This window comes from Yoonia sp. R78084, from assembly GCF_044595625.1.
In the GTDB taxonomy this organism is placed as follows: Bacteria; Pseudomonadota; Alphaproteobacteria; order Rhodobacterales; family Rhodobacteraceae; genus Yoonia.
This window is the reverse complement of the sequence record NZ_CP138993.1, coordinates 505,632-615,777: the sequence shown is the minus strand read 5'-3', so window position 1 is coordinate 615,777 and position 110,146 is coordinate 505,632. Positions and strand designations below refer to the sequence as shown.

At 59.0% G+C, this 110,146-nt stretch carries 122 protein-coding genes and 1 other RNA gene (2 of these 123 only partly in view); 53 read left to right on the top strand and 70 right to left on the bottom strand.

From position 1 onward, the window contains the following. On the top strand, positions 1–1,091 hold the 3' portion of the coding sequence (locus SJY29_RS03270) for a pyridoxal phosphate-dependent aminotransferase (protein ID WP_400086767.1). Its footprint begins 112 nt before the window's first position; the window shows 1,091 of its 1,203 coding nt (coding positions 113–1,203); its start codon lies beyond the left edge, outside the window; its stop codon occupies positions 1,089–1,091. Next, on the top strand, positions 1,088–1,483 hold the full coding sequence (locus tag SJY29_RS03265) for a hypothetical protein (protein ID WP_400086764.1): 396 nt from the start codon (positions 1,088–1,090) through the stop codon (positions 1,481–1,483). The genes SJY29_RS03270 and SJY29_RS03265 overlap by 4 nt, the downstream gene beginning before the upstream one ends. A 41-nt stretch (positions 1,484–1,524) precedes the next feature. Here SJY29_RS03265 and SJY29_RS03260 read toward each other — a convergent pair whose 3' ends face one another. From SJY29_RS03260 to SJY29_RS03230, 7 genes are all read right to left on the bottom strand, one after another. Then, positions 1,525–2,034 (bottom strand): copper chaperone PCu(A)C, encoded by a 510-nt coding sequence (locus SJY29_RS03260; RefSeq protein WP_400086762.1) that lies wholly within the window; start codon positions 2,032–2,034, stop codon positions 1,525–1,527. Positions 2,035–2,101: 67 nt separating this feature from the next. Next, positions 2,102–2,464 carry a hypothetical protein gene (locus SJY29_RS03255; RefSeq protein ID WP_400086760.1) on the bottom strand — a complete coding sequence of 121 codons (363 nt, stop codon included), beginning with the start codon at positions 2,462–2,464 and terminating at the stop codon, positions 2,102–2,104. A gap of 60 nt (positions 2,465–2,524) precedes the next feature. Next, complete coding sequence (locus tag SJY29_RS03250; RefSeq protein ID WP_110280034.1) at positions 2,525–3,472, bottom strand: D-glycerate dehydrogenase; 948 nt, start codon at positions 3,470–3,472, stop codon at positions 2,525–2,527. Further along, a complete protein-coding gene (locus SJY29_RS03245; protein ID WP_110280033.1) occupies positions 3,469–3,807 on the bottom strand; it encodes a tRNA-binding protein in 339 nt (112 codons plus the stop codon). The genes SJY29_RS03250 and SJY29_RS03245 overlap by 4 nt, the downstream gene beginning before the upstream one ends. Beyond that, entirely contained in the window at positions 3,800–4,615 is an 816-nt protein-coding gene (proC, locus tag SJY29_RS03240) for a pyrroline-5-carboxylate reductase (protein ID WP_110280032.1), read from the bottom strand. The genes SJY29_RS03245 and proC overlap by 8 nt, the downstream gene beginning before the upstream one ends. A gap of 259 nt (positions 4,616–4,874) precedes the next feature. Next, the gene (locus tag SJY29_RS03235) at positions 4,875–6,356 is read right to left on the bottom strand and encodes a type IV pili methyl-accepting chemotaxis transducer N-terminal domain-containing protein (RefSeq protein ID WP_400086756.1); all 1,482 of its coding nucleotides are present in this window, start codon (positions 6,354–6,356) and stop codon (positions 4,875–4,877) included. Between the two features lie 774 nt (positions 6,357–7,130). Continuing rightward, a complete protein-coding gene (locus tag SJY29_RS03230) occupies positions 7,131–7,634 on the bottom strand; it encodes a YbjN domain-containing protein (RefSeq protein WP_110280264.1) in 504 nt (167 codons plus the stop codon). 236 nt (positions 7,635–7,870) lie between these two features. On the opposite strand from SJY29_RS03230, the gene SJY29_RS03225 reads away from it, so the two are divergent. The 3 genes from SJY29_RS03225 (at position 7,871) to SJY29_RS03215 (ending at position 10,807) form a co-directional block, all read left to right on the top strand. Continuing rightward, positions 7,871–8,902, top strand: a complete 1,032-nt coding sequence (locus tag SJY29_RS03225; RefSeq protein WP_400086753.1) for a M42 family metallopeptidase — start codon at positions 7,871–7,873, stop codon at positions 8,900–8,902. A gap of 201 nt (positions 8,903–9,103) precedes the next feature. Further along, positions 9,104–9,889 (top strand): hypothetical protein, encoded by a 786-nt coding sequence (locus SJY29_RS03220; protein WP_400086750.1) that lies wholly within the window; start codon positions 9,104–9,106, stop codon positions 9,887–9,889. Between the two features lie 465 nt (positions 9,890–10,354). Then, positions 10,355–10,807 (top strand): DUF305 domain-containing protein, encoded by a 453-nt coding sequence (locus SJY29_RS03215; RefSeq protein WP_400086747.1) that lies wholly within the window; start codon positions 10,355–10,357, stop codon positions 10,805–10,807. Positions 10,808–11,107: 300 nt separating this feature from the next. On the opposite strand, the gene SJY29_RS03210 is transcribed toward SJY29_RS03215, so the two are convergent. Further along, positions 11,108–11,344, bottom strand: a complete 237-nt coding sequence (locus SJY29_RS03210; protein ID WP_110280027.1) for an accessory factor UbiK family protein — start codon at positions 11,342–11,344, stop codon at positions 11,108–11,110. Between the two features lie 108 nt (positions 11,345–11,452). Here SJY29_RS03210 and lgt point away from each other — a divergent pair, with 108 nt between their 5' ends. The 5 genes from lgt (at position 11,453) to SJY29_RS03185 (ending at position 15,550) form a co-directional block, all read left to right on the top strand. Further along, on the top strand, positions 11,453–12,331 hold the full coding sequence (gene lgt, locus SJY29_RS03205; RefSeq protein WP_400086744.1) for a prolipoprotein diacylglyceryl transferase: 879 nt from the start codon (positions 11,453–11,455) through the stop codon (positions 12,329–12,331). Further along, entirely contained in the window at positions 12,328–13,386 is a 1,059-nt protein-coding gene (locus SJY29_RS03200; RefSeq protein WP_400086742.1) for a class I SAM-dependent methyltransferase, read from the top strand. The genes lgt and SJY29_RS03200 overlap by 4 nt, the downstream gene beginning before the upstream one ends. Continuing rightward, positions 13,383–14,138, top strand: a complete 756-nt coding sequence (gene pgeF / locus SJY29_RS03195; protein WP_400086739.1) for a peptidoglycan editing factor PgeF — start codon at positions 13,383–13,385, stop codon at positions 14,136–14,138. Before SJY29_RS03200 ends, pgeF begins: the two co-directional genes overlap by 4 nt. A 238-nt stretch (positions 14,139–14,376) precedes the next feature. Beyond that, entirely contained in the window at positions 14,377–14,538 is a 162-nt protein-coding gene (locus tag SJY29_RS03190; protein ID WP_181417171.1) for a hypothetical protein, read from the top strand. Positions 14,539–14,758: 220 nt separating this feature from the next. Then, complete coding sequence (locus SJY29_RS03185; RefSeq protein ID WP_400086736.1) at positions 14,759–15,550, top strand: Hint domain-containing protein; 792 nt, start codon at positions 14,759–14,761, stop codon at positions 15,548–15,550. Here the strand turns inward: SJY29_RS03185 and SJY29_RS03180 are convergent. From SJY29_RS03180 to SJY29_RS03160, 5 genes are all read right to left on the bottom strand, one after another. Further along, positions 15,539–16,909 carry an MATE family efflux transporter gene (locus SJY29_RS03180; protein WP_400086733.1) on the bottom strand — a complete coding sequence of 457 codons (1,371 nt, stop codon included), beginning with the start codon at positions 16,907–16,909 and terminating at the stop codon, positions 15,539–15,541. The two genes, SJY29_RS03185 and SJY29_RS03180, sit on opposite strands and share 12 nt — an antisense overlap. 42 nt (positions 16,910–16,951) lie before the next feature. Then, positions 16,952–17,836 carry a nickel/cobalt transporter gene (locus SJY29_RS03175; protein ID WP_400086730.1) on the bottom strand — a complete coding sequence of 295 codons (885 nt, stop codon included), beginning with the start codon at positions 17,834–17,836 and terminating at the stop codon, positions 16,952–16,954. Next, on the bottom strand, positions 17,818–18,468 hold the full coding sequence (locus tag SJY29_RS03170; protein ID WP_400086727.1) for a DUF1007 family protein: 651 nt from the start codon (positions 18,466–18,468) through the stop codon (positions 17,818–17,820). The genes SJY29_RS03175 and SJY29_RS03170 overlap by 19 nt, the downstream gene beginning before the upstream one ends. Before the next feature lie 123 nt (positions 18,469–18,591). After that, positions 18,592–19,131, bottom strand: a complete 540-nt coding sequence (locus SJY29_RS03165; protein WP_400086724.1) for a DUF4166 domain-containing protein — start codon at positions 19,129–19,131, stop codon at positions 18,592–18,594. Then, the gene (locus tag SJY29_RS03160) at positions 19,128–20,012 is read right to left on the bottom strand and encodes an NAD-dependent epimerase/dehydratase family protein (protein WP_400086721.1); all 885 of its coding nucleotides are present in this window, start codon (positions 20,010–20,012) and stop codon (positions 19,128–19,130) included. Before SJY29_RS03160 ends, SJY29_RS03165 begins: the two co-directional genes overlap by 4 nt. A gap of 119 nt (positions 20,013–20,131) precedes the next feature. Here SJY29_RS03160 and parE point away from each other — a divergent pair, with 119 nt between their 5' ends. The 3 genes from parE (at position 20,132) to SJY29_RS03145 (ending at position 24,431) form a co-directional block, all read left to right on the top strand. Next, positions 20,132–22,090, top strand: coding sequence for a DNA topoisomerase IV subunit B (gene parE, locus SJY29_RS03155; RefSeq protein WP_400086718.1), 1,959 nt, complete (start codon positions 20,132–20,134; stop codon positions 22,088–22,090). A gap of 58 nt (positions 22,091–22,148) precedes the next feature. Then, positions 22,149–22,844 carry a hypothetical protein gene (locus SJY29_RS03150; protein ID WP_400086715.1) on the top strand — a complete coding sequence of 232 codons (696 nt, stop codon included), beginning with the start codon at positions 22,149–22,151 and terminating at the stop codon, positions 22,842–22,844. Between the two features lie 864 nt (positions 22,845–23,708). Beyond that, positions 23,709–24,431: a DUF1194 domain-containing protein gene (locus SJY29_RS03145; RefSeq protein ID WP_400086712.1), complete on the top strand. Its 723-nt coding sequence runs from the start codon at positions 23,709–23,711 to the stop codon at positions 24,429–24,431. Here SJY29_RS03145 and SJY29_RS03140 read toward each other — a convergent pair. The 8 genes from SJY29_RS03140 to proS all read right to left on the bottom strand — a co-directional run bounded on the left by SJY29_RS03140 (position 24,396) and on the right by proS (position 30,695). Beyond that, complete coding sequence (locus SJY29_RS03140) at positions 24,396–24,791, bottom strand: c-type cytochrome (RefSeq protein WP_400086709.1); 396 nt, start codon at positions 24,789–24,791, stop codon at positions 24,396–24,398. The two genes, SJY29_RS03145 and SJY29_RS03140, sit on opposite strands and share 36 nt — an antisense overlap. Positions 24,792–24,860: 69 nt before the next feature. Next, positions 24,861–25,502 (bottom strand): DUF3047 domain-containing protein, encoded by a 642-nt coding sequence (locus SJY29_RS03135; protein ID WP_400086706.1) that lies wholly within the window; start codon positions 25,500–25,502, stop codon positions 24,861–24,863. Positions 25,503–25,597: 95 nt separating this feature from the next. Continuing rightward, positions 25,598–25,981 (bottom strand): c-type cytochrome, encoded by a 384-nt coding sequence (locus SJY29_RS03130; protein ID WP_400086703.1) that lies wholly within the window; start codon positions 25,979–25,981, stop codon positions 25,598–25,600. A gap of 83 nt (positions 25,982–26,064) precedes the next feature. Continuing rightward, positions 26,065–26,748 carry an ABC transporter ATP-binding protein gene (locus SJY29_RS03125; protein ID WP_400086700.1) on the bottom strand — a complete coding sequence of 228 codons (684 nt, stop codon included), beginning with the start codon at positions 26,746–26,748 and terminating at the stop codon, positions 26,065–26,067. Continuing rightward, the gene (locus SJY29_RS03120; RefSeq protein ID WP_400086698.1) at positions 26,741–28,009 is read right to left on the bottom strand and encodes an ABC transporter permease; all 1,269 of its coding nucleotides are present in this window, start codon (positions 28,007–28,009) and stop codon (positions 26,741–26,743) included. Before SJY29_RS03120 ends, SJY29_RS03125 begins: the two co-directional genes overlap by 8 nt. A 66-nt stretch (positions 28,010–28,075) precedes the next feature. Further along, positions 28,076–28,681, bottom strand: a complete 606-nt coding sequence (locus SJY29_RS03115) for a DUF2937 family protein (protein ID WP_400086695.1) — start codon at positions 28,679–28,681, stop codon at positions 28,076–28,078. A gap of 104 nt (positions 28,682–28,785) precedes the next feature. Next, positions 28,786–29,358 carry a peroxiredoxin gene (locus tag SJY29_RS03110; RefSeq protein WP_400086692.1) on the bottom strand — a complete coding sequence of 191 codons (573 nt, stop codon included), beginning with the start codon at positions 29,356–29,358 and terminating at the stop codon, positions 28,786–28,788. After that, complete coding sequence (gene proS / locus SJY29_RS03105) at positions 29,355–30,695, bottom strand: proline--tRNA ligase (protein ID WP_400086690.1); 1,341 nt, start codon at positions 30,693–30,695, stop codon at positions 29,355–29,357. Before proS ends, SJY29_RS03110 begins: the two co-directional genes overlap by 4 nt. 224 nt (positions 30,696–30,919) lie before the next feature. Here proS and SJY29_RS03100 point away from each other — a divergent pair, with 224 nt between their 5' ends. From SJY29_RS03100 to SJY29_RS03080, 5 genes are all read left to right on the top strand, one after another. Continuing rightward, entirely contained in the window at positions 30,920–32,023 is a 1,104-nt protein-coding gene (locus tag SJY29_RS03100) for an AI-2E family transporter (protein WP_400086687.1), read from the top strand. After that, complete coding sequence (locus SJY29_RS03095; protein WP_400086684.1) at positions 32,024–32,680, top strand: chromosomal replication initiator DnaA; 657 nt, start codon at positions 32,024–32,026, stop codon at positions 32,678–32,680. 55 nt (positions 32,681–32,735) lie between these two features. Further along, positions 32,736–34,904, top strand: a complete 2,169-nt coding sequence (locus SJY29_RS03090; RefSeq protein WP_110280005.1) for an RNA degradosome polyphosphate kinase — start codon at positions 32,736–32,738, stop codon at positions 34,902–34,904. 39 nt (positions 34,905–34,943) lie between these two features. Then, the gene (locus SJY29_RS03085; RefSeq protein WP_400086681.1) at positions 34,944–36,491 is read left to right on the top strand and encodes a Ppx/GppA family phosphatase; all 1,548 of its coding nucleotides are present in this window, start codon (positions 34,944–34,946) and stop codon (positions 36,489–36,491) included. A 315-nt stretch (positions 36,492–36,806) separates the two neighbouring features. After that, a complete protein-coding gene (locus SJY29_RS03080; protein WP_400086678.1) occupies positions 36,807–37,904 on the top strand; it encodes a PP2C family protein-serine/threonine phosphatase in 1,098 nt (365 codons plus the stop codon). A gap of 7 nt (positions 37,905–37,911) precedes the next feature. On the opposite strand, the gene SJY29_RS03075 is transcribed toward SJY29_RS03080, so the two are convergent. The 6 genes from SJY29_RS03075 to scpA are packed head-to-tail and all read right to left on the bottom strand — an operon-like array spanning position 37,912 to position 43,228. Further along, complete coding sequence (locus SJY29_RS03075; RefSeq protein WP_400086675.1) at positions 37,912–38,289, bottom strand: AAA+ family ATPase; 378 nt, start codon at positions 38,287–38,289, stop codon at positions 37,912–37,914. Positions 38,290–38,325: 36 nt separating this feature from the next. Continuing rightward, a complete protein-coding gene (locus SJY29_RS03070; RefSeq protein ID WP_400086672.1) occupies positions 38,326–39,324 on the bottom strand; it encodes an endonuclease/exonuclease/phosphatase family protein in 999 nt (332 codons plus the stop codon). Next, positions 39,321–40,001, bottom strand: coding sequence for a TerB family tellurite resistance protein (locus tag SJY29_RS03065; protein ID WP_400086669.1), 681 nt, complete (start codon positions 39,999–40,001; stop codon positions 39,321–39,323). Before SJY29_RS03065 ends, SJY29_RS03070 begins: the two co-directional genes overlap by 4 nt. 15 nt (positions 40,002–40,016) lie before the next feature. After that, positions 40,017–40,484 (bottom strand): GNAT family N-acetyltransferase, encoded by a 468-nt coding sequence (locus tag SJY29_RS03060; RefSeq protein WP_400086666.1) that lies wholly within the window; start codon positions 40,482–40,484, stop codon positions 40,017–40,019. After that, positions 40,481–41,092: a VOC family protein gene (locus tag SJY29_RS03055; RefSeq protein ID WP_400088822.1), complete on the bottom strand. Its 612-nt coding sequence runs from the start codon at positions 41,090–41,092 to the stop codon at positions 40,481–40,483. Before SJY29_RS03055 ends, SJY29_RS03060 begins: the two co-directional genes overlap by 4 nt. A gap of 9 nt (positions 41,093–41,101) precedes the next feature. Further along, the gene (gene scpA, locus SJY29_RS03050) at positions 41,102–43,228 is read right to left on the bottom strand and encodes a methylmalonyl-CoA mutase (protein WP_400086663.1); all 2,127 of its coding nucleotides are present in this window, start codon (positions 43,226–43,228) and stop codon (positions 41,102–41,104) included. A 101-nt stretch (positions 43,229–43,329) separates the two neighbouring features. Here scpA and SJY29_RS03045 point away from each other — a divergent pair, with 101 nt between their 5' ends. Further along, on the top strand, positions 43,330–43,791 hold the full coding sequence (locus SJY29_RS03045; RefSeq protein WP_400086661.1) for a DUF4174 domain-containing protein: 462 nt from the start codon (positions 43,330–43,332) through the stop codon (positions 43,789–43,791). A gap of 6 nt (positions 43,792–43,797) precedes the next feature. Here SJY29_RS03045 and SJY29_RS03040 read toward each other — a convergent pair whose 3' ends face one another. The 6 genes from SJY29_RS03040 to SJY29_RS03015 all read right to left on the bottom strand — a co-directional run bounded on the left by SJY29_RS03040 (position 43,798) and on the right by SJY29_RS03015 (position 49,253). Continuing rightward, positions 43,798–44,169 carry a hypothetical protein gene (locus SJY29_RS03040; protein WP_400086658.1) on the bottom strand — a complete coding sequence of 124 codons (372 nt, stop codon included), beginning with the start codon at positions 44,167–44,169 and terminating at the stop codon, positions 43,798–43,800. Between the two features lies 1 nt (position 44,170). Then, the gene (locus SJY29_RS03035; protein WP_400086655.1) at positions 44,171–46,168 is read right to left on the bottom strand and encodes an acetyl-CoA carboxylase biotin carboxylase subunit; all 1,998 of its coding nucleotides are present in this window, start codon (positions 46,166–46,168) and stop codon (positions 44,171–44,173) included. Positions 46,169–46,265: 97 nt separating this feature from the next. Then, the gene (locus tag SJY29_RS03030) at positions 46,266–46,472 is read right to left on the bottom strand and encodes a hypothetical protein (protein WP_110279994.1); all 207 of its coding nucleotides are present in this window, start codon (positions 46,470–46,472) and stop codon (positions 46,266–46,268) included. 340 nt (positions 46,473–46,812) lie between these two features. Continuing rightward, positions 46,813–47,163, bottom strand: a complete 351-nt coding sequence (locus SJY29_RS03025; protein WP_400088820.1) for a hypothetical protein — start codon at positions 47,161–47,163, stop codon at positions 46,813–46,815. Between the two features lie 86 nt (positions 47,164–47,249). Further along, entirely contained in the window at positions 47,250–47,390 is a 141-nt protein-coding gene (locus SJY29_RS03020) for a hypothetical protein (protein ID WP_400086652.1), read from the bottom strand. A 330-nt stretch (positions 47,391–47,720) separates the two neighbouring features. Continuing rightward, positions 47,721–49,253, bottom strand: coding sequence for an acyl-CoA carboxylase subunit beta (locus SJY29_RS03015; RefSeq protein WP_400088819.1), 1,533 nt, complete (start codon positions 49,251–49,253; stop codon positions 47,721–47,723). Positions 49,254–49,440: 187 nt separating this feature from the next. On the opposite strand from SJY29_RS03015, the gene SJY29_RS03010 reads away from it, so the two are divergent. From SJY29_RS03010 to SJY29_RS03000, 3 genes are read left to right on the top strand one after another with little or no spacing between them, the layout of a single operon-like run. Then, the gene (locus SJY29_RS03010; protein ID WP_400086649.1) at positions 49,441–50,652 is read left to right on the top strand and encodes a multidrug effflux MFS transporter; all 1,212 of its coding nucleotides are present in this window, start codon (positions 49,441–49,443) and stop codon (positions 50,650–50,652) included. Between the two features lie 51 nt (positions 50,653–50,703). Continuing rightward, a complete protein-coding gene (locus tag SJY29_RS03005; protein ID WP_400086646.1) occupies positions 50,704–52,104 on the top strand; it encodes a short-chain fatty acyl-CoA regulator family protein in 1,401 nt (466 codons plus the stop codon). A gap of 45 nt (positions 52,105–52,149) precedes the next feature. Continuing rightward, positions 52,150–52,602, top strand: coding sequence for a CoxG family protein (locus tag SJY29_RS03000; protein WP_400086643.1), 453 nt, complete (start codon positions 52,150–52,152; stop codon positions 52,600–52,602). Here the strand turns inward: SJY29_RS03000 and SJY29_RS02995 are convergent, their stop codons facing one another. The 5 genes from SJY29_RS02995 to betI form a co-directional block, all read right to left on the bottom strand. Continuing rightward, a complete protein-coding gene (locus tag SJY29_RS02995) occupies positions 52,603–52,842 on the bottom strand; it encodes a YdcH family protein (RefSeq protein WP_400086640.1) in 240 nt (79 codons plus the stop codon). Positions 52,843–52,915: 73 nt separating this feature from the next. After that, positions 52,916–53,560: a thermonuclease family protein gene (locus SJY29_RS02990; RefSeq protein WP_400086638.1), complete on the bottom strand. Its 645-nt coding sequence runs from the start codon at positions 53,558–53,560 to the stop codon at positions 52,916–52,918. Positions 53,561–53,645: 85 nt separating this feature from the next. Then, positions 53,646–55,304, bottom strand: a complete 1,659-nt coding sequence (gene betA / locus SJY29_RS02985; protein ID WP_400086635.1) for a choline dehydrogenase — start codon at positions 55,302–55,304, stop codon at positions 53,646–53,648. Positions 55,305–55,441: 137 nt separating this feature from the next. After that, on the bottom strand, positions 55,442–56,950 hold the full coding sequence (gene betC, locus SJY29_RS02980) for a choline-sulfatase (RefSeq protein WP_400086632.1): 1,509 nt from the start codon (positions 56,948–56,950) through the stop codon (positions 55,442–55,444). Next, complete coding sequence (gene betI / locus SJY29_RS02975) at positions 56,947–57,531, bottom strand: choline-responsive transcriptional repressor BetI (protein WP_055294461.1); 585 nt, start codon at positions 57,529–57,531, stop codon at positions 56,947–56,949. The genes betC and betI overlap by 4 nt, the downstream gene beginning before the upstream one ends. Positions 57,532–57,612: 81 nt before the next feature. Between betI and choX the strand changes: the two genes are divergently transcribed. From choX to choV, 3 genes are read left to right on the top strand one after another with little or no spacing between them, the layout of a single operon-like run. Then, complete coding sequence (gene choX, locus SJY29_RS02970; protein ID WP_400086628.1) at positions 57,613–58,536, top strand: choline ABC transporter substrate-binding protein; 924 nt, start codon at positions 57,613–57,615, stop codon at positions 58,534–58,536. A 57-nt stretch (positions 58,537–58,593) separates the two neighbouring features. Then, positions 58,594–59,427 carry a choline ABC transporter permease subunit gene (gene choW, locus SJY29_RS02965; protein WP_076659120.1) on the top strand — a complete coding sequence of 278 codons (834 nt, stop codon included), beginning with the start codon at positions 58,594–58,596 and terminating at the stop codon, positions 59,425–59,427. Continuing rightward, positions 59,424–60,437 carry a choline ABC transporter ATP-binding protein gene (gene choV / locus SJY29_RS02960; RefSeq protein ID WP_076659121.1) on the top strand — a complete coding sequence of 338 codons (1,014 nt, stop codon included), beginning with the start codon at positions 59,424–59,426 and terminating at the stop codon, positions 60,435–60,437. Before choW ends, choV begins: the two co-directional genes overlap by 4 nt. A gap of 41 nt (positions 60,438–60,478) precedes the next feature. On the opposite strand, the gene SJY29_RS02955 is transcribed toward choV, so the two are convergent. Further along, on the bottom strand, positions 60,479–61,381 hold the full coding sequence (locus SJY29_RS02955; RefSeq protein WP_400086624.1) for a DMT family transporter: 903 nt from the start codon (positions 61,379–61,381) through the stop codon (positions 60,479–60,481). Between the two features lie 86 nt (positions 61,382–61,467). Here SJY29_RS02955 and SJY29_RS02950 point away from each other — a divergent pair, with 86 nt between their 5' ends. The 4 genes from SJY29_RS02950 to SJY29_RS02935 all read left to right on the top strand — a co-directional run bounded on the left by SJY29_RS02950 (position 61,468) and on the right by SJY29_RS02935 (position 65,796). Next, entirely contained in the window at positions 61,468–62,283 is an 816-nt protein-coding gene (locus tag SJY29_RS02950) for a TIGR00282 family metallophosphoesterase (protein WP_110280260.1), read from the top strand. After that, positions 62,280–63,200, top strand: coding sequence for a DMT family transporter (locus tag SJY29_RS02945; RefSeq protein WP_400086619.1), 921 nt, complete (start codon positions 62,280–62,282; stop codon positions 63,198–63,200). The genes SJY29_RS02950 and SJY29_RS02945 overlap by 4 nt, the downstream gene beginning before the upstream one ends. Next, positions 63,193–64,974: an SLC13 family permease gene (locus SJY29_RS02940; protein ID WP_400086617.1), complete on the top strand. Its 1,782-nt coding sequence runs from the start codon at positions 63,193–63,195 to the stop codon at positions 64,972–64,974. Before SJY29_RS02945 ends, SJY29_RS02940 begins: the two co-directional genes overlap by 8 nt. 72 nt (positions 64,975–65,046) lie before the next feature. Beyond that, positions 65,047–65,796, top strand: coding sequence for a YebC/PmpR family DNA-binding transcriptional regulator (locus SJY29_RS02935; protein WP_110279978.1), 750 nt, complete (start codon positions 65,047–65,049; stop codon positions 65,794–65,796). A gap of 3 nt (positions 65,797–65,799) precedes the next feature. Here SJY29_RS02935 and SJY29_RS02930 read toward each other — a convergent pair whose 3' ends face one another. Both SJY29_RS02930 and mgtE read right to left on the bottom strand, forming a co-directional pair. Beyond that, positions 65,800–66,339, bottom strand: a complete 540-nt coding sequence (locus SJY29_RS02930; RefSeq protein WP_110279977.1) for a 5-formyltetrahydrofolate cyclo-ligase — start codon at positions 66,337–66,339, stop codon at positions 65,800–65,802. Then, a complete protein-coding gene (gene mgtE, locus SJY29_RS02925; protein ID WP_400086612.1) occupies positions 66,339–67,712 on the bottom strand; it encodes a magnesium transporter in 1,374 nt (457 codons plus the stop codon). The genes SJY29_RS02930 and mgtE overlap by 1 nt, the downstream gene beginning before the upstream one ends. Positions 67,713–67,812: 100 nt before the next feature. Between mgtE and guaD the strand changes: the two genes are divergently transcribed. Continuing rightward, positions 67,813–69,105 (top strand): guanine deaminase, encoded by a 1,293-nt coding sequence (gene guaD, locus SJY29_RS02920; RefSeq protein ID WP_400086609.1) that lies wholly within the window; start codon positions 67,813–67,815, stop codon positions 69,103–69,105. Here the strand turns inward: guaD and SJY29_RS02915 are convergent. From SJY29_RS02915 to SJY29_RS02900, 4 genes are all read right to left on the bottom strand, one after another. Next, complete coding sequence (locus SJY29_RS02915) at positions 69,102–69,521, bottom strand: CAP domain-containing protein (protein ID WP_110279975.1); 420 nt, start codon at positions 69,519–69,521, stop codon at positions 69,102–69,104. The two genes, guaD and SJY29_RS02915, sit on opposite strands and share 4 nt — an antisense overlap. 132 nt (positions 69,522–69,653) lie before the next feature. Then, the gene (locus tag SJY29_RS02910; RefSeq protein ID WP_400086605.1) at positions 69,654–70,994 is read right to left on the bottom strand and encodes an 8-oxoguanine deaminase; all 1,341 of its coding nucleotides are present in this window, start codon (positions 70,992–70,994) and stop codon (positions 69,654–69,656) included. After that, positions 70,987–71,796, bottom strand: coding sequence for an inositol monophosphatase family protein (locus tag SJY29_RS02905; RefSeq protein ID WP_400086602.1), 810 nt, complete (start codon positions 71,794–71,796; stop codon positions 70,987–70,989). The genes SJY29_RS02910 and SJY29_RS02905 overlap by 8 nt, the downstream gene beginning before the upstream one ends. Positions 71,797–71,870: 74 nt before the next feature. Further along, positions 71,871–72,242: a helix-turn-helix domain-containing protein gene (locus tag SJY29_RS02900; protein WP_055294435.1), complete on the bottom strand. Its 372-nt coding sequence runs from the start codon at positions 72,240–72,242 to the stop codon at positions 71,871–71,873. A 275-nt stretch (positions 72,243–72,517) separates the two neighbouring features. Between SJY29_RS02900 and SJY29_RS02895 the strand changes: the two genes are divergently transcribed. Then, positions 72,518–73,477, top strand: a complete 960-nt coding sequence (locus SJY29_RS02895; protein WP_400086599.1) for an NADPH:quinone oxidoreductase family protein — start codon at positions 72,518–72,520, stop codon at positions 73,475–73,477. Here the strand turns inward: SJY29_RS02895 and SJY29_RS02890 are convergent. Beyond that, the gene (locus SJY29_RS02890; protein ID WP_400086596.1) at positions 73,467–74,345 is read right to left on the bottom strand and encodes a LysR family transcriptional regulator; all 879 of its coding nucleotides are present in this window, start codon (positions 74,343–74,345) and stop codon (positions 73,467–73,469) included. The genes SJY29_RS02895 and SJY29_RS02890 overlap by 11 nt on opposite strands. Positions 74,346–74,459: 114 nt before the next feature. Between SJY29_RS02890 and SJY29_RS02885 the strand changes: the two genes are divergently transcribed. The 3 genes from SJY29_RS02885 to SJY29_RS02875 all read left to right on the top strand — a co-directional run bounded on the left by SJY29_RS02885 (position 74,460) and on the right by SJY29_RS02875 (position 76,037). Beyond that, on the top strand, positions 74,460–74,681 hold the full coding sequence (locus SJY29_RS02885) for a DUF1127 domain-containing protein (RefSeq protein ID WP_400086593.1): 222 nt from the start codon (positions 74,460–74,462) through the stop codon (positions 74,679–74,681). A 152-nt stretch (positions 74,682–74,833) separates the two neighbouring features. Continuing rightward, positions 74,834–75,571: a Bax inhibitor-1/YccA family protein gene (locus SJY29_RS02880; RefSeq protein ID WP_110279969.1), complete on the top strand. Its 738-nt coding sequence runs from the start codon at positions 74,834–74,836 to the stop codon at positions 75,569–75,571. Between the two features lie 70 nt (positions 75,572–75,641). Beyond that, positions 75,642–76,037, top strand: coding sequence for an MAPEG family protein (locus SJY29_RS02875; protein ID WP_400086590.1), 396 nt, complete (start codon positions 75,642–75,644; stop codon positions 76,035–76,037). Positions 76,038–76,094: 57 nt separating this feature from the next. Here the strand turns inward: SJY29_RS02875 and rpmG are convergent, their stop codons facing one another. The 7 genes from rpmG to SJY29_RS02840 form a co-directional block, all read right to left on the bottom strand. Continuing rightward, a complete protein-coding gene (rpmG, locus tag SJY29_RS02870) occupies positions 76,095–76,262 on the bottom strand; it encodes a 50S ribosomal protein L33 (RefSeq protein WP_008233681.1) in 168 nt (55 codons plus the stop codon). Between the two features lie 119 nt (positions 76,263–76,381). Further along, positions 76,382–76,768: RNase P RNA component class A (rnpB, locus tag SJY29_RS02865), an RNA gene on the bottom strand. Positions 76,769–76,780: 12 nt separating this feature from the next. After that, on the bottom strand, positions 76,781–77,431 hold the full coding sequence (locus tag SJY29_RS02860) for an N-acetylmuramoyl-L-alanine amidase (RefSeq protein ID WP_400088817.1): 651 nt from the start codon (positions 77,429–77,431) through the stop codon (positions 76,781–76,783). Between the two features lie 59 nt (positions 77,432–77,490). Then, entirely contained in the window at positions 77,491–78,306 is an 816-nt protein-coding gene (locus tag SJY29_RS02855) for a hypothetical protein (protein WP_400086585.1), read from the bottom strand. A gap of 37 nt (positions 78,307–78,343) precedes the next feature. Next, entirely contained in the window at positions 78,344–79,831 is a 1,488-nt protein-coding gene (gatA, locus tag SJY29_RS02850) for an Asp-tRNA(Asn)/Glu-tRNA(Gln) amidotransferase subunit GatA (protein WP_400086583.1), read from the bottom strand. Beyond that, positions 79,831–80,118 (bottom strand): Asp-tRNA(Asn)/Glu-tRNA(Gln) amidotransferase subunit GatC, encoded by a 288-nt coding sequence (gene gatC, locus SJY29_RS02845; protein WP_055294422.1) that lies wholly within the window; start codon positions 80,116–80,118, stop codon positions 79,831–79,833. Before gatC ends, gatA begins: the two co-directional genes overlap by 1 nt. Positions 80,119–80,151: 33 nt before the next feature. After that, a complete protein-coding gene (locus SJY29_RS02840; protein ID WP_400086579.1) occupies positions 80,152–80,805 on the bottom strand; it encodes a ceramidase domain-containing protein in 654 nt (217 codons plus the stop codon). Between the two features lie 54 nt (positions 80,806–80,859). Here SJY29_RS02840 and SJY29_RS02835 point away from each other — a divergent pair, with 54 nt between their 5' ends. Beyond that, on the top strand, positions 80,860–81,531 hold the full coding sequence (locus SJY29_RS02835) for a metal-dependent hydrolase (RefSeq protein ID WP_400086576.1): 672 nt from the start codon (positions 80,860–80,862) through the stop codon (positions 81,529–81,531). Here the strand turns inward: SJY29_RS02835 and SJY29_RS02830 are convergent. After that, positions 81,528–81,974 (bottom strand): nucleoside deaminase, encoded by a 447-nt coding sequence (locus SJY29_RS02830; RefSeq protein WP_400086573.1) that lies wholly within the window; start codon positions 81,972–81,974, stop codon positions 81,528–81,530. The genes SJY29_RS02835 and SJY29_RS02830 overlap by 4 nt on opposite strands. A gap of 65 nt (positions 81,975–82,039) precedes the next feature. Here SJY29_RS02830 and SJY29_RS02825 point away from each other — a divergent pair, with 65 nt between their 5' ends. The 11 genes from SJY29_RS02825 (at position 82,040) to dtd (ending at position 90,952) form a co-directional block, all read left to right on the top strand. Beyond that, positions 82,040–82,846 (top strand): pseudouridine synthase, encoded by an 807-nt coding sequence (locus tag SJY29_RS02825; RefSeq protein WP_400086570.1) that lies wholly within the window; start codon positions 82,040–82,042, stop codon positions 82,844–82,846. 252 nt (positions 82,847–83,098) lie between these two features. Then, positions 83,099–83,302 (top strand): hypothetical protein, encoded by a 204-nt coding sequence (locus SJY29_RS02820; RefSeq protein ID WP_110279961.1) that lies wholly within the window; start codon positions 83,099–83,101, stop codon positions 83,300–83,302. Next, positions 83,302–84,198 carry a 5-bromo-4-chloroindolyl phosphate hydrolysis family protein gene (locus SJY29_RS02815; protein WP_400086566.1) on the top strand — a complete coding sequence of 299 codons (897 nt, stop codon included), beginning with the start codon at positions 83,302–83,304 and terminating at the stop codon, positions 84,196–84,198. Before SJY29_RS02820 ends, SJY29_RS02815 begins: the two co-directional genes overlap by 1 nt. Further along, positions 84,198–85,388, top strand: a complete 1,191-nt coding sequence (locus SJY29_RS02810) for a toxic anion resistance protein (protein ID WP_400086563.1) — start codon at positions 84,198–84,200, stop codon at positions 85,386–85,388. Before SJY29_RS02815 ends, SJY29_RS02810 begins: the two co-directional genes overlap by 1 nt. 6 nt (positions 85,389–85,394) lie before the next feature. Beyond that, the gene (locus tag SJY29_RS02805; protein WP_400086560.1) at positions 85,395–86,360 is read left to right on the top strand and encodes a DUF2927 domain-containing protein; all 966 of its coding nucleotides are present in this window, start codon (positions 85,395–85,397) and stop codon (positions 86,358–86,360) included. Between the two features lie 44 nt (positions 86,361–86,404). Next, the gene (locus SJY29_RS02800; protein WP_400086557.1) at positions 86,405–87,508 is read left to right on the top strand and encodes an SPFH domain-containing protein; all 1,104 of its coding nucleotides are present in this window, start codon (positions 86,405–86,407) and stop codon (positions 87,506–87,508) included. A gap of 64 nt (positions 87,509–87,572) precedes the next feature. Next, positions 87,573–88,073, top strand: a complete 501-nt coding sequence (locus SJY29_RS02795) for a cytochrome b/b6 domain-containing protein (RefSeq protein WP_400086554.1) — start codon at positions 87,573–87,575, stop codon at positions 88,071–88,073. Next, on the top strand, positions 88,070–88,492 hold the full coding sequence (locus SJY29_RS02790; RefSeq protein ID WP_400086551.1) for a hypothetical protein: 423 nt from the start codon (positions 88,070–88,072) through the stop codon (positions 88,490–88,492). The genes SJY29_RS02795 and SJY29_RS02790 overlap by 4 nt, the downstream gene beginning before the upstream one ends. Then, a complete protein-coding gene (locus tag SJY29_RS02785; RefSeq protein ID WP_400086548.1) occupies positions 88,492–89,595 on the top strand; it encodes a primosomal protein N' (replication factor Y) - superfamily II helicase in 1,104 nt (367 codons plus the stop codon). Before SJY29_RS02790 ends, SJY29_RS02785 begins: the two co-directional genes overlap by 1 nt. A 17-nt stretch (positions 89,596–89,612) precedes the next feature. Further along, positions 89,613–90,518 (top strand): carbohydrate kinase, encoded by a 906-nt coding sequence (locus SJY29_RS02780; protein ID WP_400086545.1) that lies wholly within the window; start codon positions 89,613–89,615, stop codon positions 90,516–90,518. Next, positions 90,515–90,952, top strand: a complete 438-nt coding sequence (gene dtd, locus SJY29_RS02775; protein ID WP_400086543.1) for a D-aminoacyl-tRNA deacylase — start codon at positions 90,515–90,517, stop codon at positions 90,950–90,952. The genes SJY29_RS02780 and dtd overlap by 4 nt, the downstream gene beginning before the upstream one ends. Position 90,953: 1 nt before the next feature. Here the strand turns inward: dtd and SJY29_RS02770 are convergent, their stop codons facing one another. The 4 genes from SJY29_RS02770 to SJY29_RS02755 form a co-directional block, all read right to left on the bottom strand. Then, a complete protein-coding gene (locus tag SJY29_RS02770; RefSeq protein ID WP_400086540.1) occupies positions 90,954–91,430 on the bottom strand; it encodes a CAP domain-containing protein in 477 nt (158 codons plus the stop codon). A gap of 91 nt (positions 91,431–91,521) precedes the next feature. Next, complete coding sequence (locus SJY29_RS02765; protein WP_400086537.1) at positions 91,522–92,319, bottom strand: metal ABC transporter permease; 798 nt, start codon at positions 92,317–92,319, stop codon at positions 91,522–91,524. Continuing rightward, positions 92,320–93,063, bottom strand: a complete 744-nt coding sequence (locus SJY29_RS02760) for an ATP-binding cassette domain-containing protein (RefSeq protein WP_400086534.1) — start codon at positions 93,061–93,063, stop codon at positions 92,320–92,322. Beyond that, entirely contained in the window at positions 93,060–93,539 is a 480-nt protein-coding gene (locus SJY29_RS02755) for a transcriptional repressor (protein ID WP_400086531.1), read from the bottom strand. The genes SJY29_RS02760 and SJY29_RS02755 overlap by 4 nt, the downstream gene beginning before the upstream one ends. A 69-nt stretch (positions 93,540–93,608) precedes the next feature. On the opposite strand from SJY29_RS02755, the gene SJY29_RS02750 reads away from it, so the two are divergent. Then, positions 93,609–94,592, top strand: a complete 984-nt coding sequence (locus tag SJY29_RS02750; RefSeq protein ID WP_400086528.1) for a zinc ABC transporter substrate-binding protein — start codon at positions 93,609–93,611, stop codon at positions 94,590–94,592. A 34-nt stretch (positions 94,593–94,626) separates the two neighbouring features. Here SJY29_RS02750 and SJY29_RS02745 read toward each other — a convergent pair whose 3' ends face one another. Then, positions 94,627–95,346 carry an HAD family hydrolase gene (locus SJY29_RS02745; protein WP_400088815.1) on the bottom strand — a complete coding sequence of 240 codons (720 nt, stop codon included), beginning with the start codon at positions 95,344–95,346 and terminating at the stop codon, positions 94,627–94,629. A gap of 43 nt (positions 95,347–95,389) precedes the next feature. Between SJY29_RS02745 and SJY29_RS02740 the strand changes: the two genes are divergently transcribed. Next, positions 95,390–98,575 carry a reductive dehalogenase gene (locus tag SJY29_RS02740; protein WP_400086525.1) on the top strand — a complete coding sequence of 1,062 codons (3,186 nt, stop codon included), beginning with the start codon at positions 95,390–95,392 and terminating at the stop codon, positions 98,573–98,575. Here the strand turns inward: SJY29_RS02740 and SJY29_RS02735 are convergent. After that, entirely contained in the window at positions 98,572–98,850 is a 279-nt protein-coding gene (locus SJY29_RS02735) for a DUF3572 domain-containing protein (RefSeq protein WP_400086522.1), read from the bottom strand. The genes SJY29_RS02740 and SJY29_RS02735 overlap by 4 nt on opposite strands. A gap of 143 nt (positions 98,851–98,993) precedes the next feature. Between SJY29_RS02735 and SJY29_RS02730 the strand changes: the two genes are divergently transcribed. Next, complete coding sequence (locus tag SJY29_RS02730) at positions 98,994–100,337, top strand: diguanylate cyclase (RefSeq protein ID WP_400086520.1); 1,344 nt, start codon at positions 98,994–98,996, stop codon at positions 100,335–100,337. Here SJY29_RS02730 and SJY29_RS02725 read toward each other — a convergent pair. The 4 genes from SJY29_RS02725 to SJY29_RS02710 form a co-directional block, all read right to left on the bottom strand. Then, complete coding sequence (locus tag SJY29_RS02725; RefSeq protein WP_400086517.1) at positions 100,326–100,817, bottom strand: periplasmic heavy metal sensor; 492 nt, start codon at positions 100,815–100,817, stop codon at positions 100,326–100,328. The genes SJY29_RS02730 and SJY29_RS02725 overlap by 12 nt on opposite strands. Further along, positions 100,810–101,172: a hypothetical protein gene (locus SJY29_RS02720; RefSeq protein ID WP_400086514.1), complete on the bottom strand. Its 363-nt coding sequence runs from the start codon at positions 101,170–101,172 to the stop codon at positions 100,810–100,812. Before SJY29_RS02720 ends, SJY29_RS02725 begins: the two co-directional genes overlap by 8 nt. Continuing rightward, a complete protein-coding gene (locus SJY29_RS02715; protein WP_400086512.1) occupies positions 101,150–101,746 on the bottom strand; it encodes an RNA polymerase sigma factor in 597 nt (198 codons plus the stop codon). Before SJY29_RS02715 ends, SJY29_RS02720 begins: the two co-directional genes overlap by 23 nt. Before the next feature lie 74 nt (positions 101,747–101,820). Continuing rightward, a complete protein-coding gene (locus SJY29_RS02710; RefSeq protein ID WP_110279941.1) occupies positions 101,821–102,300 on the bottom strand; it encodes an EF-hand domain-containing protein in 480 nt (159 codons plus the stop codon). Between the two features lie 180 nt (positions 102,301–102,480). Here SJY29_RS02710 and SJY29_RS02705 point away from each other — a divergent pair, with 180 nt between their 5' ends. Both SJY29_RS02705 and SJY29_RS02700 read left to right on the top strand, forming a co-directional pair. After that, positions 102,481–102,870: a DUF983 domain-containing protein gene (locus tag SJY29_RS02705; RefSeq protein WP_055294383.1), complete on the top strand. Its 390-nt coding sequence runs from the start codon at positions 102,481–102,483 to the stop codon at positions 102,868–102,870. An 85-nt stretch (positions 102,871–102,955) separates the two neighbouring features. Continuing rightward, positions 102,956–103,564: an NUDIX domain-containing protein gene (locus SJY29_RS02700; RefSeq protein WP_400086508.1), complete on the top strand. Its 609-nt coding sequence runs from the start codon at positions 102,956–102,958 to the stop codon at positions 103,562–103,564. Here SJY29_RS02700 and SJY29_RS02695 read toward each other — a convergent pair. The 6 genes from SJY29_RS02695 to SJY29_RS02670 all read right to left on the bottom strand — a co-directional run bounded on the left by SJY29_RS02695 (position 103,553) and on the right by SJY29_RS02670 (position 108,847). Then, entirely contained in the window at positions 103,553–104,455 is a 903-nt protein-coding gene (locus SJY29_RS02695) for a DMT family transporter (RefSeq protein WP_400086505.1), read from the bottom strand. The two genes, SJY29_RS02700 and SJY29_RS02695, sit on opposite strands and share 12 nt — an antisense overlap. Before the next feature lie 42 nt (positions 104,456–104,497). Beyond that, entirely contained in the window at positions 104,498–105,958 is a 1,461-nt protein-coding gene (locus SJY29_RS02690; RefSeq protein WP_400086502.1) for a carnitine 3-dehydrogenase, read from the bottom strand. 3 nt (positions 105,959–105,961) lie between these two features. After that, positions 105,962–106,219, bottom strand: a complete 258-nt coding sequence (locus tag SJY29_RS02685; protein WP_400086500.1) for a hypothetical protein — start codon at positions 106,217–106,219, stop codon at positions 105,962–105,964. Positions 106,220–106,221: 2 nt separating this feature from the next. Next, on the bottom strand, positions 106,222–106,749 hold the full coding sequence (locus SJY29_RS02680) for a lipocalin family protein (protein WP_400086497.1): 528 nt from the start codon (positions 106,747–106,749) through the stop codon (positions 106,222–106,224). Continuing rightward, a complete protein-coding gene (locus SJY29_RS02675) occupies positions 106,746–107,660 on the bottom strand; it encodes a 3-keto-5-aminohexanoate cleavage protein (RefSeq protein ID WP_400086494.1) in 915 nt (304 codons plus the stop codon). Before SJY29_RS02675 ends, SJY29_RS02680 begins: the two co-directional genes overlap by 4 nt. A 143-nt stretch (positions 107,661–107,803) precedes the next feature. Beyond that, entirely contained in the window at positions 107,804–108,847 is a 1,044-nt protein-coding gene (locus tag SJY29_RS02670) for an aldo/keto reductase (protein ID WP_400086491.1), read from the bottom strand. Here SJY29_RS02670 and SJY29_RS02665 point away from each other — a divergent pair. Further along, positions 108,846–109,325, top strand: coding sequence for a hypothetical protein (locus SJY29_RS02665; protein ID WP_400086488.1), 480 nt, complete (start codon positions 108,846–108,848; stop codon positions 109,323–109,325). The two genes, SJY29_RS02670 and SJY29_RS02665, sit on opposite strands and share 2 nt — an antisense overlap. A gap of 67 nt (positions 109,326–109,392) precedes the next feature. After that, a protein-coding gene (locus SJY29_RS02660; RefSeq protein ID WP_400086486.1) for an MFS transporter crosses the window boundary here: on the top strand, positions 109,393–110,146 show its 5' portion. It continues 470 nt past the right edge of the window; 754 of the gene's 1,224 nt are visible here — the first part of the coding sequence; its start codon is at positions 109,393–109,395; the stop codon falls past the right edge of the window.

The window sequence follows — 110,146 nt, the reverse complement described above, 5'->3', positions numbered from 1 at the left end:
CGGGCGAGCCTGATTTCGACACGCCCCAGAACATCAAGGACGCCGCCGTCGCGGCCATTGCGGCAGGCAAAACGAAATACACCGCAGTTGATGGTATCCCCGAATTGAAAGAGGCGATCTGCGCCAAATTCAAGCGCGACAATGATCTGGCCTATACCCCCGCGCAGGTCACCGTCGGCACAGGCGGCAAGCAGGTTCTCTATAATGCCTTCATGGCCACCCTGAACCCCGGTGACGAGGTCATCATCCCTGCCCCCTATTGGGTCAGCTATCCTGATATGGTGCTCTTGGCGGGTGGTACACCGGTGACGGTTGAGGCCTCGCTGGAAGCAAACTTCAAAATCACCGCAGACCAGCTTGAGGCAGCGATTACGCCCAAGACAAAATGGTTCCTGTTCAACTCGCCTTCCAACCCGACAGGTGCAGGCTATAGCTGGTCCGAACTGAAAGCGCTGACGGACGTCTTGCTGCGCCATCCCCATGTCTGGATCATGACCGACGATATGTACGAGCATCTGGCCTACGGCAATTTCAAATTCTGCACGCCCGCACAGGTCGAACCGCAGCTTTACGACCGCACGCTGACAGTGAATGGCGTCTCCAAAGCCTATGCCATGACAGGCTGGCGCATCGGTTATGCGGCAGGACCGGAAGAGCTGATCAAAGCGATGCGCAAGGTACAATCGCAATCCACCTCGAATCCCTGCTCCGTCAGCCAATATGCAGCGGTCGAGGCCCTGAACGGGACGCAGGATTTCCTTGCCCCGAACAACACGCTGTTCGAACGCCGCCGCGATCTGGTGGTCGAAATGCTCAACAAGGCACCCGGAATTGTCTGCCCGAAACCCGAAGGCGCGTTCTATGTCTACCCGTCCATCGCAGGCTGCATCGGCAAGACCTCGGCGGCGGGCACGGTGATCGACAATGATGAAACATTCGCAACGGCACTGCTGGAAGAAACAGGCGTCGCAGTCGTCTTTGGCGCGGCCTTTGGCCTGTCCCCCAATTTCCGTGTCAGCTATGCCACGTCTGATGCAGCACTCAAAGAGGCCTGCCAGCGGATCATCACCTTCTGCGAAGGCCTGACATGACAGACCTGCCCGAGCTTTATTTCCGCATCCGCGAGAATGGCGCAGCAGTGTTCCGGATCAACACCGCAAACCGCGAACGCCGCATCGAGATGGAACAGATCGCCGTCGTGAACACAAACCGAGGCGATTTCAAACCACACGGCGACGCGACGCTGAGTCCGGACGAAGAGCGCGTCATCGGCGATTGGCTCAAAGCACGCCTGAACCTGCTGGCAGCGCGTGACATGGAGAATATCCATCGCGCAATCGACCATCTGAACCTGACGGCACACTGGGCGCAGGCCAAAGCGACGGATGCGCAGTTGGAACAGGTCACGGATGATCTCTTGATGGCCATGCATGATCTGCGCAGCGTGCTGGTGCGCAAAAAGGCGGATCGCCTGCAAGGCTAGGGTACGGCGGGCCACATAGGCGGCGGCCCGCCATCAGGCAATCAGTTGCCCATTTGATGCGTGCTGTGGTCCATGTCACCGTGGTTCATCCCACCATGATCATTCATGCCACGCGCTTCGACAGTGAACATAACGTCTATCCGACCTGCGTTCTCGAAAACCAGCGTTGCGGGCACCTGTTCGTCAACCTCGAACGGATCACCGCCAAGGCCCATGAACATCACATGAAAGCCGCCAGGCTGCAGCGTCACAGTTTCACCGGCGGGCAGCGTAAGCCCCTCTTCCAGATGGATCATGCGGGCCACATCGCCGTCCATTTCGGTGGTGTGGACTTCGACACGCGGAAAGTCTGCCTCCACCGCAAGCAGCCGATCCGCTGTGTCGCCGGTATTCGTGATGGTCATGAACCCACCAGCCGTTTGCGCGGTCTGCGCGGTTTCAAAAGCCATCGGATGGTCGATCACAAGATCACCGATCTTGTATTCATGTGCGGTTGCAGTGGACGCAAATACGCTAAGGGCGGCAACAGCCGCGTAGGACATAAGTTTCATAAGAGTATCTCCAATGTGCGGTCCCTTCCCGGGCCGCGGGTGTTTGATCATTTCAGTGAGGGAAAGATCAAACCATTGGCGGCGCGCGCACCGGACACGCGGGGTTCGCAGCGGGTGCGAACGGCGCAGGTGCGGCATAACGCCCGACCTGCAGCAGATTTGCTTCAAGTTCTGAGGGGGAAAGTATCGCAGCAGTTGGGACGACGGCCCCGTAGACCAATCGGCAAGCGTCACAATGGCCGCCACCAGCGTCCGCTTGACCCGTATCGTTACAGATATCGCCCAGCGCACCACCGGCCGCCACATAGGCAAGCAGGCTGTCATCGACCTCGGGTGTCGCAAAGCGATGCGCAAAACCCGCGCCCGCCATCGCGACAAGTACCGCGAAGGTCAGAAAAAGCCGGCTGAACTGATAAGCTAGGTGACGCATGTTACGGTCGATATAGCCCCTGCGCGCGTCGCGATCCAGACCCGTTCTGCGGGCAATCCGTCACACGGCCTGCGGCAACGGGCGCCCTTCTTCCCATGCGATGATATTGTCCAGCGCCATCTGGCCCATTGCTTCACGGATTTCAAGCGCGGCCGTGCCCAGATGCGGCAGCAGCACGACGTTCTCCAGCGCGCGGAACGCATCCGGCACATGAGGTTCATGTTCAAACACATCAAGGCCTGCGCCTGCAATCTGGCCCGCCTGCAAGGCTGCAATCAACGCCGCCTCGTCCACAACATCCCCGCGCGCGATATTGACGAAGATCCCCGTAGGCTTCATCGCAGCCAATGCAGCGGCATCAATCATATGCGTGTTCTCGCCGCCCCCGGGGACCGTGACCACGATTATATCGCATGCGCCCATCAATGCCGTCAGGCTTTCGACCTGTTCGGCGGGGAAATCCACAGTCTTGGGAGAGCGGTTATAGAATTTCACCGGCATCTCGAACCCGTAATGACAGCGCCGCGCCACAGCCTGCCCGATCCGGCCCATACCGACGATCCCGACGGTCTTGCCCGTCACATGGGTGCCCAGCATCTGCGTCGGGCCCCAGCCGGTCCATTGATCGGCACGCACCAACCGCTCGCCCTCGCCTGCCCTGCGGCAAACGGACAGGATCAGGGTCAGCCCGATATCGGCGGTGGCATCCGTCACCACATTGGGTGTGTTTGAGACAAGCACACCGGCCATACCCGCGGCCTCCACATCAATGTGGTTATACCCCACCCCGAAATTCGCCAGCACCTTGCACCGCAGATCACCAATAAAGGCCTCGGCAGTAAACTGATCCCCCAAAGTCGGCAAAATCGCATCATACTCCGCCAGGGCCTGCGCCGCCTCAACCATCGTCAGACCCACGGCAGTATCACGCACAGTCACGTCAAAACGCGCACGGGCGGCAGCCAGATTGGCCTCGGGCAGTTGGCGGGTGATCAGCAGTTTTTTCAATGTAGACGTCCTCCTAGGGGTACGGGGTGGTCCGGGCCGATCAAGACGATTTCGCCGTCCGCGTCCGGCAGGCCCAGCACCAGAACTTCAGACATGAACTTGCCAATCTGGCGGGGCGGAAAATTCACAACAGCCATCACCTGACGGCCAACCAGAGCCTCAGGCGCGTAATGCGCGGTGATCTGGGCCGAGGTCTTTTTCTCACCGATATCCCCGCCGAAATCGATCCAGAGTTTGATCGCGGGCTTACGGGCTTCGGGAAAGGCTTCGGCGCGCAGGACGGTGCCGACGCGCACATCGACCTTCAGGAAATCGTCAAAGGAAATCTCACCCATTCGCCAACTCGCGCGACCGGTTCGCCGCCGCCGCAACCGCGCGGCGCAACAGATGCGGAAACCCTGTCTTGGCGTCCATCAGCACCTCAAGTGCGGCCTGCGTGGTGCCATTGGGCGACGTCACATTCGTGCGCAACTGCGCGGGGTTTTCATCCGATTGCTCGGCCAGATCACCCGCACCGGCGACAGTGGCTTTGGCAAGCTGCATCGAAAGCTCTGCCGACAAACCCTGCGCCATGCCGGCAGCGGCCAAGGATTCAATCAAATGGAACACATAAGCCGGACCCGAGCCCGAGATTGCCGTGACCGCATCCATCTGGTCTTCTGCGTCCAGCCGGACAACATCGCCTACCGACAGCATAAGCGCCTCGGACAGGTCCAGATGATCCGCTTGCACCATTTCATTCCCGATGATCGCGGTGATGCCACGTCCGATAGAGGCGGGCGTGTTGGGCATGGCACGCACAATCGGTGTCTTTGGACCGAGGACCGCCTCAAAAGTGCTGATCGGGGTGCCCGCAGCGACCGAGATGACCAATGTCTTGCCGTTGCCCAAGGATTTCACGTCAGGCAGCGCCTCGGCCATCATCTGCGGTTTGACCGCGATGATCGCGACGGCCGGATTAGGCGGGATCTGTCCGCCGATGGCCACACCCTGTTCCTTGAGCCAATCCGATGGATTGGGGTCAATCACCCAAACTGACGTCGGCGGCAATCCGGTGCGTAACCACCCTTCCAACATAGCCGACCCCATCTTGCCGCAGCCCAACAACACAAGCCCGCGTTTCGCAACATCAGTCATATTCATTGATGCACCTCTCGAATAACTATCAATAGGTTAGCCAAGCCGAAGGGCAGTTGGAAGATGCGTTCTGCGAATAAGAGAGGTGATGACAGACGACTTTGATAGGTATGCCCATGCGTTGTGTCAGGTGCGACCGCCACTTGCCGCGCTTGCGCGAGGTATCGCAACAACGCCAAGACGACAGATCACACAAAAAACCCCGCCGTGCTCAGCCTAAATAGCTGAAATCACGACGGGGCTGCTGTCTTGCGTGCGGGGTCGCTTACATCAGGTTCTGTACATTGATACCAAATGTGACCGCACCAATCACTTCACCGGTTTCAGGATCTGTGATCGACATTGAACCCTGCGACTGGTAAAAACCGGTACTGTCGTCGAACTCGACTTCGCTGATGTGCAAAGCATCTGCACCGACTGAGTAGGTTTCCTGCCATTTCGCTTCGTCGCCCTGCCAGTAATCGGAGGTGACAGCACTCTGCGCCACGTTCAGACCTTTGTTGTCCATGACGAAGACTTCCGTCACAAAACCTGCAGTCGCTTCCTGCTGTTCAAGCAACCAGGCAGACACCGGTGCCGACAGGAGTTTATCAACCAGTGGCCCGCCACCTGCGCTCGCTTCCGCACGCCATTGCTGGTCAAGTGCGATCACTTCATCTTCTGACAAGCCATCATGCGCTGCGTTCTGCGCCTTGATCGCTGCGATCATGTCCGGATTTGTGAGCCAGTTGCTCAGTTCTTCACGGGCGTAGGCCTCAAGCGGCACGCGATAGACACCGTCCTGACCGGGCGTCGCGATAAGGTAGAGTGTGATGGTATTGTTCATCGCGATCGACAGCGCATCCGACAAAGCGGCTGCGGCATCGACATCTTGGGAGGATGGTGTCTGCCCGGCCAAAGCCGCCTCGAAGATCCCGCGCTGGTCGAGCCAGATCTGGTAGGTGCTCTCAAGGCTGGCACGAACGGCATCATTCGGCGGAGGATTGATGCCCGCACCCGGGAAGCCGTCGCGCAGCGCAAGAAGCGTTTGCTGGAACTGATCGACAGATGTTGCCAATTCCTGCTGCGCATCCCCGGACGCCGTACCAGTTGCAAGTTCACACATTGCACGGGACATGCGATAGGCAAGGGCGCGCTGTCTGACGGCAAAGTTCAGAACAGTCGCGTCACTCTGCAAAAGCTGCAACGGGTCAGTGTACTGCCCGGCAACAACGGCTGCCAACACTTCGGTCTGTTCGAACAGGTCGGCATATCCTGCTTTGATTGTTGCGGCATCATCATCTGTGCCCGCACCGGATGCCAAACGCTGCGCCGCTGCATCCAGCGGCCCCCAGAATTCTGCGGTGGTGGTCAAGGCGTTCAGCGTGCGCGCACTGCCTTCAGCACCCGGCATGCCAAGGGCGGCGTTCCCGTTCATCAAGCCATCAATGATTTTGTCAAAGTCCGCGCGTACAGAGGCCAGTTGCACTTGTGCGCTCTCGGCACCGATTCCGGCATTCACCCGGCAACTGGCAGACGCCACTGCTTCAGTCAGTGTACGCAGGCTGGCTGAGCGGTTAACCCGGGCCTTCCCGCCATTGTAAAGAGACTGGTCAATGCGCTGTGCCACTGCGGGCTCTGCGGTAAAGATGCCCGCGGACGGCGCAGCCGTCACGGCAAGCGCAACTAACGCGATTTTCGAAACGCCGCGCAGCTGTGATGCGGGGCTCTTGATCTTGCGGGGGCTTGTCTTGTCTTTGATTAGCATTGCATGGTTCCTAGCTTATAAAATTCACTTATTGACCTACGATCAACAAGTTAGCTCCCGCATGAGCTGCGGTTCGCTGCACAAAATTTGATCATCCACCGTATTGGAGACCCGGACCTTCAGGTGACGGTTGATCGCACGGTTACGGTCGGCGTTTTTGCGGGCACGTGGTGCCACTGCGCGAAAGTTGACCGACGATCTTTCGGCGCTTCCAATCCAACGCGCCCCAACAATGCCTGACACATCTGCAAGGGACCGCGACGAAGTTGAAAAACGACCATAGGAAAATGCGCGCACTGCCTCGGAGAATTCGCGAGCGGTCTTGCGTATATATGTCAACACTTCATCTCCCTAAGTTCAGGGCAGCTACCAAAGACCCGAAACAGGTCTGTCCAGAGGCAAGCCACGCATCAAATCCATTCACTACTCGTCACATCTCACTTTGCGATACAAAGCAGAGTATTTAGCTATAATTGTGTCCAGTTCGTGGTTGTTTTCGAAACTTTTTGGGGCAGGCCGACACCCGCAAGACCGCGCCTGCAAAGCCTGTAAAACTGTAGCTTTCACTGATTTATCCAGCCTTATGCTGCGAATAAGCCATTGAGGTGACAAGGTTCTTGGCCGCTTGCATGTATGGCGAACTGTGCATGTCTACGCGTCAATCAGCGGCGTGTCATATGTGGCCGGAAACAGCGGCAAATCCTGTCGTAAAAACAAAAAGAGCAGGCCAACGGCGTGGCCTGCCCCTTTTCAAGAAGACCGTCTTTTGTGCGGTTACGCGCGCCCGTAGGCCCCGCCGATCGCCACCTGCACGGCCTCTTCAGGCGTGCGCTCGGCCCATGTGACCAACTGGATTGCAGGGTAATACTGCTCGCAAGCTGCCACAGCGGCGCCGATCATCGTATCAATCTGGTCCGGCCCCGCAACCTGATCACCCGCAAGCATCAGCCCGTAGCGGTACACCATCAGGTTTTGCTCGGCCCACCACGTAAAGGCCCCCGCCCAGCAGCGGTCGTTGATCGTGTTGAGCGTCTCATAGAGCGCCGGCATCCTGTCTGCGGGGGGCTCCATATCAAAGGTGCAGATCAGGCGCAGGGTCTCGTCATAGGCAGACCAAGCCAGCGTGATAGAGTATGTGCGCCACTGGCCTTCAACGGCCATGGCGATCTGGTCGTCATGGATGCGGTCAAATTCCCATGCATGGTGTTCTGCGATGTGCTCCACCAGATCAATAGGGTGAAGATCATCAGCCTCAAGGTAATGTTCGGACAATGCCATATGCTCGGCCTCACTGCTTTGGCGCATGGGTCATGGCAGTGCCCAAGCGCTAGGTGCCTGCTCTAGGGGCGGTGTTGTTCACGTTTATCCCCTACTACATATCGTGGCCCGTAAAAGACGCAGCTGTAAAGCAATTTTTTGGGGATAAGTGATGTGACACAAAAAATTCATGTGGATAATTGCCTTCTGCCCAGCCAGCGCGCACTTTGATGCTGCGCGACACAAAGGAGCACCCGATGAACACCGACCTTCTCAAACGACTTTGCGAAATGCCCGGCGTGCCCGGACATGAAGAACGGGTCCGTGACCTGATCATTTCGGAAATCGAAGGTCTTTTCGATCACATTGAAACCGATCCCATGGGTTCGCTTCTGTGCCGCCGCGATGCCAAGAAGAAAGGCGCACCCAAGATCATGCTGCTCTGCCATATGGACGAGATCGGCTTTCTGGTCAGCCACATCGACAAAAGCGGCTTTCTCTATCTCCAGCCTGTTGGCGGCTTTGACCCCCGCAACCTTTTCTCGCGCCGTGTGCTGGTCTGCACCGATCAGGGCGATTTCAAAGGGGTGATGAACCCCGGCGGCAAACCGGTCCATATCTCGGCCCCCGAGGACCGCAAGAAAGTGCCTGAAATCGGGGAATTCTTCGTCGATCTGGGTATGGGCAAAGCCGCAAAGGATATCGTGAAAATCGGCGACTACGTCGTCATGGATGAACCTTTTCTGGAAATGGGCGATAAATTCGTCTCCAAGGCGCTGGATAACCGTATCGCCTGCTGGCTTGGGATCGAGGCGATCAAGGCTTTGGGGAAAAAAGGGCGCGGTGCCGAGATTCACGTGGCCTTTACCTGTCAGGAAGAGGTCGGATTGCGTGGCGCACGCACCGCCGCCTATGCGATCAAACCCGACATCGGGCTGGGCATCGACGTGACACTGGCCTGCGATACACCCGGCATCCCAGAAAAGGATGCCACGACACATCAGGGCAAAGGGTTCGGCCTGCACGTGCGCGACAGCTCGTTCATCGCCGACAAAGCACTGGTGGCCGACATCGAAGCGCTCGCGATCAAGAAAAAGATCCCCTACCAGCGCACGATGCTCGCTGCAGGCGGACAGGACGGTGCAGCCGCCCAACAAGCGGCCGCAGGTGCGCGCGCGGTGGGGATCGTGGTCGGTACACGCTATATCCACACAGTCACCGAGATGGTCGCAAAAGACGATTTGCAGGCAGCACTGGATATTCTGGTGGCGTATCTGGCGGAGTTTTAAGGGTAGGACGGGTCAAACCCGGATACCCTCAAGAGATTAGTCTTCCTTCGGTGCTCTGCGCAGACAACCCGACGCATTTCCCAGAGCATAGATCAAACGGTGATCCTATACTTGCACGACTGTGTCACAGCGCACAGATAATATTGCAGCCTTTCTCAACCTATACGTGTGCTATCCTGCACAGAAACTAGGAGAGATTTAATGAACGATGTATTTAGCATGTTCCTGCGAAACCTGTTGAGCGACGATGCGCTTTTACGCAAATTCCTTGCGGATCCTGTGACAATCGGCGGCAACGCCGGTCTCAGCAAGGCGCAATGGTCGGTTCTGCGCCGTGTGATGGTCGAGGCAAGTACAGCCTCTACAAACGGGTATTCCGTTGTACGCCCGTTGTCCGGATACCGTCAGGCCGCGAAAATGCTGTATAATGTGATGCGGCAGCAAAGTATCAGCGCGCTTGCATCCCCCGAGGCCTGTGCCGGAACGGTTTCGATTGCCGTAAGCTGGGGCCCGGACCCGGCTAACCCCGGGCAATCCCCTTTCCAGAACATCGCTGTTTGGCAAAGCGCACCGCTGGCTGGGCCTGCTCTGATTTCAGACATAATGGATCAGATCACACGCAGCCATCAGCCCAGCGTATCTTCGTCACAAGGGGGTAATTTTGTATTGAGCTTTGCCGATGATCACCAGTTTGATCCCAAGCGGATCATCGGATCGTTCGATATTCATGGGACAACCTATACGGCACCTCCACAGGCGCTTACATCGCATGCACCGTTCTGGTTCTGGTCGATCAACGGCTATCCAAACCCACATGACTCTGGCTCTTTGGGCGAAAGCTATGCCACCAAAATGGTAAATCCGGGCGATACCAAAATGGTGAATCCGGGCGATGTCGTCTATTGGGACTGCGTCGCACCCGGCCCGCAATACGGCTTTCCGGCCTGTGCGCCGACCGACGGGATGCATACCCAGAACCTCGTCTAGACACCGGGTGTTTGAAACGACAGCGATGATGTCCTTTGCCAGACGTCATCGCTATTTGTTTTCCAAAATCCCGTCGCTTACCGGACTTGTGGAAAACAGCACCCGTTATCTCCACTCGGTGACCAAGAAGGTCACGACGAAAGACTGAGCAGTGCTGCTGAGTAATCTGGTATCATCTTTGGGCGGGTCTTAGGGGAAGGTCGGCTGTGCGGATTTTTTTAGGCCTTGGTTCGATGTGCGCCAAGGTCCGTTTAGGCGAGCTGTTCAAGGAACGGTGGTTTTGGGAACACATATACTGAATGAAGTGATGAATAGCGAACGTCGGTAATTGGTCTGGCGCTCTGGACGCTCTCAAAGCTGTGATCCGTTAGTATTTGACCCTCCACTTGCTGGAAGGATTAGCTATGAGCTTGTTGGGTTCGCATCTGCGCCCACTCTGCGTTCAAACTCTAAGGAAAACTCAATATGAACTTTGTGAAGTTATCCCTTGCAACAGCGCTCGCAGCGGCAGCATTTTCGCTCCCAGCTTTGGCTCAAGATACTGAATTCCAGCTTCCCGAACAGTGCATCACATCTTCCACAATGGGTGAGATGGACCATTCAGCCATGGGCCATAGTGATGGAATGATGGCGCCTGAGAGCGCTGACCTCAGCAACTCTCCCGAACATGTTCAGGTGAATATGCGAAAGATGATGATTACCATGCCTGCCATGGAGCAAGGTATGATGAATGAAGATCCCGATGTCGCATTCGCTTGTGGCATGATTGCGCATCACCAAGGTGCCATCGACATGGCGCAGGTCCTGCTCGACCATGGCGATGATCCAGATATGATTAAACTTGCTGAGGAAATCATGGAAGCTCAGGTTGGTGAAATTGAGCTTATGAAAAATTGGCTAACAGCAAACGTGAACTGATCTGAAACGGGCTGCATAGTTCAAAACTGTGCAGCCCTTTCCAAGAACGCTCATTTCTAGAAAGGCTCGGCGATAGACCGTTTTGCGCCGCTACAAACCTCGTTCACAACCCAAACAGCGTTAAGGGTCTTGCCTCATTGGTGAAAGAAGCCTTTCGCAAGCCCTGCAGCAAGAACAATAGGTGCTCAAACCCGACATCCGCTGCACCTGCGCACAGCTGGTCACGCTCACGCGCGAAAGTGAAGGACGGTAGGGCGGGGGCTCCCCCGCCACTCAAGTATCGTGGCGGCAGGACCCGACCTATTTTTCCAGCGCTTCAATACGGGCTTTCAGCGCTTCGTTCTCTTCGCGCGCTTTCTGCGCCATCGCACGGACCGCGTCGAATTCTTCGCGGGTGACGAAATCACGGTCGGCCAGCCAGCGGTCCATCATTGACTTCATCGCTGTCTGCGCTTCGTCCTTGGCGCCCTGGGCCACGCCCATGGCATTCGTCATCAACTGGCTGATGTCATCGAGGATCTTGTTGTTGCTCTGCATGGTGTACTCCATCTGCTGCTTGCCCTTTATATGGGCTTTCGCGCGCAGCACCACAACCCAAGGCAAGAGCGGTTGACTTTGCCGCACCGCCAGACAAGGAATAGCGCCATGTTCGCAGCCATTCCCTTCCCCGATATCTCGCCCGAGATTTTCTCGTTCACGCTCTTCGGGGCCACCATTGCCCTGCGCTGGTACGCGATGGCCTATATCGTGGGGATCGCGCTTGGCTGGCAGCTGATCAAACTGGCCCTGAAACGCCCTGCATTGTGGCGCAATGGCGCGCCGATGCAGGTCTCGCAACTCGAAGACCTGCTGACATATATTGTCGTCGGTGTCATTGGCGGCGGACGTCTGGGATATGTGCTGTTCTATAAACCCGCCGATTTTCTGTCCGCACCGCTGGATATCATCAAGATATGGGAGGGCGGCCTGTCCTTTCATGGTGGTTTTCTGGGCGTTGTCGTCGCCGTCTACCTCTTCAGCCGCAGACATAATGTCCCCCTGCCCGATCTGGCCGATATCATCGCCGTCGCCGCCACCCCTGCAATCCTGCTGGTGCGGATCGCCAATTTTATCAACGCCGAACTCTGGGGCCGCCAGACCGATCTGCCGTGGGGTGTGATCTTCCCGGGCCAAGCCGCCCAAGCCTGCGCAACCGCGTTAGAGCCTTGCGTGCGTCACCCATCGCAACTCTATGAGGCGGGGCTTGAAGGGCTGCTGCTCGGGACGATCCTGATCCTGCTCGCCTTCCGCTTTGGCGGGTTGATGAAACCGTGGCTTTTGTCCGGCGTCTTCTTCACGGGCTACGGCATTGCGCGTTTCCTTGTGGAATTTGTGCGCCAGCCGGACGCACAATTCGTCACGGTCGGTAATGAACTGGGTCTGGCGTTCCACATCGGCGGCTACGGGCTGACCATGGGCCAGACACTGACCCTGCCGATGATCCTCGTGGGCCTTGCCGTTGTGATCAGGGCCGCACGCAAATGACCGCCTTGGGTGATCTGCTGATCGCCCGCATCGCGCGGACCGGACCGATCACTCTGGCCGATTATATGGCCGATTGCCTGATGCACCCCGAGCACGGCTACTACGCCACGCGCGATCCCTTCGGGGCTGCGGGCGATTTCACCACAGCCCCCGAGATCAGCCAGATGTTCGGCGAGCTGATCGGGCTGGCACTGGCCCAAGCGTGGATCGACCAAGGACAACCCGCGCAGATCACGCTGGCCGAACTTGGCCCCGGTCGCGGGACCCTGATGCAGGACGCCCTGCGCGCCACACGCGGCGTGCCGGGCTTTCACCAGGCACTCTCGGTTCATCTGGTCGAGACCTCCCCCACACTGCGCAAAGCCCAGAGCGCGCGCATTGCGCACGCCACATGGCACGACAGTATCGCGACACTGCCCGACGCGCCGCTCTACCTGATTGCCAATGAGTTCTTCGACGCCCTGCCGATCCGCCAATTCATCCGCAGCGGCGACGGCTGGCGCGAAAAGATGGTCGGCGTGACGGATGGCGCGCTCGCCTTCGGGCTGTCAGCAGCGGCACCCATCGCGGCAGTCGAACACCGCCTCACAGACACGACAGAGGGTGATCTGGTCGAGATTTGCCCCTCCCTTCCCGCCATCACGGAAACCATCGGCGCACAGATTGAAAGATCCGGCGGTTGCGCGCTGATCATCGACTACGGTGACTGGCAGTCACTGGGCGACACGCTGCAAGCGCTGCAATCCCAATCCTACAGCGAACCGCTTGCAACCCCGGGCCAAGCTGACCTGACCGCGCATGTCGATTTCGCTGCGGTCGCCGCCCATGCCGCCCCTGCCAAATATACGCGCCTGACCTCCCAAGGCGTCTTCCTTGAACGCCTCGGGATCACCGCCCGCGCACAGGCGCTCAGTGCGAAACTGGCAGGTGAGGCCCGCACGGCCCATATCGCCGCACATCGGCGCTTGACCCACCCTGCCGAAATGGGCGACCTTTTCAAAGTGATCGGCCTTTATCCGTCAACCGCAACACCACCTCCCGGACTGGAGCCATGACGCTCGACATTATTACCTCGCCGCTTCTGGAAAATGTGCCGCACGGGTTCTTCACCCGCGCAGGTGGCGCATCCTCTGGCGTGTTTGCGGGGTTGAACTGCGGCTATGGCAGCTCGGACCAGCACGAGATCGTGGCGATCAACCGCGCGCGCGTTGCAAAAACGCTGGGCGTGGATGCGGAAAAACTTGTCGGTGTGCATCAGGTTCATTCGGCCGATGTCGTCACACTGGGCACACCCGTGACACCCGCCCCCAAAGCCGACGCGCTGGTCACCGCCACCAAGGGCGTCGCGCTCTCCGTCCTGACCGCCGACTGCCAGCCCGTGCTGTTTGCAGATACGCAGGCGGGCGTGATCGGGGCGGCACATGCGGGGTGGAAAGGGGCCGTCAACGGCGTGCTTGAGGCGACCGTCGCCGCGATGGAAAACCTGGGTGCGACGCGCGCCAACATCGTGGCGGTCATCGGCCCCTGTATCAGTCAGGCCAACTATGAGGTCGGGCCAGAGTTCTACGACACATTCGTTTCCGCTGATCCCCAATTCGACCGCTTTTTCCGCCAAGGCAAAGGCGACCGGTCCTACTTTGACCTGCCTGCCTTCGGGCTTTTCAAGCTCAAGCAATGCGGTATTGCGTCAGCCTCATGGACACATCATTGCACCTACGCGCATCCCGACCGATTCTACAGCTACCGGCGCAGTGTCCATGAACGCCAGGCCGACTATGGACGGCTCATTGCAGCAATAAGGCTGTAAACCGGCGCCGTTTAACGAAATGAGGCAAGACCTGCCTAGGTTTGTTAAACAAGCATCTCTTCGGCACACTCCAGCCTCGGATAATTTCTATAATTATCAAAGATATCCGCCCTTTTTGCCGAATTAATGCACGCGACTGAATCTTTTCCTCAGTTGGTCAAAATCTCGCCAGTATGATCCCGCATCCTGATCCTCAATCAGCGCCCATAAAGGGCACCAAGAAAAAAGAGGTATCACCATGAAAAGCCGCTGGCAGAAGTCACTCGAAGCTGCAGTCGCCACATATGACACGCCAATGCCTTGGGCACGTGGCAGCCTGCGTGAAGCCATGATCGCACGCCGTTCAGAAAATGCTGGCGATACAGTGCAACCTCTCGAACGCATCGCACAGGGCGCTTAACGCGCCCCGCCTTGGACCTTTACTGCCCTGTGCGGCAGGTGGCACCGGGCAAAAAAGGAAGATGCAGCCATCCGAACGATACTGCGCCGTGTGTTGGGGCAGGTCTTGGTTGCATCGATTTGCCGGGCATCCGTGCCCCGCAAATCAGAACAACTGTAACTATTGCTCAGATGTTGTTGGTGGGACAGCAGATGACGTCAGCTCTGAAAAGGCTTTTTTGATGGAACCCTCCCCGACTTCCGGCACGCAGCATGCGATCGATATTTTCAGCCAGCAAATCAGGCTTACGCCTGCCCAGCGGCAACATGCGAAAACGCAAAACAGCGATGTTGCGCAGCGCAAATACGAGGTGATGTACCTTGATGCGCAAGGCCGCTTTAACGAGTTCAACACAATTGCCCGCGCCCATCCGGCCTTTGAGGAAGCGTTCTCCGTCCTCGGCCATGCGGCAATCGTGCAGACCCAGAACGGCTTTATGTCTGTCGAAGACGTAATGCCGGGCGACGATGTGCGCCTTGCCGATGGCAGCTATGAAAAGCTGTTGTGGCGCGGCCGGATCACGCTTGGTCCCGCAACAAATGCGGCCAATTCAAAACAGCCCATGATGACACGGATCACCGGCGACGCCCTCGGCTACAGCCGCCCCTCGCAGGATCTGGTGCTGGGGCCATCGGCCCGTCTGCTACACCGTGCGAACGGTATCCGCCGCGTAGCCGGCAGTGATGCCGCCTTCATCCCCGCTGCCGACTTTGTCGACGGCAACACTGTGCTCAGCCTTGAGCCTGCAACGCCCGTCAGCGTCTTCCAGTTCGGATTTGCCGGGCAGCGCTGTGTCGTGGTCAACGGGTTGGAAATCGAAACACTGCACCCCGGTTCCGCCTTCAACCTCGGCCTGCGGGGCGATGCATTGCGCGAATATCTCTCGCTCTTCCCCCACAAACGCGGCTTTGAAGACTTTGGCTTGATGGAGCACCCGCGCCTGCGGATGCGCGACCTCGAACTACTCGGCTAGGACCTGCGGGGCGATCTTCACCGATCTCCCCCAGAACCGCCACAAAAGCAGTGCTGCGGCGATGGCCAGCCCGATCACGAGACCCAGCCACAGCCCCACCGCACCAAAGCCCAAGGTAAAGGCCAGCAGATAGCTGACCGGCAATCCGATCACCCAATAGCTGATCGCCGCCATGACCATTGGCACGGCTGTATCCTGCACACCGCGCAACAGGCCGAGCGCCAGCACCTGCAACCCGTCCACCAGTTGGAACAAGGCGGCAACCATCACAAGGCTCGCACCGATGCGCAGCAAATTGGCGCGTTCCGGTTCATTGGGGTCGATGAAGAGCGACACCAAGAACTCTGGCATCGCCAGAAAAATGAGCGACGTGATCACCGCATAGATCGCTGACATCCCGATCGCCGTCATGCCGCCACGGCGCAAGGATAATTCATCCCGTCGCCCCAAGGCACGGCCCGCCCGCACAGTGGCCGCCTGACTGAAACCGATATGAACCATGAATGTCAGGCTCGCCAACTGGATCGCGATGCCATGTGCGGCGAGCTCAATCGGCCCGATCCAGCCGACCATTATGGCAGAGGCGCTGAACAACCCGCCCTCGGCCAGCGACGTGGCACCAATGGGCCAGCCCAGCATGAAGACGCGGCGCAGGATCGTGCCATCACTGCGCCAGAAATTCTTGAACAGTTCAAATTGCGGCAGGACACGCAGGATATAGATCATCAACAGCAGAACCGTGATCAGCGTCACGCTCAAAGACGCAATCGCCGCTCCCATGATCCCCAGTTCCGGCATACCCCAGTTTCCGAAGATCAGCGCATAATTGATAAAGACATTCAGCACCGCCGTCCCGATCGTCGCCCACAGAATAATCGCCGTGTGTTCAAGTGCCGCCAGAAAGGACTTGAACGTCATGACGATCAGCGCAGGGATCATCTGCCAGATCACGATCTGCAGATAGATATGGGCCAGCCGCGACACCTCGGCATCCTGTCCGATGGCGATCAGGATGTCTTCGGCCCAGAAGAACGGGATCGTGACAATGAACCCGTAGAAGATCGACAACCACAACCCCATCCGCGTGACGCGTCGTACCTGCACTTCATCACCCTGTTCCGCAGCCGAAGCCACCAAAGGTGTGACCGCCTGCGCGAACCCTGCGCCCACGATGAAGATGACAAAGAACAACGTGCCGGCGATGGTCGAGGCGGCAAGTGCAGTGACATCATACCAGCCCAGCATCACCGTATCGGTGATATGGATGGCAAACTGCGCCAGATTGCTCAGGATCAGGGGCATCCCCAGTTTCCAGATCGCACGGCTGTGGTCTTGATATGTTTGTGCGACAGGTTGCATGGCCAAACCCTTAGGCCCGTTCCGCGTGCCGGTAAAGTGCAATCAGATGCTGCGCAGCACCAATTGGCTGGCAAGCAAGACGACAATCGCACCCGCCAGAATCTCGGCCCAGGCCAGGGTGCGCGCCACCGCCCCGTGCTGCACCAACTGCAAGGCGCTTTCGCGCAACCCAACAGCGGCGAAGGCCACCATCACGGTAATGCTCGCGGTGCCAAGACCCATGACAAAGGCCCCGATGATCCCCGCCCAGTCGATGCCCAACCGCCACGTCAGGATCAGCAGGAACAGCGCGCCTGTGCAGGGCCGGACCGCAATCGTGCCGATCACCACAGCCGCATCCCGCCAAGAACGCACAGTCTCGGCCTGTTCCATCGTCGGCCCATGGGCATGCCCACAAGACGCACAGACGTCACCGTCGCCTTCATGCGCATGGTCATGCTTGGGTCGCAAATGGCGCAAACCCCGCAGCATCAACCATAGCCCGACTGCGCCTATCAATGCATAGCTAAGCGGGGCCAGCACATCATCGGCCACCCCTGTCATTTGTTCGCGCCCCCAGCCGAAAACAAAGACGGCCGCGTAGACCAGCAGCACCGCTGTCAGCGCCTGCGCCAATGATGCGCCCAGCGCCAGCCCCGCCAAGCGCCGTGCAGGCACCCGCGTGCCTGCCCCATAGCCGCCAATCACCAGCTTGCCATGGCCCGGCCCTGCGGCGTGCACAAACCCGTAGGCGAAACACAGCCCCCAAAGCGTGGCCAGCGCCCCCGCTTCACCCGCGCGCAATCCGCGCAGGGCCGCAGCCATGGCGTTTTGCACATCCCGCTGGGCAGCACTGGCATAGCGCGTCACCTGATCGGCCCCGCCCCAGCCCCAAAGCCAAAGCGCCAGCATCCCGAAGGCGGCAAGGATCAGAGCGGGCCAGCGCATGTCACCACAATCGTGTCCGCAAACGCATCGCCAATGGCTGGGAAGTAGTCGTCGGGACCAACCTCATCGGCGCTTTGCCCGTCAAGCAGGCTTTCAGCGAGCGCATAGGCGGCATCGATATCGGCGGGAATGACCTCAGCACTGCAATCATCGCGCCCTTCGATCAGCACAGGACGGCGCAAATCATAAGCGGTGTAAAAGCTGGGGTCGTACACCCGTATGTGTAGCGGTGACGCGCGATCGGGCACATCCGGTACGGGCCGCAGATGTGTTTCCAGAAAGAGCCCCTCAACATAGGTCATGCGGTGATCCTGCTTTTCCCCCAAAGCCAGCACCGCACCACCCTGCGCGACCTCGAGATCACCGGCATATTCGGGGGGCCAAGCTGCAATCTGGCTGTCGAGCACGGCCTGTTCATCAGCGGTCAGGACCAGATCGCCATCCATGTCGATGCCAAGATCGGTTGTTACCAGAAGCGAAAACAGATCGTCATATTGCCAATCAAGCTTGATCCCCATGTCGCCGGCCTCATCAAAGACGACGGTGACCTGTGCTTGCACAAACACATGCGGGTGGGCGGCCGCGGTGACGGGGACGGCCAAAGCGGCAAGAAGGGGAAGGACAACACGCATGCAGCCTATGTAGGGGTATCTTGGCGCATCGACAATGCGCTTGCAGCCACCGCCCCGCAGCGATCAATTTTTTGCCAAAAATTGACCTCAGAGCCCCAAGATTTTTCGTCGAAAAATCTGTGGTCACGCTGTAGGCGCAAGCCACCCGCGATAATGCACCATCGGCGCACCTGTGATGGGGGCCGACAGCGCCACGTCAAAATGGAACCGCCCCGCATCTTCATATTCCCGCGCCACACTGACCGGCAAAAGAAAGCGTGGAAAAGGCACAGGCCCCACGCGCCCCGCCTGCACAGGAAAATGCAACTGCCCGTCTGCTACGTGCAGCCCCAGCGTAAAGGTAAAGGGACCGAAACGCTCGGTCATCTGCCCGTCCTGCACGCGCAGGAAAGACCAAAACCGCGCGGCGCCGAACTGGCGCTGCCACAACTCACCGCCCTGTTGCGGGGTCATGGTGACGGTGACATCAATATCATCCGTGGCAGGTGGAAACCGGAATGCAAAGGCAATCAGCCGCGCCCAAAGCGACGCACCCCTCGTCACACTGGCCCGCCCGCGCCAGATGGCAGGGCCGCGCATATCATGCAAATCCCGCACCACGGGCGGCAGGGCGTCATAATCCGCCCCGAGATAGCCCGCAAAGAGCGGCGGCTTTGAGGTCACCTCAAGACTTCGCGCCAGGAATGTTTGGGCGCAAATCCGACCATCCGCTTGGCCTTGTCATTGGCATAAAACGTCTCGTCAGGGCGCATGTCGCGCTTTACTGGCACGCCTTGATAGAACCGTTCGATCACCTCGTCTGATGTGATCCCCACCGACAGATCATCATTCGAGACGTTGAAGACCTCATACCCCAAACCATCGGTCTTGAGGCAGCAATCCACCATATGACCCAGATCGCGGGCATCAATATAGGCAAAGATGTTGCGGCGGCGCAGGGCGGGGTCCGCCATATAGGCAGGGAACTGGGTGGCGTATTCATGCGGCTCGATCACATTGTTGATCCGCAGCCCGTAGATATCAATGCCGCTGCGGGCCTGAAACGATTTGCCCGTCACCTCGTTACAAACCTTGGACATGGCATAGCTGTCATGGGGGACGGTCGGATGGTCCTCATCAATGGGCACGTATTCAGGTTTCAGCTCGCCATCGGCAAAACAGACGGCATAGGTCGTCTCGGAGCTGGCAAAAATTACCTTGGGGATGCCCAGCTTTACCGCCGCCTCGATCACATTATAGGTGCTCAGCGTATTCTGGCGAAAACATTCGCCATCGGTGCCGATCATCACGCGCGGCACGGCGGCAAAATGCACCACAGCGTCATATTTGGGCACGCCGGTGCCCGGCTCAAGCTCATGGAAATCGGCATATTGCGACATCGCGCCAATCACCTGCCCCGCATCACACAGATCCACCAGCAATTCCGACACATCAAGCCCTGACGGGGTGCGGTCGGCATTGACGACCGTATGGCCCTGCGCCTGTAAATAGGTAATCGCATGGCGCCCTGCCTTGCCGCTGCCGCCTGTGAAAAATACGCGCATATCGTCCTCCTGGTGTTTGACGCTAAACTAGCCCGCTGCGCGCGATCCGCAAGCATTCGAGATTGCCCCCTGCACGCGCGCCTGCCATTATGTCCCAAACCAAAGAAATGAGCAGTACCATGGCCAACGACCTCCTCTCCGGGGCCAGCCCCGACGACTACAACGCCGACAGCATCGAGGTGCTTGAGGGGCTGGAACCCGTGCGCAAACGCCCCGGCATGTATATCGGCGGCACAGACGAACGCGCGCTGCACCATCTGGTGGCCGAAGTGCTTGACAACTCTATGGACGAAGCGGTCGCAGGGCATGCCAACCGGATCGAGGTGGAACTGCACGCGGATTATTCCGTGACGATCAAAGACAACGGGCGCGGCATCCCGATTGATCCGCACCCGAAATTCCCCGACAAATCCGCACTCGAAGTCATTCTCTGCACGCTGCATGCAGGCGGCAAATTCTCGGGCAAGGCCTACCAGACCTCGGGCGGTCTGCACGGTGTGGGCGCATCGGTGGTCAACGCGCTGTCCGACAGCATGGTCGTGCAGGTGGCGCGCAACAAGGAACTTTACGAACAACGGTTTTCGCGCGGCATCCCGCTGGGGCCGGTGCAAAAACTGGGGCCCACGCAAAACCGGCGCGGCACCACGGTAACCTTCCACGCGGATGCGGAAATCTTCGGCAGCCAGCGGTTCAAACCCGCCCGCCTCTTTGCCTCGATCCGCTCCAAGGCCTACCTCTTTTCGGGTGTCGAAATCCGCTGGAAGTCCGAAATCGACGACAAGGAAACCCCGCTTGAGGCCACCTTCCACTTCCCCGGCGGCCTGTCGGACTACCTCAAGGAAACGCTGGGCACCGCATCCACCTACGCCGACAAACCCTTTGCCGGCACCGTGGACTTTAACGAAAAATTCGGCGAACCCGGCAAGGTGGAATGGGCGATCAACTGGACGCCCGTGCGCGACGGTTTCATCCAGTCCTATTGTAACACCGTGCCCACCCCCGAAGGCGGCACGCATGTCAGCGGTTTCTGGGCCGCGATCCTGAAGGGGATCAAAGCCTACGGTGAACTCTCCAACAACAAGAAAGCCGCCCAAATCACCCGCGAGGACCTGACCTCGGGCGGTTGCGCGCTGGTGTCCTGCTTTATCCGCGATCCGGCCTTTGTGGGGCAGACCAAAGACCGGCTGTCCTCGGAAATCGCCGCCAAAATGACCGAAGGGGCGGTGCGTGACCACTTTGACAACTGGCTGGCCAATGACACGAAATCTGCCGGTGCGATCCTTGATTTTCTGGTGCTGCGCGCCGAAGAACGCCTGCGCCGCCGCCAGGAAAAAGAAACTGCGCGCAAATCGGCGACCAAGAAACTGCGCCTGCCCGGCAAGCTGACGGATTGCACCAGTAAGGACCGCGCCGGAACCGAGCTTTTCATCGTCGAGGGCGACAGCGCGGGTGGATCGGGCAAAGGCGCGCGCAACCGCGTCAATCAGGCGCTTCTGCCGCTTAAGGGCAAGATTTTGAACGTGCTGGGGGCCGCCTCATCGAAACTGACCACCAACGCCGAAATCAACGACCTCTGCGAGGCGCTGGGTGTCGGCATGGGCACGAAATTCAACATTGACGACCTGCGCTACGAGAAAATCATCATCATGACCGACGCCGACGTCGACGGCGCGCATATCGCGTCACTGCTGATGACGTTCTTCTTCACGCAGATGCGGCCCCTGATCGACAACGGCCACCTCTATCTGGCCTGCCCGCCGCTCTACCGCCTGACCCAAGGCGCGCGCCGTGTCTATGTGGCCGACGACGCCGAGAAAGAGGCGGTCATGGCCAAAGGCCTTGGCGGCAAAGGCAAGATCGACGTGCAACGCTTCAAGGGCCTGGGCGAAATGGACGCCAAGGACCTCAAAGAAACCACGATGGACCCCGCCACCCGCAAACTGATCCGCGTCACCGTGCACGACGACGTGCCGGGGGATACCGCCGATCTGGTCGAGCGTCTGATGGGGAAAAAACCGGAGTTGCGGTTCCAGTATATTCAGGAAAACGCGCGGTTTGTGGAGGAGTTGGATGTTTGAGTGACGCACCTTTGAGAACCGTTGGAGAGCCGCATTTTAGACCCTTAGGAGACCCGCTTTGCTGAAAATCGATGACTTGCCCAAGCAACCCGAAGACGCCCTTTTCGTGCTAATGCCGGCTTTCATTCGGTTGGCGCGATCAACACCTGGGGGCGGACCTGTGATAAGGATGGCGAATAAGCAGAACTACGACTTAATGTACGTGTATTTTATGGCATGCGAAACTGCTGCAAAGCGTATTAACGATGACAACTTTAGGGGTTTTGCGGCTCGCCAATTTGAAGCGTTGTTAGATAAACAGGGTCCAGAAATTGCGACTGCTTTGAACAACGTCTTCCAAGCTTTGTGTGTGGTAAGAATGGATGAGCACTTCTTATCAGAAGAAGATGAAAACGAATTTGAAAGAGCTGCGGTTCCAACCGAGGAAAGAGTTGCTATTCGTGAAGCGCTCGAAACTGCTCGGCAGTTGACCGCCACAGCGCGGTTTCTTGAAGATAAGCAGAAAAGAAGCGTACTGCACAAGATATCAAAAGCTGAGAGTGAACTTTTCAAGGACAAAGTTGGTTTTTCGGCATTTATGGCTGCAGCCTATGAGGTATCGGGTCTTGTAAAGCAGTTTGGCAAGGACGCTGAACCTTTAGCTGAAGCAATCCAGACAGCAACAACAAAAACTGAACGTCATTTGTCGGGTTATGAGGCCCTTGAAGCCCCTAAGAAGCCCAAGCAGATTGAGGGGCCCAAAGGCGAAGAATAAGCCAAGCAAAAATCTGACAATCACGTCGGGGCAGGCCCCGACCTACCGGCGCGACGCTTGATTGTTGGCGCTGGTTTCTACAATTATTGACATATCAAATTACCTCGGAGGTAAGAATGATAGTGCGTTGGTTCAGGGCGGTGCGATCTTGGGAAGACAAGCATAAGATAGGAAATTCAGGATCTATTGCGTATGCTCTTTTTGCAATCGTTCTGCCGTGTGTGTTTGTATTCTTGCTTTCGATCTTGTTGGAAAGTTTCTCTGTAATTCTCTCAAGAGAAACCACGTTTTTGATTGCCGTTGGTGTCTGTGTTTTTGCTTTTATCTTATTATGGATGAGTGAGTTCACCAATAAAGGAGAGGATTAGACGCGGCCATTCGCCTTGTCACAATAATGCCGGACAATCTGACGCATCGCAGGATAGCAAAAGCGCCCTCCGAGGGGGGGTCAGGCGCTGCCCGGCGAGGCCGGGCGGGGTGTTTTGTGAGGGCATCGCCAACGTTGCCGGGGAGAACCCCGGCCTACGGGTGCTGCGGCGTAGGTCGGGGTGCTCCCCGGCACACCTGCACCACATGACATGGCATGTGGGGGTAGGCCCCAACCTACGGGTGCGTCCTCTCGTAGGGGGGGTGAAACCCACGTGGCCCCCAAGGATAGGCGCAAACCTCGCATCAAGCACAACGCAGCCCCGGACCTGATCCGGGGCCTCTGCCGCTCGGTGTGGCGAGGTCCCGGGTCAAGCCCGGGACTGCGGGCACACACCAGCCCCGTCTTTGCCCCTGTGTACATACGCATTGTGTACAGCTTGTGTACGCAAAACATACGCCCCTTTCCCTTGCGTCACGCCGCCCTATTTACCCCTTATGCGCTATTTGATCCTTGCCCTTTTCCTCGCCACGCCCTTGGCCGCACAAGAGATTGAAACCGATCTCGAACTGGTGCTGCTGGCCGATGCTTCCGGCTCAATCGACGCCGACGAGTTGCTGTTCCAGCGCCAGTCCTACGCCACAGCAATCACCGATCCGGCGGTGGTCTTGGCAATCCAGAACACGCTTTATGGCTCGATTGCGGTGACCTATGTGGAATGGGCCACCAACCAGGCCACGGTCGTGGACTGGACCGTCATCACCGATATGGACAGCGCCACGCGGTTCGCCGCCGCGCTGATCGGCCCGCCCCGTCAGGCGCGCGGGCGCAACGCCATCGGCTCGGCCCTGCTCTACGGGATGGCGCAGATAGAAAACAATGATATCAGGGGCTTCCGCCGCGTGATCGACTTTTCCGGCGACAGCATGGGCAACACATTCGGCCCGCCCATCACCCAAGCACGCGATGAGGTCGTGGCCAATAACATTACCATCAACGCCCTGCCGATCCTGCGGAACGGCGATTTCATGGGCAACAGCCTGCCGCTGATGTACGAGCAGAATATCATCGGTGGCCCCAACGCTTTCGTGATGCCCGCGCTCAGCGGGCCCGAGTTCACCGACGCGGTGCGCCGCAAGCTGATCCTCGAGATCGCAGGGACAACACCCCAGACCGAATATGCCTCACTCCTGCTGGAGGGATTGCAGGTAGGCCAGTAGGTCGACAATCGGCTGCGACGTCATGATGGGCTGGCCTGTCTCGGCTTTGGTGGCCACATCGGTGCCTTCAAAGAAATCCCCGTAAACCGGCATCATGCTGCCATGGCTGACCAGCGGATCACGCCCGTCGATCCGCATGATCACACGTGCGGTCGGGAACACATCGCCATTTTCGGCGGCCAGCCGTGTCAGGTTGCTGGGCGCCACAACCAAAGACGGCGACATCGGCCCGTTACCCGTGGCCGCATTGCCGTGGCAGGTGGCGCAATAAAAGCCGAAAAGCGCCTCGCCCTGCATCGCATCCTGCGCTGCGACAGGGGATGCAAGGCCCAACGCCAGTATCACGGGAAAGATACGCATCACGGTCTCCTCTATGCTGCTGGGATCAGCCTAGGCAGAGGATGCGCCTTCTGCGTTGATGCAAATCAACTAGCGCAGTGTCAGTCCACCAATCGCAGCCCGGATCACGCTGTTGGTGTCATCACTGTCACCCGACACGGCCAGCCCGATCAGCGCGCCCTTTTCGCCGCCAAAAGCACGGGCATAATCCGCCGCCAGATCAACGCTTTCGCTGAACGATCCCGTCCCCGCCTGCCGTAGTGCAACCGTCACCCCCTGCCCCGCAGGACCGTAAGGCGACGGGATCACCTGCCCGCGCGCATGGTTGCCACCCCAGGCGTACTGGATGATCCGCACATCATCATTGCCCAGCAGGGCGCGGATATTCGCCCCTTCAAGGCTGGGCGCAATGCTTTGCGGCACAAACACAAAGTAGAGCGAGATGTTACGATCATCTCCACCTTTCAGGCTCAGATCGGTGGGGGGTACGGATTGTTCTACGGTCCAGTTCCATGTCGCGCCACGCGTCCCCCAATTTGCTGGTGCGACGCGGCTCCAGGCGATGGACACGGACCCGTCCGACACCAGTCCGAGGTTCTGGCCAAAAGCATAGTCGTTCGAGCTGAAGAGCGAGAGGCGCTGCTCTTGCCAGCCGTTGTCAAATCTTACTTCGGCTGCCTGCGCGCTTGCGGCTATCCCGAGGGCGAAAACTGTCGCAAAAATCCGGTGCATGAAAATATCCTGTTTACAGTGTCAGGATAAAACTAGCCCAGTTCCAATGCGCAGGAACCCGACATCTGCCGTTTTCACGCGAACGTTAGCGCAGGTTACTGCTGGATGGATTCCAGATACTCGGACAGCAGCAGGAGCTTCATGGGCACCGGTGTGCCCAACCCCTGCTCTTCCACAATCACGGTCTCGCCCAGATCACCAGCGCCGAATTCCGGCATCGCGGTGCTGAAATGCGCGCCACGGTCCAGCCCGTCGATGGTGCTCATGACCTGATTTACGGGAAAAACACCACCGTTGCGGGCCGCAATCGTGGTCAGATCAGGCGGGGCCACGGCCAGATCGCGCGCTGCCGGGCCATCCCCTTTGCCATCGGCCCCATGGCAACTGGCGCAGTTTTCCATATAGGCTGTCCGCCCGTCGATGGGTTCTTCGACACAAGCCGTCAGGCCCAGCGCCAGCAAAATTATGACGTACCGCATATCAGCCTCCTGTTTTGACCAGACTGTAACAAAAGCACGCAATCTGCCACCATGATTTGTATCAATCAGCAGATTACCGACGCTCACGCAGTCTCAAGCACACCGCCATTCAGACGTACCTGTCGATCCATCCGCGCGGCCAGTTCAAGGTTATGTGTCGCAATCACGGCCGCAAGGCCCGTATCACGCACCAGCCCCATCAGCGCCGCAAACACCTGATCCGAGGTGTCGGGGTCAAGGTTTCCTGTCGGCTCATCCGCCAGCAAAAGCGCAGGTTCATTGGCCAAGGCACGGCAGAACGCCACCCGCTGTTGTTCGCCCCCCGAAAGCGCCGCAGGACGGTGGCCCGCACGCGCCGCAATCCCAACGCGATCAAGCAAGGCCATTGCGTGTTTCTCGGCCGCTTGCTCGGAACGGCCGTTGGCCAGTTGCGGCAGGACGATGTTTTCGAGCGCAGAAAATTCCGGCAGCAGATGGTGGAACTGATAGATAAACCCCACGGTTGAGCGGCGCACCGCCGTGCGTTTGCGGTCAGACAGGCGGGTCATATCCGTGCCTTCGATCTGCACGGTGCCGTCGTCGGGGGTATCCAAAAGGCCTGCAATATGCAGCAAGGTGGATTTACCCGCACCTGAGGGGGCAACCAGTGCCACCACCTCACCCGGTTTGACGTCCAATGAAACGCCTTGCAGGACACGCACCTCGTTCGGTTTGCCTGCGTTGTAGGTTTTTGTCAGGTCCGCGACCTGAAGGGTGAAATCACTCATAGCGCAGCGCCTCGACAGGATTCATGCGGGCGGCACGGCGCGCAGGAAAGATCGTGATAATCCACGACAGGCCCAGCGACAGCGACACCGCCTTGAGCACATCAACAAGCCGCAATTCGGCGGGAATGTTGTAAATCCCCCTGATGGACGGATCCCAGACACCGCCCCCCGCGACATAGTTCACAAAGCTGAAAATCGTGTCGATGTAGATGGCAAAAAGGCAGCCAAGGATCACGCCCAGCGCAGTCCCGATCGTACCAATCCCCGCGCCGCAGATAAAGAATATCCGCAGGATCGATCCTTCGGTGAGGCCCATGGTGCGCAGGATGCCCACATCGCGCCCCTTGTTTTTCACCAGCATGATCAGCCCGCTGATAATGTTCATCGACGCCACCAGCACGAGGATCGACAGGATGATAAACATCACATTGTCCTCTATCGTGAGCGCGCGCAAAAACCGCCCCACGCGGTCCTGCCAGCTATAGGCCCACATGCCGGGGCCTGCGGCATTGGCGATGTCCTGCTTGAGAACCTCTGACTGGTTCAGATCATCCAGCCGGATTTCCAACTCATCGGCAACACCGTCGCGGTTCATGATCAGCTGTGCGACGTCAAAGGGCAGATAGACGCGCACCTCATCAATCTGGAAGCGGCCTGTCGAGAAGATGTAAACCACTTCATAGGCATTGCGCCGTGTGGCCTGACCCATGGGTGTGGATGCGCCCGAGCGCGTGGTCAGCTCAATCCGGTCGCCGATATCAAGGCCAAGGTTCGCCGCCAAAGCAGAACCGATCGCAATCCCGTTCGGCAGGTCGTCGATGTTGCCCGAGGTGCGTTCACTTTGCACAATTGCATCTGACGCTTTCAGATCTTCCAACCGGATACCGTGAATATCCGCCAGCCCGATCCGCCCCGACGGACCCGAGGCCATCGCCTGCCCGCGGATCAGCGGCGCGACGGTCCGCACCCCCTCTACCGCGCGGATATTGTCGGCGACCTGTTCGAAATCCGTGATCACCCCGCGTGGCATCACCACGCTCACATGGGCGTTGGCCCCCGCGATTGTGTCAATAAACTCGGCGCGAAAGCCCGAACGCACCGCCAGCGTTGCAATCAGCGCAAACACTGCGAGTGTGACACCGATCAGGCTGATCCATGTCATCACGCTGACACCGCCCTCGGCACGTTTGGCGCGGATATAGCGCCACGCGATCATCCATTCGAATTTTGCAAAGGGACGTGTTGTCCTGACCTCGGCCATAAATGCTCCTGCTTGGGTTTGCCGCAAGGTGGTGCGCGGGGGCGCAATGGTCAAGCGGCTGCGCGCTTATCTTTGTACGCCCGCAAGTCGTGGCCTGTTGGGCGGTGTGTCCGCCACAAGGGTCGGGCGCGTCACGGGCGGGTCGGCCTTGATCACTGGCGCGCGGCGCTTCTTGGTCGCGGGCGCGGGCTTTGCGCGGCGGAACGGCATAGACACCAGCGCCGCCAAAATCGCAAGACCGGCCCAGCCACCCAGGAAACCCGTTCCGGCAGAGGCAGCCCCCGCCACGCTCAGCGGCATAGCAGGTGTGAAATCATCCCAGACCGCAGTTAGCGTCACAGGGTCCGCCATGCGATGCGGCAATGTCAGACGTTCCATCGGCGTGGCTTCGCGCAACAGCATCAAGTTCTCGCTCAACCGCGCATGGCGGGCAAAGGTCCTCCGCCAAAGTGCCTCTTGCGAAGCCACCAGCGAGGTGTCTGCCATCGCCTGCAACATCTCTTCGCGGCCCATGCCATCGGCAAGGGCGGCCTCGTCGAACTCCACAACCTGCCGCGTCAGTTCATCAACCTGACCGGCCAGCCGTTGCAGGTATTGCTGCGAAAACTCAGGGTATTGCGACAGGCCAGCGGCACCGCTCAGCCCACCGATCAAACAGAGGGCGCGGATCATGCCAGCGCCCCGTTGCGGGAAATCATTGTCATCTGCTGCCTCAACACATTTTGTTTTGACGCTGGATAGCAGATTTTCGCAGGGCTGTTAACGCGTCATCGGCGCTATGCGCGCTCTTCCGCGTGCGCGTGCAGCCATTCAATCACGTTTTCCGCGTCCTGATCTGGCGGAAATACCGGATAGAATACCTTTTCAATCACCCGGTCGCGCACAATCATCGTCAGCCGCTTGTGCAGATACTTGCCATCCGCCTCCATGCCCGGCAGATCAAGCGCCTTACCGAATACCAGATCGGCATCGGATAAAAGCGGGAATGGCAGGTGCAGGCGCGCGGCGGCCTCTGCCTGATAATCCGTGTCCTGTGTCGAAAGCCCGAAGAGGTGATCCACCCCGTAATCGCGCAATTCCGCATAGTGATCGCGGAAGGCGCAGGACTGGGGCGTGCAGCCGCGCGCACCCGGGATATCATTCCAGCCTTCGGGCAAGTCGCGGTCAGGGCGGCCAGTCATCGGATAGACATAGATCACCGCCAGCCCGCGCAAATCACTGAGCGTCACCGCAGGCCCGTCGGTGACGGGTAGCGTCACTTCCGGGAGCGTTTGCCCTTCCAGATGTGCCGCTTTGCCATCGTCTGCCGGTGCGGGAATCAATGTCCAGTCGACGTCGGACAAGCTCACGCGATCCCCTCGTAGATCTTGGCAATCTTTGCAACAGCTTCTTCGGGGGGCAGTTCCTCACTCTCACCAGTCCGGCGGCTGGTCAATTCGACCACACCGTTCTTGAGGCCGCGTGGCCCCACCGTAATGCGCCAAGGCAGGCCGATCATGTCCATCGTGCCGAACTTGGCCCCTGCCCGTTCGTCGCGGTCGTCGTAAAGCGGCTCGAGGCCCAGCGCTGTCAGCGACGCATAGAGCGCCTCGCAAGCCGCATCCGCCTCGGCATCACCGGTTTTCAGGTTCACGATCCCGCAATGGAACGGCGTCACACCCTCAGGCCAGATGATGCCCTTGTCGTCATGGCTCGCCTCGATGATCGCACCCAGCAGGCGGGATACACCAATGCCGTGGCTGCCCATATGGACCGGTACCTTGCCGCCCTTGCCATCATCGACCAAAGCGCCCATCGCCTCGGAATATTTGGTGCCAAAGTAAAAAATCTGCCCCACTTCGATCCCGCGCGCCGTGCGGCGGCGTTCTTCGGGCACCGCGTTGAACAACGCCTCATCGTGGGTTTCGTCGGTGCGGGCATAGCGCGAGGTGAATTCCTCCAGCACCGCCTGACACGCCGCGTGATCGTCATAATCAATCTCGCGGTCGCCGAACTTCAGTTCAGTAATCTCGCTGTCATAGAACACCTCTGACTCGCCAGTCTCGGCCAGCACAAGGAACTCATGGGTGTCATCGCCGCCAATCGGGCCACTGTCCGCGCGCATTGGAATGGCTTGCAGGCCCATGCGTTCATAGGTGCGCAGATAGCTGACCAAATGGCGGTTGTAGGCATGCAGCGCGTCTTCTTTGGTCAGGTCAAAGTTATAGCCGTCTTTCATATAGAACTCGCGGCCCCGCATGACGCCAAAGCGCGGGCGGACCTCGTCGCGGAATTTCCACTGGATCTGATAGAGGGTCAGCGGCAGGTCTTTATAGCTGGTCACATGGGCGCGGAAGATATCCGTCACCAGTTCCTCGGCCGTTGGCGTGAACAGCATCTCGCGTCCGCCACGGTCCTTGATCCGCAGCATTTCTTCGCCGTAGGCATCATAGCGCCCGCTTTCGCGCCACAGGTCCGCAGACTGGATCGTCGGCATCTGGATCGCGATATGGCCCGCGCGCGCCTGTTCCTCATGCACGATGTTTTCGATCTTGCGCAGAACCTTAAAGCCGAGCGGCAGCCATGAATAGATCCCCGCGCTGGCCTGTTTGATCATCCCCGCCTGCAACATATAGCGGTGGCTGACGATCTGCGCCTCGCGGGGCGTTTCTTTGAGAACGGGCAGGAAATAGCGGCTCATGCGCATGTGTTCGACCTTTTCGGATACAAGTGTTGGGTGCGGGTTTAATCCGCGGCGATGCCCCTCGCAAGCAGTGTCATAACAGAAGGCTGACCGTGGCGAAGATTATACTGCCCTCAATACCACCTGTTTCAGTCGCAAGCGTAACCCGTGCCGGGTAAATTTTATCCATGCTCTTGCACCGCCATGCGGCTTGCCGCATCTATTGGTCAGAGAAATAAGGATCATACATGGCACTTCCTGTCGGACAACAAGCAAAATACTGGGGCATCGCGACAGCGGTGTTTCTGGTGGCTTTGTGGTTTCTGGGCGATGTGATCCTGCCCTTCGTGCTTGGCGGGGCGATTGCCTATTGCCTTGACCCCATCGCGGACCGGCTTGAGCGCCTGGGATGTAGCCGCATTGCTGCTGTCGCTATTATCACGCTGATCGCGCTCTTTGTCTTTATTCTGCTGATCCTGCTGGTCATCCCGACACTTGTGCAACAAACCGCGTCGCTGATCGAAACTGCGCCTGCATTGTTCGACCGCCTGCGCACCGGCCTGACCGAGCGTTTCCCGCAGCTGATGGACAACCAAAGCGTGGCCTATCAGCAGCTTTTGACAATTGGCGAGGCCATTCAGTCACGTGGCGGTGAGCTGATCAACGGGCTGCTGTCTTCGGCGCTCGGGCTCATCAACATCATCGTTTTGCTGATCATCGTGCCGGTTGTGGCGGTCTATATGCTGCTCGACTGGGACAATATGACCGCCAAGATCGACAGCATGCTGCCGCGCGATCACGTTGATACCATCCGCCAACTGGCCCGTGACATCGACGCGACGCTGGCCTCGTTCATTCGCGGACAAGGCACCGTCTGTCTGGTGCTGGGCACCTACTATGCCGTAGCGCTGATGCTGGCAGGGCTGAATTTTGGCCTGATCGTGGGCTTTATCGCGGGGCTGATCACCTTCATTCCCTATGTGGGCGCCTTGGTCGGGGGCACACTGGCCGTCGGGCTGGCACTGTTTCAGTTCTGGGGCAGTGTCGAGGTGCCCGATGGCGACACGATAGCCTATGCAACCAACTGGCTCCGGATCGGGATTGTCGCAGCGATTTTCGGGCTGGGACAGTTTCTCGAGGGCAACATCCTGACACCGAAACTTGTGGGTGGGTCTGTTGGCCTGCATCCTGTGTGGCTGCTGTTCGCGCTGTCGGTTTTCGGCACCCTTTTTGGCTTCGTCGGCATGCTGGTGGCCGTGCCCATCGCCGCCATGATCGGTGTGGTCGCGCGCTGGGGTCTGGCCCAATACAAAGACAGCCTCCTTTATCGCGGCAAATCCGGGGGCGACTGAATGTCAGACCAGCTCGCTTTTGACTGGCCAACGGGTGTTGCGCTGGGGCCTGATGATTTCTTCGTCTCCGAGGCGAACGCGCAGGCCTTTGCGATGCTGTCCGCGCCCGAGACATGGCCGGAACGCAAACTGGCCCTGATTGGCCCGACAGGCAGCGGCAAAAGCCATCTGGCGCGCGTCTTTCAAAGCCAGAATGACGCGGTTTTGATTGAGGCCGCAACGATTGGCGCTGATTTCCGGACAGATGCGAGGACAGTCATCATCGAGGACATCGAAAGGCTGCCGCCCCTGGCCGAGGAAGCGGTGTTCCACCTTCACAACAATCTGCGTAACGCGCGCGGTACTTTGCTGCTCACATCCCATGTGCCGCCAAGCCGCTGGTCAATCGCCCTGCCCGATTTGGCCAGCCGAATGCAGGCCACCACCGTTGCGCAGATCACCAACCCCGATGATGCGCTGTTATCGGCGCTGATCATGAAGCTTTTTACCGACCGGCAGATCAACCCGCAGCCCCATCTGGTCCAGTATCTGAGCACCCGCATTGAAAGGTCCTATGCGGCGGCGGCCGAAATCGTCGCCCGTCTTGATACGGCCGCCCTCGCGCAGGGTCGCAAGATCAACAAAGCACTCGCCGCCGAGTTGCTGGACAAAATGTAACGAAGCCCGCAATACTTGTCATATTGCCGCAATAAATGCGGAACAAAAGGCCTTCATGATCGACGCAAATTTCTTAGAAGGGGCATACCCCGCCCCCACAACACTCGATATTGACCCCGAAAGCCCCGCGCGTTTTGTCAACCGCGAGCTGAGCTGGATCGGCTTTAACTGGCGCGTGCTGGAAGAGGCGGAAAACCCGCGCGTGCCTTTGCTCGAGCGGCTGCGGTTTCTGTCGATTTCGGCCACCAACCTTGATGAATTCTATACCGTGCGCGTCGCCGGCCTGCGCGAATTGGCAAATGAGGGGAATGTGACCCCTGGCCTAGACGGTCTCACCCCGGCCGAACAACTCGTGGATATCGATCGCGATGCACGCGCTCTGATGACGCGCCAGCAAACGGTTTTTACCGAGTTGCAAAAGCTCATGGCTGAACAGGATATCCATATTCTGGACCGAGCCGCACTGAGCAACGACGACATCAACTATCTTGAAGACGTGTTTCTGGAACAGGTGTTTCCGGTTCTTTCGCCCCTCGCGATTGACCCAGCACATCCCTTCCCGTTTCTGCCTAACGAAGGTTTCGCACTGGCGCTCCAGCTTGAGCGGCCCAGCGACAAGCGCCAGTTACGGTCACTTCTGCCGGTACCCGCGCAAATCGCCCGCTTTGTGGCACTCCCCGCCGAAACGGGGCACCGTTTTCTGCCGCTGGAAGAGCTTCTGGTGCTGCATATCGGGCGGCTCTTCCCCGGCTATAAGATGAAGGGCAGCTGCGCCTTCAAGGTCCTGCGCGACAGTGATCTGGAACTGGAGGACGAAGCCGAAGACCTGGTGCGCGAGTTTGAAACGGCCCTGAAACGGCGCCGGCGTGGTGAGGTGGTGCGCCTGAAACTCTCGGCGGGCGCACCTCCTGCGCTGAAATCACTGATCATGTCGGAACTGCATGTGACGGAAGACACCGTAGTCGAGGTCGACGGCTTGATCGGCATTGCCGATCTTGGCGAACTGGTGCTGGACAGCCGCCCCGACCTGTTGTGGCCCCCCTTTTCGCCACGGGTGCCGGAACGGGTGCAGGACCATGACGGCGATATGTTCGCCGCAATCCGCCAAAAGGATATGCTGCTGCATCACCCTTATGAAACCTTCGACATGGTGGTGCGTTTTCTGACACAGGCCGCGCGCGATCCCAATGTCGTGGCGATCAAACAGACGCTTTATCGGACCTCCAAACGCTCGCCCATCGTCGAGGCGCTTTGCGAGGCTGCCGAAGACGGCAAATCCGTCACCGCATTGGTCGAGTTGAAAGCCCGCTTTGACGAGGCCGCCAACATCCGCCAGTCTCGACGGCTGGAACGCGCGGGCGCGCATGTTGTCTACGGGTTTCTGAAGTACAAAACGCATGCCAAAATCAGTACAGTGGTCCGCCGCGAGGGCGACAAACTGGTGACCTATACCCACTTTGGCACCGGGAACTACCACCCCATTACTGCGCGCATCTACACCGACCTGAGCCTGTTCACCTGTGATGCCGATCTGGGCCGCGATGCGACCAAGGTATTCAACTACCTCTCAGGCTATGCGCAGCCCGAGGGGTTGCAGAACCTGTCGATCTCGCCGCTCACGCTCAAGCAGACCCTGCTGGACAGTATCGCCAAAGAGGCCGAGAACGCGCGGGCAGGCAAACCTGCGGTGATCTGGGCCAAGATGAACTCATTGATCGAAACCGACGTGATTGACGCGCTTTATGCGGCAAGTCAGGCCGGCGTGAAAATCAGCCTCGTTGTGCGCGGCATTTGCGGGCTGCGGCCGGGTGTCAAAGACCTGTCGGAAAACATCCGTGTGAAATCCATTGTCGGCCGGTTTCTGGAACATTCGCGCATTGTCTGCTTTGGTAACGGCAATACGCTGCCGTCCAAAAAGGCGAAGGTCTATATCAGTTCCGCCGACTGGATGGGGCGCAACCTCAACCGGCGGGTCGAGACGCTGGTCGAGATCAAGAACCCGACAGTAAAGGCCCAGATCGTCAGCCAGATCATGGCTGCCAATATGGCCGATATCGCGCAAAGCTGGGTGATGGCAGCAGACGGCAGCTTTACCCGTGCACCGGTCGAGGAAGGGGTTTTCGCCTTTAACTGCCACCGGTTCTTCATGGAAAATCCGTCTCTATCGGGTCGTGGTTCCGCAGGGGCATCCGATGTTCCGCAGTTGACGCATACGGATGATTGATTGATACCCTTCCCCTGGGGATGAAGACCGAGGGTTTCGATGACACAAGCGCCTGCCGAAGAAACAATCGACTGGGGGCCGTTCGGACGTCCTTTGTTTGAGGATGCTGCCGCCAAACGCCTCAGCCGCGTGGGTGTGATCGACGTGGGCTCCAACTCGGTCCGTTTGGTGGTGTTTGATGGTGCGGCCCGCTCGCCTGCTTATTTCTACAACGAAAAAATCATGTGCGCGCTGGGTGCGGGCCTGTCACAGACAGGGCACCTGAACCCCGAAGGGCGCGTGCGGGCGCTGTCGGCGATCCGCCGGTTTGCCGCACTGGCCGAAGGGATGGGTATTCCGCCCCTGACAGCCGTGGCCACCGCAGCAGTGCGCGAAGCCAGCGACGGCAAGGAATTCCAGGATGATGTCTTGCGCGAAACGGGCATCAAGCTCTGGATCATCGACGGACAGGAAGAGGCGCGCTTGTCGGCGCAAGGTGTCTTGCTGGGCTGGCCCGGCAGCTATGGTCTTGTTTGCGATATCGGCGGATCTTCGATGGAGCTTGCGGATCTGGCGGATGGCCGTGTGGGCAATCGCCTGACCTCAGCGCTGGGGCCGCTGAAACTGCGCGAAATCAAAGGCGGGCGCAAGGCGGTCAAAGCATATGTGCGCGAAACCATGGCGCAGCTGCATGACCAGATGGGCAACGCCACGGGGATGCGCCTGTTTCTGGTTGGCGGGTCATGGCGGGCCATTGCAAGGGTCGATATGGAACGGCGGGGTTATCCGCTGACGGTGCTGCACGAATACCGGATGAGCGCGCGGCAGATCAGCAAGACCGCCGAATACATCCGTCAGTCCGACCTGACCGAACTGCGGGCACGCTGCAATATCTCGGACAGCCGCATGACACTGGTCCCCCTTGCGACAATTGTCCTCAAAGAACTGATGCGCACCTTCAAGCCCAAGGATGTGGCGATCTCATCCTACGGGATCCGTGAAGGGATGCTTTATGAGCAGATGCCCCGTGCGCTGCGCGAACGCGACCCGCTGATCGAGGCTTGCCGCTTTGTCGAAGCAAAAGACGCCCGCTTGCCGGGCTTCGGGCGGGTCCTGTATGAATTCATCAAGCCTTTGTTTCCCCGGGCGAACTGGCAGCGCAAACGGATCATCAAAGCGGCCTGCCTCCTGCATGACGTCAGCTGGCGCGCGCACCCCGATTACCGTGCCGAGGTCACGTTCGACAACGCCACACGCGCCAATCTGGGCGGATTGAAGCATTATGAGCGCGTGTTCCTCGGGCTTGCTCTGATGAACCGCTACACAAGCAAAACCGCGAATTCGCGGTTCACGCCGCTTTTCGCGATGCTTGATGAAGGTCAGATCAAAGAAGCGGAAATACTCGGCAAGGCGATGCGTCTTGGGGCCATGCTCTGGCTGACCGCCGATGAAGAGCCCGGCACATTGAATTGGAAGCCACAAAAGCGCGAATTGAAGTTGAGCCTGACCGAACACGCCCGACCGCTTTTTGGTGAGGTCGCACAAGTCCGCTTTGAAGCATTGGCAACGGCAATGGATGCGACCAGCACCGTCGCATTCACCAAGTAATCGCGGAAGCGCGCAAAATGGCTCTGGCAACTCACCTGATTCCTCCGTCCGTCTGACCCAAGGACAATTGCCAGAGGATCTTGTCACAATCCGAAATCAACAATAATCACAGTGACTAAAAACTGTTTCCGTTAAGTGCGATTTTTTCGGCACATATTTTAACTGAAGATTAACAATCGCGATTTAGACACGCAAAAGTCAGATTCTCGCCGCATTTGACTAGATTTTGTGGCATGATCGGCAGAGGTTAGGAACACGGGTGGTTCTAACCTGTGTTTGTAAAATTCTGCCGTGTTGGCAGAGAAGTGATTTTGGATGGTAAACGTGGTACACGAAGCAGTCAGATTTGATGTTGCAACAGCGGCAACGAAAGGTGAGCGGGACTATCAAGAAGACAGTCTGATCGCCAGCTTCCCCCAAGGACAAGAAACCGGATTTGCCGTGCTCGCCGATGGCATGGGCGGGCATATGTGCGGTGATGTGGCCAGTGCGCTGGTGATGTCCGAGGTGTTCAGCCAGATCAAGATGAACGAAATGCTGCTGGGCAGACGCATTACCGACATCTCGAGCATTCTTCACATGACAGCAACCGCTGCCAACGACCGGATCACCGAATATGTCAAAGAACGGCCTGACTCCTACGGCATGGGTGCCACGCTTCTAGCGACCGTTATTCGCGGGGATGAACTTTACTGGGTGTCAGTCGGCGACTCGCCGCTCTTTCTGTACCGCGACGGGGTCCTGACACAGCTGAACCAGGATCACTCGATGGCGCCGCAAATTGACATGATGGTGAAGGTCGGCGCGATGTCGGAGGAAGTGGGTCGCAACCACCCTGACCGCAATACACTGACCTCCGCCATTGCGGGCCACGCTATCGCCAAGATCGATTGTCCCGACACCCCGAAAACCGTTCGGGAGGGCGATATCATCATCGCGGCAACGGACGGGCTGCAATTTTTGTCCAATGACACGATTGGCGCGATCCTGAAAGAGACGCACGCGAAGCGCAGCATGGATATTTCAAGCGCCCTTTTGGCCGCTCTGGACGAACTTGCAGATCCGGATCAGGACAATACCGCATTCACCGTCATCAAACTTGGCGCAAGCCAGCATGTTGCCCTGTCCGGCACAGACGACATGGACGGATCGGCCCTTTTCCAGCGTCACGACGCAACTTCACGCAAAGCCCCGGTGTTGGAGACTGTCGCCACCAACCCCAATCCCGCACGAAATGCCTCGGCAGTGCAGGACCCGATCGATATTCCCAAGAAACGGGTGATCCGTCTGGTCACATCGCAAACGCTGGATTTCGAGCAAACAGAGGCACCAGAGGGAACCGGCGCACCGGTCTCGCCGAGCAAGCCGCAAGGCAACACAAGCTGGTATCGCCGCCGTACATCAAACGACTAGGCGCGCACTAAAGCTCTATTTCAGTTGTGTCAGGCTCGGGCTCCCACACAGGGGCGTCCGGGCTACGGCGCATGATGATATCGCCATTGGGCAGGATTTCGGGCGCTTCATAATAGCGAAGATCGTCAATCCGTTCGAGCAGTTCGCCGAACGCCGGACCGACCGATTGGACAAATTCACCCAAGGCGGGCCCCATTTGCTCAACGTTGTCCCGGAGCGCATCCAGCGCAGGTTCCATCTCTGACATCAAGCCGCGCATTAGCATCCGCGCGCCCTCTTCCATGAGGTCGAGACCTTCGCCCATGTCGCCTTCGGGTGCATCCTCTGCCATGGCAGGCACACACAAAAGCGCCGCAACGACCGTGAGTGCGAGAATCTGTTTCATACCGTGAAAATAGGAATGCCGGGGTACGATTACAAATCACAAATCAATATCAAGCACGACCGGGAAGTGATCTGACGCCATCAGGAGCGCTTCGCGAACGGCGTCATCCGCATAGCAATCGGGATGATCGAAAGGATGCCAGATCTGCCATTTTGGTGATTTCGCAGCCAAACTTGGTGACACCATGATATAATCAAGCAGGGCCTGCAGATACGGCTGCCCTTTGCGTTTGAACCGTGCCGTGACCGGCGCTGCCCCGATCCTGCGGCCCAACACGATCTGCGCGTGCGGATCGAAAAGCCGCGTTTCGCCATTCTCGCCCAAGACAATCTCGACCCCTGAACGGCCGAAGAGTTTTTCATACTCGTCAAGCCCCGGACCGTCATTGAAATCCCCCAGCACAATCAGGTCGTCACCAGCTGCCAGATGCTGTTCCACGCGTTTGCGCAGCCAGACACATTGCGCCAGTTGTTTGCGGCGGTTCTGGATCGAAATCCGCGTTGCCTCTGCCGCATTCCGCGCACCATGCGGGGCTTTTGACTTTGCATGCACCCCGATCAGGCGCAGCGGCCCGTTTGCAGTTGTCATTGCGATTTCAAGCGGCGGTTTGGACCAGACAATCGGGTCGGGATGGGCGTCCACATCGACATCCATCCGGAATTCCCCGTCAAACCGCGGCACGGATGCATCGCTTTGCGGGTCATGGCGTGCAACGACAACATCAGGGTCAAAAAGCAGTGCGATTTCCTGCTGCGTGTCGTTGGTAAACCCCGTCACCGCCTCACGCGCGCGCAGACCGAAACGTGCGGCGAAATTCTCCAGCGCCACCCGCGCATCGCGACGGTTGCTTGAATCAGGGGCCTCAATGATCATGACCGCATCCGCGTCCATCGCGGCAAAGACGACGCCCAATCCGGCGGTCTGTTCGGCCTTGGTGACATCCCAGCGCGCCGACCATGTGCCGTCATCAATTAGCCTGTCATGGCGGTCAAAAAGGCTGTTGAACCATTCCACATTGTAGGTCGCGATCCTCACGCGTGGTTCCCCTGGATCTCTTCCCAGGCGCGGTTGATTGCCACCATCCGCCGTTCCGCAAGCTTCACCGCCTCTTCCGGCACACCACGCGCCATCATCTGGTCAGGATGGGTATCGCGCACCAATTGGCGCCACGCCGCGCGGATCTCGTGCTTTGACGCTGTGGGGTCCACCCCCAGCACATCGTAGGGATCGCGCTCGGCTTCATCCACAAACTGGGCGCGGATGCTGCGGAAGCGGCGCGCGTCAAATCCGAAAATCGTAGCGACATTTTGCAGGAAATCGTCTTCTTTGGGGTGATACAGCCCGTCGGCCAGGGCGATGTGAAACAGCCCCTCCAGCAGGTCGCGCAGCGGGCGCACATCATCGCCATACATGGCCTTGATGCGGCGCGCATAGATATCGTAGCCCGCCACGTCCTGACGTGCGAGATTGAAGACACGCGCAGCGTTCGCCTCTTCCGCGGCCGGGATCACGAAAACCTCGCGGAAGGCCACAACCTCATCCTTGGTCACCTGCCCGTCTGCCTTGGCCATCTTTGCGCCCAGCGCGATTACGGCGATCGCAAAGGCCACAGTCCGATCCGGTGACGCACGCAGTTTCTCGAAAACAGCCGACAGCCCCTCACCTTTGGCGAGTGCTGCGATTGCTTCGGCCATGCGGGACCAAATCGACATAAAGTACGGTCCTTTTTACAGGCGTTTTTGCATCAGGACTAAATCAATCCAACGCCCGAACTTGAACCCCACTTCGGGCAATCTTGCAACCTCTGCGAACCCCATACGGGCATGAAAGGCGACTGCACCAGCGTTTTCGGCGCTGCATCCGGCGAACATGCTGTGCTTGCCTGCCGCCGCGGCTTGGGCGCAAAGTGCCGCCATCAACTGCCGTCCACCGCCCTGTCCCTGCGCGTCCTGATGCAACATGATCGTGTGCTCGACCGTGAAACGATAGCCTTCGCCACCCCGAAACGGAAAATACCGCGCGAAGCCCAGAACGCGGCCATCATCCTCCCAGACCAGACAATCCTGCGCCGTAAGATCAGCCACTTCCCCATCGGATTTTTCGACCGGATTGAACGTAATGGTCGTCTCGCGGATCGCATGGTTCCAGATTGCCGCGATCTGTGGTGCATCTGCCCGGGTCGCGGCGCGGATCATGCCAGTGTCCTGACCCCGCTGGGGGTGTCAAAGGTCGCCCGCAGCCCGAACGGCCCCGTGACCATTGCGACGCGGCTGTCGGCAAGGTCCATCATTTGCATCAGGTCGGACGCATCAGGGTGGCTGACCTCCAATCTGCGCAACCGCACACCGCTTGGCGTCAGCCGTGCGCTGGGATGCAGCATGCCGGCGCCCCATTCGATCAACGTTGGAAAGGCCCCCTGATACGGCAGACTGCCATCATCGGGCACAGTAATTTGCCACTGCAAGTCGCCCCGCGTCAAAGCGCGCGCGCTGCCCGCCGTTGTAGGTGCTTTGGCCAAGGCCGCTGCCAGATCATCGGTCTGGCAAATCCAGTTCGCAAGGCGCGGCGGGCCGGTAAAATCATCCAGCCCGAACCACGCATGGCCCGCCTCTGGCACGGCGCCGGGTTCTTTCGCAATCACCTCGAAATAGAGCCCATCGGCCAAACCGAGCAACGTATTGTAAGTGCCATATCGGGGATGTTGCCCGCCGGGTTGCAGGGTCACACCCAGCTGTTCCTCGACCCACGCCGTACCTTCGGCAAGGTCGGTACAGGCAACGGCAAGATGGTCCAGTCTGATCATCATCCGCTCCTATGCGCGCGCACTGCGGATCAGGTTCAGAATATCCGCAGCCGCTTTAGGAATATTTGTGCCTGGTCCAAAGATCGCTTTCACGCCGCTATCATACAGGAACTGATAGTCCTGCTGCGGGATCACGCCGCCGCAGATGACAATAATATCATCCGCACCCGCATCTTTCAGCGCCTGCACCAGTTTGGGCGCAAGGGTCTTATGCCCCGCCGCCTGCGAAGAAATCCCGATCACATGCACGTCATTGTCGATCGCATCCTGTGCGGCTTCGGCCGGGGTCTGGAACAGGGGACCGACATCCACATCAAAACCGATATCGGCAAAGGCGGTGGCGATCACCTTGGCCCCGCGGTCATGCCCGTCCTGCCCCATCTTGACGACCAGCATACGCGGGCGGCGCCCCTCTTCTTCTGCGAATTTTTCAACGCTTTCCTGAATAGCGGCAAAGCCTGCGTCGCCCTCATAGGCTGCGCCGTAAACGCCCGCCAATGTCTTCACCTCGGCACGGTGCCGTCCGAATGCTTTTTCCATGGCCATGCTGATCTCTCCGACTGTGGCGCGGGCGCGTGATGCATCGACCGCGGCTTCGAGCAAATTGCCGCCTTCATGGGCGCGGCGGGTGATTTCGGTAAGGGCGGCCGCGCAGGCGGCTTCATCACGGGCGGCTTTCGTGGCCTCGATCCGTGCGATCTGCGACAGGCGCACCGCCTCATTGTCGATATCCAGAATATCGATCGGGTCTTCGTTGTCCTTGCGGTACTTGTTGACGCCCACGACCACTTCGGTCCCGCGGTCAATGCCAGCCTGACGCCGCGCTGCAGTTTCCTCGATCCGCAGTTTCGGCATGCCAGAGGCCACAGCCTTGGTCATCCCGCCCATTTCCTCAACCTCTTGGATCAGTTTCCATGCCTCTTCGGCCAGATCATGCGTCAGCTTTTCGACGTAGTAAGACCCCGCCAGTGGATCGACCACATTGGTCACGCCGGTCTCTTCCTGCAAGATCAACTGCGTGTTCCGCGCAATGCGAGCGCTGAACTCGGTCGGCAGTGCAATCGCCTCGTCCAGCGCGTTGGTATGCAGCGACTGGGTGCCGCCCAACACCGCGCTCATCGCCTCATAGGCGGTGCGGATGACGTTGTTATAGGGGTCCTGTTCCTGCAACGACACGCCAGAGGTCTGGCAGTGTGTGCGCAACATGGATGACTTGGGGTCTTTGGGCTCAAACTCGGCCATGATCCGTGACCAGAGCAGACGTGCGGCGCGCAGTTTGGCGGCCTCCATGAAGAAATTCATGCCGATGGCAAAGAAAAAGCTGAGGCGCCCGGCGAATTTATCCACATCCATGCCGCGCGCGATGGCAGTGCGCACATATTCGCGCCCGTCGGCAAGCGTATAGGCCAGCTCTTGCACCAAATTCGCGCCCGCCTCTTGCATGTGGTAGCCCGAGATCGAGATCGAGTTGAATTTCGGCATCTCGGCGGTGGTATATTCAATGATATCCGCAATGATCCGCATCGAAGGTTCGGGCGGATAAACATAGGTATTCCGCACCATGAATTCCTTCAGAATGTCATTCTGAATAGTGCCCGACAGCACGTTGCGCGGATGCCCCTGCTCTTCGCCTGCGACGATGAAATTGGCGAGGATCGGAATAACCGCTCCGTTCATCGTCATCGACACGCTGACCTTGTCCAGCGGGATGCCATCAAAGAGGATTTTCATATCCTCGACGCTGTCAATCGCCACACCGGCCTTGCCCACATCGCCCTCAACGCGCGGGTGGTCGCTGTCATAACCGCGGTGCGTCGCCAGATCAAAGGCCACCGACACCCCCTGTTGGCCTGCCGCCAGCGCCTTGCGATAGAAGGCGTTGGATTCCTCTGCCGTGGAAAACCCTGCATATTGCCGGATCGTCCAGGGGCGGCCTGCGTACATCGTGGCCTTGACCCCGCGCGTAAACGGGGCCTGTCCCGGGATACCACCCATATGCGGCAATCCGTCCACATCCTCTGCGGTATAGAGCGGCTGGACGGGGATGCCCTCCAGCGTGTCCCACGTCAGGGCCTCCAAAGGCTTGCCACGTAGCTCTTTGCGGGCAATTTCTTCCCAAGTTTTCTTGTCAGACATTGTGACCTCCGGCGGTATTTCTGGTGGCGGACACGCATTTGTTTGATGCAAAATGCAGTTGCCCCTTAGCTTTTGGCGCAAGCGCCTCTATATCCAAGTTTATGAAGTTACTGATCAACATCGCCCTCGCTGCACTGCTGGTCTCACCCGCAGTGGCACAGGAAAAAACTGTTCTGGAACGCTGGGAAGAAATGCCCACGACCGTCTTTGACGGCAGCGAAATCGATCTGGATGCGCTGCAATGGGTTCTGCGGCCTTTGGTTGTCTTTGCGGACACGCCCAACGATCCGCGCTTTCGCCAGCAGATTGATTTGCTGATGGCCGATATCGACCAACTGGTTGAACGCGATGTGATCATCATTACCGATACTGATACTGATGCGATGTCTGATGTGCGGACAACACTGCGGCCGCGTGGATACATGATGGCGCTGGTCGGCAAAGACGGGCGTGTCGCCCTGCGCAAGCCCGAGCCGTATGACGTGCGCGAATTGTCCCGTTCGATCGACAAGATGCCCCTGCGCCAGCAAGAGATTACTGACCGGCGCACGGTCCAGCCGTAGCCCCGCTCAGTCAAAGGATGCGCGCTTGAGTAGGTAGCGCCCTCCGAAAAACAGTATCACGACCAACAGGATGGCCGCTGGAGACTCCTCCAGTACATCGTTCGCGATCAACATAAAGCAAACAAGCGCCGTGAGGACGACAAAAGTTGCCGCAATCAAACCGTTTGCCCAACCAAGCCACCGATCCGAAAACGCCGCATAGCTCACGATAAAAACGGCAAGTGCCAGTGCCAACGGTATGAGCATAGCAGCTGCAAACAGACTGGCTAGCCCAGATGCGTTACTGGACATCACCATCCAGAATCCGACGAAATGGCCAACTGTTGCAGAGGCAAGGGCGATCCCGAAGGCTGCCAGATATGCCAGCCAGTCTTTCACCCTATTCGAACTCCATGATCACTTCGTCGACTGCAAGGCTATCGCCAGCGGCGGCCTTGATCGCTTTGACCGTGCCCTTCTTTTCGGCGCGCAGGATGTTTTCCATCTTCATCGCCTCGACTGTGCAAAGGGCCTGGCCTTCCTGCACTTCATCGCCTTCGGCCACATCGATTTTCACAATCAGACCGGGCATCGGACACAGCAGGTATTTCGACGTATCGGGGGCCACCTTTTCAGGCATCAGTGCTGCCAGTTCGGCCTGACGCGGGGTGCGCACATGTACTTTGACGTCTGCACCACGGTAACGCACACGGAAACCACCTGAGATTTTGCCAATCTTCAGAACCAGTGGCGCACCATCTACCATCAGACGCGCCAGCGGATCACCCGGTGTCCAATCGCTTTCGACCCGCAGTGACCTGCCACCGATCGCAACATCCGCACCGGTTTTGTCGGCGCTGATCACGACATTGTGGGAATCGCCCTGCAGGCTCACAACCCAGTCTTCGCCAACGTGCCGTTCGTGGTTATCCATCCGCCCCGAAATGCGCGTGCGCCGGATTTCGGCCACGCGGTGCATGGCCGCCGCAGCAGCCGCGACGCGTTCGCAATCGGTCTTGCCAAGGGTCACACCATCGAACCCATCGGGGTATTCTTCCTCGATAAATGCGGTGGTCATCTTACCGCTGATGAATTTGGGGTGGTCGTAAACCGCCGCCAAAAACGGCAGGTTGTGCCCGATCCCTTCAAGCTCGAACCCGTCCAGCGCCAGCCGCATCTCCTCAATCGCACTGGCGCGATCCGGGGCCCATGTGCACAGCTTAGCGATCATCGGATCGTAGTACATGCTGATCTCGCCGCCCTCGAACACACCGGTGTCGTTGCGCACGGCGCGCGTTGGCGTCGCTTCCTCCGCGGGGGGGCGATAGCGCGTCAGACGACCGATGGATGGCAGGAACCCGCGATAGGGGTCTTCGGCATAAAGGCGGCTTTCCATCGCCCAGCCGTTGATCTTCAGGTCCGACTGCTGGAACGGCAGCTTCTCACCTGCCGCCACGCGGATCATCTGTTCGACAAGGTCGATGCCCGTAATCAGCTCGGTCACGGGGTGTTCCACCTGCAAACGGGTGTTCATTTCGAGGAAGTAGAAATTGCGGTCGCCATCGACGATAAATTCAACCGTGCCCGCGCTGGTGTAGCCCACGGCCTGGGCCAGAGCGACGGATTGTTCGCCCATCGCCTTGCGGGTGGCTTCATCAAGGAAGGGGCTCGGCGCCTCTTCGATGACTTTCTGGTTGCGGCGCTGGATCGAACATTCGCGTTCGTGCAGGTAGACCGCGTTGCCGTGGCTGTCGCATAGCACCTGAATTTCGATGTGGCGGGGTTGGGTGACGAATTTCTCGATAAAGATACGGTCGTCGCCAAAGCTGTTGGCCGCTTCGTTCTTGGAAGATTGAAACCCTTCGCGCGCCTCGGTGTCGTTCCACGCGATGCGCATGCCTTTACCGCCGCCACCGGCAGAGGCTTTGATCATCACCGGATAGCCGATCTCATTCGAGATTTTCACGGCCTCTTCGGCATCCGCAATCAAACCCATATAACCCGGCACCGTCGAAACATTTGCCTCTTGTGCCAGCTTCTTTGAGGTAATCTTGTCGCCCATGGCCTCGATCGCACCTTTGGGTGGGCCGATAAAGGCAACGCCCGCGGCCTCAAGCGCCTCGGCGAATTTGGAGTTCTCGGACAGAAAGCCGTAACCGGGGTGCACGGCTTCGGCGCCGGTCTGCTTGATCGCATCCATCACCTTGTCGATGACGATATAGGACTGGTTCGCAGGGGGCGGGCCAATGTGTACCGCCTCATCCGCCATTTTCACGTGCAGCGCGTTGCGGTCCGCATCAGAATAGATCGCGACGGTTTTGATGCCCATCTTGCGGGCGGTCTTGATCACGCGGCAGGCGATTTCACCACGGTTGGCGATGAGAATTTTCTTGAACATTTTTTACGTCCCCAAAAACGAAAAAACCGCCACCAGGGGCACACCCCGACGACGGTTTCTTTTTATTGCACGCCCCAGACAGGCGCGGTGATTTACCTTAGCGGCAGGCGCGGACGCCGGCGTCGTCGCACAGCACGCCAACGGCGGCACCAGCGAGCATTGTTCCTGTGCGGTCTGTGCCAAGCACTTCGGCAGCCACAAGACCACCTGCCGCGCCAGCGACACCGCGCTCAACGTCGTTATCGAGGCAACCCGCCAAACCAAATACTGCCACTGTCGCAAGGATGATTGATGTCTTTTGCATAATCTTAAGCCTATCGTTGTTATGTCGACCGCCCCACAATTGGTGCAATCTGCGCCACGATGAATAGCGATTTCCCCGTGATATCCAATATCACGCCTATTTTTTCGTGCGGACAAGCGGATTTCCGTTATCGACCTGCTTGGTGAGTAAGCAGGCCGATGAGGGGAAGGGTAACGGTATAGAGAATTTGCAGCAGAACCCGCATTGGCTTGACCTGCTACATCTACCAACGTGCCGCAATATCCGGACCCTGGATAGTCTTGTTGAAACACGGCGGGAAATTGAGCGATTTCCCGCCTAGATTGTTTCGTTAACATTCTGTTCACGTTGGCAAAAATCATCATTCATCCCCGAAAACTTCGGGGAAGTTTTGGCGCGCAACTTTGACGTCGATCTGCAACATCGCCTCATAGCTGGCGGGATCAAACGGGTCCTCGGCAGGGATCACTTCACGCCCGAAAAGCCAGCTCAGGCGGCCTGCGTCCAGATTACCGCGCACAAATGGTTCTTCGCCGAAATTCTCCCAAAGCGCCTGCATGAAACCGGCATCAGCGCGGCGGTCTGCCGGACGGCGGTCCGGATAGCGGATGCGTTCGCTTAGCGCGGTCGCCCCGTCCTTGTTGGCGCGCCGCAGGGTGAACTGAAAGTCTGTCCCGGGCAAACGCCCCGGGAACCCGCGGTGTTTATCCATGTATGGAAGGTTAGCCATTGGCGCCTCCCATTATCAGAGAGGTGGTTCGGATGGGCCCGTAGGCCCATCCAAGAAAGCGATTTTCGTTAGAAGAGCCCGTCGTAATTGACGTGCTGCTGAGCGGCCACATCAGAAGTGATCTGCTGCGGTGCGCGGTCATGGCTGCCTGAAACGGCAACCAACGCCATAAGCGCTGCCACCGTGAAAGCCAGAAGTCCTTGTACCATTGTTTTTGCCTGCCTCTATGCGTGCAAGGCGTTTGGCGATCTGCGTCACCTTGGCCCTGCGGACACGCGAACTGGGTCTCGCGCACCACCACAATAGGCAAAAATTCTTTTTTCTCAAAGACCTCCAAGCCAAACTGCAACCATTGTTGCGGCAAAGTCTCAGAATTTCGGCAGCGCCCCGCTGACCTGTCTAGATTTTGGGCGGACATCAAAAATGGCTCCAAATATGGTATCCGGACGCAGCATACGTCACAGCAGTCATCGGCAGTTCTTCGCCATCAACAGAAAACGGCGACAGGTTCTGCGCGAATTTATGATCACACCGGTAAGTCAAAGCGGAATATTGTCGTGCTTCTTCCAAGGCGTCTGGACTTTCTTGGTGCGGAGTGAGGCGAAGGCACGGCAGATCCGCTTTCGCGTCGACTGCGGCATGATCACCTCGTCGATGACACCTTTTTCGGCAGCCACAAACGGGTTGGCAAAGCGGTCTTCGTAATCCCGCGTGTGCTTGGCGAGTTTGTCGGGATCGTTCAGATCGGCACGGTGAATGATCTCGGTCGCACCTTTGGCACCCATCACCGCAATCTCGGATGTGGGCCATGCGTAGTTGAAATCACCGCGCAGGTGTTTGGACGACATCACCACATAGGCCCCGCCATAGGCTTTGCGCGTGATCACCGTTACCTTGGGCACCGTCGCCTCGCCATAGGCAAACAAGAGCTTGGCACCGTGTTTGATCACACCAGCATATTCCTGACTGGTCCCGGGCAAAAACCCGGGCACGTCGACAAGGGTCAGGATCGGAATATCGAAGGCATCGCAAAAACGGACAAACCGTGCGGCCTTGCGTGAGGCATCAATATCAAGACAGCCCGCAAGCACCATCGGCTGGTTGGCAACCACACCAACGGTTGATCCCTCAAGGCGGATAAATCCGGTCAGGATATTCTTGGCGAACTCTTCCTGAATTTCGTAAAAGTCGCCCTCATCCGCCAGCTTGGTGATCAGTTCTTTCATGTCGTAGGGCATGTTGGGGTTATCAGGCACCAGCGTATCAAGGCTTTCCTCGATCCGGTTCACATCGTCAAAGAAAGGCCGCACGGGCGGCTTGTCGCGGTTATGCAAAGGCAGGAAATCAATCAGACGGCGCACCTCGGCAATCGCCTCGACATCGTTTTCAAAGGCCGCATCGGCCACGGATGATTTCTTGGTGTGGGTCCCGGCCCCGCCCAGTTCCTCGGCGGTGACCTGTTCATTGGTCACGGTCTTGACCACATCAGGACCTGTGACGAACATGTAGGAACTGTCTTTGACCATAAAGATAAAGTCGGTCATCGCAGGCGAATAAACCGCGCCTCCCGCCGTCGGCCCCATGATCAGGCTGATCTGCGGGACAACGCCCGAGGCCGTGATATTGCGCTGAAAGACTTCGCCGTAAGCGGCAAGGCTGGCGACACCCTCTTGAATACGCGCGCCGCCACTGTCGTTGATCCCGATAATCGGCGCGCCATTCTGGATCGCCATATCCATGATCTTGCAGATTTTCTGGCCGTGCGTTTCGGACACAGACCCGCCCATGACAGTGAAGTCCTGGCTGAAAACATAGACCAACCGCCCGTTGATCGTACCCCAGCCTGTGACCACACCATCACCGGCAGGGCGCTCTTTTTCCATGCCGAAATCGGTGCAGCGGTGAGCCACGAACATATCAAACTCTTCGAATGAATCCGCATCCAGAAGCAGCTCGATCCGCTCGCGTGCGGTCAGCTTGCCCTTGCTGTGCTGCGCGGCAATCCGTTTTGCGCCGCCACCCATCCGGGCCGCTTCACGCCGCGTTTCCAGTTCCTGCAAGACATCCATCAGATCACACCTCCGCCAATTGTTGGGTCTGTATAGCCTGCCCCCCTGCGCGCGAGAAGCGACTTCGGGCATATTTGCAAATAATGCAGTTAGCTAAATGAATTTTTTGCAAATCTGCAAATAAGAGAAATTCTGATCGCTTTTTCGCACAGCGATGGACAAGCCCCGATCAGAGGCATAGATCAAGTGTATGGCTTCCTTACCGATGATCCGCTTTCTGGATCGCACCACACCACCGCATATCATCACGCTTGTGCTGATTACCGGCATGTCCGCGCTGAATATGTCCATCTTCCTGCCGTCGCTGGCAACGATGACGACCTATTTTAACACCGATTATGCCATTATGCAGATTGCCCTCTCCGGCTATCTGGCAGCGACGGCCATCTTGCAGATTTTTGTCGGCCCAATCTCTGACCGCTTCGGACGGCGGGTGATGGTGTTGGGGTCGCTATTTATTTTCGTGCTCGCCACCATCGGGGCGCTGATGGCCACCACAGTCGAGACATTCCTGTTCTTCCGCATCATTCAGGCCGCAGTTGCGACCTGCATGGCGCTGGGACGTGCGATTGTGCGCGATATCGTCCCGCAGGACCAAGCCGCATCGATGATCGGCTATGTCACGATGGGCATGGCGCTGGTGCCGATGCTGGGCCCGATGCTGGGTGGCGCGCTGGAACAGGCCTTCGATTGGCATGCCACATTCGTCTTTCTTGCTCTCGCAGGCATGGCAACATTCGCGCTGTGCTACTTCGATCTGGGTGAAACCGTTGCAGGCAAAGGCACCAGTTTCAGTGACCAGCTCGCCTCCTATCCCGAACTCCTGCGCTCGCCGCGGTTTTGGGGCTACGTCCTTTGCGCGGCCTTCGGCTCGGGCGCATTCTTTGCCCTGCTGGGCGGCGCGTCCTTCGTCGCATCCGAGATTTTCGGTCTCTCACCGGTGTGGAGCGGGATCGCGATTGGCGCACCTGCCCTTGGCTACGCCTTCGGCAATTTCCTGTCGGGGCGATATTCAGTGCAGTTTGGCATCAACCGCATGGCCTTAATCGGTACGGCCATCACGATTGCAGGCCTTGGAACGTCAGCCCTGCTGACGTTGGCGGGCGTGATCCATCCGCTTAACTTCTTCGGCTTTTGCGTCTTCCTTGGCTTGGGCAACGGCATGACGCTGCCCAACGTCATGGCAGGCTCCATCTCGGTGCGCCCGCATCTGGCAGGAACAGCAAGCGGGCTTGGCGGAGCCATCATGATTGGCGGCGGCGCTGCACTGTCGCAATTCGCGGGCGGCATCCTCACCGTGGAAAGCGGCACGCTGCCGTTGCAATTGCTGATGCTTGGCGTGTCGGTTTTGGCCATGCTGTCGGTGCTATTTGTCGTCTGGCGGGAACGCCGCATCGCTTGACGCACCCTTTGCAGCGGCTAATGTGAGTTAGCAAATCTGCAAAGGTACGTGATGGCAGTTCAGAAACTTTATGCTGGTGCGAAACTGCGAGAACTGCGCGGCAGGCTGTCACTCACGCAAAAGAACTTTGCCGAAAAACTGGGGGTGTCACTGCCCTATCTCAACCAGATGGAAAACAATAACAGGCCGGTCTCGACCGCCGTGGTGTTGGGGCTGGCGCAGGAGTTCGGCTTTGACGTGACCGAGTTGCAATCGGGTGACGAAGCTCGCCTGGTCAGCGATATGCGCGAGGCGCTGGCCGATCCGGTCTTTACAGGCCCTGCCCCTGCGCTCGCTGACATGCGCCTTGCTGCGGCCAACGCCCCTGCCCTTGCGCGCGCGTTTCTTGATCTGCATGCGGCCTACCGCCAGACCCATGAACGGCTGGCCTCACTGGACGAGGCTTTAGGCCGCGAAGACGCCCGCCTGCGCCCGAGCCCATGGGAAGAGGTGCGCGATTTCTTTCATTATTGCGACAACTATATCGACGCGGTCGATCGTGCCGCCGAACGGTTTGCCAGCCGCTCAAACCCCGGCGAAGCGATGGCCGATGCCGCCGTGCGCATGCTGGACAGTCACGGGATCACCACCGTGTTCAAGGATGTCGCCGACATGCGGCACTTTGATCCGGCAACCAAGACCCTGACGATCTCGCAATATGCCAATCATGCCACACAAACCTTTCAGCTTTTGCTGCAACTGGCGCTCATCGCACAGGAACCGCTGCTGGAAGCCACGCTTGATCTTGCACGCTTTCAATCGGACGAGGCGCGCAGCATCGCCAAAGTGGGGCTGGCCAATTATTTCGCAGGGGCCGCGCTGATGCCCTATGGCGCATTCCTGTCCGCGGCCCAAGCCACGCGGCACGATCTTGAGGTTCTTTCAGCGCGGTTTGGCGCATCCATCGAACAGGTCGCCCACCGACTGTCCACGCTGCAACGCCCCGGTGCCAAAGGCATCCCGTTCTTCTTTGTTCGCGTCGATCAGGCGGGCACGATCACGAAACGGCACTCGGCCACAACCCTGCAATTTGCCCGCTACGGCGGGGCATGTCCGCTGTGGAATGTGCATCAGGCCTTTGAACTGCCCGGACAATTCCTGCGCCAATTGGCCGAAACCCCCGATGGCGTGCGCTATTTCTGCCTTGCGCGGGATGTAAGCAAATCGGGCGGTGCCTATAACGTCCCGACCCGCCGCTATGCAATCGGGCTGGGCTGTGAGGTGAAACATGCACCCGCTTTGGTCTATGCCGACCACATGGATCTGGGCGCGGCCGAAACCTACGCCCCCATCGGGATTTCCTGCCGGATTTGTGAGCGGCGGAACTGCCACCAACGCTCTGTGCCACCATTGGAACGGCAATTGCGCGTTGACCCCGACCGTCGCGGCATCCTGCCCTATCAGCTTGACTAAACGGCGCATTCCCGCTGCTATGATCACATTCAGGGAGGAACGCTCATGGAACTGAAAGGTTCAAAAGTCATTGCCGCCGATATTGATACGGTATGGAGACATCTCAACTCACCAGAAACACTCAAGGCCTGCATTCCGGGATGTGAAGAGTTGACCGGTTCGCCCGAAGAGGGCTTTGCCGCAGTCGTCAAACAGAAGGTCGGACCTGTAAAAGCGACGTTCAAAGGCGAAGTCACCTTGGAAAACGTTGTGCCCGGCAAGAGCTATACCATCATCGGCGAAGGCAAAGGTGGCGTTGCGGGCTTTGCGAAGGGTGGGGCCGATGTGATGCTGACCGAAGTCGAGGGCGGCACCGAACTGACCTATGACGTCGAGGCCAAAGTGGGCGGCAAGCTGGCCCAGCTTGGCAGCCGGATTATCGGTGGATTCGCCCGCAAGATGGCGGACGAATTCTTTGAGCGGTTCCAGAATGTTGTCGAAGACGGAGAGGCGGCCTGATCAGGCCGCCCGCAGCGCCGCCGCAACCTGATCTTTCAGCATCATGCGCTGTTTGCGCATCTCGCTCATATGCAGGTCGTCCGTGGGTTCGACATCTGTCTCGGCCCGATGGATTGCACGATTAATCGCATGGTATTCATCATAGATCCTGGCGAAATGCGCGTCATTTTCCTTGAGCGATTGCATTGCTGCGATCTGGTCTGGAAACTCTTCGATAAGCTCGTGGGGGGTATGCAACATCTCAGTGGTCCTTTGTTGATTGGTCACTGTGATCCTAGTGTCCCCGGGGGCCGCTTTCATTGATCCGGATCAACTACCGACGGGCCGCGCGCCAACCTGCGGCTTCGGCCTCGGCCTGCGTACAGAACCACCGCTCGCCATTGGCGGGATTAATACGGGTGCGGTCGTAATGTTCCTGCCCGGGCATGTGATAGATGCGGCCAGAGGACGAGATATTACCTTTGATCGCACAATTCCGGTCAGGCACCGGCTCATCGGCGAATTGCGTCGCGCGAAAGTCGGATGGCATCTGCACGTCCACAGCCCAAAGCCCGCGTTCAGCAATCGCGGCGGCCTTTTCGTCAAGATCATAGGTTTCGGAATAGCGACGGAATGCCCAGGCCATGCCGGAATAGACAATCAACTGGCCCATGTCCTGCCCGTCGACCGTACATTGCGCCACGACGCGGCCATAACGGTCGATGTCGCGCTGTTGGCAGCGGGCGTAGGTACCTTCAAAGCGATTGCGCACCGCATCGCGGGTCCAGGCCCCGCAATCCCACTGCCGCCCGTCCGCCGAACAGGGTTGTCCCATTTCCGGCGCATCGATCCCGAAAAGCCGCACCCGCGTGCCGCCCACGTCGATCGTGTCAGCATCAATGACGCGGACCGTGCCGTTGGGGGCCGCCATCGCTGGGGTGGCGCAGAGCGCCACTAGAAGGGTCAGAATGCGAAACATTCTCTGAGTTAGAGAAGAGCTAAAGCCCTGCTTCAAGCCCGAATGGGTATAAAGGTTAAGAAAGTGTTACCATGTCACAGGTTTCTTACCGCTGCTGCGTTTCCCAATGCGGGTGGATCCACGGCTGATCATTTGCGGGCGCCAAAGGTTGCCGTTGCAGGATATGATCTGCGGCTTTCTCGCCAACCATGATCGAAGGCCCGTTGGTGTTGCCGTTTGTGACACGCGGAAAAATCGAACTATCCGCCACGCGCAGACCCGTGACCCCGATCACACGGGTTTCGGGATCAACGACCGCCATCGGGTCATTCGCATCTCCCATCTTGCAGGTGCCGCAGGGGTGATAGGCGCTTTCGGCATGCTCGCGGATGACTGCGTCAAGCTCTTCATCGGTTTGCGCGTCCTCACCCGGCTGGATTTCATGGCCACGGAATTCATCGAACGCCGGTTGCGCAAAAATCTCGCGGGTCAGGCGGATGCACGTGCGGAAATCTTCCCAGTCCTGCGGGTGGGACATGTAGTTGAACTCGATTTTCGGGTGATCATTCGGGTCCGCCGACCGCAAGGTGACCTGCCCGCGCGATTGTGACCGCATCGGGCCGACATGCGCCTGAAACCCGTGGCCTTCGGGGACGGTCTTGCCATCATAGCTGACAGCAATCGGCAGGAAGTGGTATTGGATATCGGGGTATTTGACACCTGCTTTGGACCGGATAAAGCCTGCGCTCTCGAACTGGTTTGAGCTGCCAAGGCCGGTTTTCCACAAAAGCCACTCCAGCCCGATTTTGGCTTTGCCGCGGATATTCCAATGCGCGAAAAGCGAGACCGGTTTTGTCGCGGCCTGCTGGATGTAAAGTTCCAGATGGTCCTGCAGGTTCTGGCCGACACCGGGGCGGTCGGCGATGACCTCAATCCCGTGCTCCGCAAGATGTGCGGCGGGGCCAATGCCCGAAAGCATTAGGAGTTTGGGTGAGTTCAGTGACGAGGCCGCGATGATGACCTCTTTGTTGGCTTTTATTACCTCGATCTTCTTGCCACGGCTGACCTCAACCCCGACGGCGCGGCCGTTCTCGATCACGATGCGCCGCGCAAGGGCATGGGTGATGTTGCAGTTGGGGCGCTTGAGCGCAGGACGCAGGTAGGCCGTTGCCGCCGACCAGCGCTTGCCTTTGTAGATGGTGGCGTCGAACGGTCCGAACCCTTCCTGCTGCTCACCGTTGTAATCATCTGTGACAGGGTAGCCCGCCTGACGCCCTGCTTCGACAAAAGCGCGTGTGAGGGGGTTTTTGCGCGGGCCGCGCGTGACATACAGTGGCCCGTCTTTGCCGCGCCATGCCGGATCACCGCCATGGCCACCATCATGCCAGCGCTCCATCCGTTTGAAATAGGGCAGCACATCGGCATAGGACCAGCCGTGCGCACCGCTTTCTGCCCAATGGTCATAGTCGCAGGCGTGCCCGCGCACATAGATCATGCCGTTGATCGAGGAAGATCCGCCGATCACCTTGCCCCGTGGCGTGACCAACTGCCGCCCACCCAAATGTGGTTCGGGCTCGGATTTCATGCCCCAGTCATAGCGCGACATATTCATCGGATAAGAGAGTGCCGCCGGCATCTGGATGAACGGCCCCGCATCGGAGCCGCCATATTCGATGATGAGGACCTGCTTGCCTGCTTCCGCGAGACGATAAGCAATGGCGCAGCCTGCAGAGCCCGCGCCGACGATAACATAATCAGCCTGCATCAGCGCGCTCCTTGCGCCTGACGGCGCTCGTCGCGTGGCGAAGAATGCGCGCAAGCGCGTGTTGAGCGGGTGTTGGTATCATGGAGCATAGGGCAGAAGCCTCCGGCGGAAGTTTGAAGGGACATGGAAAGACGCGGTTATTCACCACGCGGGAAGCGCTGGCTCTCTTCGAGCACATTGAGGTCCATATGATTGCGCATGTAGCGTTCGGAGGCTTTTTGCAGCGGCTGGTAGTCCCATGGGTAATAATTGCCGTTGCGCAATGCTTCATACACCACCCAGCGGCAGGCTTGGGATTGACGCACGGCTGCATCGAATGTGGCAAGATCCCAGCGCGTTTCGGATTTGGCGCGCAGTTGTGCAAGCGTGCCCTGATGGGCCGGGACGTCTGCGAGGTTCACCAGTTCATGCGGATCTGCCTCCAGATCAAACAACTGATCAGGGTCCAGCGCGCAGCGGGTGTATTTCCATTTGCCATAGCGCAGGCAGACCAGGGGCGCTTCGCTGCCTTCGGCTGCGTATTCCATGGCGACAGGCGCGTCGCGGGTACCGCCTTGCCCGAGGGGTAGAAGACTTTCGCCGGTGGTCCAGGGGGCGACTTCGGACATATCGACGCCTGCCAGTGCGCATAGCGTCGGTGTCACGTCGATTGTGCTGACAGGGGTCATGTTCAGGCCCGGTGCCATATCAGGGCTCGCGATCATCAAGGGGACGCGTGCAGAGCCTTCAAAGAAGGACATTTTGAACCACAGTCCCCTCTCACCCAGCATATCGCCGTGATCCGACACGAAGACGATTGTCGCCTCTTGCCGCGTGTCCTGAAGCGTTTGCAGTATCTCTCCGATCTTGTCGTCCAGATAGGAGATATTGGCGAAATAGGCGCGGCGCGCACGCCTGATATCGTCATCCGTGATATTGAAATTATCGCGGTCATTTGCATCAAGGATCCGCCGTGAATGCGCATCCTGATCGGCGTAGGGGATTGGTCCGACTTGTGGCATCAAATGCGCGCAGTCTTTGTATAGGTCCCAGTATTTCTTGCGCGCCACATAGGGATCGTGCGGGTGCGTAAAACTGACAGTCAGACACCATGGGCGTGCGTCATGCCCGCGTGACAGGTCATAAAGCTTGCGCGTTGCATTGTAGCAAACCTCGTCATCATACTCCATCTGGTTGGTGATCTCGGCCACACCCGCGCCGGTGACCGAACCCATATTGTGATACCACCAGTCGATCCGCTCTCCGGGTTTGCGATAGTCAGGGGTCCAACCGAAATCAGCAGGGTAGATGTCGGTGGTCAGACGTTCCTCGAATCCGTGCATCTGATCGGGACCCACGAAATGCATCTTGCCCGACAAGCAGGTCTGATAGCCCGCACGCCGCAAATGATGCGCATAGGTGGGAATGGATGACGTGAATTCGGCCGCATTGTCGTAGACACCCGTCCGCGACGGCAACAGCCCCGACATGAACGACGCCCGTCCCGGCGCACAGAGCGGAGAGGCCGTGTAGGCGTTGGCAAAGCGTGTTGACCGTGCCGCCAGTGCCTTGAGATTTGGTGCATGCAGCCAATCGGCAGGCCCATCGGGAAACAGCGTGCCATTCAACTGGTCAACCATGATGATCAGGATGTTAGGGTGTGTCATTGGGTCCGTCCCGCCAGTTCAGTTTGTAAAAGGGCAAGCGCCTGTCGCGTGGCATCTGATTGCTCGGATGTCATCCGCGAAAGTCCCTGCCGTAGATAGAGCCCGTCGATCAGTGCAGCGATTCGTGTTGCGGCCCCTTCGGCGCGATCACCAATAAGCGGGCGCAGATCGTGCAGCAGGTTACTGTGAAGCCGTCTTTGATAAATGCGCAGCAGCGCATGGGCATTGGCAGAGGTCTGCGCCAGCACATAAAAATTCAGCCATGCGGCAATCACCTCGGGCTGGAAATTGTTTGCAGTAAACCCCGCACGAACAATCGCCTCAAGCCGCTCTTTATGGCCTTTGGCCTGCTTCAGCGCGCTGCATACTTCCTGTCTGTAGTCCGAGAGCGTGTGGCGCATGGCGGCCAGAAAGATCTGCTCCTTGCCGCCAAAATAGTGATGCGCCAGTGCTGACGACATGCCCGCACGCTTGGCAATATTGCTTACCGTCACGTCCAGATTTCCGACAGCACCGATTTCGTCAATCGTGGCTTTCACTAAGGCCGCGCGGCGGATAGGCTCCATTCCAAGCTTGGGCATCTTTTCCTCTTCATGGGTGTGTCCAAGCAGATAATTGGTTCTTTATTGACTCGTCAATCAAGAAAAAACTGGGAGAACGATATGAAACTGAAATCAACCCTTTCCGTGCTGGCGATCTGCGCGGCCGCGCCGGCCTTGGCGGACTGTGACACCGTCACCTTCTCTGATGTGGGCTGGACCGATATTACCGCGACAACAGCCGCGACAACTGTCGTGCTGGAAGCGCTCGGCTATGACACCGACATCAAGGTGCTGTCTGTGCCTGTGACCTACATCTCGCTCGCCGAAGGCGATGTGGATGTGTTCCTTGGCAACTGGATGCCCACCATGGAAGCCGATATCGCACCTTACCGCGAAGCAGGCACAGTCGATACGGTCCGCGCGAACCTTGAAGGTGCCAAATATACGCTTGCTGTTAACCGCGCGGCCGCGGACATGGGGATCGCCACCTTTGCCGATATCGCGGCAAATGCAGATGCGCTGGAGGGCAAGATCTATGGCATCGAGCCCGGCAACGATGGCAACCGTCTGATCATGGATATGATCGCGGCTGACGCATTCGGCCTGAGCGATTTTGAAGTCGTCGAAAGCTCTGAACAGGGCATGCTCGCACAGGTCGACCGTGCCTCTGGCCGTGATGAGCCGATTGTGTTTCTGGGCTGGGAACCCCACCCGATGAACGCCAACTTCGATATGTCCTATCTTGAAGGCGGCGATGACTGGTTCGGCCCCAACCTTGGTGGCGCGACCGTCTTCACCAATACCTCGGCAGGTTACGTCGAAAGCTGTCCCAATGTCGGCACGCTGCTGACCAACCTGGAATTCTCGCTCGCCATGGAAAACGAGATCATGGGTGCGATCCTGAATGACGGGGCCGATCCTGCGGATGCCGCAACGGCTTGGTTGAAAACAAACCCTGATGCTTATGTGGCCTGGCTTGACGGTGTCACCACCAAGGACGGTGGTGATGCGGTCACAGCCGTGAACGCCGCCTTGGGCATGTAAGACGGTTTTGACAGGCCCCCACGCGGGGCCTGTCGCATTTAAGACGGAAGGTGCGGCATGGACTGGCTGACGGAGAACAAAATCCCGATTGGAGCATGGGCGAAATCCATCTTTGATTGGATGAACAACAACCTCGGCTTTTTCTTTGACTGGCTGTCCGACACGATGGAAGCGTTGATTGATGCGATCCTCTGGGTGCTCGAAACACCGCATCCGTTCTTTATTATCGCAGCCTTTGCTGCGCTCACGTGGTTGCTGCAACGTAACTGGAAAACACCGCTCTTCATCGTAGTCGGATTCCTGTTCATCCTGAACCAGGACTACTGGGAAGAGACCATGCAATCGCTCACCCTTGTGCTCTCGGCCTGCGTCGTCTGCATGGGGATCGGGGTGCCTGTGGGGATTGCCGCCGCGCATCGCCCGCGCCTTTACCGCGCGATGGTGCCGGTGCTGGACCTGATGCAAACCCTGCCCACGTTTGTCTATCTGATCCCCGCGATTGTTTTCTTCGGGATTGGTATGGTGCCAGGCCTGATCGCAACGGTGATCTTTGTTCTCCCTGCCCCCATACGCCTGACCTATTTGGGCGTTTCTTCGACCCCTACGCCACTGTTGGAAGCCGCCCAAGCCTTTGGCGCGACCAAACGGCAGGTGCTTTTCAAGGTCGAACTGCCCTCCGCCCTGCCGCAAATCATGGCAGGATTGAACCAGACCATTATGCTGTCGCTGTCGATGGTCGTGATCGCGGCCTTGGTCGGGGCCAGCGGGCTTGGCGTGCCAGTGATCCGCGCGCTGAACACGGTGAACACCTCTCTGGGCTTTGAAAGCGGCTTTGTGATCGTCGTCGTCGCCATCATGCTGGACCGGATGCTGCGGGTGAAATCGAAATGAATGCTGTTGAATTTGATAACGTCTCGATCGTCTTTGGCGCACGGCCGGAAACCGCCCTGCCCTTGATGGATCAAGGTCTGGAACGACCAGAGATTCGCGAAAAAACCGATCAGATTTTGGGCGTGCATAATTGCTCGCTCAATGTCGCGGCGGGCGAAATTCTTGTGCTGATGGGGTTGTCGGGATCAGGTAAATCCACACTGTTGCGGGCCGTTAACGGGCTGAACCCCGTGATCCGTGGCGAGGTCCGTATTTTCGACGGTGACTGGACCTGCAGTGTCGGCAATAGCTCTGAGGCTGACTTGCGCCGTGTGCGCCGCGAAAGCGTCTCGATGGTGTTTCAGCAATTCGGCCTGCTGCCATGGCGGACCGTGCGCGATAACGTGGGCCTCGGGCTTGAACTGGCGGGCATGGAGCCCGCCGCACGACGTGCCCGCGTCGATCAGGAACTTGAGATGGTGGGGCTGGCCGACCGCGCCGATGCGCTGGTGGGTGAACTCTCGGGCGGCATGCAACAGCGCGTGGGGCTTGCACGCGCCTTTGCCACCGATGCACCGATCCTGCTGATGGACGAACCCTTCTCGGCGCTTGATCCCTTGATCCGCACGCGCCTGCAAGACGAGCTGCTGGAACTGCAAAAACAACGCGGGCGCACGATCATCTTTGTCAGCCACGATCTGGATGAAGCCTTCAAGATCGGCAATCGCATCGCCATCATGGAAGGCGGTCGGATTGTCCAATGTGGCACCCCGCGTGATATTTTCACCAACCCCGCCAATGGCTATGTGGCCGAATTTGTGGCCCATATGAACCCGCTGGGCGTCCTGACCGCACGTGATGTGATGACCGATGGGACCGCAGAGGGTATTGCAATTGATGTGGAAACACCGGTGCAGGCGATCATTGACCAGATTGATGGAACCGGCCTGCAAGTCACCGAAAACGGTGCGCCGATTGGGGTAGTGACACAAAGCTCGCTTATCGCAAGGCTCAGTCCACAGGCGGACTGATCCGATATTTTCCATGTCCCTTCAAACTTCCGCCGGAGGCATCAAACCTTCGTCGCAGGCACAGCGGGCGTGATGTTGCGCCGCGCAACAGCCTCGCGCCACGTGATGAAACTGACCGAGGCCATAATCACAGCACCACCGAAGATGACCCAGCCATCCACGGCCTCACCGAAAACAACAGCCCCGAGCAAAACCGCCCAGACCAGTTGCAGGAACGTCACCGGTTGCGTCACGGTCAGCGGCGCGGCGGCAAAGGCCAGCGTCATCGCATAATGACCTGCGGTCGCGAAACAAGCGACCAGAAACAGCCACCCGAGCTGCGGTAGGGTGGGTGTAACCCACACTGCAAAGGCAAAGGGGGCCAGACCCACGGTCACTGTGATCGACAGCATGCCGACAACGACAGGGGCCGATACCTCGCCCGACAGCTGCTTGGCGATCAGATAGCCGATCGCGAAAAACACGGCCGTGCCGAGCATGGCGATATGGCCAAGCTCTACTTCGCGCATACCCGGGCGCAGGATAATGAACGCCCCGATCAACGCCATGATCACAGCGGCAAGACGGCGCGGCGGCAAACGTTCCCCCAGGAAGAGTGCCGCACCCAACGACACATAGACCGGCGAGAGATAGTTCATCGCCGTCACCTCTGCGATGGAAATCCGCGCCATGGCAAAAAACCACAGGATCACCGCCAGCGTGTGCACAACACCGCGTGCCCAGAAGAGCTTTTTCTGCCGCTTCGTCAGATGCGCTGCCAGAATGGGCCGGATCATCGGCAGTAAAAACACCAGCCCCAACACATATCGCAAAAATGCAGCCTGCGCTGCCGGCACATCATCGCCCACATGTTTGACCACGGCGGTGACGGCCACGAACATCAAGCCGGTCACGACCATCCAGAAGATACCGGCCACAGGGCGGGATTGCGCTTTTGTTTCCATGTGCCATCCGTTGCACCGCAAGACGCCAAAGGCAAGCGCGCAGAAACCGCTGGATGAATGCGCGCAAGCGCCGTAACAACGCAAGGATGAAGATACTCTTTCTTGGCGATGTGATGGGCCGCGCGGGCCGTGCTGCAATTACCACCCACCTGCCCCGCTTACGGGACGCGTGGAAGCTGGATTTTGTCGTGGTGAATGGCGAAAACGCCACCTCTGGCATGGGGCTTTCGGGCGATCATGCGAACCTGCTGCTGGATGCGGGCGCGGATGTTGTGACCTTGGGTGATCACGCCTTCGACCAAAAAGACATGCTGGGCTTTATTGAAAAAGAACAGCGGGTTATCCGTCCGATCAACTATTCCAAAGCCGCCCCTGGCGTCGGTGCGCGGGTGTTTAACGCGCCCGGCGGGCGCAAGGTGCTGGTGGCGCAGGTGCTGGGGCAGGTCTTTATGAAACGCCCCTTCGATGATCCGTTTTCAGCGCTGGACGCTGTCTTGCGCCAGTACCCGATGGGCGGTCAGGTGGCGGCCAGCCTGATTGACATTCACTGCGAAGCGACCTCCGAAAAAATGGCCGTTGGTCATTTCTGCGACGGGCGCGCCAGCATTGTTGTCGGCACCCACACCCATGTGCCCACAGGCGACGCGATGATCCTGTCCGGTGGCACCGCCTATATGACCGACGCGGGCATGTGCGGTGACTACAACTCTGTTATCGGCATGGAAAAAACCGAACCCCTGCGCCGGTTCATCACCGGCATGCCGAAATCACGCTTCACCCCTGCGGCGGAAGAGGCGACGCTCTCTGGCCTTTATGTCGAGACCGACAACATGACAGGCAAGGCGACCAGAGTGGAAATGGTACGCCAGGGCGGGCGACTGTCACAGGCGGGCCCTGCATGATGTCTGAACGGGCGCGGCTGACAGGGTTCCTGTTGCTGCTGGGGTGTGGTTGGGGGCTGACGACGCCGTTGGTCAAGATCACGGTGACGGCAGGGTATCAGCCCTTTGGCATCATCTTCTGGCAAATGCTGATTGGTGCGATGCTCTTGGGTGCTGTCCGCTGGCGTCAGATCGGACGGATGCCTGTTTCAGCAAGAACAGTGGCAGTGTGGCTCATGATCGCAACAATTGGCACACTTATTCCGGGTACAGCGAGCTATCGCGCGGCCTTTCATCTGCCCTCTGGTATCATGTCGATTGTGATTGCCACCATCCCGATGATGTCCTTTCCGATTGCTTTGGCTTTGGGCAACGACCACTTCTCGTTCCGCCGTTTGGCGGGGCTTTGCCTTGGCCTGATAGGTGTCGGCCTGATCGCCCTGCCCGAGGCAAGCCTGCCGGAACGGGCGATGATCGCCTTTCTGCCTTTGGCGCTTGTCGCACCCTTTTGTTACGCCTGTGAAGGCAACATCGTCGCGCGCTGGGGCACAGCCGGTCTTGATCCGTTTCAGGCCCTGTTCGGGGCGTCGGCCATCGGCACAGTGATCGCACTGCCCCTAGCCGTTGGGTCGGGACAGTTCTTTGTGCCGGCGTCCCCCTTTATCATGGCGGATTTCGCGCTTTTGGTTGGTTCAATTGTGCATGTGCTGGTTTATGCAGGCTACGTCTGGCTCATTGCACGCGCGGGATCGGTCTTTGCTGGTCAAGTCAGCTATGTTGTCACCGGATCGGGCGTCTTCTGGGCGATGGTGCTCTTGGGCGAAACCTATAGTATCTGGGTCTGGCTGGCGCTCTTGTGCATGGCCATCGGGCTGAGTCTTGTGCAGCCACGGCTTGCCGAACCAAAGCCACTGGGCGAGACTAAAGTTCATGGATAATTTTCTGTCACTCACGCAGACGCAAAGCGCCATCCTGACGATGGCCGTTGTGCTGGGCATGTTTGTGATGTTCCTGCGCGAGATCTATCCCACCGAAGTGGTCGCCATGATCGGGGTGTCGATCCTCTTGGCCACGGGTGTGCTGCCCTATGAGGCGGCGGTGACCGCCCTTGCCAACCCTGCCCCCTGGACGATTGCTGCGATGTTCATCATCGTCGGCGCTTTGGTGCGCACCGGTGCCCTGAATGCGCTGACCCAACTGGCCGAACGGCAGGCCAAGGTCAGCCCTGCACGTGCAATTGGCGGGGGGCTGGTCTTTGTCGCTGTCGCAAGTGCGATCATGAACAACACACCGCTGGTTGTTGTGATGATCCCCGTCTTTGTCCAACTCGCGCGGTCGTTGGGCACCTCTGCATCGAAATTGCTGATCCCGCTCAGCTATGCCGCGATTGTGGGCGGCACCATGACGCTTTTGGGGACATCGACAAACCTCTTGGTGGATGGTGTCGCGCGGGCGTCGGGGCTTGCGCCATTTGGCATCCTCGAGATCTTCCCGATCGGTGTCGTGGTGGTGCTCTGGACCTTTACATATCTCTATTTCATGGCCCCTCGCCTGCTGCCCGAACGGCAGAGTATGGCGACAATGCTCTCGGACCGGTCCAAGAAGAAATTCTTTTCCGAGGCCGTCATCCCACCCGACAGCAACCTGATCGGTCGCGAAGTCATGGGTGTGCAGCTGTTCAAGCGGGATGGCGTGCGCCTGATCGACGTCGTGCGCGGGGATCAATCGCTGCGCCGCAATCTGAAGAATGTCACCCTCCAGGTCGGCGACCGCGTCGTTTTGCGCACCGAGATGACCGAGCTTCTGTCGCTGCAAAATAACAAGGAACTGCGCCGCGTCGACCAGCTTTCCGCCGTGGAGACAAAGACCGTCGAGGTCCTGATTACGCCGAACTGCAAGATGGTGAATCGCCGGCTTGGATCAATGCGCCTGCGGCGGCGTTACGCGGTTTATCCGCTGGCCTTGCACCGGCGGAACGCCAACATCAGCGCGCAGATCGACGATATTGTCATTCGCGTCGGTGATACGATCCTGCTGGAAGGTGCGCCTGAAGATATCCAGCGTCTGGCCGAGGACATGAACCTTGGCGATGTGTCCGAAGCATCCCAGCGCGCCTATCGCCGTGGCCATGCGCCGGTAGCGATTGGCGTTCTTTTGGCCGTTGTCACGCTGGCAGCCCTTGGCGTGGCCCCGATCCTGATGCTGGCGATGCTGGGGGTCACGGTTGTCTTGATGACCGGCTGCATTGACGCGGATGAGGCGTTCTCGCATGTGGACGGCCGCCTGCTCGCGCTGATTTTCGCGATGCTGGGCGTGGGCTCGGCGTTGCAGTCCTCGGGTGCCGTAGAGATGATTGCCAACACCTTGTCACCGGTGATGCTTGTGATGCCGCCCTTCCTTGTGGTGCTGTCCGTCTACCTGCTCTCCAGTGTCCTGACCGAGCTTGTGTCGAATAACGCCGTCGCCGTCGTCATGACACCTATTGCCATCGGTCTGGCCAGCGCCCTTGGCGTTGATCCGCGCCCCTTGGTCGTGGCCGTCATGATCGCCGCAAGTGCGAGCTTTGCCACGCCCATCGGCTATCAGACCAACACGCTGGTTTACGGCCCGGGCGGGTATAAATTCTCGGACTTTCTGAAATTCGGCATCCCGCTGAACCTGTCGCTGGCGCCAATTGTTTCCTTTGTGATCCCCTTTATCTGGCCCCTCTAGACGGGGTTGCGGGGGCCGTGGTGCTTGCCTTATAGAGGCGCAGATCAAGGCTTTATCACACGAGGTTTTCCGATGGCTGGCCACTCAAAATGGGCGAATATTCAGCACCGCAAAGGACGGCAGGATAAACTGCGCTCCAAGCTGTTTTCCAAGCTTGCCAAGGAAATCACCGTGGCCGCCAAAATGGGCGATCCGGACCCTGATAAAAACCCGCGTCTGCGTTTGGCTGTCAAAGAAGCCAAATCAAGCTCTGTCCCCAAGGACGTAATCGACCGCGCGATCAAGAAATCGCAAGGTGGCGACGCGGAAAACTATGATGAAATCCGCTATGAGGGCTATGGCCCCAACGGTGTGGCTGTGATCGTCGAAGCGATGACCGACAACCGCAACCGGACGGCCTCCACCGTACGGTCGACCTTTTCCAAGAACGGCGGCAACCTTGGTGAAACAGGGTCTGTCGGGTTCATGTTCGACCGCAAGGGTCAGGTGGTTTACCCTGCCTCTGTGGGCGACGCCGACACCGTGATGATGGCCGCGATCGAGGCCGGTGCCGAAGACGTGCAAAGCGATGACGAAAACCACGTCATCATCTGCGCCGATACCGACCTGAACGAGGTGGCGAACGCACTGGAAGCCGCGCTTGGCGAGAGCGAAAGCACCAAGCTGATCTGGCAGCCCAACATCACCACGGAAGTGGACCTTGAAGGTCTGACCAAGCTCATGAAGCTTCTGGATACGCTGGAAGAAGATGACGACGTGCAGCGCGTCACCGCCAATTTCGAAGCCTCGGATGAGGTCATGGCGGCGTTCTCGGAAAGCTGATTGCTAGGGCGTGATCACGCCCGTTTCCGTTACTATCAGATCAAGCGGTTGGTCGGTCGGTTCCAACGGCAGACCATCATCTTCCTGCGCGCCATAAGCAAAGCCAATCGCCATGGTCGGTTGCGCCGCGCGCAGTTTTTCAAGCGTCCGGTCATAGAACCCGCCCCCATAGCCCAGACGCCCGCCCCTGCGGTCGAAGGCAACCAGCGGCACAATCAGGATTTGCGGGATCATCCAATCCCCTGCCTCGGGGATCATTGCGCCGAATTCACCCTTGATCATGGCGCAGTCAGGCTCCCACAGACGAAACTGCAACGGCTGCCCTGCTCCGATAATGACAGGCACACCGACGGGCCCATGGGCTGCGGCCTCTTCCATGGCGGGGGTCGGGTCAATCTCGGTGCGCATCGCCATATAGCCAGCCAGCGGCACGCCACGATAACCGGCAAGCACTTCGCTCAGATATCCGGCCGCAGCAATATGCGGCTTATGGGCCGCTTGGCGTCGCGCAAAAGCAGCGGTCCGGGCGGCGGATTTGTCCATCAGAGCAACCACAGCGCAGCAAGGCCGAGGAAGGCGAAAAAGCCCACCACATCGGTCACGGTCGTCACGAAAGCACCCGAGGCAAGCGCGGGGTCGATACCGATCTTTTCCAAAAGCACAGGGATGACGGTACCGGCCAATCCCGCCACAACCATGTTGATGACCATCGCCACAGCAATCACAACGCCCAGCATCGGCGAGCCGAACCAGACGACCCCCACTGCGCCCATCACCACCGCGAAAATCAGGCCGTTGATCAGACCCACCAGAACTTCGCGCTTGATAACGCGCCAGACGTTGGCGGTGGTCAGATCGCGGGTCGCCAGCGCACGCACAGCCACCGTCAGCGATTGGGTGCCGGCATTGCCGCCCATAGAGGCGACAATGGGCATCAGGACCGCAAGTGCCACAAGTCCCGCGATGGTTTCTTCAAAGAGCGAAATCACCAGCGAGGCAAAAATAGCGGTCAACAGGTTCACCGCCAGCCACGGAAAACGCAACTTGGTGGTGGCGATCACGCGATCCGAGAGGCTGCCTTCGCCGACACCGGCCAGACGCAGGATGTCTTCCTCGGCCTCTTCCTCAAGAAACATCATCGCATCATCAATGGTGATGACACCGACGATCCGGTCGTCATCATCAACCACAGGTGCAGTGATCATGTGATAGTGGTTGATGGCCTGCGCCACCTCTTCCACGTCCTGTTCAACATGGAATGTCCGGAAAGTATCTTCCTTGAGGTCGCGCAGCAGCGTGTCGCGCGGATGGCTCAGCACACGGCCCAAAGTGACATAGCCCAGCGCCTTTAGGCGGGGATCAACCAGGATCACGTGATAGAACTGGTCGGGCAGCACCACATCCGAGCGCAGATAATCAATCATCTCGCCCACGGTCCAATGCTCCGGTGCGCGCACCAGTTCGGACTGCATGTGACGGCCAGCGGATTCTTCGGGATAGGACAGCGCCTGTTCGACAACCACACGGTCGCTGGCATCCAGCGCATCCAGCACCGCCTCTGTCTGGGTGTCGTCAAGGTATTCGACAAGGTCGACAACATCGTCGCTTTCCAGATCACGCACCGCATCGGCAAGCTCTTCCGGATCAAGCTGGCCGATCACCTCTTCGCGCAGCTCCTCATCAAGCTCGGAGAGGACCTCACCCTCAAGGTTTCCGGGCCACGCCGTCAGCAGCGCGCGCCTGTCCTTGGTGTCGATCTGTTCCAGTAAATGCGCCACGTCGGCAGGGTGCATGTTATCGAGCGTTTCCGTGAGGAACGCCCCGTCATCGCGCTCCACAGCCTCCATGACCTCACTGACCAGACGGTCGGTGATACCAAATGCTTCTTCGTCGTCGATGGGGTCAGCTTCGGCCATGATGCATCCTTTGTTGCGTAGTGAACATAATCGTTCGCAGCGGGGGCACAACGCGGTTTTCGCGATTTACCCCGTTCTTGGGGACTCATATGGTCGCGATATGACAAAGCACTTACTTTTGGGGCAGACCCTCGGTTTTTCAGGCAATCCGTTGACGGGCAACTGGCAGGATGCTGACCAGTTCGACAGCGCGGGCGGCGTGCTGATCGAACACGGGCGGATCATTGCCACGGGAAATGGCCCCACTCTGCGGAAGGCCCACCCTGATGCGGTTGTGACAGATTACGGCGATGACCTGATCAGCGCGGGCTTTGTTGATGCGCATATGCATTATCCACAAACCGGCATCATCGCGAGTTGGGGCAAGCAGCTGATTGACTGGCTGAACACCTATACCTTCCCCGAGGAATCGCGGTTCGGGAATCGCGCCTACGCCGATCAGGTGGCGGGCGAGACGCTTGATCTGGCGATTGCCCATGGCACAACCACGCTGACAAGCTTCTGCACCATCCACCCCGAAAGCGTGGATGCGTTTTTTGAAGCAGCGGCCGCGCGCAATATGGCGGTGATTGCCGGCAAGACCTGCATGGACCGCAACGCCCCCGATAGCCTGCGTGACACCGCCCAGAGCGCCTATGACGACAGCAAGATGCTTTTGGAAAAGTGGCACGGCCAAGGGCGCGCGCATTACGCGATCACGCCGCGTTTCTCGCCCACATCCACGCCCGCGCAACTATCCGCCTTGGGCGCGCTTTGGGCAGAGCATCCGACCTGCCTGATGCAGACACACCTGAGCGAACAACTGCCCGAAATTGCGTGGGTCCGTGAACTGTTCCCGCAGGCATGCGACTATCTGGACACCTATGAGGCTTACGGACTGCTGGGAGAGAACGGGCTTTACGGCCATGCGATCCATCTTGAGGCGCGCGAAATCGACCGCCTGAGAGAGGTCGGCGCGGCGGTTGTGCATTGCCCCACATCGAACACCTTCATCGGATCGGGTCTTTTTGATCTGATGGGGCTTGCCAAAGCATCGCTGTCCATTGGACTTGCCACGGATACAGGGGGTGGTTCGTCTTTTTCCATGCTGCGCACAATGGCTGCGGCCTATGAGATCGGGCAGTTGCGGGGCACGGCACTGCATCCGGCGCAATTGATGTGGTTGGCCACAGAGGGATCAGCAGGCGCGTTGAAAATGGCGGGCGAGATCGGGCATCTTGGCGCGGGTGCTGCCGCCGATCTGACCATCCTCAACCTTCAATCAACGCCAGCCATTCGCCAACGTGCGGACCGTGCCGCCGACATTTGGGATGCTCTTTTTCCGACGATCATGATGGGCGACGACCGCGCGGTGCGGGACGTGTGGATCGCAGGTGTCAGGCAGGCGCGCTAGCAGCTTGCGGCCAGTTTCAGCACCCAGACATTGCCGGACCGGCCCAGCCCGTATTGCGTATAGTTGCGCCCCAGCAAGTTGCGCCGATGGCCGCGCGAGTTTTGCCAATCAGTAAGAACCTCTGCCTGTGACCGCTGTCCACTGGCGATATTCTCGGCCCCGCTGCGCATCGCACAGCCACCCGCACGCGCCCGCTGCACAAAGCTACGCCCGTTGGGACCGTTCGGGGCCTGATGCGAGAAATAACCGCGTCGCGCCATATCTTCGGCATGCGCTTGGGCTGCGCGGGTCAATGCCGGATTTGCCTGCAAGGGAGCAAGCCCCTGCCGTGCACGGAACAGGTTCAGGTCTGCGGCGAACCCTGCGCCAAAGCTCGACGAAGACGAAGAGACCTGAATGGTCGTCGATTGTGACATTGAGGAAGTGTTGCAAGCAGCCATGACAGCCAGAGCGCAACAAAGGGCTAATATCTTCATGACCATCCAGAGCGAGCGTGTGAACAGAGACCTGATTGGTCGCGTCTGAATATGGCCAAATTGGGGCGCCATTTACAACCCGGCGAGTTTTCGCGCGAGCGCGTTTTGCCGTGCGATGATCGTTGGCAGGTCAACGGACGTCATCTGTCCCTCCGACACGATCTGCTGTCCTTCCACAAACAGCGCATCCACCTTCATCGGCCCTGCCAACAGCAAGGCTACCGGATCCCATGATCCGGCATTCTCGATCACATTGGCATCCCAGATTGCGAGATCGGCCCGTTTGCCGACAGCAATCTGTCCGCAGTCATCGCGCCCAAGGACCTGTGCGCCGCCACGGGTGGCAATCTCAAGCGCCTCTCGTGCCGACATCGCATCGGCCCCGTTCTGCACCCGCTGCAAGAGCATGGCCTGACGGGCCTCTGCGACGAGGTTCCCAATGTCATTGCTCGCAGAACCATCCACCCCCAAGCCCACAGGCACGCCCGCGTCCCGCATCTGGCGCACAGGGGCAATGCCTGATCCAAGGCGGCAGTTCGAGCACGGACAATGGGCGACACCTGTGCGACTGCGCGCAAAAAGATCAATCTCATGCCCGTCCAGCTTTACGCAATGCGCGTGCCAGACATCGTCACCCGTCCAGCCAAGGTCTTCGGCATATTGCCCCGGACGGCAGCCGAATTTTTCAAGAGAATAGGCGATATCCTCATCGTTTTCGGCCAAATGGGTGTGCATCATCACGCCCTTGTCGCGCGCGAGACTTGCCGCGTTGCGCATCAAATCACGCGTCACCGAAAACGGGCTGCAAGGGGCCACGCCCACACGCACCATGGCACCCGGCCTTGCATCGTGGAACGCGTCAATCACGCGGATACTGTCCTCAAGGATATGCTCCTCGTTCTCGACCAGCGCATCAGGGGGCAGCCCACCGTCGCTTTCGCCAATGCTCATCGCGCCGCGCGTGGCGTGAAAGCGCAGGCCAACATCTTGCGCGGCAGCGATTGTATCATCCAGTCGCGCCCCGTTGGGATAAAGGTAAAGATGATCCGAAGTCAGCGTACATCCCGACAGTGCCAGCTCGGCAAGGCCCACTTGGGCCGAAACGAACATCTCTTCAGGGCCAAAGCGCGCCCAGATCGGGTACAGCCGCTGGAGCCAGCCAAAGAGCAACGCATCCTGTGCGCCGGGGACGGCACGTGTCAGCGTTTGGGAAAGGTGGTGGTGTGTATTCACCAGGCCGGGGGTGATGATCTTGCCCTTGGCGTGGAAAACAGTCGCCCCGTCTGCCTTGAGCTTCTGGCCAATCGCAGCCACGACGCCACCGCGCAAAAGAATATCGGCACCCTGCAACTCATGCCGCTGGTCATCCATCGTGATGATGTGATCGGCATCTTTGATCAGGGTTTCAGTCATGCAGGGTCTGCCGTAAAATCGCCAAAGCCTCGGCATGGATCGCGGGGTTTGCGGCGGCGATTACCTGTCCGCCCTCATGCGCAGGTGCGCCGGACCAGTCTGTGACGATCCCGCCTGCGGCCTGAATGACAGCGATGGGGGCCTGAATGTCGTAGGCGTTCAAGCCCGCTTCAATCACTAGATCAACCTGGCCCGCCGCCAAAAGCGCATAGGCATAGCAATCCATGCCATAGCGGGTCAGTTGCGCGCGTCGCGAGACAGCGTGAAAGGCGGCCCCTTCTTCGGGGGTGCCGACTTCGGGGAATGTTGTCAGCACAGTGGCCTGCGCCAACGGCCGTGGCGCGCGGCATTGCAGCGCGGCCCGGCCCTGCGGGCCATGCACCTCGGCAATACCAAAACCGCCTGCAAAGCGTTCTGTGATATAAGGCTGGTCGATCAATCCGAAAAGCGGCCCGCTTTCGTCCCTGACCGAGATGAGCACACCCCATGTCGGTGTCCCGCTAATGTAACCGCGTGTTCCGTCAATAGGATCAAGAACCCACGTCAATCCAGAGGTGCCCGCCTTGTAGCCATGCTCTTCGCCAAGGACCGCGTCATCGGGGCGCGCGTGCGCCAGGACCGCGCGCATCGCCTTTTCCGCGCCGCGGTCGGCGATCGTGACCGGATCAAAGCCTGCGTCACCCTTGTTGTCTGCCGCCAGACCCGTTGCGCGGAAATGCGCCAATGTGACCGGCCTTGCAGCATCAGCAAGCGCATGGGCCACACGGATCAGTTCCGTTTGGGTTGTTTTTGAGACTGTCATCAGGATGGACCCTTCATCTGCGCCGCTGTCCCATTGGCGGTATCGCGGCGCAGTATGGCAGGTCAAGTCGTGGTCTAGGCCGCTTCACTCAGCACGCGTGCGAGATCAAACAAGCGACGGCGCTGGTTCTCTGGGATCGCGTAGTAGGAGCGCAGCAATTCAAGTGCTTCTTTATCGGTCAGGATGTCGGCAGGCATATCCGATGTATTCGGCACGGCATCATGATCAACTTCGAGACCTTCAAAGAAGAAAGAAACATTGACACCCAATACCTTAGAAATATCCCAAAGGCGGGACGCGCTGACGCGGTTCATACCTGTTTCGTATTTCTGGATTTGCTGGAACTTGATGCCAACTGCCTCTGCAAGCTGCTGTTGTGTCGTGCCATTCATCCAGCGCCGATGGCGAATCCGTTTTCCGACGTGAACGTCAACGGGGTGCTTCATGCTGTCTACCTCTTTTGAAAAGGAACATGGCAACACTGTACCACAAACCTTGTTTGCGCGCCGCAGTCTTGATCTTCACACTGCAACGGGTTTCTGATCAACGGGAAAATAGCATTCCTGTAGAACACGCAACGGTTGCACGGCCTGTCCTGACCTTAAAGACAGGTTCGCGGGATCACTTTTAGACATTCGGCTACAATTCATAGCTGTTTTACAAATACCGGCGCGGCACCGATAAGTGACTGCAAAACGGAATTTGGAAGGAATCACACCTCATGCGCGCATTTCAAGTGACTTCATTTCAAGCCCCGCCCGCGTTGCGGGACGTGGACGTGCCCGCTCCGGGGCCAGGCGAGGTTTTGCTCGACATTGCCGCGTGCGGTTTGAATTTCGCCGATCTGCTGATGGCGAAGGGCACCTATCAGGATACGCCCGCCACACCCTTCACCTTGGGTATGGAGGTTTGTGGCACCGTCATCGCGACCGGTGACGATGTAACGTCACCCAGCATCGGCACACGGGTCGCTGTCTTTGGAGGTCAGGGGGGATTGGCCGAGAAGGGGCTTTTTCCCGCCGCTCTTTGCCGACCGGTGCCGGACACGATGCCCGATGTCATCGCGGCAGGTTTTATGGTGGCCTACGGCACGTCACATCTTGCACTTTCCCGCCGCGCCCGCCTGCAAGAAGGCGAGACACTGTTGGTGCTGGGCGCCGCAGGTGGTGTCGGGTTGACGGCGGTCGAGATCGGCAAGGCTATGGGCGCCACAGTCATCGCCGTGGCCCGCGGTGCGGACAAACTGGCGGTTGCCAAGGCGGCCGGTGCAGACCATCTGATTGACAGTGACACCGACGACATCAAGGCTGCGGTCAAGGCACTCGGTGGCGCAGATGTCGTTTACGATCCGGTTGGCGGGGCCGCGTTCAAGGCCGCCCTTGGCGCATGCAACCGGGAAGCGCGGGTGATCATCATCGGTTTTGCCAGCGGCGAGGTACCACAGATCCCCGCCAATATCATTCTGGTGAAGAATATCTCGGTCATCGGGTTCTACTGGGGCGGTTATCTGGCCTTCAACCCCGAGGCCCTGACCGAGAGCCTGTCAGAACTGATGGACTGGCACGCTGCAGGCAAACTCAAACCCCACATCAGCCACACGCTGCCGCTTGATCAGGCTGGCGACGCGCTGGAATTGATGCGCAGCCGTAAATCCACCGGCAAAGTCGTCGTTACGCCGTAAGCAATTGCGGCGCGAGGCGCGGTGCATCATAGCAGTGCTGGATAATCCGGGCCATCGCCTGACTGGGCTGATCTTCGGGCTTGAGAACGTAAAGATTGATGTTCTGAGGCTTCAGCGCGGGCAATAGGCCACCGTGCTCGACCGGCACGGTATGCGGCGGCAAGCACCCCTTCAGCGACACATGCACGGCAAGATCGGCACTGACTGCGGCCTCGACGGCACTGTCGTGATCGGAATCAACCGCCATGTTCCAATCGATTCCACCCGCGTTCAGCGCCTGCAAAACACCACTTCGGAAGATACAGTTCTTGCAAAAGGCGACCGGCAACGGGCGTCTGCGCCACGCCACCCCATCCTCTGCACCGATCCAGATCAGCGGCAGTTCGATCAGAACCTGCCCCCCCGGACCACAGGTTTCCTCGGTCGTCAGGATCAGATCAACCTCACCGCGCCCGTGCATTGCCAAGAGTTTGCGGGTCGGCGCGGAAATCAGACGCACCTGCATGCGCGGAAATTCTGCGGCAAAGCGTTTCAGCACGGCGGGGATGACAGGGTAGATGATGTCATGCGGCACCCCTAGTTTGAGTTCGCCCTCAAATTCAGTCGCAGTCAGGCGGTTCAAAATCTCGTCATTGGTTTCCAGCATCGACCGCGCGTAACCCAAAAGCTGCTCGCCCGCTGGTGTTAGCGCGATCGTCCGCGCAGTCCGGTCAAGTAACGCGACATTCAGCGATTCCTCCAATCGCTTGAGCTGCATCGAAACGGCGGATTGTGTCAGGTTCAGCATACCCGCAGCGCGTGTCACACCGCCTGCGTCCGAGACCGCCACGAAAGAGCGCAGAGCTGTCAGGTCGAGGTTTCGCGCCATATCACAATCCTTGATGCACCACTTCAAAAGTATTCATTTTCATTATGACTACACCTCCCCCATATATCAAGCAATAGAATACAAACGAGACAAACTATCACGAGAGAGAATGTTATGACACTGTCAATCCGCACAAGCGCCCTGAGCATCAATACACAACCCAAGACACGTTCTATTCTGAACAGCCTGCGCGACATGATTGCGCTGTCACGCCAGCGCCGGCAGTTGCGCGCATTGGATGACCATATGCTTGCTGACATCGGGATTTCACGCACAGAGGCCGTCGCGGAAGCCCAAAAAACCGTCTGGCATGCACCTCGGCACTGGCGCAACTAGCAGACGTGCGAACCTGACCTGCGACATTCTCGCCCAAATTGGTCAGAAATACGCAAAACGCCCCTGTGAAGCCTTGAAAATGCAAGGGCCTCTGCCAATATCGACAGCAAGGATGCCGTTTTGCGGCGCCGCTGTTTAATTTGGAGGTCTAAATGGCTCAGTACGATACAATTAGAACGGCCGGCGGAGTACGCACGGCTGCTATTGATGAGGGTCTTCGCGCCCACATGAACAAAGTCTACGGCACAATGTCCGTGGGAATGTTGATCACATTTGCTGTTGCTTGGGCCGTTGGCACATCGCCTGCCCTGCTCAGCATCTTCCGTGATCCGATCACACTGTCGCCAAACATTCTTGGCTGGATCGTGATGTTCGCACCGCTTGCAATGGTCTTTGGCTTTGGTGCCATGATCAACCGTTTCTCTGCGGCCGCTGCGCAAACGTTCTTCTATGCGTTTGCGGCAGTCATGGGCCTGTCGATGGCATGGATTTTCGTGGCCTTCACCGGCCTGTCGATCGCAAATGTCTTTTTGATCACGTCGATCGCCTTCGCGGGTCTCAGCCTCTACGGCTATACCACGAAGAAAGACATCTCCGGCTGGGGCGCATTCCTGATCATGGGTGTGATCGGTCTGGTCGTGGCGATGATCGTCAACATCTTCCTGCAGTCACCTGCAATTATGTTTGCGATCTCGATCCTCGGTGTGCTGATTTTCGCGGGCCTCACAGCCTATGACACACAAAAGATCAAGAACGACTACATCGCACATGCCGCACATGGGGATCAGGAATGGCTGGCGAAATCTGCGATCATGGGTGCTCTGAACCTGTATCTGGACTTCATCAACATGTTCATGTTCCTGCTGCAGCTGTTCGGTAACCGCGAATAAGCATTGCGCTAGAAGTTGATTTGAGGGCTGATGGCAACATCAGCCCTTTTTCTTTGCCCGAAGGCCACGCATGACTTTCTTGCCCATTACATCGGTCACCGCCATTTTGGCCGGGCTTCTGATCCTTTTGCTGACGATCAAGGTTATCCAGTTGCGCAGACGCGGCGGCGTGGTCCTGGGGGATAATGATGACCGCATCCTGGCCAAAGCTATCCGGGGCCATGCGAATGCGGTCGAGCAGCTGCCCATTGCTCTTATTCTGATGGGATTGGCCGAGGCGCAGGGAGCATCGCAAGCCCTTCTGGTCCTCGCTGCCATGGCGCTTGTCGTCGGGCGCGCCCTACATGGCATCTACTTTGCTGTCCACGGCACCCACTGGCGGTTCCGGTTTATCGGCATGTGGCTGACGCTGGCCGCACAGATCGGGTTGATCCTGATCCTTGCCCTGACGCTTCTGGGTTTTTGACAAACAAAAAGGCCGCGCAAGATGCGCGGCCAGACTATTCTCAGGTCAGGGGATCAATTACTTGATCTTGCCTTCCTTGTACTCGACGTGCTTGCGCACAACGGGATCGTACTTTTTGATGACCATTTTTTCGGTCATCGTACGTGCATTCTTTTTCGTGACGTAGAAGTGCCCGGTCCCCGCAGTGGAGTTCAGGCGGATTTTGATTGTGGTAGGCTTCGCCATATCTCATATCCTCTGATTGCGGGCCGACGCGCGGCACATCGCGTGTATCTCATAGAAGGTGCCTTTTACCCGCGCCTTGGCCCGAGTCAACAGCAAACAGGTGTCCTGATGGTTTGTTTATGCGCGGATGGCCTATAAGCCGGATTCTGTCCCCCGCGGTTGCCCACGGATGGATGACCATTCATCTGGAGTGCCTGTTACCAGACACCCTCTAGCTGCCAACCCGGACCGTCTGGGGCTCAAGCATCCCCGCCTTTCGGCGCGAGGTCCCTATTTGGCATTGCTCCCGGTGGGGCTTGCCGTGCCGCTTGCGTTGCCGCTCGCGCGGTGGGCTCTTACCCCACCGTTTCACCTTTTCCTGACCGGGGTCAGGTAGTCTGTTCTCTGTGGCGCTTTCCCTAGGGTTACCCCCGCCGGGGGTTACCCGGCACCGTGCTTTTTGGAGTCCGGACTTTCCTCCCGGGTGAAACACAAGGCTTCGCCCAAGCAGCCATCCAGCCATCCGCGCAAAATGGCAGTTAGGCGACAGCCGCGTTCACGTCAACGGGAAAGCGGTTTGCCAGATCGGTGATCATGGCAAGGTCAACGGTATCGCATGGGCCTATGTGGCGCGGACGAAAGCGCATACGGAAGCTTTTGAGGAGCAGCGCATGATCCGTGGTCGCTGTATAACCGAATGCGGCCATCAAAGCCGCAAACCGCGCGTCATCGGCCCCCTGCGGGCCCTCTTCCGAAGAATGCGCGCCAGCGCTTGATGAGGGCCAGACGGACAGCCCTTCGACAGCCAGCCTGCGCCAGTCAAAACGCACGCCCGGATCTATCTTGCGTCCCGGCGCCATATCCGAATGGCCGATCACCCGTTCCGGCCGGATATCCCAGCGCGCCTTGATCCCGCGCAAGAGCTCTGTCAGCGCATCCATTTGTGCTGCCGCAAAAGGGGCGAACCCCGTGTTGGCCAGTTCGATCCCGATGGAACGGCTGTTGACGTCTGTCACGCATCCCCAAGCGCCCGCTCCTGCGTGCCACGCGCGCATCGCCTCGGGAACAAGTGAGATCACCTCACCGTCTTCGGCAATCAGGTAATGCGCGGAGACTTCGGTTTCGGGATTGCACAAAGTATCGGCCGCCGCCTGCGCCGACGTCATCGCCGTATAATGGATCACCACGATATCAGGTGTCGCCCCGTCACGCCGCGGCCCGCAATTGGGCGAAGCCTGCGTTGTCAGCCTCAGTTCCGCACCGCCTGGATAAAGGGTGCCGGATCCCAACCACAGGCAAAGCCGTCACCATCAGGGTCAATACCGCGTCTGTCCCGCTCGGGCCCGCCACGCGCAAGAAAATCGCGCTGCGCATCATCAGGGGTCGCATAGGTCGCACAGTTGCGGCGGAAGCGTCCTTCTCCCGAAAGCAGTGACCGGCTGTACCATTCCTGTCCCTTCACGTTGGGCGCATTCAGCGCGTATTCGACGATATTCGGGCCGGTGTTCGCTGGACGCTCGGGTAAAGCGGTCGGTGCGATCTGTTCACGCGCCGCAGCTTGGGCCGCACGCCGTTGCGCATCACTTTCAATCGTTTCACGACCTGCGACAGCGTCAAAGCTCTGCTCATCCGAAAGCCCCGTACCGCCCGTGATCAATGCAGGAGCCGGATTGCTGGGCGATGCCTGAACGCCTTGGGTCCGCAAGGGATCAGCGCCAAAATTAGGGGTTTGCACAGCTGCGACGGGTGCCGGGCTTGCGGCCGCTACAGATGGAGCCGGTGCCGGTGCTGGTGTCGCCGAGGTGCCGATTCCGGCCTGCGCAAGTGCGCTCGACGGAATCGCTTGGGTCTGATTGACAGGTTGCTGCGATGCAATCGTGTTCACCTGTGCAGGGGGAACAATGGTCTCGCGCGGTGCACTGAGCTGGGCTTCGCGACGCGCGCGTTCAAGCTCGAACTGGGCATAATCGCCAAAGCCAATCCCACGCTCGGTTGGCACCTCTCGCGGCGCGCAGGCACCCAGCCCGATCAATGTCAGTGCAATGATAATGCCCGGTTTCATCATGTTCTACCTGTCAGACTGCGCTTTGTTTTGAAAAAGCTTACCACCACTTGGCGGGCTTGGCTACAAAACCTGCCGATTGCTCGAGGCTGTAAGCCACATTCAGCAAATCACCCTCTTCCCAGGGCCGTCCGATCAATTGCAGGCCCATCGGCAAACCTTGCGCGTTTTGTCCGGTGGGCACCGCAATGCCCGGCAGGCCTGCAAGGTTCACCGTCACGGTAAAGACGTCATTCAGATACATCTGGATCGGATCGGCATTGGTCATCTCGCCCAGCCCAAAGGCTGCCGACGGTGTGGCCGGTGTCAGGATCGCATCAACGCCATCTGCAAAGACCTTGTCAAAGTCCTGCTTGATCAGCGCGCGCACACGGCGTGCACGGTTGTAGTAGGCATCATAGAAACCAGCCGACAGCACATAGGTGCCGACCATAACGCGGCGCTGCACTTCGGGGCCAAAGCCCTCGGCGCGGGTCTTTTCATACATCTCGGTGATGCCGTCACCCTGCGCAAGCTTGGCACGATGGCCAAAGCGCACACCGTCATATCGGGCAAGGTTCGACGAGGCCTCGGCGGGCGCAATCACATAGTAGGCGGGCAGCGCGTATTTCGTATGCGGCAGCGTGATGTCGACGATCTTTGCACCTGCATCTTTCAGCATCGCGGTGCCGTCTTCCCACAGCTTTTCGATTTCGGCGGGCATGCCGTCCATGCGGTATTCTTTCGGAATACCGATGGTCTTGCCACGAATGTCGCCTGTGAGGGCGGCTTCAAAATCCGGCACGGGGATATCCGCACTGGTGCTGTCCAGCGGGTCATGGCCCGCCATGGCGGTCAGCATGATGGCCGCGTCGCGCACGTCCTTGGTCATCGGCCCCGCCTGATCCAGCGATGAAGCAAAAGCCACGATGCCCCAACGCGAAACCCGCCCATAGGTCGGTTTCAGGCCAGTGATTCCAGTGAATGCCGCAGGCTGGCGGATGGAGCCGCCTGTATCGGTGCCCGTTGCGGCTAGGCACAGATCCGCGGCAACAGCACTGGCCGACCCGCCTGATGAGCCACCGGGCGTCAGGGCTGTATCGTCGCCCGCGCGCTTCCACGGGTTGACCGCATTGCCGTAAACCGAAGTCTCGTTCGACGACCCCATGGCGAATTCGTCCATGTTGAGCTTGCCCAACATGACTGCACCTGCATCAAAAAGCTGGCTTGTGATCGTGCTCTCATACTCGGGCTTGAAACCTTCGAGGATACGGCTGGCCGCCTGCGACGGCACACCTTTGGTGCAAAACAGGTCTTTGATCCCCAGCGGGATGCCACACATGTCGGGGGCGTCACCGGCCTTGATCCGCGTATCAGCGGCTGCGGCCTGTGCTGTCGCGATCTCGGGTGTGTGGTGCACGAAAGCGCCCAGCGCGTCTGCACCTTCAATGGCGGTCAGACAGGCGGATGTGATTTCGGCGCTGGATGTATCACCCTTACGCATGGCGTCACGGGCCTGCGCGATGGTCAGTTTGGTCAGATCAGACATTATTCCACCACCTTCGGCACAGCAAAAAAGCCTTCACGCGCATCGGGCGCGTTCTTCAACACCGCCGCTTGCTGGTTGCCGTCGGTCACGACATCTTCGCGGCGCTTCAGGCGCTGGGGGGTCACGGATGTCATCGGCTCGACACCTTCCACATCCACTTCGTTGAGTTGCTCAATAAACCCAAGAATTGCGCTGAATTCGGATGCCAGCGCTGGCAGGGCGTCGTCTTCCACCTTGATGCGGGCCAGCTTGGCCACGCGGCGGGCGGTTTCGGTGTCAATCGACATGGGGAAACTCTCCGGTAAATCTATCCGCTGCGTTTACCGCCCCGTGCGGCCAGTCGCAAGCATATGGCGCGTGTAAACATGGATCATGAAGCCCAGCATGATCCCGTTCAGGATATGCCAGATGAAATGCGTGCCAATCGGGATCGCATCGCACAGGATTTCATCAAGCGAGCGGATGGTGATCGACAGGCACAAAAGTGCAGCCCCCTGCAAAAACCCGCGGGCGATTCCCGGTTTGTGCCGCAGGATCAGGGCGTAGATGGCCAAGAGGATCGGCACGGTCCAGTAGAAGTTGGAAATGCGGATAAAGGGAAACTGGTTCAGTACAGGCACCAACACGGCGGCATAGGGAATGAACAGGGCTGTTGCGAAAACCGCATACCAATGCCCCATTGGCACCATGTCGCGGTTCACCACAAAGAGATAGATCAGGATGAAAACGCCAATCGGCAGCACATCCAACAGCATGGCCCAGATCGTGGCATGGGTGTGAAACAGGAAACTGCCCACGCCAATGGCCAAGAGAATGCCGCAAAGCACCCGCGCCATCGGCACGCCCGCGCTGCGCCGCCACAGGATCAGAGCCGCAATAATGAATGCAAGATTGGTCAGCGCGTTCAGCGGCTCGGACCAGTAGGTAAAATCCGTGCGCTCGCAATAGCCGTCAATCTGTTCAAACCAATTCACCTTGGCCCCTCCGTTCTTTGCCCCTATCCTGACGCCAAATCGAGGGAGAGCAATATGAAAATCACTTGGCTGGGACATGCAAGTTTCCGGATCGAAATCGAAGGCGCGGTGCTGCTGATTGACCCTTGGCTTGAGGGCAATCCGTCATTCCCCAATGAACACCGCGCCGCCGCGTTGGCGGGTGCCACCCATATCCTGCTGACCCACGGACATTTCGACCATACCTCCGAGGTGGATGCAATTGCCAAGGAAACCGGTGCTTTCGTTGTTGGCATCCCTGAACTTTGCGCGATCTTTGATGCCCACGAGACAGTGGAATTCAACAAAGGCGGGACGGTTGATCTGGGCGGCGCGCTGGTGTCGATGGTGCAGGCGACGCATTCCTCCTCGGTCGGGGCGGCCTACGCCGGAACCGAAGCCGGCTATATGATCAAGGGCGAAGGCCATACGATCTATGTCTCGGGTGACACCGATATCATGGCCGATATGGACTGGATGGGGGATTTCTATAACCCCGATATCGGTATCCTGTGTTGTGGGGGTCATTATACGATGGGTATGGAAGGTGCCGCATATGCGGCCAAACGCTATTTCAACTTCAAGACCGTGATCCCCGCCCATTACGCGACATTCCCCTTGCTGGCACAAAGCGCCCAGCCGCTGGTCGATGCTTTGCCGGACGTGGACGTGCGCACACCGGCCGTAATGGAAACCGTGGAAATCTAGCGCTTTGCGGCAAAGAAATCCTTGAGCAATGCTTCCGAGGGCTGCGCGGCAATGCCATCATAGACTTCGGGGGCATGGTGGCATTGCGCATGCTGGAAGATACGCGGCCCTTGGGCGACGCCGCCTGATTTCGGGTCAGCCGCCCCGTAATAAAGCCGCGCAATCCGCGCGTTGCTGATCGCAGCCGCGCACATCGGGCACGGCTCCAGCGTGACATAGAGATCATAGCCCGTCAGCCGTTCCTGCCCCAAGGCAGCACAGGCCGCGCGGATGGCCAGTATCTCGGCGTGGGCGGTGGGATCGTGCAATTCCCGTGTCCGGTTGCCGGCTTGTGCGATCACGCCCGCGGGCCCTGTGATCACAGCGCCCACGGGCACCTCACCGCGCGCAGCAGCGGCACGGGCCTCTTGCAAAGCTACATCCATATACGAGCGAAAATCCATGTCTTGTGATGCACTGGCGCGGCTATCTCTGGCAAGGGGCGATCAAAGCGGCTAAGGGATTGGATATGAGCACAGATACCCCTCCCCCCGGCGACCGGATCGCCAAAGTCCTCTCGCGCGCAGGTGTCGCCAGCCGCCGCGAAGCCGAGCGCATGATCGAAGACGGCCGCGTCAGCGTGAATGGCAAAACCATCACCAGCCCCGCGCTGAACATAACCGCATCCGACCGGATCGTCGTGGATGGCAAGCAGGTGGGCGCACCCGAGCCTGCACGCCTCTGGCTCTATCACAAACCCGCAGGCCTTGTGACAACCGAACGTGATGAAAAAGACCGCCCGACGGTCTTTGCATCGCTGCCCGACACGATGCCGCGTGTGATGTCGGTGGGGCGGCTTGATCTGAATTCCGAAGGTCTCTTGCTGCTGACCAACGACGGCGAGATCAAGCGCAAGCTCGAACTGCCCGCGACCGGATGGCTGCGGCGCTACCGTGTGCGGATCAACGGATCCGTCTCTGAAGCCAAGCTTGATGAATTGCGCGCAGGCATCACCGTGGACGGCGTGAATTACCAACCCATGGTCGTGACCTTTGACCGCCAGCAAGGGGCAAACGCATGGCTGACCGTCAGCCTGCGTGAAGGCAAGAACCGCGAAATCCGCCGCGCGATGGGCGAGATCGGCGTAACAGTGAACCGCCTGATCCGTGTGAGTTACGGGCCGTTCCAGTTAGGCGCGCTCAAGCAGGGTGACGTCGAAGAGGTCAAACAGCGCGTTCTGCGCGACCAGCTTGGACTTGCCGAACAACCGACACAGAAAAAACCTGTCCGTAGAACCGTCAATCGCCCCACAAGGGGGAAAAAGCGGTCAAGTTGAACCTTGTCGCGATGTCCGCCCTTATGCATTCTGGGTCTTAAGACTATTTCAAGGAACGATTGCTTTGGCTGATGTGTTTGCGACCGAAAGCATGGCCGCGTGTTTTTTTGCGGGCGGTCATGACTGCTGGCCCGTTGCCAGCAAGCAGTCTGCCCGAACTGGGTGGCAGATGCGCGGAGTTTCCGAGGCTCTCGCAAACATATCGCACGCATCCTATCTGGAAGATGAATAAACCGGCGGAGTTACGCGAAAATGTTGCGATTGATCTTCATTGTTGCCTTTGTGGCGGTGGTTGCGATTGCAATCACGGCCCTAATAGGAACAATGACAGCCGTCGCCCGCACGAGCGCCACAAAGGAACCTGACGACATGCCCGCGAAATTCCGACGCATCACCTATGCCTTGCTGGTTGTCCTGCTCTTTGGGGTCACAACCGGTTGGTTGGGGGCGGCCTGATGGCAAAACGTTTTGGTGGCAAATACAGCCCCGACGGGCAGCAGGGGACAGGCAAGCGCGGCGATGCCCCACGGGGGGCTGTCGCAAAGCCAGCGGACGGGCGGGTCAAACTGCTCTATGTGCCTGCCATTGTCTTGGCTGCAACATCGCTGAATGACGGTCCGGTCACGCTGGTGACTGCACTTGTCGGCGCGGCCGTTCTGACGCTTGCGGCTTGGCTCTTGCAAGAGGGGCTCGCGGCCGAAGCGGCCTATAACGCCCGCAAAGTGGCGCGGCGTCCTGCCCTGCCACGCAAAATGCTCGCCACGGCACTGACAGGCGTGGGCGTGGCAATTGCGGCTTACATAGGTGACAGCGGCACGGTAGGTGCCGTCCTCTACGGGATCGCCGCGGCTGGTCTGCATACCGCGACCTTCGGGATTGACCCGATGACGGACAAACGCATGGAAGGCATCGACAGCTTTCAGCAAGACCGCGTGGCCCGCGTCGTCGATCAGGCCGAGGCGCATCTGGATGTTATGAAACGCCAGATCGAGACTGTCTCCGACCGCCGCCTGACAGAACGCGTCGAGGATTTTCAGGTAATCGCCCGCCGGATGATCCGCACCGTCGAGGAAGACCCGCGTGATCTGACCGGTGCGCGCAAGTTCCTCGGCGTTTATTTGATGGGCGCACGGGATGCGACGCTCAAATTTGTCGATCTTTACAACCGTAACAAAGACGCCGATGCCCGCGCCGCCTATGAGGCGCTGCTGGACGATCTTGAACAGAATTTTGCTGCACGCACCGACAAGATGATGCTCGATGACCGCAGCGATATGGATATTGAAATTAATGTACTGCGTGACCGCCTCCAGCGTGAGGGCGTCAATTTGAAAACGAAAGGGAACGAATAATGTCTGAAACGATCCGTCAGAAGGCTGAAGCGACGCTTGCCGAAGTTGAAAAAATCACCGCTGTTGTTTTGCCTGAACCCAAGAACGAATTGATCACGCTTGAGGCCGCAGACGCGCCCACCAGCGCTGAAATTCAGAAACGTGTGGCCGAGATCAATATCGCAGACACCAATTCCATCGTGTCTTTCGGCTCCTCGGCACAGGCCGAATTGCAGGTCATCAGCCAATCCATGCTGGCAGGCGTGCGCAACAAGGACGTGGGCCCCGCAGGTGACAGCCTGCGCAATATCGTCACCACGATCCGCGGTTTTTCGATCTCGGAACTGGATGTGCGGCGCAAGCGCAGCTGGTGGGAAAAGCTCTTGGGGCGTGCCGCACCCATGGCGAAATTCGCGGCCCGTTTTGAAGAAGTGCAAGGCCAGATTGACCACATCACCGATGATCTTCTCAAGCACGAGCATGTGCTTCTCAAAGACATCGAGAGCCTTGATGTGCTCTATGACAAGACGCTGCAGTTCTATGATGAACTGGGCCTTTATATCGCCGCCGGTGAAGCAAAGATCGCCGATCTTGACGCCACAACGATCCCCGCAAAAGAGGCCGAGGTGCAGGGCGCTGCCGAAGATCAGGCCGTGATGAAGGCGCAGGAACTGCGCGACCTGCGCTCGGCCCGCGATGATCTGGAACGCCGTGTCCATGACCTGAAACTCACCCGTCAGGTGACGATGCAGTCCTTGCCCTCCATCCGCTTGGTGCAGGAAAATGACAAATCGCTGGTGACCAAGATCAACTCGACCTTGGTGAACACGGTGCCACTGTGGGAAACACAGCTTGCGCAGGCGGTGACGATCCAACGCTCTTCAGAAGCGGCAGAGGCGGTGCGTGACGCCAATGATCTGACCAATGAATTGCTGAAAGCCAACGCCGAGAACCTGCGTCAGGCCAACCGCACCATCCGCGAGGAAATGGAACGGGGTGTCTTTGACATCAACGCGGTGAAAGAGGCCAACGCCAACCTGATTGCCACGATCAACGAAAGCCTCGAGATTGCCGACGAAGGCAAGCGCAAGCGCGCCGAGGCCGAGGTCGAGTTGCAGAAGATGGAACAAGAGTTGAAAGAGACACTTGCCTCTGCCAAAGCGCGCAAAACCGGCACGGGCGACACCATCGGCACAGCGACAGGCAGTTAAAAGGCTATGATGATCGGGGGTATCACACGGCGCCTTGCGATGCTCGTCCTTGCGACGGGTGTCATGGGGTGCCAGTTGATGACACCTCCGGTCACATCGCCCCTACCCCCGCCTCCGGTGACGGCCCCTGTGCCGGACCCGACCCCTGTGGTCACACCCCCCAGTCAGGCCAGCAAGGATCTGGCGGTCTATTACGGTCGTTTGCAAAACGACCTTCTGGCCCAGGGCCTGATGCGGGGTGATGGGGGCGGGCCGGACACGCCGTTTACAGATACGCAACTCGCGCGCAATTTTGTGCGTATCGCGCTGTTTAACGAATACCGCGACGACAGTGATTTCCAGACGCCACAAGCCACGATTTCCAAACTGCGCCGCTGGACGACCCCGATCCGTATGTCGGTGGAATTCGGTGATACCGTCCCCCTTGCCCAGCGTGATACCGATCTGGCCAGTGTCAGCGCCTATGCCGCGCGCCTTTCGCGTGTCACAGGCGTACCGATCGAGATCACCGACCGGAACCCCAATTTCCGCGTCCTTTTTCTGGGTGAGGACGACCGCCGCGCCTACGGGCCGCGCCTGCGCGCGCTGATCCCCAATATTTCGGACGCGACTGTACGCACCTTCGTGAACCTGCCACGCGACCAGCTTTGCGTTGTGATCGGCACTTTCGCGCCCGGCCGGTCCAACTATACCAAAGCCGTCGCGATGATCCGCGCCGAACACCCCAGCCTGATGCGCAGTGCCTGTATCCATGAGGAACTGGCCCAGGGCATGGGCCTTGCCAACGACAGCCCGCAAGCGCGCCCCTCGATTTTTAATGACGACGAAGAATTCGCGCTGCTGACCGCGCATGATGAACTACTGCTGCGGATGCTCTACGACCCGCGCCTGCAAACCGGCATGGATCCTGCGACAGCCGCCCCACTTGCGCGCATGATTGCGCGTGAATACCTCTCACCTGGACAAAGCTAAACGGATGCGCCGCGTCCAAGCTTATTAACGACGGAGACCATACCATGGGCATTTTCGATTTTCTGACTGGTGAATTCATCGACGTCATCCATTGGACCGACAACACCCGCGACACCATGGTCTGGCGGTTCGAGCGTGAGGGGCACGAAATCAAATACGGTGCCAAGCTGACAGTGCGCGAGGGGCAGGCGGCGGTCTTTGTCCATGAGGGGCAACTGGCCGATGTGTTCACCCCCGGTCTTTACATGTTGGAAACCAACAACATGCCGATCATGACGACCCTGCAACATTGGGACCATGGCTTCAAAAGCCCCTTCAAGTCCGAGATTTACTACGTCAACACCACCCGTTTCTCGAACCTCAAATGGGGCACGAAGAACCCGATCATGGTGCGCGACCCCGAGTTCGGCCCGACCCGCCTGCGCGCCTTTGGGACCTACACCGTCAAGGTTGCCGATCCGGCCCTCTTCCTGCGTGAAATCGTCGGGACCGATGGCGAATTCACCATGGACGAGATCAGCTACCAGATCCGCAACATCATCGTGCAGGAATTTTCCCGCGTGATCGCGCAATCGGGTATTCCGGTGTTGGATATGGCCGCCAATACCGCCGATCTGGGCAAGCTGATCGCATCGGCCATTGATCCCACGATGAAGCAGTACGGCCTGACGATCCCTGAACTCTACATCGAGAACATCAGCCTGCCTGCCGCCGTCGAAGAGGCGCTGGACAAGCGGACCTCGCTCGGGCTGGCCGGTGATCTGGGTAAATTCACCCAATATTCCGCGGCCGAGGCGATGACATCCGCCGCCAGTAACCCCGCAGGGGGTGGCATGGCCGCAGGTCTTGGTGCCGGCATGGGCATGGCGATGGCAGGCCAGATGGCCCAAGGTGGCCCATGGGGGGCAAGCTCTGCGGCCGCGCCGCCCCCACCCCCGCCGGTCGAACATGTCTGGCACATTGCCAAGGGCGGCGAGGTGACCGGTCCCTTCTCCAAGGCCGCGATGGGCCGCATGGTCACCGAAGGCACGCTTGACCGTGACAGTATGGTTTGGACCCAAGGTCAGGACGGCTGGATGGAAGCGGGCGAGGTCATGGAACTGGCCCAGCTCTTCACGATCATGCCACCACCACCGCCGGGGACCTGAGGCGATTTCTGCCCTTGCGACCATAAAGGCCAGGCTGCCGCACCGGCGCGTCTACCTCAAGTGGATGCACTGGCTGATGGTGCCGTTGTTTGTCTGGTTCATCGTGGTTCAGCCGATCGATGTGCAACGCATCGGCCCTGCCGCTGTGCAATTCCATTCAGTGATGGGGCTGCTCTTTGTCAGCTTGGCGTTGTTCTGGACCGTCGATTATATGCGCAAGGGCCTTGCCAGCCGCCCCGGCCCGAAACTGCCCGCCAAGGCGCGCCCGCTTCACCAGCTTCTCCATAAAGTGCTGATCTGGGGTGTGTTTTGTGTGGCACTCACAGGTTTTGGTCTGGGGCTGACATCGGCCGTCCTGCTTTGGGCGGGGGGAATTGTGCCCATCGCACCGCCCCTGAACATGCCGCAGGCGAATGATTTCATCGGCATGGTTCATGAAGTGCAGTTCTACACTCTGGCTGTCATCGCGGGGTTTCACGTGCTGTTCCACCTCTGGCGCCACTATCGCTTGCGTGACAACGCACTGCGGATCATGGCGCCCAAAGCGCTGCACAGGTTCCTATGACGCGACGCAGACTCACAATTATCCTGCACTGGAGCATCCTGATGCTGGTGCTTGTCATGGTCAAAGGCGGCACGTCTGAACCTTGGGTCCGCTGGGCCTTTGTCATCGGCGGTGGTCTCTGGGTTGGCATAGCACTGGTCAAAGGCATGATGTGCAAACCGGGGCCCAAGCTGCAAGGGCCGCTGCGCACGGCCTACCCGTGGATGCATCGCGGTATGTATGCGGTACTGGCGGTGACTGTCGCCCTGAACGCAGCCGCCCTTCTGGGCTGGATGCCCCATGATACGGGCTGGGTGGCGCTTCTCGTTTTACTCGGCGCGGGCACCCTGCACGGGCTGTTCCACTTCTGGCGGCACAACGTGCTCTTCGATGGTGCGCTGCGCGTGATGACACCACGCTTTATGCATAAGATACTGTGATGACTGACGGACAGGCACCTGTAGACGAACACCGCTTTCCCTGCGAAACCTGCGGGTCGGACCTGCGGTTCGATCCTGCCGATCATCAACTCAAATGCGATCACTGCGGCAATGTGCAACCGATCGAGAGCGCGGGGCCTTGGGCCGGCGCGATTGTTGAGCTGGATTTCCAACGCGCGGTGCAGCATCGGCTCGACGATGCCGATATCGAGGAAACCCGTGTCAATGAATGCCCCAACTGCGGCGCCCAGACCGAGTTTGACCCCGATATCCACGCCGCCGAGTGCCCGTTCTGCGCCACTCCTGTGGTCACTGACACCGGCACCCACAGACATATCAAACCACGTGGCCTACTGCCTTTTGCACTTGATGAGGGGGCCGCGCGCGAGGCCCTGAGAACCTGGCTTGGCAGCCTCTGGTTTGCACCAAACGGCCTGACGGATTACGCGCGCAAGGGCCGCAAGATGAACGGCATCTATGTTCCCTACTGGACCTTTGATGCCGATACCAAGAGCCAGTACACAGGCCAGCGCGGCACCCATTATTATGAAACCCGTACCGTGATACGCGATGGCAAGCGCCGTCAGGTGCGTGTGCGCAAGACACGCTGGCGGCCTGCCTCGGGGCGCGTGGCGCGGTTCTTTGATGATGTTCTGGTGCTGGCGTCCCGGTCGCTCCCCAAGAAATACACGGATGGGTTGGAGCCTTGGGATCTTTCGGCCTTGGAGCCCTATAACCCTGAATATCTGGCCGGTTTCCGCGCCGAAGGCTATCAGGTGGAGCTGACAGACGGTTTTACCGAGGCCCGCGCCTACATGGACCGGATGATCCACCGCGATGTGAAATATGATATCGGCGGCGATGCCCAGCGTGTCACGAGCGTGAACACGGTCGTTGACGACGTGACATTCAAGCACATCCTGCTGCCGGTCTGGCTTGCGGCCTATAAATACCGCGGGCAAACCTACCGATTTGTCGTGAATGGCCGCACAGGGCGCGTACAGGGTGAGCGGCCCTATTCCGCATGGAAGATCGGCTTTGCTGTTGTCGCGGGACTTTTCCTTGCGCTTATCGCAGGATTTGTTATCGCTAACAGTCAATAAAAGAGGGAGCCTCCGTGATGATCCTGTGCTGTGGAGAAGCGCTTATTGACATGTTGCCGCGCGAAACTGCGGAAGGCGAAAGCGCCTTTGCACCCCACGCGGGCGGTTCGGTCTTCAACACGGCCATCGCGCTGGGGCGTCTGGATGCCCCTGTGCAGTTCTTTTCCGGGCTCTCGTCCGACCTTTTTGGCGATGTCCTCCGGTCGGGACTTGCCGCCTCACAGGTTGATGCCAGCCCCGCTGCCATCTCGGACCGCCCCACCACCCTTGCTTTTGTCAAACTGACAGATGGCCATGCCTCCTACGCCTTTTATGACGAAAACACCGCTGGCCGGATGTTGACCAATGACGATTTGCCCGATGTGACGGCAGATGCTTTGTTCTTTGGCGGGATCAGCCTTGTGGTCGAACCCTGCGGCGCCGCCTATGAAGCCCTGATGCTGCGCGAGGCCCCAACGAAGCTGACGATGATCGACCCCAATATCCGGCCTTCGTTCATCACGGATGAGGCCGCCTATCGCGCACGTCTTTCGCGGATGATGGGGGTGGCAGACATCATCAAGACCTCGGACGAGGATCTGGCGTGGATCATGGGGGCGGCCGATGCAGACGGCTTTCTGGCACAGACCGGCGCGCAGGTCATTCTGCTGACACGTGGCGGCGAAGGCGTCAGCATCGTGACCAGACATGGCACGTTTGATGTGCCTGCCGAGAAAGCGACGGTCGTCGATACGGTGGGCGCTGGCGATACATTCAGCGCGGGCTTTATGGCGCAACTACACAAAAGCGGCCACCTCACGAAAGCAGGGATCAAAACCGCCAGCGAAGATGATTTGCGCGCAGCCGCCGCTTTCGGGGCCAAAGTGGCCGCGATCACCGTCAGCCGCGCGGGCGCAAACCCACCCTGGACGTCCGAGCTGTGAGGGCACTGATCCAGCGCGTCACCCAGGCGGCGGTTCATGTGGATGGAGCCGAGATCGGGGCGATCGGACCAGGACTGCTTATCCTGATCTGTGCAATGGAAGGCGATGACGCCGCGAAATCACAAGCACTGGCTGCAAAAATCAGCAAGTTGCGCATCTTCACCGACGATGCGGGAAAGATGAACAAGTCCTTGCTGGATACAGGCGGGGCGGCATTAATCGTCAGCCAGTTTACGCTGGCGGCTGATACATCGCGCGGCAACCGCCCCGGATTTTCCGCGGCGGCAAAGCCCGATGTCGGGCGTGCGCTCTATGAGCAATTTATTGAAGATATGGCAGCGCTGGGTATCACGACCGCGACAGGCTCATTCGGGGCTGATATGGCTGTCAGCCTCACAAATGACGGGCCCGTGACAATCTGGCTGGACGTTTAGCCTAGCACTGCTTGCCGACAACCAGCACCCAATAAGGGCCGCGTGGACCTTGTGTGATGCCAACGCCGAATTCCTCAATGCGCGGGTGCAGCATGTTGCGACGGTGACCGGGTGAGTTCAGCCAGCCATCCACAATCTGCTCGGAGCGGGGATAGCCCCAGGCGATATTCTCGGCGACGATGCAGTCATTATAGCCTGCCTGCTTTACCCGCGCCTGCGAGTTGGTGCCATCCGACCCGCGGTGATCGAAGAAGTTGTTGACCAGCATGTCACAGGCATGAACCATCGCGGCCTGTCCCAACTGGCGGTTGAAACGCAGCGGCGCCTCACCGTTGGCGCGGCGGCTCTGGTTCAGGCCAGCCGCGATCTGCGTGGCCAATTCGTTGACGTTCGGAGGGGCAACACAATCGGCGGCAGCCGCTGAAGTACCAACAAAAGAGAGTGCCATCACGGCCATAATGCGAGCAATGCGAGTCATAATTGCGATCCCGTCGATTGAATAAAACCATCGTAAGGATCACCGTCCAACGCGGCAACGCGAAGGCGACTCTAAGGCACAGAAGCGGCGATTACGTGCCGACTCGACGCAATTGGAAACTAATCGCGCTTATGGCAAAGATTGTCGCCGCAACGCAGATAATCATCGGGCCGACCGACGTGTCAAAGATCACGGCAAGCCGCAATCCGGCTACAGCCGAGAGCACGCCGATTCCCATCGACAGAAATGCCATGCGTTCTGGTGTGCTGGCATAGTTGCGCGCAGCGGCTGCCGGAATGATCAGAAGTGCGGTGATCAGCAAAGCGCCGACAACCTTGATCGCCACGGCCACAACCGCCGCCAGCAAGAGCGTGAGCACCAGCTGTTCACGGCGCGGATTGATGCCTGCGGCATAGGCAAGGTCTGGGCTGAGCGTTGCTGTCAACATCGCGGACCAATGCCACCAGAGTGCGGCGACAACCAGCGCCCCGCCGCCCCAGATCACCGCCAGATCGCCGCGCGTCACGCTCAGGACATCACCGAAGAGATAGGCATCCAGATCAACCCTTTGGCCGGGGATCAGCGTGACAGCCACCAAACCTATGGCCAGAGCGGCATGCGCAAGGACGCCCAGCATCGTATCGACGGCGGCACCCTGACTGCTGAGCCCATGGATCAAGACGGCCATCGCCAAGGCAACAACGCCCACACCCAAGGTGATCGAGGTGCCGAAAAGCAGCGCCAGCGCCACGCCCAGAACGGCGGCATGGGCGGTTGCATCGCCGAAATAGGCCATGCGCCGCCAGACAACAAAACAGCCGAGCAGGCCAGCCGCAATCGCTGTCCCGATACCGGCAAGTGCCGCGCGCACCAGAAAATCATCCAGCATTTATTCCGCCGCCTCATGATGATGGTGGTGATCATGGTCGTGCCCGTGATCATGGTCGTGACGATAAAGCGCAAGCGCACCGCCCGTGCCTGTCCCGAACAACTCGCGATATGCGGGGGCGGCAGAAACCACTTCGGGCGTGCCTTCGCAGCAGATATGCCCGTTGAGACAAATCACCCTGTCGGACGCGCTCATGACGACGTGCAATTCATGGCTGACCATCAACACAGCGCAACCGATATCGCGCCGCACCGCCTCGATCTGTCGATAGAACGCAGCCGACCCGGGCTGGTCGAGGCCCTGTGTCGCCTCATCCAGCATCAGGATATCCGGCCTGCCCAAGATCGCGCGGGCCAAGAGCACACGCTGGAACTGCCCGCCCGACAACTGCGACATCTGCTGCGCACCAAGGCCCGCAACACCCGCCGTACGCAACGCTTCTTTCGCAGCGTCAGGTTCTACCGGGTGCGGCAGGTTCAAAAACCGGTTCACAGTGATCGGCAGAGTCGGATCAATATGCAGCTTTTGTGGCACATAGCCGATGCGCAAACCCTCTTGGCGTGACACAGTGCCTTTCTGCGGGTTCAGGGCGCCGATCAGAACACGCAGCAGCGTTGATTTACCCGATCCGTTTGGTCCGACAATGGTGACGATCTCGCCGGGTTCAAGCGCAAGGCTCACCCCTTGCAAAACCTTCTGGCCACCATGCGAGAATTCAATGTGGCGCGCATCAATCAGGCTCATGCCGCATCCTTTGTCTGGCAGCTAGGGCACAGCCCCTCGGCCTCAAAAACGGTCTGTTCAACCTGAAACCCACTCAAGGCTGCTGTCTGGTTCATGGCGGCGTTGGCCTGCGCCTCGGCAACCTTGCCGCAACTGCGGCAAATCATGAAAGCCGGATCATGGGCCGCCCCGGGGTGGGTACAGGCAATAAAGGCATTCAGCCGTTCGACACGATGCACAAACCCCTGCTCGACCAGAAACGCCAGCGCACGATAGGCGACCGGCGGCTTGGACCCGAGCCCTTCGGCATCCAGACGCGCCAACACATCATAGGCCCCCATCGCGGCATGGCTTTCCAACAGGATCTCCAGCACCCGCCGACGCACAGGCGTCAATTGCACCGCGCGCTCTTTGCAGGCGGCTTCGGCAGCCGCCAATGCGGAGCTGACACACGTACTATGATCGTGACTGGCAAAGCCCAGCGTATCCTGTGGCATGATCGCCCCTTGTTATGTTATAACATACACATTATAGCGATGGCGATTTCAAAGAACAAGGACCGCACCATGATTCGTTTTCTTGCCGCATTTTCCCTTCTTCCTTCCGTCGCGCTGGCCGAAGTACCGCGTGTGATGACGGATATTGCCCCTATTCACAGCCTGACAGCACAGGTGATGGGTGATCTTGGCCAGCCCGATGTTCTTTTGCCACCCGGTGCGGACCCGCATGACTATGCGCTGCGGCCAAGCGATGCAGAGCGGTTGAGCACTGCCGATCTGGTGATCTGGGTCGGTGAGAGTCTGGCACCGTGGCTGGAAGAACCGCTTGAAACACTCGCCCCTCAAGCCCTCCGTTTTGAATTGCTCGAGGTGGACGGCTGGGAAAAGCTGGAAGCGCGCGGGAAAGATGATCACGGGCATGAGGATGATGGACACGACGACCACGGGCATGATGACCACGGACATGACGATCACGGGCACGATGATCATGACCACGGACACGCGCATGAGCACGCCCATGATCACGGCGATTATGACCCGCACGCATGGCTTGACCCGGTTGTCGCCCAAACTTGGGTCTCCGCGATTGCAGGCGAATTGAGCGCGCTGGACCCGGACAATGCCCCAATCTACGCCGCCAATGCAAAAGCCACGATTGCCGCCCTTGCTGCACTTGAGGCGGACCTTGCCGCACAACTGGCAGGCCTCTCGGACCGCGCGTATATCCTGCCGCATGATGGCTATCAGTATTTCGAGGCGCGTTTCGGGCTGACAGCACAGGCGGCAATCTCCGGCATTGATGCGCGCACACCCGGGCCTGCGCAGATCGCCGCGTTGCGCGAGGAGATGGCCGCGCAGAATGTCGTCTGCGTCTTTAGTGATGCGGAAATCGGCGACCGTTGGGCGACAGTGATCATCGAAGGAACCACTGCCAAGACGGCAGAGATCGACGGTGTCGGGGCCGGTCTCGCGGCGGGACCTGCGCTTTACGGGCAAATGCTGGAACGGCTCGCCGCGCAATTTGCAGGCTGCCTTGGGTCCAACACGTAAGGTGGATCTTGATCCATCTTACCTCAACGCAACCCTACTCAGCTAATAGATTCTCGGATTGCAGCCATCCCGGAATGTCACCGATGGACGACAAAACCACGTCGGCCAGCGGTGACAATTCTTCCCGCGGCGCAGGGCCGGTCAGCACACCTATGGTACGCATGCCCGCAGCACGGCCCGCATGAAGATCATGGGTGCTATCGCCAACCATGAGGCAATGCTCTGCGCCCAGCCCTGTTTCGGCACAAAAAGCCAAAAGCTGTCCCGGCGCGGGTTTGCCGCCATGCCCGCTGTCGTAACCTGCGATAAAATCGAAATGCTGCGTAACACCTGCGCGCGCCAGATGCGCTCGCGCGGGGGCTTCGGCATCATTTGTGGCGATGCCCAGACGTAGCCCCGCGTCGCGCAAACCTGCGAAATAGCTCTGCAACGGCACCGCCTCGACCTGCGTTACAGCCGCTGCTGCCGCATTCATCCGTGACAAGAGCGCGTCGGCATCCAGATCGGGCAAGACCGATCTAATGACCTCCGCCAGCTCGCCAGCTGTGGACGCGATGACGAGGCTCTCGGGACGAAACGTCGCTGCGGGGACATCATATCCCAACACATCCGCCAGACGCGTAAAAAGCACAGGATCATGCCCTGCCTCTGCGTCCAGCATCTTGCGCGTCCACGCGCCCCACGTCGCGTTGAAGTCAAACAAGGTCCCGTCCTTGTCAAAAATGATACCCTTGATCACAGCGCGCCCTTTCATCATCCATTGACAGCGGACCCTGCCCGCCCGACGGTGTCAACCTATGTTGAAACTTCGATCCTACCGCACACGGCCGATGCATCTGGGGGGCTTCCCGCTCGAGAGCCTGCGGCGTGTGGATCATGTTGATCTGTCAGCGCTGCCGCCGATGGATCCGGTGTCTTTTCGCAGACCGGACGATCGCAAAAGCATTATTGGCGCGATGCAGGATTATCAGGCGATGCTGGACGCCACCCGCGACGGTATGGTCAAACGCGAGATGGCCGAAATCCCTTCCGATCTGACGGAAAGGGCCAATCACCTCAAAGCCTTCGGATATTACTGTGACGCCAGCATGGTTGGCGTCTGCGCAGTGCCCGAAGCTGCTTGGCTGCAAACTCCGATCACCAATCCGGATGTGGACAGGCTTGCAGATAAACTGCGTACAATGCAGCCGAAATCGCTTGCCGCCGGGATTGACGTGATCATGGCGGGCTTGCGGGAAAGCATGTCTTTGCCACCCGCCGATTGCCGCCATCATACCCATGCGCTGGTGTTTCTTTACGACCATCCTCGAGCACCCAAGGGGGGCGAACAGGGGACCCGCTGGATCAAGGATGCGCTGCCCCAGCGGGCCTGCCTGCGCGGGATGGAGACCGCCGTCACGCTGGCCAGTTACATCCGGACGCTGGGCCATGAGGCGCGCGCCCATTCGATGGCCGCCACCGATGTGCATCTGGGCGCTCTTGCGGCCCTTGCGGGCCTTGTCGCGCAGGAGGACGGCGCACTGATTAACCCGTTCACCGGTGACCGCTACGGGCTGGCTGCGGTCACGACCACGCTGGCCATGACAGCGGACAAACCTCTTGCGCCGGGACAGAAAGCGCCGCGCAGCTATCAAACAGGCCTTGGCACCCATGCTAAGACTGCCCGCACCCGCGATCCCTTTGCCAAGCGCGATTTCGCCCTTGGCCCCCATCCTTTCGAGACGCTGAAACGGGTGGATGAACCCACCACGTATATCGACCGTCCAAATGTCGCGCGGGTGCCCAAACGCGCCAATATGTTTGTGCGCGGGCTGTTTGGCGATATGGGCAAACAGGTGCAAGAGGCCACCAAGAACGGCAATTACGTGCGCAAATCCGCAGCCGCCTTTGCGTTCCGGCCATCGCTGGGGGCCTTTGTCTTGTTGCAGGACGGTGAGGCGGTGGGCGACCCCGTCGTGGACACGCCTGAAAACAACGCCGCCAACATCAAAGCTGCGCTCTATTTCCTGGGGGTCGATGCCGTGGGCCTGTCGGCCTGCCCTGACTGGACCTATTACAGCCACGACACCACCGGCGCGCCCATCACCCCCTACCATGAAAACGCCATTTCGATGATCATCGACCAAGGCCACGAAACCATGGAGGGCGCATCTGGCGACGATTGGATTGCCTGCGCGCAATCCATGCGGGCCTATTTGCGGTTCTCGCTCTTGGGCGGTGTGCTGGCCCAGCATCTGCGCAATCTGGGCTATACCGCGCGCGTCCATTCGGTCATGGATGAAGAGGTCCTGCACCCGCCGCTTCTGCTGCTCTCGGGTTTGGGCGAGGTCAGCCGCATCGGCGAAGTGATCCTCAATCCCTTCCTTGGTCCGCGCCTCAAGTCCGGCGTTGTCACCACCAACATGCCGATGGCCCACGACAAGCCCATCGACTTTGGTCTGCAGAAATTCTGTGACGCCTGCAACAAATGCGCCCGCGAATGCCCCTCTGGTGCGATCACCGCAGGGCCGAAGCTGATGTTCAACGGCTACGAGATCTGGAAGTCCGATAGCCAGAAATGCACGACCTACCGCGTCAGCCAGAAGAACGGGGCGATGTGCGGGCGCTGTATGAAAACCTGCCCGTGGAACCTCGAGGGCTTGTTCGCCGAAGCCCCGTTTCGCAAGCTGGCGATGACCGTACCGCAAGCGGCGAAAACGCTGGCTGCCCTTGATGACCGCCTCGGGAAAGGTGCGATCAACCCCGTCAAGAAATGGTGGTGGGACCTGGAGATGGAGGACGACGGCGCCTATCGCCCTGCGCGCCATCCGGTCAACGCCCGCAACCTGCAACCGGAACTTGATCTGAAATTCAGCGACCAGACGCTGGCTGTCTATCCTGCGCCCCTCGCACCACCCCCCTACCCTTGGCCCGCGCCCATGGACCGCGAGGCAGGGATCGCCGCCTATCAGGCCATGATCACCGCCGATGAACACCGCGCGCGCCGCGCTGCAGGTCTGCCGCCCGAGCATATTTATGCGCCCGTTCAGGGCGAGACACCTGTCATCGCGGCGATTGTCAGCAAAGCCGAGCGGATGACTGACAAGGTGACGAAATACGAATTCACCCGCGCTGACGGAGGCCCGTTACCACCCGCGACCGCAGGAGCGCATATTGATGTGGTCGTGGCCCCTGAATTCTTCCGCCAGTACTCGCTCAGCGGCGATCCGGCCGATCATGGCAAATATCAGATTGCCGTGCTGCGTGAAGATGCGGGCCGTGGCGGTTCGAAACTCATGCACCGCATATTCACTGAAGGCCGGCGCGTCTTCATCTCGCCCCCGATCAACCATTTCCCGCTGATCGAGGACGCCTCTCAGACCCTGTTGATGGGCGGCGGGATCGGTGTGACACCAATGATCGCGATGGCCCACAGGCTCCATGCGATCGGTGCCGCGTTCACGCTGCACTATAGTATTCCGAGCCGTTCAGAGGCCGGATTTCTGCACGATCTGGCGACGGTGCCATGGGCGGATAAGGTGGTATTACATGTCTCGCATGAAGGCACACGTGCCGATCTTGCGGCACTCACCCGATTTGTTGCCGGAGCGCATATCTACACCTGCGGACCTGATGCCTATATGGCTGCGGTTATGGATGCCGCCGCCAAAAACGGCTTTCCCGAAGAGGCGCGGCATCTTGAATATTTCGCTGTGCCGGAACAGCCCGATTATGAAAATCACCCGTTTACGCTGGTCCTGAAAGACGGACGCACCGTGGATGTTGCTGCTGACCAGTCGGCGTCAGATGCGCTGATTGCCGCGGGGGTGCATGTGGATGTGAAATGTTCTGATGGTCTCTGCGGTGTGTGCAAATGCCGCGTGCTTGAAGGGGCTGTCGAGCATCGCGACTTTGTGCTTTCCAAGACCCAGCGCGAGACCGAAATCATCCTGTGCCAGAGCCGTGCGGCAGTGGCGGGCGGAACGCTCAAAATCGATCTTTAGGTCCAATGCACGCTTTCAGCGCCAGGGAGCGCGTAGCGCGCGCGCAGCGGCTGATCATATCCCAATCCGGTGCTGTCACAAAATTCGATGACCCATGTGTCATCCATGGTAATGAACTCCAGCACAGCGGCCAGAAAAGCAGGATCTGTCGCGCGGTCGCGCAGATCATCGACCGATCCGCCTGAAGCACCCAGAAAAACCGGGCAGAGTTCGTCATTGCCGGCCAGCCACGCCAGCCCCTTCAACGCAATCACTTCGGCTTGTTCGTGTTGCATCCCGTGCCCTTCGTTTTGCAGAAACATTTTCTTAACTATTCGCGCCCAATCTGTCGTCACAGAACCGAGCAGAACGCTCTTGATAGGTGCAAGAAATGCCTGGCCGCATATTGATCATAGATACCGTAGCAACGAATAGAATCGTGTTGAAAGTCAAGATGCTGGCAGCACAATTCGCAGTCGACGCCTGCGCGAGCAAGGCTGAGGCAATCCAGATGATCGAGCGGAACCGGCCCGATCTGATTTTACTAAACCTCTCTGATGCAGCGCATGACCAGCATAGCCTCTGCCGTGATCTGCGCCGTTCCACTGTGACGACATCTATCGCAATCATTGCCGTTGGTGTCGCCGATACCTCAAGGGCGCGGTTTGCAGCCCTGGATGCAGGCGCAGATGATGTGTTGCCCCATCCTGTGAATGATGCACTTCTGCTGGCACGCATCCGCAGTCTATTGCGGGTCCGCAGCACCAGTCACGAACTTATGCTGCGCGAAAGCACAAGCCGTGCCTTGGGTTTTGAAGAAAGCAAAGCGGCCTTTGACGGTGCCGCGCGCATCGCCATCCTGAGCCAGGATGCGCAGGCTGTCACCGGCCTCAAGGCCGGCCTGTGCGCGGGGCTGCGCAGTGCGATTCCGGTGCTGCATCCCAATGACGCCCTGCTTGGCGATGAAAGCAGTGCTGCGCACGATCTCTTTGTGATCAATGCCGCGGCGGTCGGGGATGGCGGAAGCCGGCTTTTCGGGTTGGTGTCCGACCTGCGCGCGCGCACCCAGACGCGGCTTGCAATGCAGCTTGTCGTGGTTCCGGCTGACGCGCCAGAGGTGGCCGCGATGTTCCTTGATCTTGGCGCAGATGACGTGGTGCCCGCCACCAGCGACGCCGATGAAATCAGCATGCGCGCAACGCGCCTGATCGCGCGCAAACGGCAACACGACAAGTTGCGCGATACGGTCCGCAACGGATTGAACGCTGCTGTGACTGATCCGCTGACCGGGCTGTTTAACCGGCGCTATGTTGAGCCGCATCTGGCGCGCCTTGCCGATCAGTCGCGCAAATCAGGGCGGGAACTGGCCGTGATGATGATCGACATTGATCACTTCAAATCCGTGAATGACACCCACGGGCATGCAGCGGGCGACAAGGTACTGGTCGAGCTTGCCAACCGCCTGCGTGAAAACCTGCGCGCGATTGATCTGGTGGCGCGAATGGGCGGCGAAGAATTTCTGGTAGCCATGCCGGGGACATCTGTTTCAGATGCACGGATGGCCGCCGCACGGCTATGCGAACTGGTCAATGCGACACCGTTCAATCTGGGCGAAGGGCTTCCGATGTTGAAGGTGACCGTGTCGGTGGGTGTCGCGGTCAGCGGGCAGATGAATGCAGAGAGCAACGCGATCACCAAAATCTGTGATCGGGCAGACAAGGCGCTCTATGCGGCCAAATCCGCAGGCCGTGATCAGGTGGCGTTCAGCAAATCAGCCGCCTGAGGATCGGTCGCGCAGGGTGCGGGCACGCGACATCTCTTCTAATACTTGATCTGCAAAGGCGCGGCGTCGCTCGGGCGTCATTGCGGTAATCTGTTCCACCACAACCTCTTGTGCCGTGGCCTGAACCGCCGTGATCCGTTCGCTTTGCTCGGCAAGCAACGCCCGCAAGACATCAGGTTCAAAAGGATCGGCCTGCAAGGCTGCAACCACACGATTGACGCGATCACGCAGATCGAAATCACGCAAAGACCGATCTTCGCGCAGTTTGCGCCCGATGGCACGGCGTTCCTGCGGTTCAAGCGCCCGTGCAATCGGCCCAAGCCCGAGATCGAAACTGCGCGGTGGCCCGTCACCCCAACGCCCCGACGCCGCAGACCCCACAACAACCCCAATCACCGCAAGGTTGAGCGCAAGCGAGAGCACAAGCACGACCCGCCAAAGGCGGCTCGGGCGCGCTTGTGGTGTTTTATCGTCAGCCATCACCCAATGCTCCTGCGTCGAGAATCAAATCTGTTGTAAAGAGGTTGATACTTACCTCATCCCCCATCATCGCGGCGGTCACATCCTGCACCGATGCAGGTGGCGCCACCCCGAACCAAATGCCGGCAACTGTCGCCATGGCAAGCCCGCTGACCGCAGGCCAGCCACCAATCGCATCCAGCATGCGCATCATCAAACCGGGCCGGGCCACGGGAGCTGCGACCGCGCGCGGCTGTACGGCGTCGGCATCGGCAATGACACGCGCCATCAGGGCATCGCCGGGCACAGGGGATGTGCCGCGCGCCTGCGCGAAAAGATCATCCAGCATGTCGTCATTCGGGTTCGTCATCGTCATACCCCAGTTCTGCCTTCCGCCCTGCCATGATATCGGCAAGGGCCCGTTTCCCGCGTGCTGTCAGACTTTCCACGGACCGCACGCTGATGTCCATGATTTGCGCAATTTCGGGGTTCGCAAGCCCCTCGAGATGGCGCAGAGATACCGCCTGCGCCTGTCGTTCCGGCAATTGTGCCAGCGCATCAGACAGCGCCATCATACGCGCCTGCGTCTGCATTTGCGCGACGGCACTGGGGCTTGGATCGGGCGGTTCGGCCACCTGATCGAGCGGCACGGCACCGCGCCTCTTGCGCAACCGGTCGGTGCAAAGATTCGCCACGACACGGTAAAGCCACGTACTCACCTGCGCCTCGCCCTGCCGCCATTCGGGGGCGATCTTCCACAGCCGCATCATCGCGTCCTGCGCCACGTCCTCGGCCTCGGAGCTATTGCCCAACATGCGCGTGGCCTGCGCCAGCACGCGTGGCAATAGCCGCGCCGTCAGATACCGCGCAGCCTGCCCGTCGCCATTGGCGTAGGCTACCAAGAGCGCCGCGTCTTCGGCGCCCGCAAAGGGGTCTGGCGATGCGTTCATCTGTCAGTTTGCTAGCCAACTTCATGCCGGGTGGCAATTGGCAGAGGGCTTACGTGCCCTCTGCCAGCCCCGCCCTAGCCGCGATCGCGTGGGCCGTCGCCACGATGATCACCGCGACCTTCGCCGCGCCGTTCACCCATCCGCGCCTTGGCGGCCTCGAACTCTTCTGCGGAAATCACACCGTCACTATCGGCATCGACGCGGTCAAACATCTGTGCCGCACGACGTTCGCCCCGCGATGGCATTTCGTCCTGCTGCAGCAGACCATCTTCGTTGTCGTCAAAACGCGCGATCATGCGGGTGGCGCGCTCTGTGGCCCGTTCCGCGCCAGACGCAGCCAGTTCGGCAACAGACAAAGCGCCGTCACCATCGGTGTCGATCTCGGCAAAGCGGGCTTCACCGCGCGCCTGCATCTCTTCCAAAGTCAGCGCACCGTCGCCATTGATATCAAGTGTGGCAAAATCCGGCCGTTCGCGGTGGTTCTCTGCCTGTGCTGCACCCGCTGTCAAAACCAGACCCGAGAGAAGCGCTGCTGTCAAAATCTTCGTTTTCATTGTGTTGTCCTTTTTTGCATCCTTGCAGCCTATCTGTGCTGCTGATGCTACTTGAACGCGGGGGCGCACGACTTCCGTCGCAGGATGCTGAAGAAATTTCTGGCACGTCACAAATCGGCGCACCCCCTTTTCAAACCAATCGCAATAGTCCATGTGAAAAGGGCAAGACGGAGTTTTCTTATGTCGAACGCGGAAACGATCCTTGATGATCGCCCAACCAAACCTGCCATTCTCAACGGACTGCGGTGCAAATGCCCGAACTGCGGCGAAGGGAAACTGTTCGCGCGCTATCTCAGGGTCGCTGATACCTGCCCTGTCTGCCATGAAGAATTGTCGCACCACCGTGCAGATGACGGCCCCGCCTATCTGACTATTCTGCTGGTGGCCCATATCATCGGTTTTGTGATCCACTTCTGGTGGGTCTATTACCGGCCTGAACCCTGGGTCATGGCGACCGGACTGACAATCGGGTCTGTCGCGCTGTCGCTGGCGCTTTTGCCGCGTATGAAAGGCATGATTGTCGCCATTCAATGGTCACGCCGGATGCACGGGTTTGGCCATAACGGATAAGGGGCATCCCATAGACAAAGCCGCGATCAGAGATGCCGCAACGATTATTGTTGTTCGGGATGCGGCGACCAGACCATCGGTTCTGATGGGACAACGCGGCGCCGGTGCAGCCTTCATGCCCGGCAAATTTGTCTTCCCCGGCGGTGCTGTTGATGACAACGACGCAGCCGTCCCCGTCACATCACTGTCCCCGCTGGATGAAGCGCGCCTTGCAAATGAAAGCACCCGTGCGCCCGTGGCCCTTGCTGCCGCTGCCATCCGCGAGCTCTGGGAAGAAACCGGTCAGGTTCTGGGCCACCCGGGCCATTGGTCCGACCCACCGCAAGGCTGGCGCGGTTTTGCCGCCACCGGGCATGTCCCTCACGCCGCAGCCCTGCAATTCTTTTTCCGTGCTGTCACACCGGCGGGGCGCCCGCGCCGGTTCGATGCGCGGTTCTTTCTGGCGGATGTGGACCATTTGAAGACGGACCCCGATGATTTCTCAAACGCCGAGGATGAACTGGCGCATCTGCAATGGGTGCCTTTGGCCGATGCGCGCAAGTTCAATCTGCCTTTCATCACACAGGTTGTCCTGGCCGAGTTGGCCAGCCACATCGCACGTGGCGGCACGCCGGCCAGCGTGCCCTTCTTTCGCAATGATGATGAAGCACATCTGGTCAGCCGCCTTGCCGGCCAAAGCCCGCTAGAGCAATAAGACCAGCATGATGATGCTAAGGGTCAGCAATGCCAGACCCTGCCATTCACGCAGGCTGACTTTCTCACCAAAAACAAACGCTCCGATCATGAGCGAGAACAAAAGCTCGATCTGCCCCACCGCGTTCACATAGGCTGCGTTTTGCAAGGTGTAGGCGGTAAACCAGCAGATTGACCCGATCATGCTGGTAACCCCGACCAGCCCCGCGACCCGCCACGCCGAGAGCACACGCATGATCTCGCCCCGTTCCCGCCACGCAAGCCAGAGCGCCATGGAAATGGTCTGAAAGGCGGTAACCAGCGCCAGCGTGACAATCGCGCGGTAAAACACATCGCCCTCGGCCAATGACAGCGCCGCGCCGCGCACGCCGTTGCCCGAGATGCCAAAGAGCACACCCGCACCAAGGCCCAAAGCCGTGGCGCGGTTGAAAATACGTTTGCGCCACGGACCGATGCCGCCTGGCGGATCGGAGAGCAAAAGCACGCCTGCAAGGCCGATCATCATCGCCGTGATCGTCAAAGGCGTGAACGTATCCCCCAGAATGAGGAAGCCGAAAAGTGCACTCAGCAGCACTTCGGACTTCTTGAACGTAATGCCGACGGCAAAATTGCGATGGCTGAAAAGTGCGACGACACACATAGTCGCCAATATCTGCGAGGTGCCACCCGCCAGCGCATAGGGCCAGAATGCGGGCGGTATTTGCGGTGTGCCTTGACCAGAGGCTGTCGCATAGACAAAGGCGATCACCGCAACGAGGGGCGCAGAATAGATGAACCGCGCAAAGGTCGCGCCAGCGGTCGAAAGCGCCATGCCTTTGAGGCGCTTTTGCAGCATAAACCGCAGGGTCTGCGCTGTGGCCGCGCCAATGGTGATGGGGATCCAGAGTTCCATCTAGGCCCTATGCCAGCAATCTCTGACCCTCACCAGCGCGGACTAGCCCTTGACCCCCACTGCTTTGCCTGCACCCTCGGGCATCGGCAGTGCTGCATGGGCAGCAGCCACTTTCGCCAAAGTCGCAGCCAGCGCGGGCGCAGGATCAGACGCACGGCGGGTCTCAAGGCTGACGTGGATCAGCATGTGCTCGCCCGTGGCCAGTTCACGCGCGCCGTCATACATCCGGTGGAACACATGCATCTTTTTTCCCGCCCCGTTCAGGACTTGCGTTTCGATCCGGATCACAGCACCTGCATGGACCTCATCGAGATGCCGGATATGGGTTTCCGCAGTAAAGTAGCTGCCGCCGGTTGCGATGTACTCTGCATCACAGCCGACAAGCGCCATCATCCGGTCGGTCGCATCGCCAAAGGCCTGCAAATAGCGCGCCTCGTTCATGTGCCCGTTGTAGTCGGTCCAATCGAGCGGCACCGCGCGTTCCACGGTCACGATCGGCTTGCCCAGATCATCGGGCAGACCAATGGCCCCTTCCACACGGCGGTCCTGTGCGTTCAAGAGCTTGCCCGCGCCCCAATCCTGCGCCTTCAGTCCCCGCAGGATCGTGACAAGGTTATTGTCACGCGCGCGTTCCAGTTCGCGGATCGTGTACATGCCCGATTGCGCGTCGGATTGATCCGCCACGGCATCAATCAGTTCATCGGTCAGTTCGGGCACATCCATCAGCTTGGTCCACGGCCATTCAAGACATGGCCCGAATTGTTCGATGAAATGCCGCATCCCCGCTTCACCACCGGCAATGCGGTAGGTTTCAAACAGGCCCATCTGCGCCCAGCGCAGGCCGAAGCCATAGCGGATCGCGTTGTCGATTTCCTCGGTCGTGGCAATGCCGTCCTTGATCAGCCAAAGTGCTTCGCGCCAGACAGCCTCAAGGAAGCGGTCGGCGATATGGGCGTCAATTTCGGCGCGGACATGCAGGGGGTACATGCCGACTTCGGTCAAAATCTCTTTGGCACGCGCGACAATCTGCGGTGCGGTCTTGTCGCTCGGGACCAGTTCGACCAGTGGCAAAAGGTAGACCGGATTGAACGGATGGGCGACGACGATCTGTTCAGGGCGTGTGGCGCAGCCTTGCAATTCGGACGGCTTGAACCCGCTGGTTGACGATCCGATCACCGCATCATGGGGGCAATGTTCCTGCAAGGTTTGATAGACCTTGCGCTTCAATTCCAGCCGCTCGGGCACGCTTTCCTGCACCCAGTCCACGCCTGTCACAGCAGCGGACATGGTGTCATGAAAACTCAGTTGCCCCTCGGCAGGCAAAGCCACATCCGACAGCCCCGGCAAGGACCGGCGCGCGTTGTTCAGTACTTCGGTGATCTTGCGCCCGGCCTCTGGATCGGGATCAAAGACGCGGACATCCCAGCCCATCAGCAGGAACCGCGCAGCCCAGCCGCCACCAATAACGCCACCGCCGATAATCGCTGCTGTCTTTTGTGTCATTGTCTAGCCTGCCGGTTTGTCATCAGGGTGATCGAATTCATCCGCAGGCACAGGGGCGCGGCGAATACTTGGGTCACAGGCCACCATGGCCGTTTCGCTGTCACGGATGATCAGGCCACCGCGCGCGCGGCAGTCTTCAAAGGTCATACGCCCGCCAATAACCATGAATTCGCGCATCCCCCCGCCGCCGCCACTGCTGGTCATGCCGCCGCCCTCGCAAGCGGCCAAGGCGATCACACTGCCCAAAATCAACCGTTTCATCGTTAAAACTCCTCTAGTCGGCTCAAATCATATCCGTTGAATTGCAAAACATCACGCGCCGCTTCCAGACGGTCAGTGCGGATGTCGGGGGTGCGGTTCAAAATCCAGCCCGACCGCCCGTTGGGGGCACCGACAACGGCGGTGCGGTAATCCTCATCCGTCCAAAGCACCCAGTAATCGGCGGCGACGAAAGGCACCGAGGGGAAGCGCACCTTCAACCGGCCCGGCCCGACAATTTCCGCCGTGCCTTCTATGCGTGCAGTCTCCTGGCCAGCCGCGTCGCGGCAGATGTTGAGAACGGAGAGCAAGCCATCGTCGCGCAAACCGTATTCCGCAGTTACGCCGACACAGCCCGCCTGAAATGGCACAGGATAGCGTGACACCTCATACCAGACGCCCAAATACCGCTCCGGCTCAAAAACCGCTTTCGATGCAATCGGCACATCAGTGTCGCGGTAGACCGAAAAGAAACCACCACTGCCCTGCGTGCTGCACCCCGCCAAAAGCAGGATGACGGCCAAAACCCTCATCGCGCAACCGGTGCGCGTTTGGTCAGGCCCAGTTTGGCGCGCACCTCGGCGGGGCCGATCACCTTTGCGCCAAGGTTTTCAATGATCCCGGCCGCGCGTTCGACCAGTTGGGCATTGGTGGCCAAAACGCCGCGATCGAGCATCAGATTGTCTTCCAGCCCGACCCGCACATTTCCGCCTGCAAGAACCGAGGCCGCCACGTAAGGCATCTGGCTGCGGCCAAGGCCAAAAGCGGAAAATGTCCAGTCATCTGGCACGTTATTGACCATCGCCATGAAGGTGTTGAGATCATCCGGCGCGCCCCACGGCACCCCCATGCAAAGCTGCACCAAGGCGGGGCTGTCGAGCACACCATCTTTGACCAACTGCTTGGCGTACCAAAGATGGCCCGTGTCAAAGGCCTCGATTTCGGGCTTTACCCCCAGTTCGGTCATCATCCGCCCCATGGCAATCAACATGCCGGGGGTGTTGGTCATGACGTAATCGGCTTCGGCAAAATTCATCGTGCCGCAATCGAGCGTGCAAATCTCGGGCAGGCATTCGGCCACATGGGCGACACGCTCGGTCGCACCCACCATATCCGTGCCCGCAATCGTCGGCAGCGGGGTCTCGACCCCGCCAAAGACCATATCCCCGCCCATGCCGGCGGTCAGGTTCAGGACAACATCGACCTCCGCCTCGCGAATGCGGTCGGTTACCTCGCGGTAAAGCGCAAGATCGCGCGACGGCGTGCCGGTCTCAGGATCACGCACATGGCAATGCACCACCGCGGCACCCGCCTTGGCCGCATCAATCGCACTTTCGGCAATCTGGCGGGGCGAGCGCGGCACATGGGGGCTGCGATCCTGGGTCGATCCAGAGCCTGTGACAGCGCAGGTGATAAACACCTCTTTGTTCATTTGCAGCGGCATATGCGGTCTCCTTTGGGTGTTTGCGTGACATTTGCCCATATCAGAGCACCGCACAAGGCAGAATTCCCGACGACAGGGGTGCCACTCTGCCGATCAATCTGTGCAACGGATGTCTGCGTAAGGTGGATTGAAATCCACCTTACCTAATAGGGCATCGGGTGTTCCTTATGCACCGCGTCAATCGCGGCAATCACCTCATCCGAGAGAACCACATCCTTGCCGTCAAGAATTTGCTGCAACTGCGCCGAGGTCGTCGCCCCGAAAATCGCTGAGACCGCAAAGGGCCGCGTGCGCTGCCACGCCATCGCCATTTGCACCGGATCGAGCCCGTGTTTCGCCGCCAGATCAAGATAGGCCTGTGCGGCTGGCCACAACCGTTCGGTCACGCGCCCACCCAGATCACCGTTGATCGACAAACGGCTTCCTCCCGGCACAGCGCCATTCTGGTATTTGCCGGTTAGCACACCGCAGGCGAGCGGAGAGAACGACAACAACGTCACATCCTCATTCACGGCCATCTCGGCCATGTCGGTATCATAGAGGCGGCACAGCAGCGAATATTCGTTCTGGACAGAGGCCATGCGCGGCAGTCCCGCAGCCTCGGCCTGATCGATCCACTTGGTCATCCCCCAGGCGCTTTCGTTCGACATGCCGATGCTGCGGATTTTGCCCGCTTTCACCATATCGCCCAGCGCCTCAAGTACATCCATCATATGGTCCATCGTCTGCTGGCGGTTCTGGCCCGACGGATCATAGGTCCAGTTCTGGCGGAACATGTAAGAGCCCCTCATCGGCCAGTGCATCTGGTAAAGATCAATCACATCCGTCTGCAGCCGCTTAAGCGATGTATCCACCGCCTCGCGGATCACAGCCCCATCGTAACCGCGCCCTTCGCGCACCCAACCGGGGTTATTGCCCGACACTTTGGTCGCCACCACAATCTCGTTGCGGCGCCCGGTCTTGGCGATCCAGTTACCGATGATCTGTTCTGACAGGCCGACGGTTTCGGCGCGGATCGGGTTCACAGGATACATCTCAGCTGTATCGAGAAAGTTGATACCGGCATCCAGTGCCATGTCGATCTGCTTGTGCGCGTCATCTTCCGGTGTCTGGTTGCCATAGGTCATGGTGCCCAGACACCATTCGCTGACCATAATATCGGTGCGGCCAAGGGGGAGTTGTTTCATGACTGTTCGCCTTGTTCTTGGTTTCGCGCCGCACCCTATAGCCCCGACCGACAAGAGCAAGGGTAGAAGCATAGACACTTCCCTCATTCTTTTTCATACTCCAAGCATGTTCAAACGAGACGCACCTGAGGACGTACACAGCAGGCTGAACCGCGAAATGTGGAGGATGCGTCTTGGGGGCTGGAAGGGCCTGCTGGGAACAGCAGTGATCATGCTGGTTGTATCCTATGTTTTCATACGGATTCCGGTTGCCACCACGTTCAAGATTGCAGAAGTGACCGGCACAATGGCGCATATGACCGAGGATCACCCACGGTTGCAAATAGGCATAATAATTGACGGGCAACACAGATCTGCAACCACGCGCGCCATGTTGCTTCATCCTGCAAAAGCAGAGATCGTGTGTATCAGAGAAACGACCTACTGGCCTTTGGGTCAGGTAACGTTGAGCCTGACTGATGATCATTTCTGCGAATAAGCAAACGCGACATAGACTGTCGATTATGGCCTAGCCCCGCGGGGGCCGCACCGTCATAGGTCAATCCATGCGGATGTTTATCTCCTTTGCGGCCTTGTTTTTTTCGGTAGTGCTTTTGCAACTGTCTTCGGGCGGCGTGGGTCCGCTGGATGCACTGACGGGGATCGAACTTGGCTTTTCGCAAGCGGAGGTCGGCTTCCTCGGGTCGGCACATTTTCTGGGGTTTTTCATCGGCTGCTGGTGGGCACCGCGCCTGATGGGCAGCGTGGGGCACAGCCGCGCCTTTGCCACCTTCACCGCGATGGGCGCGATCGGGCTAGCGGCCCATGTGATCGTCGCCGACCCTTATTTCTGGGCTCTCTTCCGCGTCGGATCAGGCATTTGCGTCGCGGGCTGCTATACGATCATCGAGGCGTGGTTGCAGGCCAAGGTCAACAACGAAACCCGCGGCCGCGCGATTGCGAGCTACCGTGTGGCCGATACGGGGGCGTCCTTTGTGGCGCAGTTCATGATCGGCGCGCTGGCCGATGTCGAGACCTATATCGCCTACAACATCCTGACGATCCTGTGCTGTGCATCCTTGCTACCCTTGGCGCTGACACGGCTCGAACAGCCTGAAACGTCCAGAGCGACGCGCTTACGCCCGGCCCTTGCTTGGGCCTGTTCCCCACTAGGCGTGGCCGCCGTCTTGGTTGCGGCCCTGTCCAGCGCGTCCTTCCGGATGGTCGGGCCTTTGTACGGGCAAGAAGTCGGATTGAACCCAAATCAGATAGGTTCATTTCTGGCGGCTTTCGTCGCAGGTGGTGCAATTGCGCAATATC

Excerpts from the sequence above, each read along its gene's own strand:
- SJY29_RS03035 (WP_400086655.1), bottom strand. The coding sequence starts at position 46,168 with ATGTTCAAGAAAATTCTCATCGCCAACCGTGGTGAAATCGCCTGCCGC.
- SJY29_RS03190 (WP_181417171.1), top strand. The coding sequence starts at position 14,377 with ATGAAAAGCCGCTGGCAGAAGTCACTCGAAGCTGCAGTCGCCACATAT.
- SJY29_RS02690 (WP_400086502.1), bottom strand. The coding sequence starts at position 105,958 with ATGACACAAAAGACAGCAGCGATTATCGGCGGTGGCGTTATTGGTGGC.
- SJY29_RS03080 (WP_400086678.1), top strand. The coding sequence starts at position 36,807 with ATGGTAAACGTGGTACACGAAGCAGTCAGATTTGATGTTGCAACAGCG.
- SJY29_RS02915 (WP_110279975.1), bottom strand. The coding sequence starts at position 69,521 with ATGTCACAATCGACGACCATTCAGGTCTCTTCGTCTTCGTCGAGCTTT.
- SJY29_RS03225 (WP_400086753.1), top strand. The coding sequence starts at position 7,871 with ATGAACACCGACCTTCTCAAACGACTTTGCGAAATGCCCGGCGTGCCC.
- SJY29_RS02715 (WP_400086512.1), bottom strand. The coding sequence starts at position 101,746 with ATGAACGCATCGCCAGACCCCTTTGCGGGCGCCGAAGACGCGGCGCTC.
- SJY29_RS02750 (WP_400086528.1), top strand. The coding sequence starts at position 93,609 with ATGATTCGTTTTCTTGCCGCATTTTCCCTTCTTCCTTCCGTCGCGCTG.
- SJY29_RS02790 (WP_400086551.1), top strand. The coding sequence starts at position 88,070 with ATGACGCGACGCAGACTCACAATTATCCTGCACTGGAGCATCCTGATG.
- betI (WP_055294461.1), bottom strand. The coding sequence starts at position 57,531 with ATGCCCAAGCTTGGAATGGAGCCTATCCGCCGCGCGGCCTTAGTGAAA.
- SJY29_RS02995 (WP_400086640.1), bottom strand. The coding sequence starts at position 52,842 with ATGTTGCATACCCCCCACGAGCTTATCGAAGAGTTTCCAGACCAGATC.
- SJY29_RS02695 (WP_400086505.1), bottom strand. The coding sequence starts at position 104,455 with ATGGAACTCTGGATCCCCATCACCATTGGCGCGGCCACAGCGCAGACC.
- SJY29_RS02780 (WP_400086545.1), top strand. The coding sequence starts at position 89,613 with ATGATCCTGTGCTGTGGAGAAGCGCTTATTGACATGTTGCCGCGCGAA.
- SJY29_RS03160 (WP_400086721.1), bottom strand. The coding sequence starts at position 20,012 with ATGCGCGTATTTTTCACAGGCGGCAGCGGCAAGGCAGGGCGCCATGCG.
- betC (WP_400086632.1), bottom strand. The coding sequence starts at position 56,950 with ATGACACACCCTAACATCCTGATCATCATGGTTGACCAGTTGAATGGC.
- SJY29_RS02900 (WP_055294435.1), bottom strand. The coding sequence starts at position 72,242 with ATGAAGCACCCCGTTGACGTTCACGTCGGAAAACGGATTCGCCATCGG.
- SJY29_RS02740 (WP_400086525.1), top strand. The coding sequence starts at position 95,390 with ATGTTGAAACTTCGATCCTACCGCACACGGCCGATGCATCTGGGGGGC.
- SJY29_RS03245 (WP_110280033.1), bottom strand. The coding sequence starts at position 3,807 with ATGGGTGAGATTTCCTTTGACGATTTCCTGAAGGTCGATGTGCGCGTC.
- SJY29_RS03055 (WP_400088822.1), bottom strand. The coding sequence starts at position 41,092 with ATGATCAGACTGGACCATCTTGCCGTTGCCTGTACCGACCTTGCCGAA.
- SJY29_RS02725 (WP_400086517.1), bottom strand. The coding sequence starts at position 100,817 with ATGGCTGACGATAAAACACCACAAGCGCGCCCGAGCCGCCTTTGGCGG.
- SJY29_RS02820 (WP_110279961.1), top strand. The coding sequence starts at position 83,099 with ATGTTGCGATTGATCTTCATTGTTGCCTTTGTGGCGGTGGTTGCGATT.
- SJY29_RS03100 (WP_400086687.1), top strand. The coding sequence starts at position 30,920 with ATGGCACTTCCTGTCGGACAACAAGCAAAATACTGGGGCATCGCGACA.
- SJY29_RS02855 (WP_400086585.1), bottom strand. The coding sequence starts at position 78,306 with ATGATGAAACCGGGCATTATCATTGCACTGACATTGATCGGGCTGGGT.
- SJY29_RS03115 (WP_400086695.1), bottom strand. The coding sequence starts at position 28,681 with ATGATCCGCGCCCTCTGTTTGATCGGTGGGCTGAGCGGTGCCGCTGGC.
- guaD (WP_400086609.1), top strand. The coding sequence starts at position 67,813 with ATGACAAAGCACTTACTTTTGGGGCAGACCCTCGGTTTTTCAGGCAAT.
- SJY29_RS02700 (WP_400086508.1), top strand. The coding sequence starts at position 102,956 with ATGGGACAACGCGGCGCCGGTGCAGCCTTCATGCCCGGCAAATTTGTC.
- SJY29_RS03010 (WP_400086649.1), top strand. The coding sequence starts at position 49,441 with ATGGCTTCCTTACCGATGATCCGCTTTCTGGATCGCACCACACCACCG.
- SJY29_RS03200 (WP_400086742.1), top strand. The coding sequence starts at position 12,328 with ATGACCGCCTTGGGTGATCTGCTGATCGCCCGCATCGCGCGGACCGGA.
- SJY29_RS02910 (WP_400086605.1), bottom strand. The coding sequence starts at position 70,994 with ATGACTGAAACCCTGATCAAAGATGCCGATCACATCATCACGATGGAT.
- SJY29_RS02800 (WP_400086557.1), top strand. The coding sequence starts at position 86,405 with ATGGGCATTTTCGATTTTCTGACTGGTGAATTCATCGACGTCATCCAT.
- SJY29_RS02935 (WP_110279978.1), top strand. The coding sequence starts at position 65,047 with ATGGCTGGCCACTCAAAATGGGCGAATATTCAGCACCGCAAAGGACGG.
- SJY29_RS03215 (WP_400086747.1), top strand. The coding sequence starts at position 10,355 with ATGAACTTTGTGAAGTTATCCCTTGCAACAGCGCTCGCAGCGGCAGCA.
- gatC (WP_055294422.1), bottom strand. The coding sequence starts at position 80,118 with ATGTCGATTGACACCGAAACCGCCCGCCGCGTGGCCAAGCTGGCCCGC.
- SJY29_RS03030 (WP_110279994.1), bottom strand. The coding sequence starts at position 46,472 with ATGCAAAAGACATCAATCATCCTTGCGACAGTGGCAGTATTTGGTTTG.
- SJY29_RS02895 (WP_400086599.1), top strand. The coding sequence starts at position 72,518 with ATGCGCGCATTTCAAGTGACTTCATTTCAAGCCCCGCCCGCGTTGCGG.
- SJY29_RS02950 (WP_110280260.1), top strand. The coding sequence starts at position 61,468 with ATGAAGATACTCTTTCTTGGCGATGTGATGGGCCGCGCGGGCCGTGCT.
- SJY29_RS02670 (WP_400086491.1), bottom strand. The coding sequence starts at position 108,847 with ATGAAACAACTCCCCCTTGGCCGCACCGATATTATGGTCAGCGAATGG.
- SJY29_RS03045 (WP_400086661.1), top strand. The coding sequence starts at position 43,330 with ATGAAGTTACTGATCAACATCGCCCTCGCTGCACTGCTGGTCTCACCC.
- rpmG (WP_008233681.1), bottom strand. The coding sequence starts at position 76,262 with ATGGCGAAGCCTACCACAATCAAAATCCGCCTGAACTCCACTGCGGGG.
- SJY29_RS02955 (WP_400086624.1), bottom strand. The coding sequence starts at position 61,381 with ATGGAAACAAAAGCGCAATCCCGCCCTGTGGCCGGTATCTTCTGGATG.
- SJY29_RS02890 (WP_400086596.1), bottom strand. The coding sequence starts at position 74,345 with ATGGCGCGAAACCTCGACCTGACAGCTCTGCGCTCTTTCGTGGCGGTC.
- SJY29_RS03085 (WP_400086681.1), top strand. The coding sequence starts at position 34,944 with ATGACACAAGCGCCTGCCGAAGAAACAATCGACTGGGGGCCGTTCGGA.
- SJY29_RS03235 (WP_400086756.1), bottom strand. The coding sequence starts at position 6,356 with ATGCTAATCAAAGACAAGACAAGCCCCCGCAAGATCAAGAGCCCCGCA.
- SJY29_RS02745 (WP_400088815.1), bottom strand. The coding sequence starts at position 95,346 with ATGAAAGGGCGCGCTGTGATCAAGGGTATCATTTTTGACAAGGACGGG.
- SJY29_RS02930 (WP_110279977.1), bottom strand. The coding sequence starts at position 66,339 with ATGGACAAATCCGCCGCCCGGACCGCTGCTTTTGCGCGACGCCAAGCG.
- proC (WP_110280032.1), bottom strand. The coding sequence starts at position 4,615 with ATGAATATGACTGATGTTGCGAAACGCGGGCTTGTGTTGTTGGGCTGC.
- SJY29_RS02785 (WP_400086548.1), top strand. The coding sequence starts at position 88,492 with ATGACTGACGGACAGGCACCTGTAGACGAACACCGCTTTCCCTGCGAA.
- SJY29_RS02825 (WP_400086570.1), top strand. The coding sequence starts at position 82,040 with ATGAGCACAGATACCCCTCCCCCCGGCGACCGGATCGCCAAAGTCCTC.
- SJY29_RS02835 (WP_400086576.1), top strand. The coding sequence starts at position 80,860 with ATGAAAATCACTTGGCTGGGACATGCAAGTTTCCGGATCGAAATCGAA.
- SJY29_RS03140 (WP_400086709.1), bottom strand. The coding sequence starts at position 24,791 with ATGCGTATCTTTCCCGTGATACTGGCGTTGGGCCTTGCATCCCCTGTC.
- SJY29_RS02815 (WP_400086566.1), top strand. The coding sequence starts at position 83,302 with ATGGCAAAACGTTTTGGTGGCAAATACAGCCCCGACGGGCAGCAGGGG.
- SJY29_RS02795 (WP_400086554.1), top strand. The coding sequence starts at position 87,573 with ATGCACTGGCTGATGGTGCCGTTGTTTGTCTGGTTCATCGTGGTTCAG.
- SJY29_RS02770 (WP_400086540.1), bottom strand. The coding sequence starts at position 91,430 with ATGACTCGCATTGCTCGCATTATGGCCGTGATGGCACTCTCTTTTGTT.
- lgt (WP_400086744.1), top strand. The coding sequence starts at position 11,453 with ATGTTCGCAGCCATTCCCTTCCCCGATATCTCGCCCGAGATTTTCTCG.
- scpA (WP_400086663.1), bottom strand. The coding sequence starts at position 43,228 with ATGTCTGACAAGAAAACTTGGGAAGAAATTGCCCGCAAAGAGCTACGT.
- SJY29_RS03180 (WP_400086733.1), bottom strand. The coding sequence starts at position 16,909 with ATGCAACCTGTCGCACAAACATATCAAGACCACAGCCGTGCGATCTGG.
- SJY29_RS03020 (WP_400086652.1), bottom strand. The coding sequence starts at position 47,390 with ATGGTACAAGGACTTCTGGCTTTCACGGTGGCAGCGCTTATGGCGTTG.
- SJY29_RS02675 (WP_400086494.1), bottom strand. The coding sequence starts at position 107,660 with ATGCCGCTGCAAATGAACAAAGAGGTGTTTATCACCTGCGCTGTCACA.
- SJY29_RS03095 (WP_400086684.1), top strand. The coding sequence starts at position 32,024 with ATGTCAGACCAGCTCGCTTTTGACTGGCCAACGGGTGTTGCGCTGGGG.
- SJY29_RS03175 (WP_400086730.1), bottom strand. The coding sequence starts at position 17,836 with ATGCGCTGGCCCGCTCTGATCCTTGCCGCCTTCGGGATGCTGGCGCTT.
- SJY29_RS02705 (WP_055294383.1), top strand. The coding sequence starts at position 102,481 with ATGTCGAACGCGGAAACGATCCTTGATGATCGCCCAACCAAACCTGCC.
- SJY29_RS02905 (WP_400086602.1), bottom strand. The coding sequence starts at position 71,796 with ATGACAGTCTCAAAAACAACCCAAACGGAACTGATCCGTGTGGCCCAT.
- SJY29_RS02880 (WP_110279969.1), top strand. The coding sequence starts at position 74,834 with ATGGCTCAGTACGATACAATTAGAACGGCCGGCGGAGTACGCACGGCT.
- SJY29_RS02735 (WP_400086522.1), bottom strand. The coding sequence starts at position 98,850 with ATGCAACACGAACAAGCCGAAGTGATTGCGTTGAAGGGGCTGGCGTGG.
- SJY29_RS02755 (WP_400086531.1), bottom strand. The coding sequence starts at position 93,539 with ATGCCACAGGATACGCTGGGCTTTGCCAGTCACGATCATAGTACGTGT.
- SJY29_RS03265 (WP_400086764.1), top strand. The coding sequence starts at position 1,088 with ATGACAGACCTGCCCGAGCTTTATTTCCGCATCCGCGAGAATGGCGCA.
- SJY29_RS02885 (WP_400086593.1), top strand. The coding sequence starts at position 74,460 with ATGACACTGTCAATCCGCACAAGCGCCCTGAGCATCAATACACAACCC.
- SJY29_RS03005 (WP_400086646.1), top strand. The coding sequence starts at position 50,704 with ATGGCAGTTCAGAAACTTTATGCTGGTGCGAAACTGCGAGAACTGCGC.
- SJY29_RS02665 (WP_400086488.1), top strand. The coding sequence starts at position 108,846 with ATGACTGTTCGCCTTGTTCTTGGTTTCGCGCCGCACCCTATAGCCCCG.
- SJY29_RS02760 (WP_400086534.1), bottom strand. The coding sequence starts at position 93,063 with ATGAGCCTGATTGATGCGCGCCACATTGAATTCTCGCATGGTGGCCAG.
- SJY29_RS03135 (WP_400086706.1), bottom strand. The coding sequence starts at position 25,502 with ATGCACCGGATTTTTGCGACAGTTTTCGCCCTCGGGATAGCCGCAAGC.
- SJY29_RS02940 (WP_400086617.1), top strand. The coding sequence starts at position 63,193 with ATGGATAATTTTCTGTCACTCACGCAGACGCAAAGCGCCATCCTGACG.
- SJY29_RS03145 (WP_400086712.1), top strand. The coding sequence starts at position 23,709 with ATGCGCTATTTGATCCTTGCCCTTTTCCTCGCCACGCCCTTGGCCGCA.
- SJY29_RS02765 (WP_400086537.1), bottom strand. The coding sequence starts at position 92,319 with ATGCTGGATGATTTTCTGGTGCGCGCGGCACTTGCCGGTATCGGGACA.
- SJY29_RS03025 (WP_400088820.1), bottom strand. The coding sequence starts at position 47,163 with ATGGATAAACACCGCGGGTTCCCGGGGCGTTTGCCCGGGACAGACTTT.
- SJY29_RS02945 (WP_400086619.1), top strand. The coding sequence starts at position 62,280 with ATGATGTCTGAACGGGCGCGGCTGACAGGGTTCCTGTTGCTGCTGGGG.
- proS (WP_400086690.1), bottom strand. The coding sequence starts at position 30,695 with ATGCGCATGAGCCGCTATTTCCTGCCCGTTCTCAAAGAAACGCCCCGC.
- betA (WP_400086635.1), bottom strand. The coding sequence starts at position 55,304 with ATGCAGGCTGATTATGTTATCGTCGGCGCGGGCTCTGCAGGCTGCGCC.
- choW (WP_076659120.1), top strand. The coding sequence starts at position 58,594 with ATGGACTGGCTGACGGAGAACAAAATCCCGATTGGAGCATGGGCGAAA.
- pgeF (WP_400086739.1), top strand. The coding sequence starts at position 13,383 with ATGACGCTCGACATTATTACCTCGCCGCTTCTGGAAAATGTGCCGCAC.
- SJY29_RS03220 (WP_400086750.1), top strand. The coding sequence starts at position 9,104 with ATGAACGATGTATTTAGCATGTTCCTGCGAAACCTGTTGAGCGACGAT.
- SJY29_RS03185 (WP_400086736.1), top strand. The coding sequence starts at position 14,759 with ATGGAACCCTCCCCGACTTCCGGCACGCAGCATGCGATCGATATTTTC.
- SJY29_RS03260 (WP_400086762.1), bottom strand. The coding sequence starts at position 2,034 with ATGAAACTTATGTCCTACGCGGCTGTTGCCGCCCTTAGCGTATTTGCG.
- SJY29_RS02720 (WP_400086514.1), bottom strand. The coding sequence starts at position 101,172 with ATGACGATGACGAACCCGAATGACGACATGCTGGATGATCTTTTCGCG.
- gatA (WP_400086583.1), bottom strand. The coding sequence starts at position 79,831 with ATGTCTGATCTGACCAAACTGACCATCGCGCAGGCCCGTGACGCCATG.
- SJY29_RS03000 (WP_400086643.1), top strand. The coding sequence starts at position 52,150 with ATGGAACTGAAAGGTTCAAAAGTCATTGCCGCCGATATTGATACGGTA.
- SJY29_RS03075 (WP_400086675.1), bottom strand. The coding sequence starts at position 38,289 with ATGAAACAGATTCTCGCACTCACGGTCGTTGCGGCGCTTTTGTGTGTG.
- choV (WP_076659121.1), top strand. The coding sequence starts at position 59,424 with ATGAATGCTGTTGAATTTGATAACGTCTCGATCGTCTTTGGCGCACGG.
- choX (WP_400086628.1), top strand. The coding sequence starts at position 57,613 with ATGAAACTGAAATCAACCCTTTCCGTGCTGGCGATCTGCGCGGCCGCG.
- SJY29_RS02710 (WP_110279941.1), bottom strand. The coding sequence starts at position 102,300 with ATGAAAACGAAGATTTTGACAGCAGCGCTTCTCTCGGGTCTGGTTTTG.
- SJY29_RS03130 (WP_400086703.1), bottom strand. The coding sequence starts at position 25,981 with ATGCGGTACGTCATAATTTTGCTGGCGCTGGGCCTGACGGCTTGTGTC.
- SJY29_RS03060 (WP_400086666.1), bottom strand. The coding sequence starts at position 40,484 with ATGATCCGCGCCGCGACCCGGGCAGATGCACCACAGATCGCGGCAATC.
- SJY29_RS02680 (WP_400086497.1), bottom strand. The coding sequence starts at position 106,749 with ATGAGGGTTTTGGCCGTCATCCTGCTTTTGGCGGGGTGCAGCACGCAG.
- mgtE (WP_400086612.1), bottom strand. The coding sequence starts at position 67,712 with ATGGCCGAAGCTGACCCCATCGACGACGAAGAAGCATTTGGTATCACC.
- SJY29_RS03065 (WP_400086669.1), bottom strand. The coding sequence starts at position 40,001 with ATGTCGATTTGGTCCCGCATGGCCGAAGCAATCGCAGCACTCGCCAAA.
- SJY29_RS03120 (WP_400086698.1), bottom strand. The coding sequence starts at position 28,009 with ATGGCCGAGGTCAGGACAACACGTCCCTTTGCAAAATTCGAATGGATG.
- SJY29_RS03210 (WP_110280027.1), bottom strand. The coding sequence starts at position 11,344 with ATGCAGAGCAACAACAAGATCCTCGATGACATCAGCCAGTTGATGACG.
- SJY29_RS02805 (WP_400086560.1), top strand. The coding sequence starts at position 85,395 with ATGATGATCGGGGGTATCACACGGCGCCTTGCGATGCTCGTCCTTGCG.
- SJY29_RS02830 (WP_400086573.1), bottom strand. The coding sequence starts at position 81,974 with ATGGATTTTCGCTCGTATATGGATGTAGCTTTGCAAGAGGCCCGTGCC.
- SJY29_RS03090 (WP_110280005.1), top strand. The coding sequence starts at position 32,736 with ATGATCGACGCAAATTTCTTAGAAGGGGCATACCCCGCCCCCACAACA.
- SJY29_RS03255 (WP_400086760.1), bottom strand. The coding sequence starts at position 2,464 with ATGCGTCACCTAGCTTATCAGTTCAGCCGGCTTTTTCTGACCTTCGCG.
- SJY29_RS03170 (WP_400086727.1), bottom strand. The coding sequence starts at position 18,468 with ATGCGTGTTGTCCTTCCCCTTCTTGCCGCTTTGGCCGTCCCCGTCACC.
- SJY29_RS02685 (WP_400086500.1), bottom strand. The coding sequence starts at position 106,219 with ATGAAACGGTTGATTTTGGGCAGTGTGATCGCCTTGGCCGCTTGCGAG.
- SJY29_RS02875 (WP_400086590.1), top strand. The coding sequence starts at position 75,642 with ATGACTTTCTTGCCCATTACATCGGTCACCGCCATTTTGGCCGGGCTT.
- SJY29_RS03230 (WP_110280264.1), bottom strand. The coding sequence starts at position 7,634 with ATGGCATTGTCCGAACATTACCTTGAGGCTGATGATCTTCACCCTATT.
- SJY29_RS03125 (WP_400086700.1), bottom strand. The coding sequence starts at position 26,748 with ATGAGTGATTTCACCCTTCAGGTCGCGGACCTGACAAAAACCTACAAC.
- parE (WP_400086718.1), top strand. The coding sequence starts at position 20,132 with ATGGCCAACGACCTCCTCTCCGGGGCCAGCCCCGACGACTACAACGCC.
- SJY29_RS02990 (WP_400086638.1), bottom strand. The coding sequence starts at position 53,560 with ATGTTTCGCATTCTGACCCTTCTAGTGGCGCTCTGCGCCACCCCAGCG.
- SJY29_RS02810 (WP_400086563.1), top strand. The coding sequence starts at position 84,198 with ATGTCTGAAACGATCCGTCAGAAGGCTGAAGCGACGCTTGCCGAAGTT.